The 115,343-nt window shown below is 59.9% G+C and carries 92 protein-coding genes and 2 pseudogenes (2 of these 94 cut by a window edge); 56 read left to right on the top strand and 38 right to left on the bottom strand.

Going from position 1 to position 115,343, the window contains the following annotated elements:
- The 3 genes from gluQRS to Thiowin_RS08110 all read left to right on the top strand — a co-directional run.
- Window positions 1-714 carry the 3' portion of a tRNA glutamyl-Q(34) synthetase GluQRS gene (gene gluQRS / locus Thiowin_RS08120; protein WP_328987241.1) on the top strand. 264 nt of this gene lie to the left of the window's left edge, so 714 of the gene's 978 nt are visible here — the last part of the coding sequence; its start codon lies off the left edge, out of view; the stop codon is at window positions 712-714.
- 66 nt (window positions 715-780) lie between these two features.
- Window positions 781-3,228: a phosphoketolase family protein gene (locus Thiowin_RS08115; protein ID WP_328987240.1), complete on the top strand. Its 2,448-nt coding sequence runs from the start codon at window positions 781-783 to the stop codon at window positions 3,226-3,228.
- Window positions 3,229-3,282: 54 nt separating this feature from the next.
- On the top strand, window positions 3,283-5,778 hold the full coding sequence (locus tag Thiowin_RS08110; protein ID WP_328987239.1) for a glycogen/starch/alpha-glucan phosphorylase: 2,496 nt from the start codon (window positions 3,283-3,285) through the stop codon (window positions 5,776-5,778).
- 178 nt (window positions 5,779-5,956) lie between these two features.
- On the opposite strand, the gene Thiowin_RS08105 is transcribed toward Thiowin_RS08110, so the two are convergent.
- The 3 genes from Thiowin_RS08105 to Thiowin_RS08095 form a co-directional block, all read right to left on the bottom strand.
- Window positions 5,957-7,138 (bottom strand): DUF5610 domain-containing protein, encoded by a 1,182-nt coding sequence (locus tag Thiowin_RS08105; RefSeq protein ID WP_328987238.1) that lies wholly within the window; start codon window positions 7,136-7,138, stop codon window positions 5,957-5,959.
- Window positions 7,139-7,357: 219 nt separating this feature from the next.
- The gene (locus Thiowin_RS08100; RefSeq protein ID WP_328987236.1) at window positions 7,358-7,951 is read right to left on the bottom strand and encodes a hypothetical protein; all 594 of its coding nucleotides are present in this window, start codon (window positions 7,949-7,951) and stop codon (window positions 7,358-7,360) included.
- 93 nt (window positions 7,952-8,044) lie between these two features.
- Complete coding sequence (locus tag Thiowin_RS08095; protein WP_328987234.1) at window positions 8,045-8,965, bottom strand: hypothetical protein; 921 nt, start codon at window positions 8,963-8,965, stop codon at window positions 8,045-8,047.
- Between the two features lie 367 nt (window positions 8,966-9,332).
- Between Thiowin_RS08095 and guaB the strand changes: the two genes are divergently transcribed.
- Genes guaB through tadA form a run of 3 tightly spaced genes read left to right on the top strand, consistent with a single transcriptional unit; the run spans window position 9,333 to window position 12,876 of the window.
- Complete coding sequence (gene guaB, locus Thiowin_RS08090) at window positions 9,333-10,799, top strand: IMP dehydrogenase (protein WP_328987233.1); 1,467 nt, start codon at window positions 9,333-9,335, stop codon at window positions 10,797-10,799.
- A gap of 2 nt (window positions 10,800-10,801) precedes the next feature.
- Window positions 10,802-12,391: a glutamine-hydrolyzing GMP synthase gene (gene guaA, locus Thiowin_RS08085; protein WP_328987232.1), complete on the top strand. Its 1,590-nt coding sequence runs from the start codon at window positions 10,802-10,804 to the stop codon at window positions 12,389-12,391.
- Window positions 12,382-12,876 carry a tRNA adenosine(34) deaminase TadA gene (gene tadA, locus Thiowin_RS08080; protein ID WP_328987231.1) on the top strand — a complete coding sequence of 165 codons (495 nt, stop codon included), beginning with the start codon at window positions 12,382-12,384 and terminating at the stop codon, window positions 12,874-12,876. The genes guaA and tadA overlap by 10 nt, the downstream gene beginning before the upstream one ends.
- A 57-nt stretch (window positions 12,877-12,933) precedes the next feature.
- Here the strand turns inward: tadA and Thiowin_RS08075 are convergent, their stop codons facing one another.
- Both Thiowin_RS08075 and Thiowin_RS08070 read right to left on the bottom strand, forming a co-directional pair.
- Window positions 12,934-13,587 (bottom strand): hypothetical protein, encoded by a 654-nt coding sequence (locus Thiowin_RS08075; protein ID WP_328987230.1) that lies wholly within the window; start codon window positions 13,585-13,587, stop codon window positions 12,934-12,936.
- Between the two features lie 259 nt (window positions 13,588-13,846).
- Complete coding sequence (locus tag Thiowin_RS08070) at window positions 13,847-15,634, bottom strand: SLC13 family permease (RefSeq protein WP_328987229.1); 1,788 nt, start codon at window positions 15,632-15,634, stop codon at window positions 13,847-13,849.
- Between the two features lie 132 nt (window positions 15,635-15,766).
- Between Thiowin_RS08070 and pbpC the strand changes: the two genes are divergently transcribed.
- Together pbpC and ssb are read left to right on the top strand one after the other, a co-directional pair.
- Complete coding sequence (gene pbpC, locus Thiowin_RS08065) at window positions 15,767-17,848, top strand: penicillin-binding protein 1C (protein ID WP_328987228.1); 2,082 nt, start codon at window positions 15,767-15,769, stop codon at window positions 17,846-17,848.
- 158 nt (window positions 17,849-18,006) lie between these two features.
- A complete protein-coding gene (gene ssb, locus Thiowin_RS08060) occupies window positions 18,007-18,576 on the top strand; it encodes a single-stranded DNA-binding protein (protein WP_328987227.1) in 570 nt (189 codons plus the stop codon).
- A gap of 186 nt (window positions 18,577-18,762) precedes the next feature.
- Here the strand turns inward: ssb and Thiowin_RS08055 are convergent, their stop codons facing one another.
- A complete protein-coding gene (locus tag Thiowin_RS08055) occupies window positions 18,763-19,251 on the bottom strand; it encodes a YbjN domain-containing protein (protein WP_328987226.1) in 489 nt (162 codons plus the stop codon).
- A 609-nt stretch (window positions 19,252-19,860) separates the two neighbouring features.
- Here Thiowin_RS08055 and Thiowin_RS08050 point away from each other — a divergent pair.
- Together Thiowin_RS08050 and Thiowin_RS25560 are read left to right on the top strand one after the other, a co-directional pair.
- Entirely contained in the window at window positions 19,861-20,679 is an 819-nt protein-coding gene (locus Thiowin_RS08050) for a hypothetical protein (RefSeq protein WP_328987225.1), read from the top strand.
- 215 nt (window positions 20,680-20,894) lie between these two features.
- Window positions 20,895-21,845: pseudogene (locus tag Thiowin_RS25560) on the top strand (IS1595 family transposase).
- Window positions 21,846-21,896: 51 nt separating this feature from the next.
- On the opposite strand, the gene gltS reads toward Thiowin_RS25560, so the two are convergent.
- Window positions 21,897-23,159: a sodium/glutamate symporter gene (gltS, locus tag Thiowin_RS08040; RefSeq protein ID WP_328987224.1), complete on the bottom strand. Its 1,263-nt coding sequence runs from the start codon at window positions 23,157-23,159 to the stop codon at window positions 21,897-21,899.
- Window positions 23,160-23,237: 78 nt separating this feature from the next.
- Complete coding sequence (locus Thiowin_RS08035; RefSeq protein WP_328987223.1) at window positions 23,238-23,792, bottom strand: hypothetical protein; 555 nt, start codon at window positions 23,790-23,792, stop codon at window positions 23,238-23,240.
- A 453-nt stretch (window positions 23,793-24,245) separates the two neighbouring features.
- Here Thiowin_RS08035 and Thiowin_RS08030 point away from each other — a divergent pair, with 453 nt between their 5' ends.
- The 3 genes from Thiowin_RS08030 (at window position 24,246) to Thiowin_RS08020 (ending at window position 26,047) form a co-directional block, all read left to right on the top strand.
- Window positions 24,246-24,842, top strand: coding sequence for a DUF3611 family protein (locus Thiowin_RS08030; protein WP_328987222.1), 597 nt, complete (start codon window positions 24,246-24,248; stop codon window positions 24,840-24,842).
- 552 nt (window positions 24,843-25,394) lie between these two features.
- Window positions 25,395-25,673, top strand: a complete 279-nt coding sequence (locus Thiowin_RS08025) for an efflux RND transporter permease subunit (RefSeq protein WP_328987221.1) — start codon at window positions 25,395-25,397, stop codon at window positions 25,671-25,673.
- Window positions 25,670-26,047 carry a hypothetical protein gene (locus tag Thiowin_RS08020; RefSeq protein ID WP_328987220.1) on the top strand — a complete coding sequence of 126 codons (378 nt, stop codon included), beginning with the start codon at window positions 25,670-25,672 and terminating at the stop codon, window positions 26,045-26,047. Before Thiowin_RS08025 ends, Thiowin_RS08020 begins: the two co-directional genes overlap by 4 nt.
- Before the next feature lie 127 nt (window positions 26,048-26,174).
- Here Thiowin_RS08020 and Thiowin_RS08015 read toward each other — a convergent pair whose 3' ends face one another.
- Window positions 26,175-26,669: a DUF1269 domain-containing protein gene (locus tag Thiowin_RS08015; RefSeq protein ID WP_328987219.1), complete on the bottom strand. Its 495-nt coding sequence runs from the start codon at window positions 26,667-26,669 to the stop codon at window positions 26,175-26,177.
- A gap of 173 nt (window positions 26,670-26,842) precedes the next feature.
- On the opposite strand from Thiowin_RS08015, the gene Thiowin_RS08010 reads away from it, so the two are divergent.
- Window positions 26,843-27,562: an LOG family protein gene (locus Thiowin_RS08010; RefSeq protein WP_328987218.1), complete on the top strand. Its 720-nt coding sequence runs from the start codon at window positions 26,843-26,845 to the stop codon at window positions 27,560-27,562.
- 243 nt (window positions 27,563-27,805) lie between these two features.
- Here Thiowin_RS08010 and Thiowin_RS08005 read toward each other — a convergent pair whose 3' ends face one another.
- The 3 genes from Thiowin_RS08005 to Thiowin_RS07995 all read right to left on the bottom strand — a co-directional run bounded on the left by Thiowin_RS08005 (window position 27,806) and on the right by Thiowin_RS07995 (window position 31,621).
- Window positions 27,806-29,971, bottom strand: a complete 2,166-nt coding sequence (locus Thiowin_RS08005) for an amylo-alpha-1,6-glucosidase (protein ID WP_328987217.1) — start codon at window positions 29,969-29,971, stop codon at window positions 27,806-27,808.
- Between the two features lie 21 nt (window positions 29,972-29,992).
- Window positions 29,993-31,201 (bottom strand): glycosyltransferase family 4 protein, encoded by a 1,209-nt coding sequence (locus Thiowin_RS08000; protein ID WP_328987216.1) that lies wholly within the window; start codon window positions 31,199-31,201, stop codon window positions 29,993-29,995.
- Window positions 31,202-31,507: 306 nt separating this feature from the next.
- Entirely contained in the window at window positions 31,508-31,621 is a 114-nt protein-coding gene (locus Thiowin_RS07995; protein WP_408034179.1) for an AAA family ATPase, read from the bottom strand.
- A 558-nt stretch (window positions 31,622-32,179) separates the two neighbouring features.
- Here Thiowin_RS07995 and uvrB point away from each other — a divergent pair.
- Window positions 32,180-34,198 (top strand): excinuclease ABC subunit UvrB, encoded by a 2,019-nt coding sequence (gene uvrB / locus Thiowin_RS07990; protein ID WP_328987215.1) that lies wholly within the window; start codon window positions 32,180-32,182, stop codon window positions 34,196-34,198.
- Here uvrB and Thiowin_RS07985 read toward each other — a convergent pair.
- Both Thiowin_RS07985 and Thiowin_RS07980 read right to left on the bottom strand, forming a co-directional pair.
- The gene (locus Thiowin_RS07985) at window positions 34,170-35,447 is read right to left on the bottom strand and encodes a L,D-transpeptidase (RefSeq protein WP_328987213.1); all 1,278 of its coding nucleotides are present in this window, start codon (window positions 35,445-35,447) and stop codon (window positions 34,170-34,172) included. The genes uvrB and Thiowin_RS07985 overlap by 29 nt on opposite strands.
- 212 nt (window positions 35,448-35,659) lie before the next feature.
- Window positions 35,660-35,848: a hypothetical protein gene (locus Thiowin_RS07980; RefSeq protein ID WP_328987212.1), complete on the bottom strand. Its 189-nt coding sequence runs from the start codon at window positions 35,846-35,848 to the stop codon at window positions 35,660-35,662.
- Window positions 35,849-36,339: 491 nt separating this feature from the next.
- On the opposite strand from Thiowin_RS07980, the gene Thiowin_RS07975 reads away from it, so the two are divergent.
- The gene (locus tag Thiowin_RS07975; protein WP_328987211.1) at window positions 36,340-37,800 is read left to right on the top strand and encodes a Do family serine endopeptidase; all 1,461 of its coding nucleotides are present in this window, start codon (window positions 36,340-36,342) and stop codon (window positions 37,798-37,800) included.
- A gap of 53 nt (window positions 37,801-37,853) precedes the next feature.
- Window positions 37,854-39,011 (top strand): glycosyltransferase, encoded by a 1,158-nt coding sequence (locus Thiowin_RS07970; protein WP_328987210.1) that lies wholly within the window; start codon window positions 37,854-37,856, stop codon window positions 39,009-39,011.
- Here Thiowin_RS07970 and Thiowin_RS07965 read toward each other — a convergent pair.
- Window positions 38,990-39,412 (bottom strand): FxsA family protein, encoded by a 423-nt coding sequence (locus tag Thiowin_RS07965; protein ID WP_328987209.1) that lies wholly within the window; start codon window positions 39,410-39,412, stop codon window positions 38,990-38,992. The genes Thiowin_RS07970 and Thiowin_RS07965 overlap by 22 nt on opposite strands.
- A 270-nt stretch (window positions 39,413-39,682) precedes the next feature.
- Between Thiowin_RS07965 and cutA the strand changes: the two genes are divergently transcribed.
- From cutA to purD, 12 genes are all read left to right on the top strand, one after another.
- Window positions 39,683-40,009 carry a divalent-cation tolerance protein CutA gene (gene cutA, locus Thiowin_RS07960; protein WP_328987208.1) on the top strand — a complete coding sequence of 109 codons (327 nt, stop codon included), beginning with the start codon at window positions 39,683-39,685 and terminating at the stop codon, window positions 40,007-40,009.
- Window positions 39,991-42,417, top strand: a complete 2,427-nt coding sequence (gene dsbD / locus Thiowin_RS07955) for a protein-disulfide reductase DsbD (protein ID WP_328987207.1) — start codon at window positions 39,991-39,993, stop codon at window positions 42,415-42,417. The genes cutA and dsbD overlap by 19 nt, the downstream gene beginning before the upstream one ends.
- A 25-nt stretch (window positions 42,418-42,442) precedes the next feature.
- The gene (locus Thiowin_RS07950; RefSeq protein WP_328987206.1) at window positions 42,443-43,069 is read left to right on the top strand and encodes a TlpA family protein disulfide reductase; all 627 of its coding nucleotides are present in this window, start codon (window positions 42,443-42,445) and stop codon (window positions 43,067-43,069) included.
- Between the two features lie 214 nt (window positions 43,070-43,283).
- On the top strand, window positions 43,284-43,751 hold the full coding sequence (gene aroQ, locus Thiowin_RS07945; protein ID WP_328987205.1) for a type II 3-dehydroquinate dehydratase: 468 nt from the start codon (window positions 43,284-43,286) through the stop codon (window positions 43,749-43,751).
- 129 nt (window positions 43,752-43,880) lie between these two features.
- A complete protein-coding gene (accB, locus tag Thiowin_RS07940; protein ID WP_328987204.1) occupies window positions 43,881-44,333 on the top strand; it encodes an acetyl-CoA carboxylase biotin carboxyl carrier protein in 453 nt (150 codons plus the stop codon).
- The gene (gene accC, locus Thiowin_RS07935) at window positions 44,330-45,670 is read left to right on the top strand and encodes an acetyl-CoA carboxylase biotin carboxylase subunit (RefSeq protein ID WP_328987203.1); all 1,341 of its coding nucleotides are present in this window, start codon (window positions 44,330-44,332) and stop codon (window positions 45,668-45,670) included. The genes accB and accC overlap by 4 nt, the downstream gene beginning before the upstream one ends.
- A 24-nt stretch (window positions 45,671-45,694) precedes the next feature.
- The gene (prmA, locus tag Thiowin_RS07930; protein WP_328987202.1) at window positions 45,695-46,633 is read left to right on the top strand and encodes a 50S ribosomal protein L11 methyltransferase; all 939 of its coding nucleotides are present in this window, start codon (window positions 45,695-45,697) and stop codon (window positions 46,631-46,633) included.
- Between the two features lie 43 nt (window positions 46,634-46,676).
- Complete coding sequence (dusB, locus tag Thiowin_RS07925) at window positions 46,677-47,711, top strand: tRNA dihydrouridine synthase DusB (RefSeq protein ID WP_328987201.1); 1,035 nt, start codon at window positions 46,677-46,679, stop codon at window positions 47,709-47,711.
- The gene (locus tag Thiowin_RS07920; protein ID WP_328987200.1) at window positions 47,708-48,046 is read left to right on the top strand and encodes a helix-turn-helix domain-containing protein; all 339 of its coding nucleotides are present in this window, start codon (window positions 47,708-47,710) and stop codon (window positions 48,044-48,046) included. Before dusB ends, Thiowin_RS07920 begins: the two co-directional genes overlap by 4 nt.
- 137 nt (window positions 48,047-48,183) lie before the next feature.
- A complete protein-coding gene (purH, locus tag Thiowin_RS07915; protein WP_328987199.1) occupies window positions 48,184-49,818 on the top strand; it encodes a bifunctional phosphoribosylaminoimidazolecarboxamide formyltransferase/IMP cyclohydrolase in 1,635 nt (544 codons plus the stop codon).
- A 90-nt stretch (window positions 49,819-49,908) separates the two neighbouring features.
- The gene (gene lpxA / locus Thiowin_RS07910) at window positions 49,909-50,712 is read left to right on the top strand and encodes an acyl-ACP--UDP-N-acetylglucosamine O-acyltransferase (protein ID WP_328987198.1); all 804 of its coding nucleotides are present in this window, start codon (window positions 49,909-49,911) and stop codon (window positions 50,710-50,712) included.
- Between the two features lie 118 nt (window positions 50,713-50,830).
- The gene (gene purD, locus Thiowin_RS07905; RefSeq protein ID WP_328987197.1) at window positions 50,831-52,117 is read left to right on the top strand and encodes a phosphoribosylamine--glycine ligase; all 1,287 of its coding nucleotides are present in this window, start codon (window positions 50,831-50,833) and stop codon (window positions 52,115-52,117) included.
- A 51-nt stretch (window positions 52,118-52,168) separates the two neighbouring features.
- On the opposite strand, the gene Thiowin_RS07900 is transcribed toward purD, so the two are convergent.
- The gene (locus Thiowin_RS07900) at window positions 52,169-52,732 is read right to left on the bottom strand and encodes an FHA domain-containing protein (protein ID WP_328987196.1); all 564 of its coding nucleotides are present in this window, start codon (window positions 52,730-52,732) and stop codon (window positions 52,169-52,171) included.
- Window positions 52,733-52,968: 236 nt separating this feature from the next.
- Here Thiowin_RS07900 and Thiowin_RS07895 point away from each other — a divergent pair, with 236 nt between their 5' ends.
- Together Thiowin_RS07895 and Thiowin_RS07890 are read left to right on the top strand one after the other, a co-directional pair.
- Window positions 52,969-54,063, top strand: coding sequence for an EAL domain-containing protein (locus tag Thiowin_RS07895; RefSeq protein WP_328987195.1), 1,095 nt, complete (start codon window positions 52,969-52,971; stop codon window positions 54,061-54,063).
- An 87-nt stretch (window positions 54,064-54,150) separates the two neighbouring features.
- Window positions 54,151-57,711, top strand: coding sequence for an SUMF1/EgtB/PvdO family nonheme iron enzyme (locus Thiowin_RS07890; protein ID WP_328987194.1), 3,561 nt, complete (start codon window positions 54,151-54,153; stop codon window positions 57,709-57,711).
- A 62-nt stretch (window positions 57,712-57,773) separates the two neighbouring features.
- Here the strand turns inward: Thiowin_RS07890 and Thiowin_RS07885 are convergent, their stop codons facing one another.
- Window positions 57,774-58,865: a tetratricopeptide repeat protein gene (locus tag Thiowin_RS07885; protein ID WP_328987193.1), complete on the bottom strand. Its 1,092-nt coding sequence runs from the start codon at window positions 58,863-58,865 to the stop codon at window positions 57,774-57,776.
- Between Thiowin_RS07885 and Thiowin_RS25235 the strand changes: the two are divergent.
- A pseudogene (locus Thiowin_RS25235) lies at window positions 58,794-59,456 on the top strand (alpha/beta fold hydrolase); the annotation flags it as partial. The gene Thiowin_RS07885 and the pseudogene Thiowin_RS25235 sit on opposite strands and share 72 nt — an antisense overlap.
- A 358-nt stretch (window positions 59,457-59,814) precedes the next feature.
- On the opposite strand, the gene Thiowin_RS07875 reads toward Thiowin_RS25235, so the two are convergent.
- The 3 genes from Thiowin_RS07875 to Thiowin_RS07865 all read right to left on the bottom strand — a co-directional run bounded on the left by Thiowin_RS07875 (window position 59,815) and on the right by Thiowin_RS07865 (window position 62,415).
- Complete coding sequence (locus tag Thiowin_RS07875) at window positions 59,815-60,495, bottom strand: ISAs1 family transposase (protein ID WP_328983484.1); 681 nt, start codon at window positions 60,493-60,495, stop codon at window positions 59,815-59,817.
- A gap of 20 nt (window positions 60,496-60,515) precedes the next feature.
- Window positions 60,516-61,595, bottom strand: a complete 1,080-nt coding sequence (locus Thiowin_RS07870; RefSeq protein WP_328987191.1) for a Druantia anti-phage system protein DruA — start codon at window positions 61,593-61,595, stop codon at window positions 60,516-60,518.
- Window positions 61,596-61,932: 337 nt separating this feature from the next.
- Entirely contained in the window at window positions 61,933-62,415 is a 483-nt protein-coding gene (locus Thiowin_RS07865) for a hypothetical protein (protein ID WP_328987190.1), read from the bottom strand.
- Window positions 62,416-62,698: 283 nt separating this feature from the next.
- Between Thiowin_RS07865 and Thiowin_RS07860 the strand changes: the two genes are divergently transcribed.
- From Thiowin_RS07860 to Thiowin_RS07840, 5 genes are all read left to right on the top strand, one after another.
- Window positions 62,699-63,712 carry an autotransporter outer membrane beta-barrel domain-containing protein gene (locus tag Thiowin_RS07860; protein WP_328987189.1) on the top strand — a complete coding sequence of 338 codons (1,014 nt, stop codon included), beginning with the start codon at window positions 62,699-62,701 and terminating at the stop codon, window positions 63,710-63,712.
- Between the two features lie 896 nt (window positions 63,713-64,608).
- Window positions 64,609-66,255, top strand: a complete 1,647-nt coding sequence (locus Thiowin_RS07855; RefSeq protein ID WP_328987188.1) for an autotransporter outer membrane beta-barrel domain-containing protein — start codon at window positions 64,609-64,611, stop codon at window positions 66,253-66,255.
- Between the two features lie 157 nt (window positions 66,256-66,412).
- Window positions 66,413-69,010: an ATP-dependent chaperone ClpB gene (gene clpB, locus Thiowin_RS07850; RefSeq protein ID WP_328987187.1), complete on the top strand. Its 2,598-nt coding sequence runs from the start codon at window positions 66,413-66,415 to the stop codon at window positions 69,008-69,010.
- Between the two features lie 181 nt (window positions 69,011-69,191).
- Complete coding sequence (locus Thiowin_RS07845) at window positions 69,192-71,096, top strand: hypothetical protein (RefSeq protein ID WP_328987186.1); 1,905 nt, start codon at window positions 69,192-69,194, stop codon at window positions 71,094-71,096.
- Window positions 71,097-71,373: 277 nt separating this feature from the next.
- Window positions 71,374-72,615 carry an HD-GYP domain-containing protein gene (locus Thiowin_RS07840; protein WP_328987185.1) on the top strand — a complete coding sequence of 414 codons (1,242 nt, stop codon included), beginning with the start codon at window positions 71,374-71,376 and terminating at the stop codon, window positions 72,613-72,615.
- Window positions 72,616-72,669: 54 nt separating this feature from the next.
- On the opposite strand, the gene Thiowin_RS07835 is transcribed toward Thiowin_RS07840, so the two are convergent.
- On the bottom strand, window positions 72,670-73,308 hold the full coding sequence (locus Thiowin_RS07835) for a PilZ domain-containing protein (protein WP_328987184.1): 639 nt from the start codon (window positions 73,306-73,308) through the stop codon (window positions 72,670-72,672).
- 256 nt (window positions 73,309-73,564) lie between these two features.
- Here Thiowin_RS07835 and Thiowin_RS07830 point away from each other — a divergent pair, with 256 nt between their 5' ends.
- The 3 genes from Thiowin_RS07830 (at window position 73,565) to Thiowin_RS07820 (ending at window position 76,442) form a co-directional block, all read left to right on the top strand.
- On the top strand, window positions 73,565-75,052 hold the full coding sequence (locus tag Thiowin_RS07830) for a DUF3375 domain-containing protein (protein ID WP_328987183.1): 1,488 nt from the start codon (window positions 73,565-73,567) through the stop codon (window positions 75,050-75,052).
- A gap of 185 nt (window positions 75,053-75,237) precedes the next feature.
- Window positions 75,238-75,429 (top strand): hypothetical protein, encoded by a 192-nt coding sequence (locus Thiowin_RS07825; RefSeq protein WP_328987182.1) that lies wholly within the window; start codon window positions 75,238-75,240, stop codon window positions 75,427-75,429.
- Between the two features lie 662 nt (window positions 75,430-76,091).
- Window positions 76,092-76,442 carry a hypothetical protein gene (locus Thiowin_RS07820; protein ID WP_328987181.1) on the top strand — a complete coding sequence of 117 codons (351 nt, stop codon included), beginning with the start codon at window positions 76,092-76,094 and terminating at the stop codon, window positions 76,440-76,442.
- A gap of 595 nt (window positions 76,443-77,037) precedes the next feature.
- Here Thiowin_RS07820 and Thiowin_RS07815 read toward each other — a convergent pair.
- Window positions 77,038-77,178 (bottom strand): hypothetical protein, encoded by a 141-nt coding sequence (locus Thiowin_RS07815; RefSeq protein ID WP_328988205.1) that lies wholly within the window; start codon window positions 77,176-77,178, stop codon window positions 77,038-77,040.
- Window positions 77,179-77,283: 105 nt separating this feature from the next.
- On the opposite strand from Thiowin_RS07815, the gene Thiowin_RS07810 reads away from it, so the two are divergent.
- From Thiowin_RS07810 to Thiowin_RS07775, 8 genes are all read left to right on the top strand, one after another.
- A complete protein-coding gene (locus tag Thiowin_RS07810) occupies window positions 77,284-77,937 on the top strand; it encodes an SEC-C metal-binding domain-containing protein (RefSeq protein WP_328988031.1) in 654 nt (217 codons plus the stop codon).
- Window positions 77,938-78,166: 229 nt separating this feature from the next.
- Window positions 78,167-78,793 carry a DUF3540 domain-containing protein gene (locus tag Thiowin_RS07805; protein WP_328987180.1) on the top strand — a complete coding sequence of 209 codons (627 nt, stop codon included), beginning with the start codon at window positions 78,167-78,169 and terminating at the stop codon, window positions 78,791-78,793.
- 52 nt (window positions 78,794-78,845) lie between these two features.
- Window positions 78,846-79,250 carry a DUF4150 domain-containing protein gene (locus tag Thiowin_RS07800; protein ID WP_328987179.1) on the top strand — a complete coding sequence of 135 codons (405 nt, stop codon included), beginning with the start codon at window positions 78,846-78,848 and terminating at the stop codon, window positions 79,248-79,250.
- Window positions 79,251-79,334: 84 nt separating this feature from the next.
- Window positions 79,335-81,695 (top strand): type VI secretion system Vgr family protein, encoded by a 2,361-nt coding sequence (locus Thiowin_RS07795; protein ID WP_328987178.1) that lies wholly within the window; start codon window positions 79,335-79,337, stop codon window positions 81,693-81,695.
- A gap of 1 nt (window position 81,696) precedes the next feature.
- Window positions 81,697-85,404, top strand: a complete 3,708-nt coding sequence (locus Thiowin_RS07790) for a DUF2169 family type VI secretion system accessory protein (RefSeq protein WP_328987177.1) — start codon at window positions 81,697-81,699, stop codon at window positions 85,402-85,404.
- On the top strand, window positions 85,401-86,477 hold the full coding sequence (locus tag Thiowin_RS07785) for a pentapeptide repeat-containing protein (protein WP_328987176.1): 1,077 nt from the start codon (window positions 85,401-85,403) through the stop codon (window positions 86,475-86,477). Before Thiowin_RS07790 ends, Thiowin_RS07785 begins: the two co-directional genes overlap by 4 nt.
- Window positions 86,478-86,506: 29 nt before the next feature.
- Window positions 86,507-87,196, top strand: a complete 690-nt coding sequence (locus tag Thiowin_RS07780) for a DUF3540 domain-containing protein (RefSeq protein ID WP_328987175.1) — start codon at window positions 86,507-86,509, stop codon at window positions 87,194-87,196.
- 48 nt (window positions 87,197-87,244) lie between these two features.
- Window positions 87,245-87,646 (top strand): DUF4150 domain-containing protein, encoded by a 402-nt coding sequence (locus Thiowin_RS07775; RefSeq protein ID WP_328987174.1) that lies wholly within the window; start codon window positions 87,245-87,247, stop codon window positions 87,644-87,646.
- Here the strand turns inward: Thiowin_RS07775 and Thiowin_RS07770 are convergent.
- From Thiowin_RS07770 to Thiowin_RS07705, 14 genes are all read right to left on the bottom strand, one after another.
- On the bottom strand, window positions 87,624-91,196 hold the full coding sequence (locus tag Thiowin_RS07770) for a type VI secretion protein IcmF/TssM N-terminal domain-containing protein (protein WP_328987173.1): 3,573 nt from the start codon (window positions 91,194-91,196) through the stop codon (window positions 87,624-87,626). The genes Thiowin_RS07775 and Thiowin_RS07770 overlap by 23 nt on opposite strands.
- 45 nt (window positions 91,197-91,241) lie before the next feature.
- Window positions 91,242-91,976, bottom strand: a complete 735-nt coding sequence (locus tag Thiowin_RS07765; RefSeq protein WP_328987172.1) for a DotU family type IV/VI secretion system protein — start codon at window positions 91,974-91,976, stop codon at window positions 91,242-91,244.
- Between the two features lie 5 nt (window positions 91,977-91,981).
- A complete protein-coding gene (gene tssK / locus Thiowin_RS07760; RefSeq protein WP_328987171.1) occupies window positions 91,982-93,379 on the bottom strand; it encodes a type VI secretion system baseplate subunit TssK in 1,398 nt (465 codons plus the stop codon).
- Window positions 93,379-94,047 (bottom strand): type VI secretion system lipoprotein TssJ, encoded by a 669-nt coding sequence (gene tssJ / locus Thiowin_RS07755; RefSeq protein WP_328987170.1) that lies wholly within the window; start codon window positions 94,045-94,047, stop codon window positions 93,379-93,381. Before tssJ ends, tssK begins: the two co-directional genes overlap by 1 nt.
- A 72-nt stretch (window positions 94,048-94,119) precedes the next feature.
- Window positions 94,120-94,896 carry a hypothetical protein gene (locus Thiowin_RS07750; RefSeq protein WP_328987169.1) on the bottom strand — a complete coding sequence of 259 codons (777 nt, stop codon included), beginning with the start codon at window positions 94,894-94,896 and terminating at the stop codon, window positions 94,120-94,122.
- A gap of 17 nt (window positions 94,897-94,913) precedes the next feature.
- Window positions 94,914-97,517 carry a type VI secretion system ATPase TssH gene (gene tssH, locus Thiowin_RS07745; RefSeq protein WP_328987168.1) on the bottom strand — a complete coding sequence of 868 codons (2,604 nt, stop codon included), beginning with the start codon at window positions 97,515-97,517 and terminating at the stop codon, window positions 94,914-94,916.
- Between the two features lie 59 nt (window positions 97,518-97,576).
- Window positions 97,577-98,629 (bottom strand): type VI secretion system baseplate subunit TssG, encoded by a 1,053-nt coding sequence (gene tssG / locus Thiowin_RS07740; RefSeq protein WP_328987167.1) that lies wholly within the window; start codon window positions 98,627-98,629, stop codon window positions 97,577-97,579.
- A 98-nt stretch (window positions 98,630-98,727) separates the two neighbouring features.
- On the bottom strand, window positions 98,728-100,392 hold the full coding sequence (tssF, locus tag Thiowin_RS07735; protein ID WP_408034207.1) for a type VI secretion system baseplate subunit TssF: 1,665 nt from the start codon (window positions 100,390-100,392) through the stop codon (window positions 98,728-98,730).
- Window positions 100,393-100,464: 72 nt separating this feature from the next.
- The gene (gene tssE / locus Thiowin_RS07730) at window positions 100,465-100,845 is read right to left on the bottom strand and encodes a type VI secretion system baseplate subunit TssE (RefSeq protein WP_408034206.1); all 381 of its coding nucleotides are present in this window, start codon (window positions 100,843-100,845) and stop codon (window positions 100,465-100,467) included.
- A 192-nt stretch (window positions 100,846-101,037) separates the two neighbouring features.
- Complete coding sequence (locus Thiowin_RS07725; RefSeq protein WP_328987165.1) at window positions 101,038-101,520, bottom strand: Hcp family type VI secretion system effector; 483 nt, start codon at window positions 101,518-101,520, stop codon at window positions 101,038-101,040.
- Window positions 101,521-101,741: 221 nt separating this feature from the next.
- Window positions 101,742-103,226, bottom strand: coding sequence for a type VI secretion system contractile sheath large subunit (tssC, locus tag Thiowin_RS07720; protein ID WP_328987163.1), 1,485 nt, complete (start codon window positions 103,224-103,226; stop codon window positions 101,742-101,744).
- A gap of 108 nt (window positions 103,227-103,334) precedes the next feature.
- Window positions 103,335-103,820 carry a type VI secretion system contractile sheath small subunit gene (tssB, locus tag Thiowin_RS07715; RefSeq protein ID WP_328987162.1) on the bottom strand — a complete coding sequence of 162 codons (486 nt, stop codon included), beginning with the start codon at window positions 103,818-103,820 and terminating at the stop codon, window positions 103,335-103,337.
- Between the two features lie 63 nt (window positions 103,821-103,883).
- Window positions 103,884-105,479 carry a type VI secretion system protein TssA gene (tssA, locus tag Thiowin_RS07710; RefSeq protein WP_328987160.1) on the bottom strand — a complete coding sequence of 532 codons (1,596 nt, stop codon included), beginning with the start codon at window positions 105,477-105,479 and terminating at the stop codon, window positions 103,884-103,886.
- A gap of 319 nt (window positions 105,480-105,798) precedes the next feature.
- Window positions 105,799-106,077: a hypothetical protein gene (locus Thiowin_RS07705; RefSeq protein WP_328987159.1), complete on the bottom strand. Its 279-nt coding sequence runs from the start codon at window positions 106,075-106,077 to the stop codon at window positions 105,799-105,801.
- 658 nt (window positions 106,078-106,735) lie between these two features.
- Here Thiowin_RS07705 and Thiowin_RS07700 point away from each other — a divergent pair.
- From Thiowin_RS07700 to dusA, 3 genes are all read left to right on the top strand, one after another.
- Window positions 106,736-107,425, top strand: coding sequence for a protein-L-isoaspartate(D-aspartate) O-methyltransferase (locus tag Thiowin_RS07700; protein ID WP_328987158.1), 690 nt, complete (start codon window positions 106,736-106,738; stop codon window positions 107,423-107,425).
- A 320-nt stretch (window positions 107,426-107,745) separates the two neighbouring features.
- The gene (locus Thiowin_RS07695) at window positions 107,746-108,441 is read left to right on the top strand and encodes an outer membrane protein (protein ID WP_328987157.1); all 696 of its coding nucleotides are present in this window, start codon (window positions 107,746-107,748) and stop codon (window positions 108,439-108,441) included.
- A gap of 330 nt (window positions 108,442-108,771) precedes the next feature.
- Window positions 108,772-109,743 carry a tRNA dihydrouridine(20/20a) synthase DusA gene (gene dusA / locus Thiowin_RS07690; RefSeq protein WP_408034205.1) on the top strand — a complete coding sequence of 324 codons (972 nt, stop codon included), beginning with the start codon at window positions 108,772-108,774 and terminating at the stop codon, window positions 109,741-109,743.
- A gap of 176 nt (window positions 109,744-109,919) precedes the next feature.
- Here dusA and Thiowin_RS07685 read toward each other — a convergent pair whose 3' ends face one another.
- On the bottom strand, window positions 109,920-110,099 hold the full coding sequence (locus Thiowin_RS07685; RefSeq protein WP_328987155.1) for a hypothetical protein: 180 nt from the start codon (window positions 110,097-110,099) through the stop codon (window positions 109,920-109,922).
- A gap of 69 nt (window positions 110,100-110,168) precedes the next feature.
- On the opposite strand from Thiowin_RS07685, the gene Thiowin_RS25230 reads away from it, so the two are divergent.
- Entirely contained in the window at window positions 110,169-110,696 is a 528-nt protein-coding gene (locus Thiowin_RS25230; RefSeq protein ID WP_408034178.1) for a TVP38/TMEM64 family protein, read from the top strand.
- A gap of 159 nt (window positions 110,697-110,855) precedes the next feature.
- Here Thiowin_RS25230 and Thiowin_RS07675 read toward each other — a convergent pair whose 3' ends face one another.
- Window positions 110,856-111,044, bottom strand: a complete 189-nt coding sequence (locus Thiowin_RS07675; RefSeq protein WP_328987154.1) for a hypothetical protein — start codon at window positions 111,042-111,044, stop codon at window positions 110,856-110,858.
- 366 nt (window positions 111,045-111,410) lie between these two features.
- Between Thiowin_RS07675 and Thiowin_RS07670 the strand changes: the two genes are divergently transcribed.
- The 4 genes from Thiowin_RS07670 to Thiowin_RS07655 form a co-directional block, all read left to right on the top strand.
- Window positions 111,411-111,704 (top strand): putative quinol monooxygenase, encoded by a 294-nt coding sequence (locus Thiowin_RS07670; RefSeq protein ID WP_328987153.1) that lies wholly within the window; start codon window positions 111,411-111,413, stop codon window positions 111,702-111,704.
- 124 nt (window positions 111,705-111,828) lie between these two features.
- Window positions 111,829-113,040 carry an iron-containing alcohol dehydrogenase gene (locus Thiowin_RS07665; RefSeq protein WP_328987152.1) on the top strand — a complete coding sequence of 404 codons (1,212 nt, stop codon included), beginning with the start codon at window positions 111,829-111,831 and terminating at the stop codon, window positions 113,038-113,040.
- A 125-nt stretch (window positions 113,041-113,165) separates the two neighbouring features.
- A complete protein-coding gene (locus Thiowin_RS07660) occupies window positions 113,166-114,302 on the top strand; it encodes an FIST signal transduction protein (protein ID WP_328987151.1) in 1,137 nt (378 codons plus the stop codon).
- Window positions 114,299-115,343 carry the beginning of an ATP-binding protein gene (locus Thiowin_RS07655; protein WP_328987150.1) on the top strand. The gene runs 1,481 nt beyond the window's last position, so only the first 1,045 of its 2,526 coding nucleotides appear in the window; the start codon lies at window positions 114,299-114,301; its stop codon lies off the right edge, out of view. Before Thiowin_RS07660 ends, Thiowin_RS07655 begins: the two co-directional genes overlap by 4 nt.

Raw genomic sequence — 115,343 nt, 5'->3', positions numbered from 1 at the left:
TGGGACGGGGCGATAGTCTATCAGCGCCAGCGGCTGAGTCTTTACCAGGACGCCCTGGCGGATCTCAGGCGTCGCGGCCGTGCCTACCCCTGCGGCTGTTCGCGCAAGGAAATAGCCGCCAACGCTCGATCAGGGCCAGAGGGGCCAGTCTATCCCGGCACCTGTCGCACGGGGCCTCCACCCGGTCGTGGGGCGCGCACTCTGCGAATCCGCGCACCTGCTGGCGAGATTGCAATTGAGGATCGTATCCAGGGTCGGGTCGCCCTCGACGTGCATGCCGAATTGGGCGATTTCGTCATCCATCGCGCGGACGGCATTCCCGCCTATCAACTCGCGGTGGTAGTGGATGACGCCGCCCAAGGCATCACCCAGATTGTGCGCGGGGCCGATCTGTTGCTGTCCTCCCTGCGCCAGCGCATCCTGCGGCAAGCGCTCAACCTCCCCTGCCCCAGCCTGGCCCACCTGCCAATCGTGCTTGACAGCCAAGGGCGCAAGCTGTCGAAATCCGACTCGGCCCGACCGCTGGATGCCAGTGATCCGCTACCGAGTCTTGGTCGCGCCTGGGGCTTTCTCGGTCAAATGCCCTTGCCCCGCGAACTCGACCGGCTTGAGGATTTCTGGTCTTTCGCCATCGCGCATTGGTCGCCCGCGCGGATACCCACAGGGTCGGCAGGCTTCACCGTTTTTTCATCAAGAGGGCGTACCCTGGCCTGAATCACCTGGATTCATTGTCCACGGCGGCACGGCCAGGCGTTTGCTTACCACCTCAAGGAGACTCTCATGACGGCATCCCCACAGCTCACCAGTGACCGCCTCGCGCCAGCACCAGACCTCAAGGCCACCGGCACGCCGCCTGACAGCGAACAGCTCAAAGCCATGGACGCCTACTGGCGCGCCTGCTGCTATCTAGCCGCCGGCATGATCTACCTGCGCGACAATCCGCTGCTGCGCCAGCCACTCAGTCTCGATCACATCAAGCAGCGACTGCTCGGCCACTGGGGGGCCAGCCCGGGCTTGGCTTTTGTGTATGTCCACCTTAATCGCATTATCAAGGCACACCAGCAGTCGGCCATTTTCCTCGCCGGCCCCGGTCATGGTGCGCCGGGGGTGCTGGCACCTGTGTATTTGGAAGGTACCTATTCGGAAATCTATCCCAACAAAAGCGAGGACGCCGAGGGACTCAAAGCCTTCTTCAAGCAATTCTCCTTTCCCGGCGGTATTGGCTCACACTGCACGCCCGAGACCCCTGGGTCCATTCACGAGGGCGGCGAGTTGGGCTACTCCATCTCCCACGCCTTCGGCGCGGCCTTCGACAACCCCGATCTGCTGGTCACCGTGGTGGTCGGCGATGGCGAGGCCGAGACCGGCCCGCTGGCCACCTCCTGGCACTCGAGCAAGTTCCTCAATCCCATCCGCGATGGCGCCGTGCTGCCGGTGCTGCACTTAAACGGCTACAAAATCAATAATCCGACGCTGCTCTCGCGCATCCCGCACGAGGAACTCGAAAGCCTGATACGCGGCTATGGCTGGGAGCCGCATTTTGTCGAAGGCGATGATCCCATGGCCATGCACCAGGCCATGGCGGCGACGCTTGATGAATGCCACGCCAAGATTCGCTCCATCCAGAACCAAGCGCGTGACGGCGCCCCCCTTTCCACCTCAGGGGCCAATCAGGCCAAGCGCGCCATCTGGCCGATGATCGTGCTGCGCTCGCCCAAGGGTTGGACTGGACCAAAGGAGGTCGATGGGCACAAAGTCGAGGGTTTCTGGCGCGCCCATCAGGTGCCGCTCGCTGGCGTGCGCGAAAATCCCGAGCATCTCGCCCAGCTTGAGGCCTGGTTGCGCGGCTACAAGCCCGAGGAACTGTTCGATGGCAACGGCCGGCTGATCCCTGAACTCAAGGCGCTAGCCCCCAGCGGCACCTTGCGCATGAGCGCCAATCCGCACGCCAATGGCGGCCTGCTGCGCCGCGGTCTGCGCATGCCGGATTTCAACAACTATGCCCTGGATGTGCCCAAGCCAGGGGTACAGCGCGCCGGCAACACCTATCCGCTCGGAGTCTTCCTGCGCGACATCATGGCCGAGAACATGACCAATTTCCGCGTCTTCGGCCCGGATGAGAACAGTTCCAACAAACTGCAAGCCATCTATGAGGTCAGCAAGAAACTCTGGCTGGAGGACTATCTGCCCGAGGACGAAGACGGCGGCGAACTGTCATCTGATGGCCGGGTGATGGAAATGCTCTCCGAGCACACGCTGGAAGGCTGGCTGGAGGGCTATTTGCTGACCGGCCGCCATGGCTTCTTCTCGACCTACGAGGCCTTTGTGCATGTGATTGACTCCATGTTCAATCAGCACGCAAAGTGGCTTTCGATCACCCAGGACATTCCCTGGCGCGCGCCCATTTCCTCGCTCAATTTGCTGATCACCTCCACCGTGTGGCGTCAGGATCACAATGGCTTCACCCATCAGGATCCGGGCTTTCTCGATGTAGTTGTCAACAAGGATCCGGATGTGATTCGCATCTATCTGCCCCCGGATGTCAACACCCTGCTGTCCACCGCCAACCATTGTCTGAAAAGCCGCGACTATGTGAATGTGATTGTCGCCGACAAGCAGGTGCACTTGCAGTTTCTCGACATGGACGCCGCCGTGCGCCACTGCACTAAGGGCGTTGGGATTTGGGACTGGGCCAGCAATGACGAGGGCGAGGAACCGGATCTGGTGATGGTTGGCTGCGGCGATATTCCCACCAAGGAGGCACTGGCCGCCACCGCGCTGCTGCGCGAGCACTTCCCGGAACTCAAAATCCGCTTCATTAATGTGGTCGACCTGCTGCGGCTGCTGCCGGAGCGCGAGCATCCGCATGGCTTGTCGGATCGCGATTTCGATGGCCTTTTCACCAAGGATCGCCATGTGATTTTCAACTTCCACGGCTATCCCTGGCTGATCCATCGCCTGACCTACGCGCGCACCAATCATCATAATTTTCATGTGCGCGGCTATAAGGAGAAGGGCAACATCAACACACCGATGGAGCTGGCCATCAATAACGAGATCGACCGCTTCACCCTGGCTATTGACGCCATCAACCGGCTGCCAGAATTGCAGGTGAAGGGCGCCCATGTCCGCGAGCGGCTGCGCGACCAACAAATTGAATGCCGCAATCATGCCTACAAATTCGGCATCGATCCGCCCGAGATCGACAACTGGACTTGGCCCTTCTGAGCAGACACAGCTTTTCCACAGCACCCCTGCATTCATCACACAGGTTGACACTTCATGAGCCTTACAACAGCCGCCCGGTCTGCCACCGAGCCCCATGAGCCAATCCGCACCGGACTGTCGAAAGACACTCTTGTGCAGGCCTTCGGCGACAATCTGTTTTATGTGCAGGGGCGCTTCCGCGAGGTCGCCAGCCCCTATGATCTATTCATGGCCGCCGCATTCACGGTTCGTGATCGAATGCTGGAGTTATGGATTAAATCAGCCCGCACCTACAAGGAGAAAAACTCGCGCACCGTGGCATATCTGTCCGCCGAGTTCCTGATCGGCCCCCAACTCGGGCTCAACATGGTCAAGCTCGGCATCACCGAGGCCGCACGCGAGGCCGGCAAGGAACTGGATCTGGATCTCGAGGCCATTCTCGAGACCGAGGAGGAACCCGGCCTGGGTAATGGCGGCCTGGGACGGCTGGCGGCTTGTTACATGGACTCCCTGGCCACCTTGCAGATTCCGGCCATTGGTTACGGCATCCGCTATGAATTTGGGATTTTTGATCAGCAAATCATCGACGGTTGGCAGGTCGAAAAAGGCGACACCTGGCTGCGCAATGGCAACCCATGGGAAATTCACCGTCCCAAGATTTGTTTCCCGGTTGGCTTCGGTGGCCATACAGAGCAACATACGGACCCCGCGGGCATTACCCACACCCGCTGGATTCCGGAGCTGGTGGTCAATGGCGTCGCCTATGACACCCCTATTCCCGGCTATGGGGTGAACAACGTCAATTTGTTGCGACTGTGGAAATCCGAGGCACCCGAGTCCTTTGACTTTCAGGCTTTCAACACTGGCAATTACTACGGCGCCGTGCACGCCAAGATCGAGGCTGAGACCATCTCCAAGGTGCTCTACCCCAACGATGATCCGGAAGTCGGCAAGGAACTGCGCCTGAAGCAGCAGTTCTTTTTTGTCTCCTGCTCCCTGCGCGACATGATTCGCCTGGAACTGAGCAACACAGGGACGCTAGAGCATTTCCACAAGAAATTCGCCATCCAGCTCAACGACACCCATCCGTCGCTGGCAGTGGCCGAGTTGATGCGCCTGCTGGTCGACGAGCATCTGATGAACTGGGAACAGGCGTGGGACATCACCCGGCACGCCTGCCATTTCACTAACCACACCCTGCTGCCGGAGGCGCTGGAAACCTGGCCCATTGAGCTGTTCGGACGCCTCCTGCCGCGTCATTTGGAGATTATCTACCAGATCAATCAGCTATTTCTCGATGAAGTGCGGGTTAAGTTCTTCGAGGACGATGACAGGGTCCGGCGGCTGTCGCTCATCGACGAGAACAATGGCCGACGGGTCCGCATGGCCCATCTGGCCGCCGTCGGCAGTTGCGCCATCAATGGCGTAGCCGAACTGCACAGCGAGTTGCTGAAAAGCACCGTGATGCGAGATTTCCATGACATGTACCCGGATCGATTCCACAATGTCACCAATGGCGTGACACCCCGGCGCTTCATGGTGCTCTGCAATCCCCGCTTGGCTCGCTTAATCACCAAGGTCTGCGGCGACAACCGCTGGATTCGCGATCTCGAATGCCTGAGCGCACTCGAACCCCATGCCGATGACAGTGCCCTGCATGAACGTTGGCGAGCCGTGAAAACCGCCGCCAAAACGGATTTATCCAACTGGCTTGGGCAGGAAACCGGCATCGCGCCAGACCCCAGCAGCTTGTTCGACATCCAGGCCAAGCGCATTCATGAGTACAAGCGCCAACATCTGAACCTGCTGCACGTTCTGGCACTCTATGAACAAATCAAGAACCAGGGTACGGATGGCATCGTACCCCGAACATTCATCTTTGGCGGCAAGGCGGCACCTGGCTACACCATGGCCAAGCTCATCATCAAGCTGATCAATGCCGTGGGTGAGGTGATCAACCATGACCCGGCGGTGAATGGCACCCTGAGAGTCATCTTCATGCCGGACTTCAACGTCAAACGCGGTCAGCGCCTCTATCCGGCGGCGGATCTCTCCGAACAGATATCCTTGGCGGGCAAGGAGGCATCCGGTACCGGCAACATGAAGTTTTCCATGAACGGCGCCCTAACCATCGGCACGCTGGATGGCGCCAATGTCGAAATCCGCGAGGAAGTAGGAGCGGAGAATTTCTTTTTGTTTGGCATGACAGCGGCTGAAGTCCAGCGGCGCCAAGCCGAGGGTTATGACCCTTATCAGATTTACAGCACGAACGCGCAGGTAAAGTCCCTGCTTGATCTCATCGCCTCGGGCCTGTTCTCCCATGGCGATGCTGGGCTCTTTCAGCCACTGGTTGAGAACCTGATGTATCAGGATCCCTTCATGGTGCTAGCGGATTTCCACGACTATGTCGAATGCCAGCGGAAAGTGGCCGATGCCTATGGCGATCCGCGCCATTGGACACGCATGTCGATCTTGAACGTGGCGCGCATCGGTAAGTTTTCCTCTGATCGTGCGATTCAGGAATATGCCGAGCGAATTTGGCAGGTGGAGCCAGAACCGGTTAGCTTATAGTGGCGAATCAATTCGCCGACCTTTTTGATCGGGGCGAATCAATTCGCCAACCTTTTTGATCGGGGCGAATCAATTCGCCAACCTTTTTGATCGGGGCGAATCAATTCGCCAACCTTTTTGATCGGGGCGAATCAATTCGCCCCTAGGACTAGAGCACCGGCTAGGGCGCCGCCGACTCCTAATTGCTGACCGGTTGTTCGGTCTGAGACTGGCTGACGTTGCTCAGCAAGTCATTGAGATTAGCCTGCATACGCTCGCGACTCTCGGGTGGCGCCTCGCGCATGCGGCTGTCCTGCTCGACCAGTCCGCGCATGATGCCCGCACCAACTTCGCGTGGATTCTCGAGGAAATCCAGCATCGACTCATTGAAACTCTCGCGCATCTCGTTCATCAACTGCCCAAGACGCATTCCGGGTCGCTGCTCCTCGGCCGGCGTGTCGATCTGCTGGGTCTGACGATAGGCCTGGGCTGCGGTGTATTGCCGCGACTGGCTCATGTTGATTTCAAAGGAGGCGATCTGGGAACCGTCGAAGCTTAGGCCGCCGGCCTGATCGAAGGCTTTTTGCACGTCGCCGCCAAAAAAGTCATCGGCCATCTGGCCAACGTCCCGCACGAAGTCGCTCAGAGCGGTTCTTTCCTCCTCGCTCAGACTGCCGCCTTCAAAGCTGAAGGAATAGCCGACCGATTCACTGCGACTCATTGAGTATGCCGCGGCGCTGTTGCCATTGCTGTCGGCATAGGCAGAGGCGCCAGACGAGAACTCGCTGCTTTGGTCAAATTTTAGCGTGATTTCATCGCCGTCCTGCGTCCGTACTTGCATCTCGAAGGACGACGCGCCAGAGAAGCGCTCAGCCATTGAGAGTGCTGCACTGCCACTGCCATTCACCTCAAGTTGCTCGCGGCGACGGCTGGGGTCGAGTTCGGCCAAAGCCTCGCGCGTGAGCTTCGCGGTTTCGTCCACATCCTCGGCAATCTTGCCTTGCAGCAGGTTCATGCCCTCCAGCATATCCCGCGCCTCGGCCATACCCCGCTCCATGCCGCTTAGGGCGCTGTCAAAAAGCGATTGGACTTCCTTGTCGCCGCGGCCTTGAGCGCGCGCGTTCTCGAGCCCACGGCCAACAAAGGAGCCGATACGCTCAGCAATGGCTGCGGGCGAGAAATCAGCCGGGTCACGCTTTTCAAGGTCGGCGACATCGACGCCCGGAATCCGCTCGACCAAGCGGGTCATCAGACTGTCCTGAAGCTTGGCCATGGCCGCTCCGGCCGCGCCGCCAGATTGTGCACGATAGGCCTCATCGCGCCTCTGAGCGCCTTCAACGTTAGAATCCTGCGCGCGACCGGGATTGACCTGGCCTTGCATCAGGGGGTTCATAAAGCTGGCGGAAGGATTGAAGGAAATCACTGTCGACTCCACGGCTGTGCGCCGGTCATGACAAGATTTTGGCCGGGAGCAGCATATCCCGACCGGGAACTCGTTACATAAAGCAGATAACGACCATCACCAAGTCGGCTTGAGAAAAATATTTTGCAAGATTGTCGGCTTTTTGCCGATTCATGCGCAGTGGCTCGAGGCAGCGATTCAGTCGCTCTTTTTACGTCGGGTCAAAGCGCCTTTGCTGGTGGATGATTCTAACACCGGCAGCACATCACGCGTCTCGGCCAGCATCAGCCCAGGTTCGGATTCTTCCAGCCGCGCCCGCAGACGCCGCTCCTGACGCACCCGCACTCCATAACCAAGTGCCGCGCCGCCAGCAGTCGCCACGGTGAGGAGCCCCACCGTCATGAACTGGGCCACCATCATGGCGACACCAACCCCGGCCATGCCACCCACCGCAAGTCCCGTGCGCAACTTGATGCCGGCGTTGCCCTTCATTTTTGTCTGTTTAGCGGTCATCTTGGAACGCTGGCGCTCGGCCTCAAGGCGGATTTTCTCGCGCTCACGCGCATGGCGCTGCTGAGCGCGCGACAGTGCCTTGTCACTAACATGGCCGGCGATTGACTCAAACCACAGGGTCACCAGCACGCCAGAGCTGGAGCCCAACGCCACGAACAGCGGCCAAGTCATGGCAATATCGGTTTGCAGCGCCGTATAGGTCACCAGGACGGTCACGGCCTGAAGCACCAAGGTACCAATCAAGAACCGAAACAAACTACCCAGACGATGGCCAAACATTGCAGACTCCGTATTGATAGACCTTGGAAGGAGAAGGCGATTGAAGAATCCAAAATCCAAGCAGCGAGGCTAAGCGCGGCGAGAGGCTATGCATCAGCCTCCGTGCTTGGATTTCGCACCTATTGTTGCTTGGCCCGTGGCAGACTCAAGCAAGTACAGCCACTGCTCATCGCCGTGATTTCCCGACGAATGGCCCAAGCGAGCGAGGCGCTGACGCAGTTCTACCAAAGCGGCATCCGCTTCTGCCGCAGCCTCCGAGACTCTGCGATCATAGGCATCAACCACGGGATAAAGATACTCCGGCCCCATGTTGCTCAAGTCCGTCAGCAGCACATCGCTATCCTGCGCTGGCACCAGATCAAAGACGGTCCGCGAGATCAAAAAGGGGCCCGGCGCGGACCTTAACCGATCCGCCAGCGCAAGATGCTGGCGTTGAGCAAGCCAGGCGGCCAGTGCCTCGCGCGCCGCATCAGCCAATTCGGGCGCGCTGCGTTCGGTGAGGGGCAGGGACTCGAGCCCGGCATATACAGGGATCAGGAACTCATGCCGCGTGGATGACTCGCCATGGCTAGAGACCTCGCCGGTACTGATGACACCCGTGCTGATGACATAAGTATCGATCAGCCGCAGAAGCTCTAGCTCAGTGTGGCCCCATGGCCGCGTTTGCTGACTGCCCTGCCCGTCGCCGACTCCATAAAGCACATAGGTATGGACAGCACCCGGGCGATATTCACTCCCCATCCTGAGACGCTCAGCCGCTGATAGTGGCGGAAAAATAGCCAGAGTATCGCCGCGCTCGCCATGAGGCCAGAAGCTGTCGCGCCCCCAACCCCCAGACTGCTGAACAGATGCGTGCTGGCCAGACTCCTGCTGATCAGTCCCCCGCGGATCTGGCACCACGACCTCAGCAGCGCCGTTCCCCACGGAGGTATCCGTCGGCTCAGGCGATTTTGGCACATGTCCGCACGCGGACAGCAGCAGCGAGAGACCGATCAGCATCAGACAGAGGTGCATCAAGTCACCCCAAGACGGCGCCCAACAAGCGCGTTTTGACGGCAATACGCGCGGGAACAGAGCACCTTGGAAACATGACCAACGACTGTACATGATTGACTGGTATCCTCTCCTGACGCTCATCGTGCGGCACCGCCCCGGAGAATAAAACAGCTGTTTTACGGTCGCGAGGAATGGGTGAGGCGGACCCTGATGCGCTGCCACAAAAAAATCCTGGCAGGCGATGCGCCAAGGCGCCTTCCTGCTTCGGGCGCTGCCGCTTCACTCGGCTAGGATACCTTTTTTTCTTGCAACGGGAGTTTACCCCTCGGCGGTGAATTCCTATCATGCTTCTTTCTTGCCAATTTCCGACCCGGAGTCCGAATTCATGCGTCTGATCGAAGAGGCCCTGACCTTCGATGATGTCCTGCTGGTACCCGCCCATTCGGACGTTGTCCCCAGCGAAGTCGATCCCAGCACTCATCTCACGCGCGAGATCGCGCTGAAAATCCCGCTGCTCTCCGCCGCGATGGACACTGTCACCGAGGGACGCCTTGCCATCGCCATGGCACTTGAGGGTGGCATCGGCATTGTACACAAAAACATGAGCATTGAGCGCCAGGCGCGCGAAGTACTCGGTGTCAAGAAGTACGAAAGCGGCATTATCCGCGACCCCATCACGGTACCGCCCGACACCAGCGTGGGCGAGGTGTTGCAGATTACCCGGGCGCACAATATCAGCGGCGTGCCAGTGACCGAGGGCGGCAAGCTAGTCGGCATCGTCACGGGCCGCGACCTGCGCTTCGAGAACCGCATGAGCGCCCCGGTCTCGGCCATCATGACCGGGCGTGATCGTCTTATTACAGTGCTTGAAGGAGCACCACGCGATGAAGTCCTGAGCTTGCTGCATAAGCATCGCATCGAAAAAGTGCTGGTGGTCAACGAGGCTTTTGAGTTGCGCGGGCTGATCACCGTCAAGGATATCCAGAAAGCCAAGGATTTCCCCAAGGCCTCGCGCGATCAGCAAGAACGACTGCGCGTGGGTGCCGCCGTCGGCGTCGGCAAGGGCACCGAGGAGCGCGTCACCGCGCTAGTCGAGGCCGGCGTGGATGTGCTGGTGGTGGATACCGCCCATGGGCATTCCCAGGGCGTCCTCGATCGCGTAGCCTGGGTCAAGGATCATTTTCCCGATGTACAGGTGATCGGCGGCAATATCGCCACCGCCGATGCCGCGCTGGCACTGGCCAAGGCTGGCGCGGACGCGGTCAAGGTCGGCATCGGCCCGGGCTCCATCTGCACGACTCGTATCGTGGCTGGCGTCGGGGTTCCGCAGATCACCGCCGTTAGCAATGTCACCCAGGCGCTCGCGGGGACCGACATCATGGTCATTGCCGATGGTGGCTTGCGCTACTCCGGCGATGTTGCCAAGGTCATTGCCGCCGGCGCCCATTGCGTGATGATCGGCAGCCTGTTTGCCGGCACGGATGAAGCCCCAGGCGAGGTCGAGATCTACCAGGGCCGTTCCTACAAGTCCTATCGCGGCATGGGCTCGCTCGGCGCCATGGCGGGCAAGCAGGGGTCGAGTGATCGCTATTTCCAGGAAAATACCGAAAAAGAAAAACTCGTTCCCGAGGGCATTGAGGGCCGCGTGCCCTACAAAGGCAGCCTGATCAACGTGGTCGGGCAGTTAATCGGCGGCCTGGCCTCGAGCATGGGCTACACCGGGTGCCGCACCATTGAGGAAATGCGCACAAAACCCCATTTCGTGCGCGTCAGCGCCGCGGGAATGCGCGAATCCCATGTCCATGACGTGCAAATCACCAAAGAAGCGCCCAACTATCGGATCGACAACTGAGCATGGCCACCAGCACCCCGCAACCCATCCATGCAGATCGTGTTCTGATCCTCGACTTTGGCTCCCAATACAGCCAGCTGATCGCCCGCCGGGTGCGCGAGGCAGGCGTTTACTGCGAGCTGCACCCTTACGACATCAACACCAATGCACTGCGCGATTTTGCCCCGCGCGGAATCATTCTGTCAGGCGGTCCGGAATCCGTGCATCAAGGCGAGGCACCACGGGCCGATCCACTGGTCTTCGACCTTGGCGTTCCGGTGCTCGGGATCTGCTATGGCATGCAGACCATGGCGGCCCAGCTGGGCGGACAGGTCACAGCCGCCGAGCGGCGCGAATACGGCTACGCGCAAGTGCGCGCGCGCGGCCATTCACGCCTGCTACGCGCCATTGAAGATCACGACTCCGCCGACGGCTTCGCGCTCCTGGATGTCTGGATGAGCCATGCTGATCGGGTCGAACGCCTGCCACATGGCTTTCAGACCATCGCCGAGACCGACAACGCCCCCTTTGCCGGCATTGCCGACGAGGCGCGCGGATTCTATGGCCTGCAGTTCCATCCCGAGGTCACCCACACCCGCCAAGGGCAACGCATCCTCGCGCGCTTTTTGCACGACATCTGCGGCTGCGGCAATCGCTGGACCCCGGCCAATATCGCCGAGGTAATGACCGCGCGCATCCGCGCACAAGTCGGCCATGAGCATGTCCTGCTTGGCCTCTCCGGTGGCGTGGATTCCGCCGTGGTCGCCGCCCTGCTGCATCAAGCCATTGGCGAGCAACTGATTTGCGTTTTTGTCGACAATGGTCTGCTGCGTGCCGGCGAGGCCGACCAGGTCATGGCCACCTTCGCGCGTCACATGGGTGTGCGTGTGATCCGCGTCGATGCCGAAGATCGCTTTTTGGAACGCTTGGCTGGCATCAGCGACCCCGAACAGAAACGTAAAATGATCGGCAACACCTTTATCGAGGTCTTCGAGCAGCAAGCCGAACGCCTGCCTGATGTCCGCTGGTTGGCGCAGGGCACCATCTATCCAGATGTGATTGAATCCGCGGGTACCCGCACCGGCAAGGCAAAGGTGATCAAATCCCACCACAATGTTGGCGGCCTGCCCGAACGCATGCAGCTCAAACTTCTCGAGCCGCTGCGGGAATTGTTCAAGGATGAGGTGCGCAAGCTCGGCCTGGAGCTTGGCCTGCCGGCGGACATGGTCTATCGCCACCCCTTCCCCGGCCCTGGCCTTGGCGTGCGCATCCTGGGCGAAGTCCTAAAAGAGCATGCCGATCAGCTGCGCCTGGCGGATGCCATCTTCATCGAAGAGTTGCGCCGTGCCGGGCTCTACGACCGGGTCTCCCAAGCCTTCGCGGTCTTTCTGCCCGTGCGCTCGGTGGGCGTTGTCGGAGACAACCGCCACTATGCGCATGTGATCGCGCTGCGCGCGGTTGAAACCAGCGATTTCATGACCGCCCGCTGGGCCGAGCTGCCCTATGAGCTCCTCGCCCATGTCAGCCACCGCATCGTCAATGAGGTCGCGGGTATCTCCAGGGTCGTCTATGACGTCACAGGCAAACCCCCCGGCACCATTGAATGGGAGTAGCCCAAGGGCCGGCGGATGACGAGCACTGGATGCGCCACGCCTTGGCCTTGGCCAAGCGTGCGGCGGAAGAAGGTGAGGTGCCGGTTGGCGCGGTGCTGGTACTGGATAACACCCTGGTCGGCGAGGGCTGGAATCAGCCTGTGGCAAGGCATGACCCAAGCGCCCATGCTGAAATATTAGCCCTGCGTGCGGCGGGAACCAGGCTTGGCAATTACCGTCTGCCAGGCTCCAGGCTCTACGTCACGCTCGAGCCCTGCGTCATGTGCGCTGGTGCCATCATTCATGCCCGCGTGGAGCGCGTGATTTTCGGCGCCCCGGATCCCAAAGCTGGCGCCTGCGGAAGCGTGTTTGACCTACTCCCCGCCGATGAGCGTTTCAACCATGCAACCCAATGTCGCGGTCCTGTTCTTGCCCACCCTTGCGGCGAACTACTGCGAGATTTTTTTAGGAACAAGCGCACGAGAAAGGCACGCTCGAGGGATTGACCAGAGAAATAACCGCGCCGCGCGAGCAGTCGCGACGCAGTTATTTGGGCTGATCAGCTAGCCCCGGCTGGCCACGCGCTTAGCGGAAATAGCGCCGCGCATTGACGTTCTGAAAAACAGGGTGCCGACAAAACCGGCAACAGCGACCCAGACGGTCATCATGAAGGGCTTGGTTTGCGCATCGGCCACGCCGAAGGTCTCGCCCAGTTTGATTAGTGCCGGATTGTTTTCGGGAACAGCAATCAAGAACGCACAGAAAACCAGGAAGGCCGCGAAGAATACCATTTTGATATCCATCTGAATGGCGGCCAGCAAGGTAGCAAAGGCAATCAGATACACGAGCAAGATAGTGTACTGCTGGTCGTTCATCAACTCACGGATACCTTGCGTGTTTAGCAGGTATACCAAACCAATCAGGGCACCCCAGTGAATACCCTGACGGATCAGGTACCAAAGACGTGAATTGTTATTCAGATACGCCTGACCCCACCCGGAACCGAGCGAGTAAAGCGCAATGACGGGAATAAAGAATTCCCAGTACTGGAAGGCCTCGGAGAAGCCTCCCCTGGTGAGGCTGTAGAGCAGGACAACGGCACCGAAGAGAACCAGTAACGGAGTCATGCCGAGCAGCATGGAGTTACCGCCCTTGGACTTGCCGGACGAAGATCCGGTGGATGCCTCTGAGGCGACAGTGCTTGGCGACTGGGACATGGAATTTCCTCCCATGATGAGATCGATGGTAAGTAGATCGATGCCTGAGCGGCGGATCGATCAAGCGACGGACTTGGAGCGCAGTGGCTCACCCCCCTAATATTAACCTTTTGCAATTTGGGTGTTAAGAAAAAAACTGACCTGGCGCAGGTGAAATGCGGAAATAATCCAAACCAGTGGTCAGACAACCCAAACAGCCGCCAACAGTAGCATCGCCTACAATAACACATTATGTTTCTAAATACCAACGGATTACCACTTAAAACGGCCAGATCAAGGGAACCAGAAGCACTGTCACGGCACCGACTAGCACAGTAAGGGGCGTTCCGATACGCACAAAGTCCGCGAACCTATAACCACCGACACTAAAAACCATTAAATTGGTCTGATATCCGATGGGCGTGGCGAAACTGGCCGAGGCCGCGATCATCACCACCACCATGAAGGCCATCGGATTCACACCCATTTGCGCCGCCGTGTCCAAAGCGATTGGAAAAGCCAGCACCGCGGCGACGTTGTTGGTGGCCAGCGCGGTCAGCAGGGCGGTGGCCGTGAAGACCAGTGCCAGAGACAACCAGGGACTTCCCTGCGCCAGCCCAATCAAAGAGCTCGCCAACAGCGCCGCCGCGCCGGTTTTCTCGAGCGCAGCTGCGATGCCAAAGGATGTCGCAATCACCGCCAGCACCTGTCGATCGGGCGCGCGACGCGCCACCCGGCCCTGAGTACATCGGCTGATAATCATGGCCCCAGCCGCCAGGAGTGCCGCCTCAAGCATGGTCAGCCAGCCCGAGCCGGCCGCGACCACCATGGCAACCACAATCGCAATCGCCAGAGGAGCGCGCTCGTGGCTCAGCGGGTGCTCATCACCAAGTTGACTGACAACCAGAAAATCCCGCGCATCGCGCTGTTGCAAGACGAACTCCGGACGCGATTCCAGCAGCAAGGTATCGCCAGGCAGCAGGGCAATATCACCAATCTTGCCGTGCACCCGCTCTCCATTGCGCGACAGGGCGATAATCACGGCGTTGTAGCGAGCGCGAAAGCGTCCCGCGCGCACTGTCAGGCCTATCAGCGGGCATTTATTGGACAACACCACCTCGACAAAACAGCGATCGCGACGCAGACCCTCGAGCTTGAACACCTGATCGGTCGCCGGGACCAGCCCGCGGATGCGTTGCAGATCCATGACTGAGTCAATCACGCCAGCGAAGACCAGCCGATCATTCGCCTGCAACGACTCTTGGGACGACACCGCCGGAATGATGCTGCCCTGGCGGTCAATCTCCACCAAAAACAGCCCGGGCAGCTGACGCAACCCAGCCTGCTCGATACTTTTTCCGGCAAGCGCGCTGTTGGGCTCAACCAGCATCTCGACCGTATAGCGACGGACATCCTCAAAAGCAGCCGCCGCCGATGCCCGCGTTGGCAGCAGCCAACGCCCGGCCAACAGGATAAAGAGCACCACAGTCACCACCACCGGCAGCCCGATCCAGGCCAATTCGAAGAGGCCCAAACCTGCTTGCCCCGTGCGTTCCATATAAAGCCCATTGACCACCAGATTGGTACTGGTCCCAATGAGAGTGCAGGCACCCCCGGCAATACTGGCATAACTCAAGGGAATCAGAAGTTTGGACAACCGCAGCCGGTTGCGCTTGGCCCAGTCAATCAGTGCGGGGATAAAAATGGCCACCACCGGGGTGTTATTCAGGAAAGCGCTCAAGGCCGCCACCGGCAGCATCAGCCGCCATTGCGCGCTGATTTCCCCGCGCGGGCGCCCCAGCAGCGACTGGCTGATCCAACCAACGGCACCGGTTTCAGTCAGCCCAGTCACCACCACATAGAGCACCGCCACCGTCAGCATGGCGGGATTGGAGAAACCCGCCAGGGCTTCCGTGGGCGTCAGAATGCCCGTCACCAACAGCAGGGTCAGCACGCCAGAGGTGACAATGTCTGGCGCGATGCGCGTTCGCGCAAGCAGCATGAAACAGACCAGAACCAACCCCAGCGTAAAGATTCCCTGCCAACCGAGCGCGAGGACGTCGGCCATGTTACCTGCCTATAATGTAATGATGGAAAGCCGGTGGTGACTACGCAGAGATTGTGCACCTTTCATTAAGGTCGCGCCAAGACGGCTTGTAACCCTTTGAAAAGCAAACTTAACCCCCGTTCTCATGCAAGCATGAAGGCGCGCGCTACCCTGCGTTTCGCACTAACCGCAGGCCTCGCGATCACCCTCGGTGTCCTGGCCGCGCTCAGCATCGCCAGCCGCCTGCAGCCCCCGCCCGAACTCAGCACACCCGTCTCCCGGCTCATTCTCGCGCGCGACGGTCAACTCCTGCGCGCGGCCCCAGTCGCCGATGGGCGCTGGCGCCTGCCACTTCAACTCAGTGATCTCGACCCCCTGCTGATCGACCTGCTCTTGACATGGGAAGACCGCCGTTTCTTCGCCCACCATGGCGTCGACTGGGCAGCCATGGCGCGTGCCCTGACGCAGATGCTCACCGAGGGACGCATCGTCTCGGGCGGCTCCACGCTCAGCATGCAACTGGTGCGTTTGCTCGAGGGCGCCGAAACCCGGTCCCCAAGCGGCAAATGGCGTCAGATCCTCGGCGCACTCGCGCTCGAGCGCCGAGCGAGCAAAGGCGCGATTCTGCAGGCTTACCTGCAGCATGCTGGCTACGGCGGCAATCTCGAGGGGGTGCGTTCCGCCAGTCTGGCGTATTTCGGCAAAGAACCGCGACGCCTCGGCACCGCCGAGGCCGCCCTGCTGGTGGCCCTGCCGCAATCCCCGGAGCGACGCCGACCTGATCGCTTCCCCCAGGCCGCCAGGCAGGCGCGCAACCGAGTCCTGGCGCGCGCCGCGGCACAGGGAATCATCAGCGGCGAAATCGCCGAGCAAGCCATGGCGGCACCTGTCCCGCGTCTGCGCCGTCAACTCCCGCGGTTGGCGGCACACCGCGCCGAGCATTGGATGCAACGCCTGCCCGAGGCCCCGGTGCTGCGACTAACCCTGTCCGCGCCATTGCAACAAGCGCTCGAAACCCTTGCCCAAGAGCACGCCGCAACGCTCGGCCCGCGCGTCTCCCTGGCCATGCTGGCAGTGGATCACCACAGCGGAGAGGTGTTGGCATCGGTCGGCTCAGCCGCCTACACCGATGTCTCGCGCGAGGGCTTCATCGACATGACCGAGGCCGTGCGTTCCCCCGGCTCAACGCTAAAACCACTGATTTATGGTCTTGGGTTCGAGCTTGGCATCGCCCACCCCGAGAGCCTGATCGACGACCGCCCAACAGGGTTCGACCAATATGCGCCAGCCAATTTCGACGGCGACTTTGCTGGAACCCTAACAGTGCGCGAGGCCTTGCAGCGCTCGCTCAACGTCCCCGCCGTCACCATGCTCAAGCAGGTCGGTCCCACGCGACTGCTTGCGCGACTCAGACGCGCGGGCGCCATCGCTCAACTCCCGGGAAATCGCCCCGCTGGACTCGCCATCGCGCTCGGCGGCGTCGGCCTGCGCCTGCGCGATCTGGTCGCCCTCTACGCCGCCATTGCCCGCGGCGGCCAACCCGTGGCGCTGCGCGAATTACTCACCCCATTGCCCCATCCGCCGAAAGCACCCAAGGCAGCGCAAGCCTCCGTCCTGGATCCGCGAGCAAGCTGGTATCTGACTTCAATCCTCTCCGGCGCCAACGACTTAAACAGAGGCGCGAATAGCCTCGCGATCAAGACCGGAACATCCTTCGGCTATCGCGATGCCTGGGCCATCGGCTTTGACGGACGCCATGTGATTGGCGTCTGGGCCGGCCGACCCGACGGCGTCCCGGTCGCCAACCTGACGGGCGCGACTGCCGCCGTCCCCGTCCTGATCGATGCCTTTGCCCGCTTGGGAGCGCCCGCGCCCTTCCCTGCCGCGCCCGAGGGAGTGCTGCAACTCAGCAGCACCCAGCTCCCCCCTCCCCTGCGGCACATCGACCAGCGTGACAAGAGCGAGTCCGCAGCCTCTCGAGTACAGATTGCCTACCCACCGAATGGCGCCCGCATCGACCTGACATCCAGCGCCGTGCCGCACTCCATGCAAAGGCTCGTCCTGAAAGCCCGCGGCGGCCAAGCGCCCTTTCGCTGGATCATCAATGGCCAACCCATCACGCATGACGCCTTCACCCGCTCCAGCCGCTGGCAACCTGACGGCCGCGGATTTACCCGGATACTGCTGATCGACGCCACTGGCAGCAAAGCCACCGCTCAGGTTTTCGTTGAATGACGGCCAAAATTCCCGAGACTCCCTGATTCCTGTCGATCAGTCATCCGGCCCGTAACCCCAAGAGCGCGGCCGGGCGCGAAACCAAGGACCACTGGACAATCAGGCGACCCTTTGGGCAAGATGAGAGCAGGTCAACCCAACGGAGATAAAAAAAGAAAATGGCTTCCCGCGGCGTCAACAAAGTGATCATTGTCGGCAATCTTGGCAACGACCCCGATACACGCTACATGCCCAGCGGCGACCCTGTTACCAACTTCTCAGTGGCGACCAGCGAGGTCTGGAACGACAAAAACACCGGCGAGCGGCAGGAGCGGACCGAGTGGCACCGGGTTGCGATCTTTGGCCGCACCGCGGAGGTCGCCAAACAATACCTGCGCAAGGGATCGAAGGTGTATATCGAGGGGAAACTCCGCACCCGCAAATGGCAAGGCCAGGATGGCCAGGACCGCTACACAACAGAGATCATCGTCGACATGAGCGGCAGCATGCAAATGCTTGACAGCCGCGCCGGCGGCGGTGCTGCCGAAGGGGATTCCGGCAGTGGCTGGCAAAGCGGAAGCGCAACCGGCGCACCAGCAGCCCAATCGCATGCGGAGGCGACCAACTCATACCCCAGCCAACCACCACCCCCTCACCAGCCGAGCCAACCCCAACAGGCCCCTAGCCAGAGTAACACCCCCCCGCCGGGCGATTTTGACCAACCCTTTGATGATGACATCCCGTTTTAAGCTAATCTCCGTCAGCGAGATACCAGCATCCAATGCGGGATGCACCCCATGTGGAGGCGAATGGATTCGCCGACACGCGATTGGCACAACGAACCAGCCTTTCACAAAGGTCGCCCACAGTCGCCGCCGAATGACGTTCATGCCCCAAGAACATCGGCCCCTGAACAGGCAGCCTCGCCAGATGACTTAATCGAGCGAATTTTCTTCGATGTACTCTCTGAAGTTTTTCATCGCAACCGCCCACCAGTCGACGGTATCTTCAAAATTCTCCGCGGTGACACCGTAGGTAATATTCACCGTGAATGCCAACCTGGGATCGCCCTCATCATCCATGGATGCCTTGCCGTAGCGCTGTTCCTGATTCCATTCGTTAATCTTCTCCAGTGACAGATTCGCACCGGACCAACCGGTTGAAAACTGAATATCCTTGCAATCCGCCCCCTCAGTACAGCCGTAAAAAAAGATGCCATACTTAACGCCATCAATACGGCCGCGAATCATGGGGTCACCAAGATCATCCTTTTCCAAAACGGCGTGCCCAAAACCTTGCGCGATTTTTAATATCGCCTCCAGTTGATTGGCATCAATGATGTCATCCGCATAAGTTGGACTCACAAAAAAAGCAACCGACAGCAGCAATGTTTGCGTGGCACGTCGAAAGACATGATTCCTCATAAGACACCCTCTAATTCCTACTAACAGTTCGCAAATTGTCAGCAGCTAAGCCTTACATCGCACAACCGCTTATGTCAAGCGCGACATCCCAACAGTGACTGGCGTCGCTGCTGTCTCAGTGCCACGGTCTGGAAGTTTGCCCCCGCGATCATTGGATCGACTGGGAACGGCGGCGATGCGGATGTCTCGGCATGGCCATAACCTGCCGAGCGATTTACACGTATCAAAGAATTGCATAGAATCGACTGGATACACGCGTGGGCCTGGCTGCCCAGCATACATCTTGCAACCCTTCAACCCACGGGCGAGCGCGGGCCTGATATATTTGATCACCTGATGATTGAAACATTGCAAGCTGGCAGCCACCCCCTGGTTGGCGAATGGCAATAAAGCCAGGCGGTCTTTTTCCCAATCACTCAAGGCATTCAGCGCTGCACGCAACCGCGAAACCGCGTTCAATCCCCTGACTGAATCGGTTACCCCATTATGTCAAGCCCATTGCGCCGCTCCTACTTGCAACTGCTTGCCCCTAACGGTGTGCCAATTCCGCTGGGCATGCAAGCGTTCATGTTAGGGATCGGGCTCGTCCTGAAAACGCGCGATGCTTTGATGTTGGCCATCATCTTGGTGGCACTCACCAGCCTAGTCGCGGCATTGGTGTCGTTTCGACGCGCGCAAAGGTTGCGCGATATCCTGCCCTCACGCATCGGTGCCGCCAAACAAGGCTATACACAACTGGAAGGCCAGGCGAGGCCACTGCCTGAGTCTCCACAGCTCTATACAAGTCGCTCCCAGACCCCCTGCGTCTGGTATCGCTACAAGATTAGATGCGGCAAACAGACCCTCGAATATACTGAGAGCGAGACGCCCTTTGTTCTCGATGATGGCACCGGACAGTGCATCATCGATCCGAGCGATGCGGATGTTCGCACGACGCACAAGGAATCCTGGCACATCGACGGTCGCTATTTCACCGAGTGGACGATCCTTGTAGGCGATCAACTGGATGCGCTAGGCGAATTCCGCACCTTTGGTGGTCCTGCCACGACGGCCGACATTCATGATGCGGTTTCGCGGATTTTGGCCGACTGGAAGCATGACATGCCGAACGTGCTGCGCCATTTTGATCGCGACGGCGATGGCCAACTCAACGAGCAGGAATGGACGCGGGTGCGCGAGGCCGCCGAGCGCAAGGCGAGAAAACAGCTGGATGCGTTGACCGACCAACCCGCGGTCAATCGTCTGATCAAACCGCGGGATGGTCGACCCTTTCTGATCAGCAATCAGTCGCGACAAGCCCTTGTCCGTGTGTATTGGTTCTGGGGGGCTGTCCAACTCTGCATTCTTATTGCCGCAATCGTCGGGCTCTTCGAATCGGGATGGCTGTTCGAGTGGGAAGAACGCATTCGACCTTACTTGGCGGAATGAGGTCGACCTCGGGACAATCGTGGCTGTCACATTGACCCGCGGACGCTCTTGGATACGCATGCCCGCGACCTAATGTCACCGAACACACCTAAAACCCTTAATGCAAGCCGCAAGGAACAATGATTAGTGAGCTTTCTCTGCTAAGCCAGTTTCCCGACGCCATCCTGAAGAAAAGCGCACACTGAGTTACCTCCTTCCATTTCAGGACCAAGCGCATGCCGATGAATCGCGTTCAATTCCAACCCGGGCTGTCACTGCCGAGCTTTCTCGCGCAATACGGCACCGAAGCGCAGTGCCAGCGTGCCTGGAGCAGGCGCTCTGGCCCGAGGGATTTCAGTGCCCTGAGCGCGGCCATGCCCATGCCTATATTCTCCGAGGCGGCAACCACAAACTCTTTCAATGCCAGGCCTGTCGCAAGCAGACCTCGCTGATCGCCGGCACCCTGTTTCACAGCACCCATCTGGCGCTGACGGTTTGGTTTCTGGCGATCTATTTGATCAGCCAGGCCAAGACCGGACTGTCCTCCTTGGCCCTGAAGCGCCAACTCGGTGTCAGTTATCGTGCGCCTGGCTGATCCAGCACAAGCTCATGCACGCACGGAGCGAACGTGACAGCGCCTATTCCCTAGCCGGGGATGTTCAAATCGATGATGTCTACCTGGGCGGAGAGTTGACCGGCGGCAAGGCCGGACGCGGCTCGGAGAACAAGGTGCCGTTTGTCGCGGCAGTATCGCTGACGCCAGAGGGGCATCCGCGGTTCGCGAAAATGACCCCGGTGCGCGGATTAACTCGCAAGGCCATTGCCGACTGGGCGGTGAGCAATCTGAGCCCTGGCTGTCTGGTCACCTCCGATGGGCTGGCGTGCTTTAACGGCGTCACCGATGCCGGCTGTCTGCACCATGCCATCGTGGTTGGCGGTCTCAAGCCCAAGGACCTTCCGGAGTTCAATTGGATCAATACCATCTGGGCAATCTCAAGACCAGCTTTGGTGGGGCCTATCATGCCTTTGATTTCAGCAAATACGCCAGCCGTTACTTGGCCACCTTCGCTTACCGGTTTAATCGCCGGTTCCATCTCGATACCATTCACAACCGCTTGCTCGTCGCAGCGGCCACAATCGGAGCACGATCTGAGCTGTGGCTTCGGGGTGCTGAGGAAGCTCACTAATCAGGATACGCTTTGACTCCTTGAACCAGCAGCGCATGCTCGACAGATCGATCAGGCAAAGGTCTGCAGGAAGAACGGAATAATCAGCGCGTTGGCAAGATCAATAAAAAAGGCGGATACCAGCGGCACGATGATGAAGGCGCGGTGAGAGGCCCCATAACGCTGGGTCACCGTGGCCATGTTAGCCATTGCTGTCGGTGTCGAGCCCAGGGTGACGCCGCCAAAGCCAGCGGCCACCACGGCGGCGTCGTAGTTGCGCCCGAGCAGGGGGAAGAGCACCAGGATGGTCACCATCACGGCCAGCGTGAACTGCGCGGCCAGGATAGTGAAAATGGGCGCTGCTAGATCGATCAGCGTCCACAGCTGCATGCTCATTAGCGACATGGCCAGAAAGGTGCCGAGCGCAACGTCGGCGATCAGCGCGATCGCCGGGGTGCGCGTCGGCCACCCGATGCCGAGTGCGCGATACAGCCGCGCCGGCACCAGATTGGTCAGCAGGATGCCGGCGAACAGGCAGGTCACGAACAGCGGCAGCTTGAGCCCGAGTTCGCCGATGATGCCATTTAGTACATAGCCGAGAATAATGGCGACATGGATGGCCAGCACGGCGGCGAGGAAGTCCATGTGTGTGATGCCAGCGGCCCGTTGGTGCTCGGAAAGACCGATTTCCTGGATGTCGTCGCGACTGTCTTTGTGGACGTTCTCGCCCGCCTCTGCCGGGGACGGTGTGAGACCATGGCGCATGATCAGAAAGCGCGCGATCGGACCGCCCATCAGACTCGCTAGGATCAGGCCAAAGGTGGCGCTGGCGATGCCAATCTCCATGGCATTGACGATGCCCTGTTGTTCGGCGATGGTCGGCGCCCACGCAATGGTGGTGCCATGACCGCCAATCAATGACACAGTGCCGCCCACCACCCCGACCGCTGCCGGTAGGTCGAACAGCCCCGCGACAGCGATGCCGGTCAGGTTTTGCGCGAACATAAAGCCAAGGGTGATCAGCAGCAGGATCACGAAGGGCCGGCCGCCAGCGAGCAGATCGGCTGCCCGTGCATTAATGCCAATGGTGGTGAAGAAGTAGACCAGCAGCACATCGCGAGCACGCAGCTCGAGTTCCACGACTAGGCCGAAGATCAGGTAAAACAAGGTGAAGAGCACGGAGAACAGGAGACCGCCGGTCACGGGGTCCGGGATGCTCAGATCCTGAAACAGGCGCACGCGGCTGTTGATGCGCTTGCCGACGAAGAGCACCAAAATGCCAATGGTGACCGCGAGGAAAGAATCGATTCGCAGCAGCCCCTCTTGCATTTCCATGTTTCACGTCTCGCGAAGCTGTTCGGCAACTTGTCTTTCCCGGCCAGTCTTTCCCGGCCAGTTATTTTTGGCCAGTTTTTACCAATATGTCTTCAGCAAGTAGATCCAGAGAGCGATCAAGCCGAAGGAGACGAGGAGTTGTGGCCACATCACCTTCAAGAACCCCTGCTCCTTGATCAAGCGTTGCTTTTTGACGTAGGCCTCGTGCTGGTCCCGTTGGAGATCCAGGAGCCACTTGTCGCCGGCGACGGCAATGTCCTCGCCCTCGACATGCAAGAACACGGTTGCCTTGGATGTGGCGACCCAGAAGATGAGGTAGAGCAGTCCTCCGAATAAGGGGAAGAGAAAAATCACGATCAAGAACAGCCACCAGGCGAAGGGACGGCGTCCGGTCAGGGATGCGGTGGTCTCCGTGGTGGTCACGGGCTCCCAACCATTGGCGACAAGCTCCGCGACGCGCTGACTTAAGTTCGATTTCATGCTGATGTCTCCCGGATTGGCGTGGGTATGAAGCAGTTCGGTGTATTGAATAGCCGCTTCAGGTGATTTCCAAAAAAAGACCGGTTCGCTGGTCGGGTCGAATGAATTTGCCCCGTGATTCTTTCGGCGCACCCAAGCGGGATGCTGATCCAAGATAGCCTTAACTGGTTCCACCATCAGGCTGAAGCGGGCAGGATCAATGATTTCGATCCCCCTCGCAAGTACCCCAGGGCAGCCATCCCAAGTCGACTCGCTACAGCCCCTGTAGCACGAGTAGAGAAGCCTTTGGCGTCAACTCATTCAAGTTACATTCGTATAATAGTGTTCTAAAATAACAAATTCTCGACCATCATTGAGGTTTTGAATGCATAAAAGGCAATTTAAATAAACAAGGAGTGACCTTTCATTCTTGCTGCCGCCTGCCCAGGTCGCGCCAAGGCGCCTGTCCATGCCCTGATTTCGCGCACAGTCAAAAGCTCTTGCTGCTCAGAAATCGTGCGGGAAAAGCTCAGTCCGGCGGTTCAGGCCGACTATGGCGATGGGCTTCTCGCTGATACCATGCCGGTGTCCCTAGCCCTCCTGTCATCCATCATTGGAGAGTCGCCCATGGCTGTCGCACCCTGGCCTCCGAAGAACCCCGCGCAACTCGGCGCGACCTTTAAAAAAATCGGCTGGATCGGTTTTATCACCCAGTTGGTTTTGCTCGCTATCCCGCTGATGCTCGCACTCTACATGGTTCTCGGGTTCTCGCCCGAGTCCCCTGCTCGCAAGGGCATCGATCTCAGCAACTATCTGTCCTATGGCAGCCTGATCGTCACCATTTTCACCGCGGTTTGGTTCTTCCGCTACCCACGGTTTGGCCGGCGCATTGCCGTTTCGGATCCTGCTCTAAGTGGTGGTGGGGTACTCAAGACCATCTGGATAGGCGTCTGGGCGAGTGCTATTGGTATCGTCTTTTCCATGCTGTTGCTGTTCGGGTCGGCTGGGCGCATGCTTTTCGTCATGCTCGCCAATCCGCAGACGGGTCTTAACATCTCCCCGCAAATCGGCACCAATCCCGGTCAGTTCATATCCGCGCTGGATGGCATTAGTCTGATCTCTTTGTTGATCCTGCTGACCGCCGAACTGGTGGTGCTCGGGCTGTCAATGTGGCTGCTCTACCGCACGGCTACGCCACAGACGAAATCGGCCACACAGCTGTAAGAGACAGAGGCGTGACATCACGGGCGTTCGCACCGCGTTAGCGGCCGATGGTGTCCCAGTGACCGCGCGTCCGTTGGTTCCCTTTGCCGCGCGGTCGGCATTGTTCTTCGCCTTCTGGCTCTTGCTATTGGAGCCAGATGCCTTGTCCCTCGCGGCAATGGGGGCTGATTGGGCTATCGTCTTGGCCGCTGCGTCAGCCGCCGCACTACTCAGTCTGAGGCTGCTCCCACCCGGACCTGGCGCTGTGCGACCCTGACCGCTACTCAAGTATGCCAGGCAGTTCATGACGCAATCCTTTGTTGCGGGGTCGTGTTGCCCGTCGCGCGCTTGATCCTCGTTCAGCGCCGCAATCCGGGCTCATCTCGCAATTCTCCTGACAGTGCTGCTTGGCCTGGTTCGCATCCTGCGTGGACCGGGCGGGTGGTTGGCGAGGTGGCGATCAGCGGCGCTGCCGAAGGCATGATCATCCCGGCGGCGGCGCTCATTCGGGCAGATGGGCAGCCCGCGGTCTGGGTGGTGGCTGTTGGGCGCGGCGACTAACGGTACCGCGCAATGAAGCCTTTGAACCTTTCCGAGTGGGCAATCAACCACCGATCGGTGGTGGTCTACCTGATGATTGTTGCCGTGGTGGCCGGCATCGGCGCTTTTCTCAAGCTCGGGCGCGCGGAGGGACCGGCCTTCACCATCCGCACCATGGTGGTGGCCGGCGTCTGGCCGGGCGCGACCCTTGAGGACACCCTCGATCAGGTCACCGAGCGCCACGAACGCACCCTGCAAGAAGCGCCCCATATGGAGACGTTGCGCAGCTTCACGCGCGCGGGGAGCATTTGACCCTGCCGGAGAACGCCTCCATCCACGCCACCGAGGCGGCGGTGGAACAGCTCAATGCCCTACTCGCCGAAGACCCTGACCTGGCGCACTGGAGCACCTATGTCGGCCAGGGCGCGATTCGCTTCTACCTGCCGCTTAACGTGCAGCTCCCCAATCCGTTCTACGCGCAGGCCGTGCTGGTGGCCAAGGTGCTTGGGCTGATTCCCGTCGCGCCGACGGTCTTTTGGGGACCCATGGCCTTCGCCATCATGTGCGGGCTCTCGATGGCGTCACTTCTCACGCTCATCGTGATTCCAACGCTCTACGTCACCTGGGAGTCGGTGATGGGCCATGATTTGTGCAAGGGATCTATCCAGTCCGCCGCTGGGGGCTGAGTGGATTGAACTCTTTGGGCAATCGTATCGCTGCCACCATCGTGGAGGTTGGCCATCTCTACCTCGGGCTCCTTGTCGCCGAGGCCTATTCATTGGCAAAGCCGATGCAAATTAGGGCCAATCCGCGCTAATCGGTGCTTTCAATGACCTTACGTAGTTCCGCCTCTTCATCCTTGGTGAGTGAGGTGCGCAGCACCTTGCCTTTACCCTGGAATGCCTGCAAGCCGTCCAGCAACTGGTCAGTGGAAGCCTTGCGCACGAGCACAAAAATCGCCGCGCAGCCGGGCTGAAAATGCGCGGCTAGATCCTTCATAAATTGATCATCGACGCCAATATCCGACAACTTGCCAGACAAGGCACCCGCCCCCGCCCCCACCGCGGCGCCAAGCAATGGATTTAAGAACAGCATGCCAATGAGCATGCCCCAGAATCCCCCGCCCACCGCGCCCATGGCGGTCAAACTCACCGCCTGGTGCAGTTTTACCTTGCCACGGTCATCCTTGGTGACAACCACCACATCCTCCATCTCGATGAGATATTCCTTTTGCATTTTCGCCAATGTCGCCCGCATTTCAAAGGCTGGCGCCGAGTCTTCAAAAGAGATTACGATCAGATCACTCATGTGTGTTTCCTCTCGCTCAACAATCTACACTTAAGTCAGTTCGCCCAATTCCCTGAATCATCGGCTTTCGCGCGCTCAGGGCATCCGAGTTAACAAACCAAACGAAATGATGATCACCTAATCATGCGCCCTTTCCTACCCGTCCGCGACCTCAGGTATCTTGACATCGCATCATGAAACCAGCCAATCAGTCCACCCGCGTGCCCGCCCCCTGCGCCGAGCGCGAACTCCTGCGTGGCGCGGATGATCTACTCGCCGATTTTGACCGCGCGGTCACCGTTTTTGATGAATTCGTGCATGGTTACCGCGCCCTGTTCGACCTGGGCCAGACCGTCACGGTCTTTGGCTCCGCGCGCTTTCCCGAATCACACCGCTTTTACCAACTCGCGCGCGAGGTCGGCGCCGCCCTCGCGCGGGCCGGCTTCACTGTCATGACCGGTGGTGGCCCCGGCGTGATGGAAGCAGCCAATCGCGGCGCCCGGGAGGCTGGGGGTTTAAGCATCGGCTGCAATATCTCACTGCCGCACGAACAGACCCCCAATCCCTACATCGACCGTCTGCTCACCTTCGATTATTTTTTTGTGCGCAAAGTCATGCTCATGAAGTATTCATGTGGATTTATCTTCATGCCCGGTGGCTTCGGCACCATGGACGAGGTCTTTGAGACGCTCACCTTGATGCAGACTGGCAAGATCCACCACTTTCCTTGTGTTGCCATCGGCACCGACTATTGGACGCCCTTGCGTGAATTCATTCTTGGAGCCATGCAGCGCGAGGGCACGGTGCGCGCGGAAGAATTCGATGTGATGCTGGTCGACTCGGTGGACAGTGCCATTTCGCACATCCAGCAGGCCATCGCCCCTGGCACGGACTCAGGCGCGCACCAGACCTGAACATCAGATGCGCTCAGATGCTGAAGACACCAGGAAGGCATCAGAGGCACCAAAGACGACAATGGCGCCTTTAGCGGACCAGCAGCACATCAACGATCAGCGGCACACTATCATAGCCCGAGCAGTCCGGACCACCCTCGCAAGAGGCAGCCTGGACCCGGGTTTGCTGATAAGACGACTGATAAAAAATGAATTTACTCACCTTTCAGCGCGCGCCTGTCTCGGTAGCTCGCGCTGATAAGATCATAGCAGCACAGATAACGACAGACTCGAACGCTCGCCACGCTCGACATTCACCGCCACATCGCGTCCGTAGCGGCGTAGTACCAAATTCAGTTGCTCCTTTCCGTAAACCAGCCCATCAATACGCAGCCAGTCGATGTAATCCGGCAGCCGCGGGTGGCGCAGGCGAATGTGGGGCGCCGCGGGCTCGAAGCTCAGGCCCAGCAGCGACTCCAGCAGCATGAACACCGCCCCGGCGGCCCAGGCCTGGGGCGCGCAGGCAACCGGGTACAGGGTCGGCGCCTGCCCGGGCAGCCGCTCGAAGCCGCAAAAGAGCTCCGGCAGCCGGTGCAGGTCGAAGAAAATCGCCGCGTTGAAAAGGCCGGTGAAGAGCGTCAGCGCCTCGTCCATGAAGCCATAGCGCGCCAAGCCGGCGGCGGCGATGGCGGTATCGTGCGGCCACACCGAGCCGTTGTGGTAGGACATGGGGTTGTAGCGCACCTCACCCGCGAACAGCGTGCGCGCGCCCCAGCCGTTGAAGCTTTGCGGGCTGACCAGACCGCGCGCCACCGCCGCCGCGCGCTCCGGCCGAACCGCCCCGCAGTAGAGCAGATGCGCCGGATTGGTGGTACGGACCTCGCAGCGGCAGCCGTGACCGTCGAGCGCCAGCGCATAGCCGCCGAGGGTGTCGCTCCAGAAGGCATCCTCGATGCGCGCGCGCAGTTGCCGCGCCTTTTCCCGCCAATGCTGCTGGCGTTCGGCGGGCAGCTCCAGGGCCGCGGCCAGCTCGGCGGCAAGCGCGAAGGCCTCGCTGGCATAGCCCTGCACCTCGCACAGGGCGATGGGCGGCTCGGCATCGCCGCCGTCGGCATGGAACACCGAGTCGTTGGAATCCTTCCAGCCCTGTTGCACCAAACCGCTATCGCCGTGGCGTGCATAGGTGAGAAAGCCGCGCTCATCCGCCGCCGTCTCCATCCAACCGAGCGCGCGCTCGATGGCGAGCCAGAGCGTGCGGATGAAGTCCAGGTCAGACGTGCGCCGGTAGTAGCGCCCGGCCAGTATCACGAACAGCGGGGTGGCGTCGACGGTGCCGTAGTAGCGGTCGAAGGGCACCTCGCCGAGCGCGGCCATCTCGCCCTGGCGCATCTCGTGCAGGATTTTGCCGGGCTCGGCCTCGCGGCTTAAGTCGGTATGATCGGCCTGGGTGGCGGCGAGAAAGCGCAGCACGCCGCGCGCCAGGTCGGGCTGCAGCCATAGGGTTTGCAGCGCGGTGATCAGCCCGTCGCGCCCGAAGGGGGTCGAGAACCAGGGCACGCCGGCGTAGGGGTAAGGCCCATGCTCGGTGGCGGTGACCAACATCTGCAGGTCCGCCAGCGAGCGGTTGATCCAATCGTTGAATTGCTCGTTGTCGCTGAAGATACCGGCACGCGCTTCCTGACTTGCGGCCAGCTTGCGGTCGATGGCGCGCACGGCAGCGGCGTGGCTGGGGGTACGGAAACCGGCCTGCGCATTGGCTCCGGAAATGCGCGCCTCGAGCCGCCGGGTCTCGCCGGGGGGGAGATCGAGCAGAAAGACAGCCTGCTGAGCGTCGAGCGTGAGCGGTTTGATGTCGAACTCGACCCGGGTGCGCCGGGTCGCGCCGTCGAGCCCGGTGTAACCCAGCACCATGGCTTGGGTTTCGCACACTGGCGCCAGCCGCTCGCCGCGCTGCTTGCGGCGCTCGCCGCGAACCTCGAACAGATCGCGGAAATCCGCACCGAAGCGATACTCAAGGCGCAGCTGCAGCGGCGCCCGCGCGTAGTTGGTGACCTTAAGCTCTTCGGTGAGCGCACAGGCCTCGGCGGCCAGTTCGCGGCGCAAATGCAGACTGCCCCGCGCCAGCCACAGACGATCATCGCGCCACAGGTCGGGCGCGGTCTGATCCACCACCAGGCGGCTGTTGTCCAGGCGCACGGTGGAATTGAGCAACAGGGGCTCGGCGCCGGCCACCAGCAATTGCCATTCCGACAGATGGCGGGTGCCGAGATAGTAAAAGCCTTGCTCGCCGAGGCCCACCCGGCCAATCTCCCCGTGGCGGCTGAAGACGGCGAAGCCGTCGTCGGACTTGAGCACCCGAGTGCGGTCGTCCGCGCGCGAGGAGGTGGCCGGGATGTACCAACGATGGTCGATTTCGATCGCGTCACGCATGGCAGTACCCCAACTCAGGCATCAGTCGGCCAGATCGGGCCGCTCTTGCTCGAACAAAGGCTGGCGCTCCCCGCGCGCGCCTGCCCCGACAGCGAACCTCGGCAAGCGAATCTCGTGCGAAGCCTGATTTGGAGCCGGGTGCGGAGTCTGGCGGGGAATCGGGCGCGGTGTGTGACGCGGCGCATCGGTGGCCGGCTCGCTCTGGGCCAGCAGCAGGCGGTGGTAGAACTCGACATAGCCCTCGGCCATGCGCTCGGAGGAGAAGCGGCGCTCGAAATAGGCGCGGCAGACGCCACGGTCGACGGCATCGATACGCTCCACGGCCACCACCGCCTGCGTGGGCGAATCCACCACATAGCCGCTGACGCCGTCCTGCATCACCTCTGGCACCGAGCCGAGGCGATAGGCAATCACCGGGGTACCGCAGGCCATGGCCTCGATCATCACCAGGCCGAAGGGTTCGGGCCAGGCGATGGGGAACAAGAGCGCGCGGGCGCCACCAAGGAGTTCGTTCTTGCCGCGCTCGTCGACCTCGCCGACGAACTCGATCAGCGGATGGGACAGATGCGGCTTGATGCGGGCGTCGAAATACTCAAGGTCCACCACATCGACCTTGGCCGCCATCTTGAGCGGCATGCCGGCGGCAAGCGCGATCTGTATCGCCGTCTCCGGCCCCTTCTCCGGCGACATGCGCCCGAGGAAGGCCAGATAATCGCCGCCACGCGGATTGAAATCGTACAGTGCGGCTGGCACACCGTTGTAGACGGTTCCCAGCCAGCGCGGGGCCGAGCCCAGGGGCGCGCGCTGATGATCGGCGATGGAGACCACCGGCATGTCGCGGAACTCATTGAAGACAGGCTTGAGATCAGGCAGATCCAGACGCCCGTGCAAGGTGGTGAGCTGCGGCTCGGGACGCTCGCGCCATAGCGGAAAGTGCATGAAATCCGTATGGAAATGCAGGATATCGAAGTTCCCCGCCTCGCGCGCCACCTGGCCGAGCTGCAACAGATGCCAGGCCATGGGATCGCGACGCTCCTTGGACAAACGCAGCGCCTCTGGGACAATGGCGCGCAGCTCTGCGCTGGTGTCTGAGTCGCCACTGGCGAACAGGGTCACGTCATGGCCCTGACTCACCAAGGCTTCGGTCAGATAATGCACCACGCGCTCGGTGCCGCCATAGGTTCTAGGCGGTACACTCTCATGCAGGGGGGCGATTTGAGCGATTTTCATATCGGGAACCTCCAAATCGATCAGAAACAAGGGACTCCACGCGCACCTCAAATCGCGGGAGCCTAAAAATTATGGCAACGCTGCGCTCACAACATGCGCCGGACGCTGAGCGCCGGCGAGGACGCACAGGCGGCTTGTTCGGCAAATTCCATGCCGGAAGCCAAGGTAGGGATCGGAACCGAGATTTTTCAAGTCCCCAAGTTGAGAAACGGGGACAGCGGGGACATACCACATTTCTTTCTCTTAGCGGTTAGGTCGCGGATAACCCATTGCCGGAACCGCCAGCACTGCTCACTTCGAACCCCATCAGATTGCGGCTATGGTGTCGAGCAACAGCGATTTGCCAAAGCGACGTGGGCGGGAGAGAAAGGAATACTTGCCCTGCGCGATCAGCCTAAGAGCATGGGCGGTCTTGTCCACATAATAATGACCCTCCTCGCGAATCTAACGGAAGGTAGAGATGCAGACGGGGAGTTTCTTAGGCTGCATGGAGCCATCATAGCACTGGAACGAGTCATGATCGGCAAGACGTCGACGCCCATAGACGCGCGATTGCTGCCAGACCGTAGTCAGTTAGCCCCCTCATTTTTGACGAGACAATTCGGGGCGGAGTTAGCATGATCTGCCCCCCCATTGAATGCCGCTCCCCACTGACGCGACGCCCCCTCTGGCATGCTGCAATGCTCTGGCGGATAGCCCGCAAGCTTGGTGGCACCAGCGCCATTGTTCCAACCTGCCGGTCTCAGCAGTTCGGCGGCCTCGGCAGTTCGGCTTGTTTTTATCCTCGCTGCGCTCGATTTTTCGGCTAGCATGCCAGATATGACCAAGCGCGGAAGGTCCTAGCGGTCGTTTTTATCCTCTACCTGCTTTTATCCCTGACTCCCGCTACCCGCTGCATCTGGCTTTGGAGGCTATGCACCGCGCCAAGACTGCCAGCACAAACTGCATCCGTCGAGCCAATTCCTGGCAACCATCAGAATGAGCCAATCCAAACCCTTTCAGCTTGAATGCCCCTTTCAGCCGGCCGGTGATCAGCCCGCTGCCATCCGCGCGCTGACCGAGGGGTTGCGCGACGGCGAGGCCGGTATGACGCTGCTCGGCGTGACCGGCTCGGGCAAGACCTTCAGCATCGCCAATGTGATTGCCGAACTGCAGCGCCCGGCGCTGGTCCTGGCGCCGAACAAGACGCTTGCCGCCCAGCTTTATGGGGAGATGAAGGACTTTTTTCCGCACAACGCGGTGGAGTATTTCGTCTCCTACTATGATTATTACCAGCCGGAAGCCTATGTGCCGGCCACCGATACCTATATCGAAAAGGACGCCTCGATTAACGAGCATATCGAGCAGATGCGCCTGTCGGCCACCAAGGCACTGCTCGAACGCCCGGATGTCATTATTGTCGCCACTGTCTCATCCATCTATGGCCTGGGTGATCCTCAGGCCTATCTAAAAATGGTGCTGCATCTCTCGCGCGGGGATCTGGTCGATCAGCGCGCCATTTTGCGCCAGCTTGCCGCGCTGCAATATCGCCGCAATGAGATTGAACTGGCGCGTGGCAGCTACCGAGTGCGCGGCGACATTATCGATATCTACCCGGCGGAGTCCGAGGACGAGGCGCTGCGGGTGGCGCTGTTCGATGATGAGATTGAAGAATTGTCCCTGTTCGATCCCTTAACCGGCGAGGTGCGGCGCAAGGTGCCGCGCTTCACGGTCTTTCCTAAAACCCACTATGCTACCCCACGCGAGGTGGTACTCAATGCCATTGAGCAGATCAAGGTTGAACTGCGCGAGCGCCTGAACTGGCTGCACGATAACAACAAGCTGATTGAGGCCCAGCGTCTGGAGCAGCGCACTATTCATGATCTGGAAATGATGCAGGAAGTCGGCTACTGCTCCGGTATCGAGAACTACTCGCGCTATCTGTCCGGACGCGGCCCCGGCGAACCGCCGCCGACCCTGTTCGACTACCTGCCGACCAATGCCATGGTGGTGATTGATGAGAGCCATGTCACCGTACCGCAACTCGGCGGCATGTACCGGGGGGATCGCTCGCGCAAGGAGAACCTGGTCGAGTATGGCTTTCGCCTGCCCTCGGCACTGGATAACCGCCCGCTGCGCTTCGAGGAGTTCCAGGCGCGTCAGCCGCAGACTATCTATGTCTCCGCCACCCCGCGCGACTATGAGATCGAGCACTCCGGCGCCGTGATTGAGCAAGTAGTGCGCCCGACCGGCCTGGTGGACCCGGAAGTGGAAGTGCGCCCGGCGCTGAGTCAGGTCGATGATCTGCTCTCGGAGATTCATCTGCGCGTTGCCGCCAACGAACGGGTGCTGGCCACCACACTGACCAAGCGCATGGCGGAGGATCTGACGGATTATCTGTCTGATCATGGGGTGAAGGTGCGCTATCTGCACTCGGATATCGACACCGTCGAGCGGGTGGAGATCATCCGCGATCTGCGCCTGGGCGAGTTCGACGTGCTGGTCGGCATCAACCTGCTGCGCGAGGGGCTAGACATGCCCGAAGTTTCGCTGGTCGCCATTCTGGATGCCGACAAGGAAGGCTTTCTGCGCTCGACTGGCTCGCTAATCCAGACCATCGGACGCGCCGCGCGCAACGTCCAAGGCAAGGCGATTCTCTATGCCGACAAGATCACTCAGTCGATGGCCCGCGCGATCGAGGAAACCGAGCGCCGCCGCGCCAAGCAAATCGCGCACAATGAGGAACAGGGGATCACACCCCAGACCATCCGCAAGGCAGTGGCCGAGATACTCGAGGGCGCTCGCGTTCCTGGAGCGCCCGCACCCGTGCGGCGCGCCAATCGCGATGGCCAGGATGCCACCGCCGAGGAGCATTTAACCCCGGCGCAGCTCAGCAAAAAAATCAAAACCCTGGAAAAACAAATGAATCGCCACGCCCGGGAATTGGAATTCGAGCAGGCGGCTGCGGTCCGCGATCAACTCAAGGCGCTCAAGTCGCGGGTACTGACGGCGGCGTGACTGAGCCTGCTGCCTGTGAGGCAGGGGAACCCTCGGCCCCAGGAGCGCTCTCGTCCGAGCCAGAGGGTGCGACACTCGGGGGTTCTTCATTGGAAGGCTGGGCACTCGAAGTCTGATCACTCGAGGTCTGGGCACTTACTGGCTGGGCACTTGCTGGCTGGACATTCTGGGACTCGCTACCAGAGGGTTGTGCATTGCCGGAGGCCTCTAAGGTTTCTTGAGTCCCTGCAGCGCCTGATGCATCAGATGGCTGATCGCCGGTTGAGCGCGTTGCGCGGCGACCCGTCGTTTCTTCTTCCGAACCACGGCTGCTGGGGCTGCTGGCCGCTTCGGAATCACCACTGCTGGCCGGCGGCGGAAGATCCTCCCCACGCAATGCCGCGATCTCGGCATCAAGCGCGCCGAGCGGATCGCCATCCCGACGCGCCTGCGCCGCGGCACGCGCCGCGCGCGCCTCGCCCTGCTGGGCTTTGACCCGTTCGGCATAATTGCCGTAGCTTGGGCCCTGAGAGCCGATCACTGTTACCCGGGTTCCCGCGTCGACCTGCTTGAAAAGCCGGTCAGCGAGCTGCGACGGCATGCGAATACAACCATGGGACGCCGGACTGCCTGGTCTGGGGATAGGACCGGCGTGCATGCCGATGCCATCATAGGTCATGCGCATGAAATGCGGCATTTTGGCGCCAACAAAGCGCCCGCCAGAGGGGACGGCATCGCTCCCGGCACGCGCATTGCGCTTAACGAGTTTTCCGTTACCGTCATAAATCCGGCCGTAAAGATTGGAGCGTTTGTTCACCACCTTCTCAAGGATCGAGAACTCACCCGTTGGCGTGCGATGACTGGACACGCCAGTGGCCACAGTACTCCAACCCACCAGCTCCTTACCGTCAAAGAAGCGTGCCTGCTGGGTGTCGGTGTCGATCACAATGCGACTCACGCGACGGCCGTCGCCATGCCACTCGAACATCTTGCCCACCGCCGCGGCCTCCTGCGGTTGCGGGATATCGCCGTTGGGTGGCGGCCAGGGCAGCGGCGCGTCCTCTGCCTCGGGGTCGGTGGTGGCAGTGGCTGCGCTCTGTTCCGCGCTCTGCTCAGGCTCGGCATCGGGAGCCTTCTGCTGCGCACGCTCTGGCAGGCTCTGGGTGCAGCCGCTCAGGAGCGCACTGAGCAGACAAAGCCGCAGCACGTCGAGCAGCAGGCTCTTGCGATCGAATCCAATAGATGCGATTGCGGCAGAGCCGATCGCCACAGAGTGCGGCCTCCGAGTGGTCATGGCCGTTAGGTTGTTCATCCGTCAATCACCCCAAACCTGATCGCTGCAAGAGCAGCCAAAAATCAAACACCAGCGGGGCTTCACGTTACCCCGTTCATGCTTGCGAAATCAAAACAAATTTCCGCATCCTTGCGGTCTCCTTTCAGACGCACTCAAGTACTCATCAGAGGCGCTCAAGCATCCGCGACTCAGGGATCCGGGTCGATCTCCTTGAAGGCGTCACGCATCGCCTCGATCAGAAGCCGATTAGCGCGTTGTTCGTCTAGTTCCGGGACTTCCCAAGCCATGATGCGGGAATATTTTTTCACCAAATGGCGCAGGTCGAGCAGGAGTTCATGACGATAGCGCGACATTTCAATCTGTTCCAGCTCGGCCATCGGCGGATCTCCCCATTCATCCCGCGTTCATCCCGCATTCATCCCAAGGCTCAACGCGTGCGACCCCTTGACCACCCGCAGTGGGTCCGGAATAGCCCATACCCGATATGTCGGTGCATTGTGCTGCAAATGACCGCGCTCCGCCATCGCTTTGCCGTCAGTCCAAACAGGTACGGAAGACGTCAAGATGAAAAATCGGTAATGTGCGGGAAAAGCCGCGTTAAGGCGACTACCATGACAATCCTGCCAAAAGCAAACCAATACAAGTGACAATGCAGGCCATGAACACTATGACTCAGATGCGATTCTGCTTAACAACTGGCTTTACAACTGGTCTTACCTCAGGCCTTGCCTCAGGTCTTGGCGCAGCCAGGCCGCGAGCTGTCCGCACCGGCTGCAACTCGAGCCTTGCCAAACATCCACGCCCGTCGAACAAGGCGGTAACACTCGCCAAGGACCACCGTGCCGAACTGACAACAGCGGCTTTCCTGATGCTCGGTCTCCTTGTAATGGCCTTGATCGCCCCCGGCCCGGTGCGCGCGGCAGCGGAGTCGGAAGCAGTGATGCGCACCACCATGCCACCACCGGTCACCATGGCAGCGCCCAGTTTTGCGGACATTGTCGAACAGGTGGTCGATGCAGTGGTGAACATTAGCGTTGAACAATCAGTCCGCGGAGGTCACTCTGGCGCTTCCGGTCTCCCGCCCGTTCTGCCACCCGGACTGCCCGAAGACTCTCCGCTGTCGGAGTTTTTCCGCCGCTTTCATGCCGAGCCCGGCTTCTCCATGCCGCGCGAAGGGGAAGGTTCCGGCTTTATCATCGACCCAGCGGGCTATATCGTCACCAACAATCACGTGGTCGAGGGTGCCGAGCGCATCCGGGTCACTTTGAACAACGCCGATGAATACCAGGCAACCTTGATTGGCCGCGACCCCAAGACCGATCTGGCGCTGATTAAGATCGAGCCACAAACACCTTTGACCGCGGTTCAGCTTGGCAGTGCCGCGGGTGCCCGGGTCGGCGACTGGGTGCTGGCGGTGGGCAATCCCTTCGGGCTTGGTGGCTCGGTCAGCGCCGGGATTATCTCGGCGCGCGGACGCGACATCAACTCCGGCCCCTATGATGATTATCTGCAAATCGACGCGCCTATCAATCGCGGCAATTCGGGCGGGCCATTGTTCGACGCCAGCGGTCGGGTGATTGGGGTCAACACCGCCATTTTCTCCCCGAGCGGCGGCAACATCGGCATTGGCTTCGCCATCCCGGCCGAGACGGTGTCGAGCATCGTCGCGGATTTGCGCACCAAGGGCCATGTGGATCGCGGCTGGCTGGGCGTGCAAATCCAACCTGTCACCGATGAAGTCGCCTCCAGCCTTGGCTTGCCGGACCGCAAGGGTGTGCTGGTGACCGACGTCCTGCCCGAGGGCCCGGCCGCGGCCGCGGGCCTGCGCAACGGGGACGTGATACTGGGCGTATCCGGCCAACCCATGGAAGACTATCGGGATCTCACCCGCCTGATTGCCAGCCTGGAGGCTGGCACGAAGGCGCGGGTTGAACTGATGCGGGGCGGCAAAGACCTGACCCTGCCCGTGACCATTGGTCAGATGCCGGGCGATGGCCAACTCGCGGCCAGCAGCCCGAACAACGGCAGCGACCAGGCACGCCTGGGCGTGTATCTGACGCCAATCACGCCCGAGGGTCGGCGTCAGTACAACTTGCGCGCGGACACCACGGGCGTCCTGGTCGCGGAGGTCGAGCCGAACGGCCCGGCGGCTCGCGCCGGCATTCGCGCCGGCACCGTGATTTCAATGGTTGGGCAGCAACAGGTGAGCACTCCAGAGCAGGTCGTCGGCCTGATTCGCGATGTGGCCGCTCAGGGCCGCCCGTCAGTGTTGCTGCGCGTTGAACAGGACGGCCAGCAGCGCTTTGTACCCGTGCCTTTTCAGGGCTGACCCCTTCAGGGCTGGCCACTTCAAGTCCGACAAGACCGCCTCGGGAGAGACGAATGTCGCCCCACCCCGACTCCATCGCCGTGCTCGCGTCCTTTTCCGGCAACGGCGGGGTGGAGCGCATGCTGATCAACCTGTTGATCGCCTTCGATGCCCGTGGCATAAGGGTTGATCTGCTGCTGCTGCGCGCGAACTCAGCCTATCTGCGGGACCTCCCACCCGGCATTCGCCAGCGTCGGCTCGCCGGGCGCCACAGCCAGCTTGCCATCCCGGCCCTCGCGCTTTATCTGCGGCGGGCACGCCCCGCCGCCCTGCTGGTGGCCAAGGACAGGGCCGGGCGCAGCGCGGTCATGGCGCGCGCCCTGGCCGGGGTCGACACCGCCATCCTGCTGCGCCTGGGGACCCACCTGTCGACCGCCATGGCCGCTCGCTCGGCCGCGGAGCGCTGGTTGCGCTATGGGCTCATCCGCTGGCTCTATCCGCATATCGAGGGCATTGTCGCGGTATCCGCGGGCGTTGCCGAGGATGTGAGAACCCTTGCCCGCCTGCCCGCCGAGCGCATCCATGTAGTGCGCAACCCGGTGATCACGCCCGCGCTTGCCGAGCGCGCGCAAGCGCCCTGCCCTCACCCCTGGCTGCGGCACGCGGAGCGCGAACCGGCGCAAACGCCCGTGATCCCAGTCATCCTGGGTATCGGTCGCCTGCAGCGGCAGAAGGACTTCCCGACCCTGATCCGCGCCTTTGCCCAGCTCAGACAACAGCGTCCGTGCCGGCTGATCATTCTGGGAGAAGGAGCCAAACGCCCGGAACTGGAAGGATTGATTGCCGAACTTGGCCTGAGCGAGTCGGTCGATCTTCCGGGGTTTCTCGCCAATCCCTACCCCTTTATCGCGCGCGCCAACCTGCTTGCGCTCTCCTCTGCCTGGGAGGGATCACCCAATGCGCTGACCGAGGCCCTGGCTTTGGGCACCCCAGCGGTTGCCACCGACTGCCCGAGCGGACCAGCCGAGATCCTGCGGCAGGGTCGCTTTGGCCCCTTGGTGCCAGTCGGCGATGCCCACGCACTGGCACAGGCCATGGCCGCGACCCTGGATGCGCCCCTGCCCGCCGAGACCCTGCGCGCGGCAGTCAGCGACTATCAGGCGGACATCAGCGCCGGCCGTTATCTGGAGCTCATTCAGAGGATACGAGGTCAGTCATCCTCGCGCCGATAATCCACCTCGATGTAGTCCTGCCGGGAGCTGTGCACACTCACATCGCCGGCAGCTGGCGTCACCGCGATATAACGGCGGATTAACCAGTGACGCAGGGGCGGCACCAACAGCAGAAAACCCACGGCATCGGTCACAAAGCCCGGCAGCAAGAGCGAAAACCCGCACAGCAGCAAAATGGCGCCATCAAGCACCTCGAACGCCGGCATCACGCCCTGGTCAAGCATGGTCCGCACCCGCATCAGCACCGACAGCCCTTGCTCACGCACCAGGTAGCCACCCAGCGCCGCGGTAAAGATCGACAACAAAATGGTTGGCAGCGCCCCGATGATGGACCCCACCTTGAGCAAAAAATACAGCTCGATCAGGGGCGTGCCGACGAATAACAAAAAAAACCAAAGCACAATGGAGCTCACAAAGCAGTGGATGAATGAATGATCGCCACCATCACCGAAACCGGCGCCAAGCCGGCATCGGACCAACATCAAGACAAAATCGCGGCGGCAACGCTTGATCCGCGACCATAGACCGCGGAGCCGACTAGCGCAATCCCCCAACCCGGAAAGCTTGGCTCGCCTTCACAACTGCCTTAAGCCGGCGCGCGCGCACCGCTATGGTCTAGAATGCTCGGCCAATTGTCCCGACTCAACCAGCCGCCACAGGGATTCTCGCCAATGTCATCGCCACCCTGCATCGCCTACTGCACCTGTCCCGACGCTGCATGCGCCGAGCGCATCGCCACGCTGCTAGTCAAAGAAGGTCTGGCCGCCTGCGTCTCCCTGCTGCCGGGCGCAACCTCCTTTTACCTCTGGGAAGGGGATCTGTGCCAGGATGCCGAGACCCTGCTGATGATCAAGACAACGCAGGCACGTTTGCACGCACTTGAGGCGCGTATCTTGACCGAACATCCTTACGAGGTGCCTGAGTTTATTGTCGTGCCTGTTATCGCGGGATCGGATCACTATCTGGAATGGATTGACACATGCACCAAAAGCACGTGATGCCCAACCAAAAAGCACACCACAACCAAGCCCCACGCCCTGGGCGATCCTCATCCGCGTCTGGCTGGCTTGGCCTCTGGATGCTGGTCGCGGGGCTGGTAACGAGTCTGAGTGGACCGGCATGGGCGGATTTCCTGCCAGTTCAGCAGGCCTTTCAACCCGCGGCCGAAGCTCTTGGCCCCGACGAAATAGCCGTGCGCTGGCGGATTGCCCCCGGCTATTACCTGTACCAGGGCAAGCTCCGCTTCCGCAGCGAGACACCCGGGGTGAGTTTGGGCCAGCCGCGGCTTCCGTCGGGCGAAATCCGGCAGGATCAGTTCTTCGGCGAGGTCGAGATTTATCGAAATCAGATAGAGATACGAATTCCGCTTGAGCGCGCCGACAGCGCTGCTGGGCGCCTAACACTGCTCGCGCGCTTTCAAGGCTGCGCCGATGCCGGCTTCTGCTATCCGCCCGAGGAAGTCGCGCTCGAGCTTGACCTGCCTGCCCTTGATTCAGCCGCCCAGCAGGCGCCCAATCCGGCAACCAGCCCTGCCTCTGACTCGAGGCCCGCCTCCAACCCGCTCAATGCGCTCGTTACCAGTGCTCGTCGCGGCTTCGCTGGTGAGCACGACATTCTCCCAGCCGAGGAAGCCTTTGTTTTTTCAGCCGACATCAAGTCACCCAACCGGCTGGAACTGCGCTGGATGATCGCGCCCGAGACCTTTTTATATCGTGACAAGATCACGCTGGAACTCACCCCAGAGAGCGCCGAGGCCGCGGGCGTGCGACTTGGCGAACTCGCTTTGCCCGAGGCTGAGATCAAGGCCAACACCGTGCGCCCGGACGGCAGCATCGGCGATGTCGCCATCTACCAGGGCCTTCTGAGCGCCGAGCTACCGCTGCTGCGCACTCGCGGCGAGGCGAGCGACATTCGCTTGACCGCCAGCTTCCAGGGCTGCGCCGAACGCGGCATCTGTTATCCGCCGGTGACCAAGACCATCACCCTGGCCTTGCCGCCGACCACCGAGCTGGCTGATTCGCAAGCTGTGGCGGATGCGCGAACTCTGGCCAGCGCACAACCCCCCACAGCCACCGCGCCCCAGGCGGAGATAGCGCGTGTCTCCGAGCAGGACCAGATTGCCGCGCGGCTGGCAAAAACCGGCATCTTCGGTGCCCTGGCACTCTTCTTCGGTCTCGGGCTATTGCTGGCCTTGACCCCATGCGTCTTCCCGATGATTCCCATTCTCTCGGGCATCATTGCCGGTCAGGGCAAGGGCATCACCACCCGCCAGGCCTTCATGCTGTCGCTGGCCTATGTGCTGGCCATGGCGCTCACCTACGCCATCGTCGGCCTGATTGCCGGGCTCTTTGGCGCCAACCTGCAGGCCGCATTCCAGACTCCCTGGGTGCTGACGCTCTTCGCCGGCATTTTCGTCGCCCTAGCGTTGTCGATGTTCGGCTTCTACGAGCTGCAACTGCCCAGCAGCCTGCAAACCCGGCTGACGGAACTGAGCAACAAGCAACAGGGTGGCACCCTGATCGGCGCGGCCATCATGGGTGTTCTCTCGGCTTTGATTGTTGGCCCCTGTGTCGCCCCACCGCTGATGGGCGCGCTCATTTTTATCGGCAAGACCGGTGATGCGGTGCTCGGCTTTTTTGCCCTGTTTGGACTTGGGCTCGGCATGGGCGCGCCTCTGCTACTCATTGGCACCTCTGCCGGCAAGCTACTGCCGCGCGCCGGTGGCTGGATGGATGCAGTCAAGGCCGTGTTCGGCGTGCTGCTGCTGGCCGTGGCGATCATGTTGCTCGAGCGCATCCTACCGGCGGCCATGGCAATGGCGCTCTGGGGGCTGCTGCTGATTGCCTCGGCGGTGTATCTGGGCGCGCTCGAGCCCCTGCCCGTGCAGGCCAGTGGCTGGCGCAATCTATGGAAAGGCCTGGGTATCAGCCTGCTGATCTATGGCGCCCTGATGCTGGTCGGCACCGCCGCCGGCGGGCGCGATACGCTGCAACCCCTGCGCGGGCTGATGCCGGTCGGTGGCGCGCAAAGCAGCGCCCAGGCCGAGTTCAAACGCATCAAGACGGTCGCCGATCTGGAGCGTGAACTGGCCGCCGCCGCGGCCAAGGGCCAACCCCTGATGCTCGACTTCTATGCCGACTGGTGTGTATCCTGCAAGGAGATGGAGCGTTATACCTTCCCCGAGCCCGAGGTTCAGGCCGCCATGGCGGGTTTTGTTCTGCTGCAGGCCGATGTGACCGCCAACGATGCCGAGGACAGAGCCCTGATGCAGGAGCGCTTCGGCATACCCGGCCCGCCGGCGATACTGTTTTTCGACTCCTCCGGCAGCGAGTTGCGCGGTTTCCGCCTCGTTGGCTTCGTGCCGTCGGAAGAATTTGCCGCCCATTTGCGCGCACTTAAACCATGACCCTAGGGTCCATCACGGTGATCCCATGAGTGTGATAAAAGTCCTGTTCGTCACCCTGCTGGCTGGCACACTGAGCATCAGCGTTGCCCTCTTTGGTCAGCGCTGGATGGACGACCATCCGAATTTCGCCCTGATGTCCGGAACAGAACGGCAGCGGGCGATGGTCCTCCCGGACCTGCGCCTGACGGACATTCATGGCAATGAGATCGGCAGCCACAACTGGGCTGGCAAGGTGCTGATCATGCACTTCTGGGCGAGTTGGTGTGCCCCCTGCCTGTCCCAGATCGGCTCGCTTGAGCGCCTGCAGGTCGCCCACGACACCAGCGTGCTGCAGGTGGCGAGTATCGCCATCGACACACCCAAGGACATCAGCACCTTCCTTGCCAGCCGCCCGCTCAATTACCAGATACTCTTTGGTGGCTTGCCTGAGATCGAACTGGCGGCACGTTTTGGCAACCGGACCCGGTCCCTGCCCTTTACCCTAATGTTCGATCGCACTGGCCGCGCCGTTTTCAGCCAGGCTGGCCTCATTGACGAGGACAGACTCAAGCTGGAGGTTGAAGCGCTGCTGCCGCCCCTCTTGCCTGAAGGCAGCAGCACTGGAGGCGTCCGGGCCAATCAGAAGATCGCCGATACGCGGCGATTTTTGTAAATCGGCGCACTTTGCTTTAACCTTGCCGGTATTGACCTGGACGGGCTTCTTTTCCGCCTGTTATCGGCCAATGTCCGCCATTTTGGGCAACTGGGGTCGAAGTTCGCCACCCTGATTACAAGTGTGATTAACAAGCCAAGCCCGCAACCGCGTTCAACCCAGTTCGATCAACCCCAAGGTCCGGATTCCCCGGCAAAACGAGCATGCGCAGCCTATGTCGGCCATTCTCTGCCTCAACGGTCCCAACCTGAACCTGCTCGGCCAGCGCGAGCCGGGGATCTATGGTCAGATCACCCTGGCGCGGATTGAGCAGCGCCTGCGCGCGGCGGCCGAACCAATGGGCTTGGACTTAATCTTCGCGCAGAGCAATGCCGAACATGTGCTGATCGACCAGATACATCGAGCACCGACTGACGGGGTGGTGTTCATGATTTTCAATCCGGCTGCCTTCACCCATAGCAGCATCGCGTTGCGTGATGCCATTCTTGCCGTCAATCTGCCCTTCATTGAGGTGCATTTGTCAAACGTTCACGCACGTGAGCCGTTCCGGGCACAGTCTTATTTTTCTGACATTGCCATGGGCGTGATCAGCGGGCTGGGCGCCGACGGCTATGAACTGGCGTTCATCGCCGCTCAAAACTACCTGAGATCCACCAACACTATGAATTCCGGCGGCGTCTAGCGGTTGCCTACCCAGTCAAGCCGGTCATCATGGATAATCACAACAAGCTCGGGCAGCGGATGCGATTGGCACCAAATCGCCAGCCCGGCCAGCCCTTCTGAATTAGCCCCATCGAGAGATCCAAGCCGCATGGACATCCGTAAGGTCAAAAAACTAATCGAGTTACTCGAAGAGTCGAACGTCGCCGAGATCGAGATTCACGAGGGCGAGGAATCGGTTCGCATCAACCGTTATGGCAGCGCTCCGCCGAACGTACTCATGCCGGCCAGCATGCCGTCCGCTCCAGCAGCACCTGGTCTGGGGGGGGGCGCCACCCTGGAGTCACCCGCCGTCAGTGAACCCGAGGATGGCACCCTGGTGCGTTCGCCCATGGTTGGCACCTTCTACCGCTCACCCTCACCAGGCACCAAGCCCTTTGTCGAGGACGGCTCCGAGGTTAAGCTTGGCGATACTCTGTGTATCATCGAGGCGATGAAGATCCTCAACCAGATCGAGGCGGACGTCGCCGGTCGCGTCAAGCGCATCCTGGTCGAAAACGGCCAGCCCGTGGAATACAACCAGCCGCTTTTTGTCATCGCATGATCGAGAAGGTCCTTATCGCCAACCGCGGTGAAATCGCGCTGCGTATTCAGCGCGCCTGCCGCGAGCTTGGCATTAAAACCGTGGCGGTGCATTCCGATGCCGACCGCGATCTCAAACACGTCCTGCTCGCCGATGAATCGGTCTGCATCGGCCCGGCGCCCTCGCGCGACAGCTACCTCCACATTCCGTCGATTATCAGCGCCGCCGAGGTGACCGATACAGTCGCCATTCATCCCGGCTATGGCTTTCTATCCGAGAACGCTGACTTTGCCGAACGCGTCGAGCGCAGCGGTTTTGTCTTTATTGGCCCCAAACCCGACACCATTCGTTTGATGGGCGATAAGGTCTCGGCGATTCGTGCGATGCAAGCAGCCGGGGTTCCCTGCGTACCCGGGTCCGACGGCCCGCTGAGCGAGGATCCCAACCGACTGCTGGAACTGGCGCGCGACATCGGCTACCCGGTTATCATCAAGGCCGCCGGCGGCGGCGGTGGACGCGGCATGCGCGTGGTGCATTCGGATGCCGCCCTGCTCAATGCCGTCTCCCTGACCAAGGCCGAGGCCGGCGCGGCTTTTGGCAACGACGTGGTTTATATGGAGAAGTACCTGGAAAATCCGCGCCACGTCGAGTTCCAGGTGCTGGCCGACAACCACGGCCATGCCATCCATTTGGGCGAACGCGACTGCTCAATGCAGCGCCGCCACCAGAAGGTGGTCGAAGAAGCCCCGGCACCGGGCATCACCGCCGAGCAGCGCCAGCGCATTGGCGAACGTTGCGCCGAGGCATGTGTTCGCATTGGCTATCGCGGTCTAGGCACCTTCGAGTTCTTGTACCAAGACGGCGAGTTCTATTTCATCGAGATGAACACCCGGGTGCAGGTCGAACACCCGGTCACCGAGATGGTCACCGGCATCGATATTGTGAAAGCGCAAATTCTGGTCGCCTCCGGCGAGCCTTTGCAATTTCAACAAAGCGATATCGAAATGCGCGGCCATGCCATTGAGTGCCGCATCAATGCCGAGCACCCGGAGACCTTCATGCCAAGCCCCGGGCGCATCGAGGACTTTCACGCCCCCGGTGGGCCAGGCATTCGCATGGATACCCACATCTACTCGGGCTACGTGGTGCCACCCTACTATGATTCCATGATCGGCAAACTGGTCGCCCATGGCGAGAATCGCGACTGTGCCATCGCGCGCATGAACAACGCCCTGCGCGAGACAGTCATCGAAGGTATACAGACCAACATCCCGCTGCATCGCCAGATCATGAAAGACGCCGCCTTCCAGGCAGGCGGCGCCAATATTCATTATCTGGAGAAAAAGCTCGGGCTGTAACGCTAATCGCCATCACGACTCGTCATGGCCTGGCTGCAACTGGCATTGATCGGCGCGCGCGAACAGGTGCCGCTGATTGAAGCCGCACTAGAGAGCGCCGGCGCCCTGGCCATCACCCTGGATGACCCGGAAGACCCGGGGCAAACAACACCATCGACCAATCTGGAGTTGCTCGAGCCCGCGCCTGGCGCCACCCCGCTGTGGGCGCTGGTGCGGATCACCGCGCTGTTCGAGGATGCGCCAGCCGCGCGTCTGCGAGCCGAGCAAACCGCCGACCAACTGCACGCCGCCCTGGCTGCGCCTCCCAGACTCGAGCCGCTCGCCGATCAGGTCTGGGAACGCGCCTGGCTCGCCCATTGGCAGCCACGACGCTTTGGCCGGCGACTTTGGGTTTGTCCCCATGGCCAAGCCCCGAGCGAACCCGAATGCCCTTCCGATCACGCTCTTGAGCAGGTGATCGTGGCGCTGGATCCGGGTCTCGCCTTCGGCACCGGCTCGCATCCCACCACCGCACTCTGCCTCGAATGGCTTGACAGCATCGACCTTGTTGGCAAGACGTTGCTCGACTACGGCTGCGGCTCCGGTATCCTAGCCATTGCCGCGCTCAAGCTCGGTGCCGCACGCGCCATCGCCATCGACCATGACCCGCAGGCACTGACTGCGACCACCGCCAATGCCGCGGCAAACGGCGTCGCCGCGCGACTCAGCTGCCTAGCACCTGATGCGCTCCCGCTTTTCAGCGCGGATGTGCTGATCGCCAACATTCTCGCCGGCGTTCTGGTCGAACTCGCTCCCATACTGACCCGCCTTTGCGCCACCAATGCACAGATCGCGCTTTCGGGTATCCTCGAGCCCCAAGTTCCGAGCGTCGCCGCCGCCTATGGTGGGCGCGTCGCCTTGCATGCGCCGGCCATTCGTGACCAATGGGCGCTGATCAGCGGTGATTGCATCCAGATACGCTAGCTCAGAAAAGCACGCCAAGAGATCATCATCTCCAAGGGACAGTATGCTGGAATCCACCGTATCGGCAAACACCGGCAACCGAGCAGCATCGCCATTACGGATTGGCTCTCTGGAACTCCCCTCGCGCGTGCTGCTTGCCCCCATGGCGGGCATCACCGACCGACCCTTCCGCCGTCTGTGTCGGGACTTCGGTGCCGGGCTTGCATTCTCGGAAATGCTCAGTGCCAACCCCGAACTGCGCCACACCCGCACCAGCGCGGAGCGACTGGATCATCGGGGAGAACCACGCCCATTCGCGGTGCAGATTGCCGGCGCCGATCCCGCGGCCATGGCGGATTTCGCGCGCTATGCCGTCGATCAGGGCGCGGACCTGATCGACATCAACCTGGGCTGCCCTGCAAAAACTGTCTGTCGTCAGGCGGCCGGCTCGGCACTGTTGCGCGACGAGCCACTGGTCGCGCGCATTCTCACCCAGGTTGTCCGCGCGGTCAGGGTTCCGGTCAGTGTCAAGACGCGAACCGGCTGGTCACCCCAAGAGCGTAATCTTGCAAGGATTGCACGCATCGCCGAAGACTCGGGAATCCTCATGTTAAGCGTGCATGGTCGCACCCGGAAATGTGACTTTCGTGGCCAGGCGGAACATTCAAGCCTGGCGGGCCTACGCGAACACACAAGCATGGTGCTCGTCGCCAATGGCGATATTGATACCCCAGAGAGCGCACATGCCGTGCTTGAACAGACGGGGGCAGATGCTGTTATGATTGGCCGCGCTGCCCTGGGGAATCCATGGATTTTCGATCGCATCAGGCGGTTTCTGACCTCCGGCGAACGGGTCGAGCCTCCCGGCCTGGACCAGATTCGGGATGTTCTGCTTTCCCACCTTGAGGCACTGCATGCGTTTTATGGCATGGGACGCGGTCCTCGCGTCGCCCGCAAGCACATCGTCTGGTACTGCCAGAACCTGCCCCGCTTTGCAGAGGTCCGCAAGGCCCTCCTGACAGCAACATCGGCAGCGGGGCAGCGCCACTTGCTCCAAAGCTACTTGACCAATCTGGTGACAGGGGAGATTGACGCATGAGGATCAACACGGCATCGATGACCGAGCCAGATGCCTGCCAGGATCAGCCCTGTCGTTCCATGAACCCGTCGGGGCCGGACAACGGCCCACCCTTGCACGACTGCGTGCGCACAGCCTTGCAATTTTATCTCGCGCGCATGGGCGATCATCAAATCGATAACCTGTATCGGTTCGTTCTCGACGAGGTCGAACGGCCGCTGCTCGAGACAGTCCTGCATCATGCCAGCGGCAATCAGACGCTTGCCGCGCGAATGCTTGGTGTCAGCCGGGGGACGCTGCGTAAGAAAATCTCTCAGTTTGGACTTTTGTCGGCCAACGATCCGAGGAACCCCTAGCATTTGACCCCTAGGGCACATAGATAGAACAAGAACCTAAGGAAACCTGATCGGCAGCGCTAGAATCCAGAGCGTCTCACCAGTGTGTTCTGGCAGCCATCTATCATCAACTTAACCACTGCCATTGAAATCCACCCATGCAAGCTGTTCGACGTGCCCTCATCAGTGTCTCCGACAAAACCGGCCTCCCCGATCTGGCCTCCGCGCTGGCCCGCCATCAGGTCGAGATCCTATCGACTGGCGGCACAGCCGCACTGCTGCGCGAACAGGGTCTCAGTGTCACCGAGGTAGCCGACCACACCGGGTTTCCGGAGATGATGAATGGCAGGGTCAAAACGCTCCATCCTATAATCCATGGCGGCATTCTTGGACGCCGTGGCCAGGATGAGGCTGTAATGAAGCAGCATGGCATCGCGCCGATCGACCTGGTGGTGGTCAACCTCTACCCGTTCGATCAACAAACCGCCGATCCCAAGTGCTCGTTAGCCGATGCCATCGAGCAGATCGACATCGGCGGTCCCACACTGGTGCGCGCCGCGGCCAAAAATCATGCCGCGGTCGCGGTGCTGGTCGAGCCCAAGGACTACGCGCCTTTGATTGCCGAGCTTGACGCGCATCAGGGCTGCATCGGCGAACAGCTGCGATTCGACCTCGCGGTGCGCGCCTTCGAGCACACCGCCCGCTATGATGCGGCCATCGCCAATGAGCTTGGGCGTCGCCTTGAGCGTGGCACGGTATCAGACCCAGAAGTCACCGCGGACGCCACCTCGAATGAGAGCACGCCAACCAAACCAAACCCCGCTGACGCCAGCTTTCCGCGCACCCTGACCTGGCAGCTTCGTCGCCAGCAGAGCTTGCGCTATGGCGAGAACCCCCACCAACAGGGGGCTTTCTATGTCGAGCCCAATACGCCGGATGGCAGCATAGCCAGCGCCAGTCAGCACCAAGGCAAGGAGCTGTCGTATAACAACATCGCTGATACCGACGCCGCGCTCGAATGCGTCAAGCAATTTACCGATGCGCCCACCTGCGTGATTGTCAAGCACGCCAATCCTTGCGGCGTGGCCGAAGGACGCAGCCTGCTCGAAGCCTATGAGCGCGCCTTTAGCACCGATCCGGAATCCGCCTTTGGCGGCATCATCGCCTTTAACCGGGAATTGGACGCGACCACAGTCAGCGCCGTGGTCGAGCGTCAGTTCGTCGAGGTGATGATCGCTCCCAGGATCAGCCATGAGGCACTGGAAGCCGCCAAGGCCAAAAAGAACCTGCGTCTGCTCAGCTGCGGCGACTGGTCAGTCGCCGGCGGTGTCAACACGCTCGACTTCAAACGCGTGACCGGCGGACTACTGATTCAAAGCGCTGATCGACTCATCGCGGCCGAACTGCGCCAGGTCAGCGCCCGCTCCCCGAGTCAGGCGGAAATGGCGGATTTGCTGTTCTCTTGGCGAGTGGCGAAGTTTGTCAAATCCAACGCCATCGTTTACGCGCGCGAACGCATGACCATCGGCGTCGGTGCCGGCCAAATGAGTCGGGTCAATTCAGCGCGCATCGCGGCCATCAAGGCGGATCAAGCGGGGCTTGCCGTCAAGGGTGCCGTCATGGCATCGGACGCCTTCTTTCCCTTCCGCGACGGGCTCGATCAGGCGGCGGAGGTTGGCATCACGGCGGTGATCCAACCGGGCGGCTCGGTGCGTGATCAGGAGGTCATCGCCGCCGCCGACGAGCATGGCATCGCAATGATTTTTACCGGCACCCGGCATTTTCGCCATTGATGGCGCGCCGGCCGCTAAACCACCCCAGTCGCGACTGAGGTTCCATCTTTCCCTGCCTATCTCCAGCTTGCCTCAAAGCCTTCGTCCGCCATGCGCATTCACCCCACCGCCATTGTCGCGCCCGACGCGGACCTGCATCCCAGCGTCACCATTGGCCCTTTCTGCATCATTGAAGCAGGCGTCAGGCTCGGCGAGGGGTGCGTGCTCGACAGCCATGTCCGCATCGAGGGCGGTACCCAAATCGGCCCCGGTAATCGCATCTGTCATGGCGCCACCCTAGGCACGGAGCCGCAGGATCTCGGCTTCCGCCCGGAGCATTCAAAACCGCTGGTCATAGGCGCGAATAATCACTTCAAGGAAGGCGTCAATATTAGCCGCGGTGTCAAAACCGACGCTGGTACCCGTATTGGCGACCACAATTACCTGATGGCCTTCTCGCACATCGGGCATGACTGCCAGGTGGGCAGCCATAACATTTTTGCCAATACCGCGACCCTGGGCGGCCATGTCACCCTAGGCAATCATATTTTTCTCGCCGGGCACGTGGCGGTGCATCAGTTCTGTCGCATTGGCGATCTGTGCATGATTGGCGGCGTGACCGGCGTGGCCCAAGACATTCCACCCTTCGCGCTGGCCAATGGGCAGCGCGCGCGCATTCTTGGGCTGAATACCGTCGGCCTGCGCCGCGCCGGTTTCGACCCTGGGGCGCGCAGTCGTATCAAGGCGGTCTATCGGCTGCTGTTCCGCTCCGGACTGCGCTTGAGTGCCGCCATGGAACAGGCCGCGGCCGACTTTCCAGGCCCGGAAACCGAGCGTATCCTGGTTTTTATTCGCGCTGGCGACTCAGGGCGCGGCATCGCCGCCTTCGGCCGCGAGCACGGCAAGCTGGGATGATGACCCAAGAAGGTCCATCGCTGCTAAACAACAGACTTAAGAACACCAGAGACTCTCGGGACTTCACGGACTGATCGGCTCAGTTGTAAACTCACCTTTGGCCAATTTCCACCAAACCATGAATCTGCTCATCATCGGCGGCGGCGGGCGCGAACATGCCCTCGCCTGGAAAGTCCGGCAATCGCCCCTAGCCGATCAGGTCTGGGTCGCGCCCGGCAATGGCGGCACGGCATGCGAGCCCGGTATCGAGAATGTCGACATCGACGCCAACAACATCGAACGCCTGGTTGCATTCGCGCGCGACAACGCGGTTGAACTCACCATCGTCGGCCCAGAAGCACCCCTGGTCGCCGGCCTGGTCGATGCCTTCACGGCGGCGGGACTGCGATGTTTCGGCCCCTCGGCAGCGGCTGCGCGACTGGAAGGGTCAAAGCAGTTCGCCAAGGACTTTCTTGCTAGCCATGGTATCCCGACAGCGGACTACCTGAGCTTTAGCGATCAGGCCGAGGCGCTGGCTTACCTGGATACGCGCGCCCCTTTCGCCAAGCCCGTGGTGATCAAGGCTGATGGTCTCGCCGCCGGCAAAGGGGTGGTGATTGCCGAGAGTCTGGACAGTGCGCGCGCGGCCGTGCAGGCCATGCTCAGCGGTGGTCAGTTCGGCGCGGCCGGTCAACGGGTAGTGATCGAAGACTTTCTCACCGGCGAGGAAGCGAGCTTTATTGCACTGGTCGATGGTGAAACCATTGTGCCATTGGCCAGCTCGCAGGATCATAAGGCGCGCGACGAGGGCGACCAAGGCCCCAATACTGGCGGCATGGGTGCCTATTCCCCCGCCCCAGTGGTCAAGCCCGATCTGCACGAACGCATCATGACCGAGGTAATGCGCCCGACGGTGCGCGGGCTCGCGGCCGAGAGCTTGCCATACCGGGGTTTTTTATATGCCGGACTGATGATCGGCGAGGATGGGCTGCCACGCGTCCTGGAGTTCAACTGCCGCCTCGGTGACCCCGAGGCCCAACCGCTACTGATGCGTCTGCGAAGCGACTTGGTGCCCCTGTGTCTGGACGCCTGCGACGGGCGCCTGCGCGATGGCCCGCTGGCCTGGGATCCACGCGTTGCCCTTGGCGTTGTCATGGCGGCGGCTGGTTACCCAGAGAATCCTCGTACAGGTGATGAAATTCTTGGACTGAAGGACGGGGATCAGTCCGACTGCAAGGTCTTTCACGCCGGAACCCGAATTGAAAACGGCAAGACCCTGACCAGCGGCGGGCGCGTTCTCTGCGTGACCGCACTGGGAAGCGATGTCGCGAGCGCGCAAAGGACTGCCTATCAAGGTGTCGGGCGGCTTTCGTTTGAAGGCGGGTTCTACCGGCGCGATATCGGCCACCGCGCGCTTGAGCGATAAAGCGGACTCACGATACGCAGCAACACCATGCAGACATGGCATCAAACAAGCTCAGTCCCCCACCAGGCGCAGATAGAGCGATCTTGGCTCCAGAAAACTGAACTCATAGCGCCCGAAGGCCAGCAGCCAGCCGTCATGAAGCTCCCTGAACTGCTCGCCCAGCGGCTCGCCATTGAGCCGGGTGCCGTTCTTGGAGCCACAGTCCCGGACATAATATCCCTGCTCGCGAATTTCGATCAGCGCGTGTTTTTTTGAAATCGCGAGATCTGGAATGACCAGATCGTTCCCGCTGATGCGCCCAATGGCAAAGATGTTCTGGACGCGAACGGCGTCTGGTGCCTTGACCAGAGGATAGACGGCATGCTTGAGCGCATCCGATAAGGATTCCTCGCCGGACGGCAGGCTCAGCTGAAACGCCAGGGTGGCATTCGGATCGGCAGACGCCTTTCCCCGATGCCCCTCCACCAAGCCGGGCCGCACCGACGAGCCCGCCAGCACCGGACGTTTGACAAAACGGCTAAAATCCGTGATCTCGCAAGACTTTGCAAAACGCACCAAGGACGCCAGATTGACACGACCAGAGGGTGTCAGCAGAGCTTCAATGACTCCAGCCAAAACGCATCTCCCGTGAGAAAAATCATCGGCAATGACAGAATAACGGTGTTATGGGCGCAGCGCCGTGACCGACCGCAGTCACAGGCACCCTTACGCCAACCCTCCCTTTTGTTGAGGTTCGGCGCTTGCCTCGGAGCGGTCAATCAGTTGAAGATACCACCATCAGACGGGTTAAGCTCTGGTTGGCTTTCGCGCCAGGCAGAAAACCGCTCAACTCAGGTTTAACAGGTCAACCTATGTCCAGAAGTAGCTGGTATCTTGAGGGCTATGTCGGTGCATCCAAGCGTCTGAGACGCGTGCATCTGTATCAGTTTCCCTACCAAGTTGGACGCCATCAGGAGTGCGAGCTGACACTCGACAGCACTGAGGTCTCCCGCCGCCACGCAGAACTCGACATGGTCGATGGGCAACTGGTGCTGCGCGACCTCGGTTCAACCAATGGCTCCTTCATTAACCACCAGCGTATCGACAAAGAACAGGCGCTGTTCGCGGGTGATGTGGTGCACTTCGCCGATCAGGAATATCGCCTGATCGAGCAGCAGCCTGATGACGAACACCTGTTCGACCGCACCAATGTCCGCGTTGGCTCGCTGCCAGAGAATCTGCCGCGTGGCGCGCGCGAATTCCAAATGCTGCTGCTCAAGGGATCGGTGAGCGCGGCCTTTCAGCCCATTGTCGACATGGATGGCAAGACTTTCGCGCACGAGATGCTGGGACGCGGCGCCATGGAAGACCTCCCAAACGCACCCTGGCCGCTGTTTCAGCTTGCCGAGAGCCTGGAAATGGAGGTTCACCTAAGCGAGCTTTTCCGTCAGAAAGGCCTGGAGATCGCCTACAACCTGCACCCGCATGGGCGCTATTTTTTCAATATTCACCCGCGCGAACTCAACGACCCGGAACGCCTGCTGCGCTGCGTAGAGCGTATTCGCACCAATTTCCCCCAGCTGCAACTTGTCTTTGAGATGCACGAGGCGGCAGTCACCAACCCAGCACTGATCCGCCGCATTCGCGATGATCTCCAGGCAATGAAGGTCGGCCTTGCCTACGATGACTTCGGCGCTGGCCAGGCACGGCTGCTCGAATTGACCGAAGTCCCTCCCGACTTTGTCAAGTTCGACATCGCCTTGGTGCGCGACATCGACAGCGCACCCGAGGCCAAGCGGCAAATGCTGGAGATGTTCCAGACTTTCCTGGTCGACATGGGCATCGCCACTCTTGCCGAGGGCGTGGAAACAGCCGCGGAATTCCACGTACTGCGTGACCTGGGTGTGCAGTATTATCAAGGCTATTACTTTGGCAAGCCCAGCCCGCACATCAGTATCGATACATAATCCGCGCGATCTCCGTGAGTTAGCGCTCACCGCTTGCTTCTCGGCCTCTCCTCCTGACGACCCCCAGCTCAAGCAACCGGATGGCTGATGGAGATTCCGGGCTATACCATCCTGCGCGAGCTTGGCCGCGGTGGCATGGCCATCGTTTACCTCGCGCGCCAAGATCGGCTCGGGCGCCAGGTAGCGCTCAAGGTCATGGAGCCAGTGCCAGGCGCCGGCGATGACTTTAGCGCGCGTTTTATCAAGGAAGGGCGTATCATCGCCCACCTTCAGCATCCGCGGATCGTCACCATCTACGATCTCGACAGCGTCGGCGATCTGCACTATTTCTCGATGGAGTTTCTGCCCAATGGCACCCTGGCGGACAAGATCAATGCCGGGCTGTCGCAAGCAGCCGCCATCGACATCCTTCGTCGCGTTGCTCAGGCCTTGTCGATTGCTCACGATAACGGCGTTATCCATCGCGACATCAAACCGCAAAATATTCTGTTCCGCGCCGACGGCACACCGGTTTTAACCGACTTCGGCATCGCCCGCGCCGCCAGCACCGGCGTCGATGCCACCGCCCTGACCAACGTCGGCATGATCGTCGGCAGCCCGCGCTACATGAGCCCCGAGCAGAGCATGAGCCGGCCCATCGACGCCCGCTCCGATCTCTACAGCCTGGGCTGCGTGTTCTACGAGATGCTGACCCGCGAGCAGCCCTACCAGGCTGGCGATGTCATCAGTCTCGCCATGCTGCATTGCTCGGCGCCGCTGCCGGAGTTGCCGCTCGGTCTGGCGCGCTTTCAGCCGATCATCGACCGTCTGCTGGCCAAGGCGCCAGAGGAACGCTTCGGCAGCACCCAGGCTTTGTTGCAAGCGCTGGAACAACTCGAACAGGGCATTGACCTCACCCAAGCGCGAGAGGATGAGGATGCGACAGCGCTCGCCACCCAGGTCCTGCAACGCGCACCGACGCCAACGCCTGACGCGACCCAGACCGGGTCAACCCCTCTCCCCCGACCATCGCCACCCGAGCCTGACACCACATCGGGCACGACAAAACGCCCACGCCTGGGCATCATTGTCATACCCTTGGTTCTGCTCGCCTTGGCCGCGGCTGTCTATTTTGGCCTGACGGCCAGAGACAGCTCCGATCCCTTGCACAAAATCACGCGCGAACTGCCACCGCCGGCAGCGGATCGCTCCCCAACCATCGAACGCTACGAACACCTCGCGCTTGAACATTTGCGCGCTGGTGAATTCGACCGCAGCAAGGAACTCATTGAACTCGCACTGGCCTCGCAGCCCGAGGATCCCCGACTCGATGCCATCGAAAGGCTCATCGAGGATCACCGCGCCGCCGGTGAGTCGCTTGAACAGGCACGCAGGCTGCTGGAACAAAACAAAACCGCCGACAGCCTGTCCGCCATCGAGCAGGGGCTAACGCGCGTGCCCGAGCAAAGCGCGCTCCTGGCCTTGCGCGCCGAGGTCCTGGAGGCGCGGCGGCAGGCCAGGCAAGCCACGGCCAAGGCGCGACACCAGGAGGCCCGCGAGGCGCTCGAGGCCGGACAGGCCGCCGAGGCGCTGCGGCTAGTGCGTGAAGGCCTGGATGCCGTGGCCGATGATCCTGAACTCAAAACACTCCAGACCAAAATCCAGGCCACGCTGGAAACTGATCGCAATGTGCGAGAAATTCTCAGCAGCGCCACCGACCTGATCGCCGAGGGCCTGTTACAAGACAGCCTGGCCCTGATCGACAAAGGCCTTGAGCTGGGCCCCAAGGATCAAGCACTCACCGACCTGCGCGCCACCGTGGAGCGGCAAATTCAGCGCCAGCAAGAACGCCAGGCGGACAAGCTACGACAGCAGGCGGAAGACGAACTGCGACAAGGCGCCCTGGAACAAGCACTCGCCACTATCGAGCGCGCGCTCATCCTGCAACCGGAAGAGGCATCCATCAAGAACACGCGGGCAAGCATCCTGGACGTTCAGGAACGCAGGCAGATCCAAGACCTGCTGAACCGAGCCAATCAGGCTCTGGAAGCTGGAAAAACCCAAGATGCGCAAAGACTGGTGGATTCCGTCTTGGACATGCGCCCGGATGACGAAGCAGGCATCGGGCTGCGCGATCGCATTCAAACACGCATCAGGGAAAACGATCTGATCAAGCAAACCGAGACCGACGTTCAAGCCTTGCGCAAGCAAGGGCGGCGCGACGCGGCTCTCGCGCGGGTCGATGCAGTGCTTGAAAAGCTTCCAGACAATCCAACACTTCTGACGGCGCGACAAGGACTCAAGGACGAACAAGACAGGATCAACCGAGCAGCCGCGCGGGCGCTGAAGGCCCAGGCTGAAGAACGCCTTGCCGCCGGTGACATCCAGCAAGCTCAGGTCTTGATCGAACGGGGCCGCCAGCTCGACGCCAATAATGCAGAACTCATCGAACTCACCGAGCGCATCACCTCACGACAAGCCGCGGCGAAAAAACAACAGCAAGCCATCACCGAATGCCTGCGCCTGAATCCGACTCGGGCCAACCCAGCGGTCAAACTGAACGCCATGACAGCCACCTTTGACTGTCTGCTGAGTATTCCCAAAATTGCTGAAGAGCCAACCCAATTAAACCAGCCACTTGGACAAGTACGCGCCGATCTGGACGCCTGGATGGCAGAGCAACCGTCTGCCGAACTGGCGATGAAGGCTTTCAATCTTCTAGAGCGGCTTGACTCCGTGTACACCAATGATCCCAATCTGCGCCAACTGCGCTCCCGTCTGGCCGCCCGGGCGGGTCTGCTGCCAGAGATGGTGGACATCGACGGCGGCTGTTTTTTGATCGGCTCACCGGAAACAGAGACCCCAAGAGAAGCCGACGAAACCCAAGGTGAAGTCTGCGTGGATGACTTTTCACTGGCCAAGGCAGAAACCCGCCAGCGCGATTTTGCCCGCTTTGTTGAAGCGACCGATTACCAGAGCGACGCCGAACGCGGTCTTGGTGGCGCCGATGGCTGCCTGTCCTTGGACCGACAGGCTGATGATGGTCAGTCCTGGGGCTATCACCCATGGGCCAACTGGCGTAGCCCCAACAAATACCAAAAAGCCGAGCCAGAGCATCCGGTCAGTTGCGTCAGCGCCAATGATGCCAGCGCCTATCTCAGATGGCTATCGGACATGACCGCTGTGTCCTATCGGCTGCCGACCGAAGCGGAATGGGAGTATGCCGCACGCGCGGCAACACAGACGCCAACCTTTTGGGGAACAACAGACGCGACGAGTTGCAAGCATGCCAACGTCGCGGATAGCGGGCATGCCTGGACCAACAGCTTTGAATGCGATGATGGCCACGAGTGGGTCGCGCCAGTGGAGACTTTCGCGCCCAATCCCTGGGGGCTCCACGACATGCTCGGCAATCTATCGGAATGGACCTGCTCGGAATACCGCGACCTTTATGACGGCACTCAGGCACAGTGCGCGCCTACCGACAGCCGTGCGCCGCTGGTTCTGCGCGGCGGCGGCTGGAACGCAAGCCCCATCAACCTGCGTTCCGCCTACCGTAACCGCAACTACCCGGAGTCACGCTTCAGCTTCGTCGGATTTCGAATCGCGCGCGACGGAAAAACCTCCGCCAATGACGCCCCCACACCCGCAATTGCCACCGCCGATTGATCGCATATCAACTCGCAAAGGCACTCTAGTGGGCTGTTTTATCATCCAGCCAGCAAGGACGCCTAAGGCACCATCGCCAGCCGTGATTGATTCTCCGCCAATGCGTTCGAACGCTGCCGCAGGGTCAGTTCAAGCTTGCCCACCAGGGCTGCCTTGCCGCCAGATCCATCCGCCGTCTGGTTTGCAGCCGCGGGGGCGGCTTGCTTGACTTGCTCAATGGCATGCAACTGCCTTCGTACTTGCTCCTGCTCACTCGCCGCCTCGCGCTGCAGGCTGGTTGCAACGGACTCCAGCCTGCGGCGATCAAGCGGCTGCAAACCCGCGGCCGCGACCTGTGCTGGCGTTGACTGTGGTGGGACAGATGTCTTGGCAGCCGTTTGGACCCTTGCCGCGGCCGACCCACTCGCGCTACCGGCAGCTTGGGCGCGCGCAAGCTGCGCGCGCAAGGAGGACGCCACCTGATTGCGCAGGGCAATCTCGCGCTGAAAAGCCGCCTGCTTCGCCTTGAGTTCGGACTCAAAAATCAAGCGGTCCTCGGTCACACCGGTGGCACGCCGATACCAATCCAGAGCCGCCGCCTGATCCCTGGGCACACCCAGCCCGCGTTCATAGAGCGAGCCGAGATTGGTCTGCGCCGGCCGATGGCCGCTCGTCGCCGCCTGTCGGTACCAATGCGCGGCTTGCGCATAATCCGGCGCGGATAGCCCCAAGCCCTTCTCGTGGATTTCCCCGACATAAGTCTGGGCCACGGCATCACCAGCCCGCGCCTTGGGCAGCAGACTTTGCAGCGCGGTGCCATAATCGGAGCGATCAAACAACACAAACTCGCCCCCTCGAATACCGCAATCGGACTGAGTGGTCTTGACCCGTCGCCGGGGTGCCAAATAGGTCATGCGACTGCCAAGCTGGCGAACCTGCCCCGGCAACAGACAATCCACCAGCACCAAATCGTCGATTTTTGCAAAAGAATTCGCGCCCGCGGACGCGAGCGCGGCATCCTGATTGGGCGTGGACTGACAACCAAACAGCCAGAGCGCAACTGCCGCGGCCGTAGCACACTTCTTACCTGACAGAATCTTGTCATGCATCGGATTCAGCTCCAATCGAACGCCCGTCAGCAGGCTGGTAAACACCGACACCAAGCTCGCAAGCATGGGCATTTCAGTATAGGCCAGACTGCATCGAAGCGCACAACACAATACCTGCGAGCAGCGCACCAAAGCGCGCGCCGACACCACACATTTGCATCCCGCGCATCCCTCCTTGCCGCCTTGCTGGCAGCCCTCCTGACAGGATGCACAGGCAGCTTTGAAAAGAGCGATATCCTGGCCAACCATCGAGATCTCACAGCCGGCGCCATCATTGCCAAGGGCTACCAGCTCAGAACCTATCGTCATGGCCAGGCGACCCCCGGCCAGTCGCTCCATGTTTACCTGGAGGGCGACGGACGCCCCTGGCTCAGCAGAACCCGCATCAGTCCAGACCCAAGCCCCAAGCGCCAGTTGGCGCTGGAGCTCATGGCGCTCGATCCCCTGCCCAGCCTCTACCTGGGTCGTCCGTGCTACTTTGGCCAAGCCCAGGCCCCCGGCTGCTCCCCGCACCTTTGGACCTTCGCGCGCTATTCAGAAACCGTCGTCGCCACCATGGCCGCGGCCCTGCGCCAAATCATGACCGAGGAGCACATTGAGCAACTCACCCTGATCGGCTACAGCGGTGGCGGCGTCATTGCCTGGCTCCTCGCCGAGCGTCTGCCAGAGGTTACTCGCCTCATCACCATCGCCGCCAACCTCAATGTTGAGGCATGGACGCGACACCATGGTTACAGCCCACTCACAGATTCGCTAGACCCTTCCACACGAGCCCCCCTGAGGGCGACGGTCGCGCATTGGCACCTCATAGGCACAAAAGACACTCAGGTTCCCGCCTATCTGTCCGACAACCAAATCGGCCCCGAACTCCAAAACGCGCGCATTTCGCGCCTCAACATCGATCACAACTGCTGTTGGACTAACCGCTGGCCTGACATTTTGCAGTGCATTCAACGCGCCCCATCGCAGCAGCGAATGGCTACAAGGCACCCATCCGATGCACGGCAAATCCGTTCTAACCAACAGGCGCGACACGGGCAGCGCGGGGCATTGAGTTTGCCGTCATGCCCAGATAATCGAAGACACGGCGGACTTTGCGCGCGAGCTTCTCGATGGTGGCTGCCACGGAATCCTTGGATTTCGTTTTGATCAGACCGGCGGCAAACCGGCGCAGTCGGGTGATGTTTTCTGGTCCATGGCCGGTGCGGATGGTGCAGCGATCCTCATCCCAGTTCCAGTCGAGGATCCAGTGATGGGCTTCAATGCCCCAATGCCCACGGTTGAAGGCGAGCAGGCGCTTAGGGCTTGCACTCTCAGGGGTATGATCCGTGACGCCGAAGACTGTCTCGACGGAGGTCTTGTCGGTTTTTTTCTCAGTGGTGGTGCGCTCAATGGCGAAGACCTGCCCGACATGGGGGAAATCGAGATAGTTGTTCAGCGCCGTGGAGGTCCAAATCGCGCGGCTTTCGATACGCCCATGCGCAAGGTCCGATGACTCGCGAAAATCCGGCTCGCCCCGCGCCTGGAAAAGCAGGCGGATGTCGGCAACCAGCGTGGGCTGATTCTCTTTGGCGATAAAGACGTAATGCGCGCCCCGTTCGATGAGATACTCAGCGAGCGAGCGCTGGGTGAGCAGGGCGTCGGCGGTGAGGGTCTTGTCAGTGAGGTCGAGGGAGTCGAGCACCGGGATGGCCATCCCGATCTCGTTGGTTTGCTTCAGTTCATCACTGCCATTGACAGGCAAAGCACCGACTTTTTTTGGGTGTGACAGACCTTGGAGTCATGTCCAACGACACCGAGGATGTGGGTCTGGCGTCCCTCGGCGTCGATGGCATTGCACATCGTCTTGCCATCAATGGCCAGGCCCTCGTCCTCGGCGCCCATCTGCGCATTCCAGCCCTGCAGCGCCCCATCAAGGGCGTCGGGATCGACCCGGGTGAGGACATCGCGGATGCGCGTGCGGCTGGGCACCTCATAGCGACCGTTGCGATAACGGCAACCAAAGCGCGCCCGGGCCGCCTGGCTGGGATCCTTCGCCCAAGCGGCGATGGCCTTATAACCACGCGCCCCGCACAGCACCGCCGCGGCGGAGATCGCAAGAACCACCGGCAAGGGATGACGCCGGCCTTGGCCGCGACGCGGATCAGGGACATCGGCAAAGAACGCAGGAAGCGAACGCATCTGTTGTGCGGAGATCATGAGTTTTGGGGCTCCATAGCGATACTGGGAATCGAGTCTTGGGTCGGACAAGCGTGCTTGGACCTGCCCGATCAAGGGGCGGACAAACACCCGCTTGGCGCCATCGGGCTGCTGGCTGTAGCCGGCGCGCGTGCGTCGGTACCCGCGCGTCTGCCCGACCTCCAGCCAGTTGGCCGCGCGATAGCAGGTGCCGGTAAAGCGGCGCGGATCGACGAAGGTCTCCAGCAACCACAGCGGATAACCGAAGCGGGTCTGCCAATCAGTGCTGACCTGGCGCTCGCACAGCGACAGCACCTTGGAGGCGAGATTGGGCACATGCCACTGGGGCAGAATGAGAAAGCGGGCGTTGTTGGCGATCAGATGCAGGCGGTCGAACTGGTAGCGGCGATCCCAGCCGATCCACTGATCGCGAGCCGCGCACTTCCAGGCCGCGGCGCTCAGCACCAGCAACGCCAACCACTGATCCCGCCAGATGGCGACATACCAGAGGGTGTGACCGATTTTTGCCGCCGCGCCCAGGTAGTGATACGCCTCGAGCAATGCTTTGAAGCGCGCCTCTTCATCTGGGGCGACCGCACGCAGGGTGATGTCGTGCAAGTTCAGGGGGCTGCCTCGTCAATCAACATAGGCAGGCAGTTTGAACGAGTCGGACGGAAATGTCCAGAATCGAGGGTAAATACTTCTACGGCTTGTCAATTAGGGCTAGCACGGTTTCGCCCTGCCATCCGATGCAGATTGACTCCACACGAAAAACGCATAAACTAATCTATTGTATGATTTTGATCTGATTGATCATTAGAATCACATGGGTTTTCATGATGCGAAGAGCATCCTGATTTCTTGCCGATTCAAAAACACAGAACGACATGAAAAAAGACTTGTTTTGATTGGAATATTCGGGCCAACTCGGTTTCATATTTCTGGATTGCCAGCACTAGGCGCATAAAACCGAATACCCAAATCCACACCCCAACAAATACACACGGTCGAGGGCTATCTTAGTGAAAAAATCAACAGGAATCATCATACCAGGCATTCTGGGAATTGGACTTGGGTGCGTCGGCATAAACGTGCATTCTGAAACAACAGACATACCCAATCTGCCCGACACAAACACACCAACAAGGCCAACCGAGAGCCCCATCACGGCGACAGCGACAACCGAGAGCCCCAGCACGGCGACAGCGATAACCGAGAGTCCCAGCACGCCGACAGCGACAACCGAGATTCCCAGCACGCCGACAGCGACAACCGAGATTCCCAGCACGCCGACAGCGACAACCGAGATTCCCAGCACGCCGACAGCACCAACCGAGAGCCCCAGCACGGCGACAGCGATAACCGAGAGTCCTAGCACGCCGACAGCGATAACCGAATACCCTGAAAGACCGGCAGCGCCAACCGAGAACCCTGCCACTCCAACACCCTCTCCGAAGCCCGGGCCATCGCCTGCGTCAGCGTTCGAGCAAACCAGCATATCGACTAGTAACACTAACTCGGTGGGCCTGTCGCGAGCAGTTCTCAGGGCTTGCGCTGGCGGCGCCAATTCCGGGACAGCGTTTCAGAATGATTGCGACACCCTTGTAGGCGGTTCCGTCACGGACCCAACTGGCGCGGCAGGCGGCGTTGCCGCACTGACAGCAGACCAAGTCATCGCGCAAAACAGCGCGGCCGCTCAACAGATTCAGAGTGCGACAGGCATGGTGGCATCCCGCATGATGCGGCTGCGCCTCGCCTCGCACACCGACACAAGCGCCCTTGACCCATCACTAGTCGCGGGACTTCTTTACGGACAAACAGGAGGTGCCGCGAGCGCCGACGCTCTGAATGGCAAAACTGGCGGTTTCATCACTGCCGAGTATGTCAATGGCTCTCAAGATCTGGACAGCTACACTTACGGCTACGACATGCATGGGTGGACGCTGACCGCTGGAGGAGACTACCGTTTTGGCGACAATTTCATCGCTGGTGCCATGATCAATTACCTTCAGAGCACCACCGACTATGACCGAAGCAAAGGCGACATGACCATGGACGGTTGGGGGCTTGGGGTTTACGGAACCTATTATCTCGACAATGGCCTTTTCTTTGAGGGGACCGCTGGCTACAACTGGAATGACTTCGATTTGAGTCGCCGCATCAGCTACAGCATCAATAATCCAGGCAGCATCACCAACGTCAATCAAACAGCAAAGTCAAATCCAGAAGGAAAAGTGTTCTATGCCACACTTGGAACTGGCTACACCATCAACCGGCAATCCTTTACCTTCACCCCGCAGTTTAGTCTTGACTACAGCCACAATCGTATCGGCTCCTACCGCGAACAGATGTCAAATCCCAATGCCGCTGGTGGCTCCTGGGCACTGGCCTATGATTCACAATCTTTCACCTCTCTAACATCCAGGCTTGGCTTGATGGCGGCCAAGGCTATCAGCACAGGATCTGGCGTTTTTGTCCCGCAACTCAGCATTCACTGGGTTCATGAATTTGAAAACAATCAGGAAGGCATTGGGGCACGCTTCATCAACGATCTGAGTGCGACGCCGGTGACGATCTGGACCACCAAGCCCGATCACAATTACTTTGATCTCGGCGTCGGTATTTCCGGGCAGTTTGCCAACGGCCGATCCGCCTTCATCAGTTACAACACCATTCTTGGATACGATGACGTGAGTCAATACGCCATCAGCGCCGGGGTACGCATGGAGTTTTAGCCTCAGGGGCCGTGAGTCGACAGCGACGCGCGGCCCCTTTTCGCCTATACAGCGCATTGAATCGGGCAAATCTAGCCACTAGCTGATTTCATTGCGCGTAACCATCGGCTTAACAAACCTATTGACTTAATGTCGCCCCGCTCGACCAGAATAATACCGCAGCGTGCGGCCTTTTCTTGCCTAAGTCAATGTAAATTTAAACTTTTTCCCTATCCACTATTAGAAGCTCAAAAATCCTCCCCGAGGTCTCGGGATGCCGACTCACTACAGTGAGGTGTACCGCATCTGCATGGCGACCTTGAATGAATCCCGCAAAATCCGCCGAGAAGCACCCGCCAACCTGTCCACCGATCGATCCCCTCGATCCCAAGTACCGCCCTCCCCTTTTACGTCACGCCCAAGCCACTGACTGGTTTGGCGATCAGACAATTCTTCAAGCCCCAACTGTACCGAGCACACTCTGACTGCCGCTTCCAAAAAAAATACACACACAAAAAGAACCTATGGTATGCTCACCGCAGATGTTGCAGTTTCGTTACAGAAACAGAATATCTAACACACTTTGAGTAAAAAAGAGGCGGTATTTATGAAGTCACATTATTTTCGGCGCGCAGCTTTCAGGCCGCTTGCCAGCGCCTGCCTTGGCACGCTTCTCTGCGGTCTACCGCTGGCTTCCCAGGCTCAGCCTACTTTCCAGCTAACACCAACCAGTCTGACTTGGGGAACTCCGACGGGGCCAATTAATTCGTCTTATCCAATTGGCGGTATCGGCACCAATGTTATGACTAGACAGCTCCCAAACGAGAGCCCCTACATAGGCACACTTAATCTCTCGCAGGATGTGGGGGGGGCTCTAATCCCCCCCCGACACCCCTGTCGCGATTGGAGGCTTTGTCATGCAGGGCGCTCTCGGTGATGATGTAACCGGCATACCCATCGTATTCCAGGTTGATCTAACAAGACCAACCGTTAGCACGGAAAACTTTGTTGTCAATATTACGAGAGAATTCCCGAGTGGTGGTAGTTCTATCGCCTATTTCGGCGAGGAAGGGCAAGAGCTTTTTGTCGTCTATGTTGACGGGCAAGCCTATCGTGCCGAGTGGCTTGGCATCTCCCCGGACAATGGGCAGACTTTCAGTTCAGCGTCTACTTCCAACGCGCCAACTCTGAGCGAAGACTTCTGGGTCGTCTTCCGTCTCATCACCGGCGAGGTCAATCAAAACATCAGCAATCTGGCCGCGACTCCCAGCACCGCAGCCGTCGCCGCGGTCATCCAAACCGCCTGTCCCGACAGCAATGCCGACCAACCCGGCAACCAGTTCACCAGCGACTGCAACACCCTGGTGGGCGGGGCGCTTGCGCCCGCCGGGTCTGAGTTAAACAATCAGGCCAAGGCGGCGCTGGAATCCATTACCCCTGAGCAATTCTCAACGCCGTTGTTGTTGGCCCGCGTCAATATGGGCACGCAACTCAACAATGTTACCTCCCGACTCTCCGCCCTGCGCGGCGGCTCTAGCGGCATGGCACTGCAGGGACTGCCCACGGGTGTCAACCTGGGCAATGACGCCTTTGGCAACGCGCTCGCCAGTCTCGCGTCAGGGCTCGCTCAGGCCTCGGGCGGCGCCGCGAGCGCGGATGCGAGTTCGGGCAATCTCCTCACCCTTGGCGATGGTCGCCTTGGGGTGTTTCTCAACGGCAGCCTCTCTAACGGCGACAAGGATCAAACAGCCAACGAGGATGGATACGACTTCGACGGCTGGGGTCTGAGCGCCGGCGTTGATTATCGCTTCACTGACAGTGCCATTCTCGGTCTCGCGCTTGGCTATAACAAAGGCAGCGCCAACATCGACAATCACGGCGGACAGGTCGACTCTCACGGCTATAGCATCAGTCTCTACGGCACCTATTACCCCGATGAACACTTTTACACCGATGCCGTCCTCACCTACGGGCGCAGCCGCTATGACCACTCGCGCAATATCGGCTACACCATCGGCACGGTGAATGTCAGTCAAGTGGCATCGGCGGATTACGACAGCAATGAGTGGTCCGCGACACTGAATGCTGGTTACAATATTCCCTTCGGCGCCTGGACTGTGACGCCGGTTGCGCAACTGCAATATCTGACCACCGATGTCGACGGCTATACCGAGCAAATGTCGGCCCCTAGTGCCCCTGGCGGTGGTTGGGCCACGCGGATTGGCTCGACCAATCAGGAATCCATGACCTCCACGCTTGGCTTTAACGTCTCGCATGCCATCAGCACGGGCATCGGCGTCATTCTGCCCCAACTTCATCTCGACTGGGTGCACGAGTACAAAGACGATGCTGTCAACATCAACGGATCCTTTGCCGCAACACCCAATTCCGGCGTGTTCGACCTGGCTGCTGATGATCCAGACTCCGACTACTTCAACGCACGTCTGAGCGTCGCCGCTCAGCTGGCTAAAGGCAACTCGCTGTTTCTCTATTACAACAAGGTCGCCGGCTACAAAAACCTGGATTTAGATACCTTTGGTGCTGGTGTGCGCATGGCGTTCTAGGTCAGCCGTCCGGGCGATCTCCTTACACTAAGGTCAAGGTCGCCCGAGACACTCGGGTAACCAAGCTTGTCTGCGATTCTCGGCATCCCTTCTGCTTGAAGAATCCATCCATCCGCCCTAATTCCGGAATAACCCTAAGTGTTACCGGAGAACCCCGATGCGAATGGATAAGCTGACCAGCAAGTTCCAGATGGCGCTGGCCGACGCGCAGAGTCTTGCCGTCGGCCGCGACCATCAGTTTATTGAACCCATCCACTTGATGATCGCCCTGCTCGACCAGGATGGTGGCAGCGTGCGGCATCTGCTCGCCCAGGCGGATGTGAATGTCAACCGCCTGCGCTCGGGCCTGGGCGAGGCACTGGAGCGTTTGCCCCAGGTCTCGGGCGCTGGCGGGGATGTGAGCATCTCCAACGGCCTCGGCCGGATGCTCAACATCACCGACAAACTCGCCCAAGCACGCAATGATCAGTACATCAGCTCCGAGCTGTTCGTGCTCGCCGCGCTTGAAGACAAAGGCGAGCTTGGCAACGCCCTGCGCGAGGCTGGGGCCACTAAAAGTGCCATCGAGCGCGCCATCGACAACATGCGCGGCGGGCAGAAGGTGGAGGATCCCAACGCCGAGGAGCAGCGCCAGGCGCTGGAGAAATACAGCATTGATCTGACCGAGCGCGCCGAGCAGGGCAAGCTGGATCCCGTCATCGGGCGAGATGACGAAATCCGCCGCACCATTCAAGTGCTCGCGCGGCGCACCAAGAACAACCCGGTGCTGATCGGCGAGCCAGGCGTAGGCAAGACCGCCATTGTCGAGGGCCTCGCCCAGCGCATCGTCAATGGCGAGGTGCCCGAGGGCCTGAAAACCAAGCGATTGCTGTCGCTCGACATGGCCGCCCTCATCGCCGGGGCAAAGTTTCGCGGTGAGTTCGAGGAACGCCTGAAAGCCGTGCTTAATGATGTCGCGCGCCAGGAAGGCAACATCATCCTGTTCATCGACGAGCTGCACACCATGGTTGGCGCCGGCAAGGCCGAGGGCGCCATGGACGCTGGCAATATGCTCAAGCCCGCGCTGGCGCGTGGTGAGCTGCACTGCATCGGCGCGACCACTCTGGATGAATACCGTAAATATGTCGAAAAGGACGCCGCGCTTGAGCGTCGCTTTCAAAAAGTGCTGGTGCAAGAGCCAAGCGTGGAGGACACCATCGCCATCCTGCGTGGACTGAAAGAACGCTACGAGGTGCATCACGCGGTGGAGATCACCGACCCGGCCATCATCGCCGCCGCCATGCTCTCCCACCGCTACATCACCGATCGGCAACTGCCGGACAAGGCGATTGACCTGATCGACGAAGCCGCCTCGCAGATCCGCATGGAGATCGACTCCATGCCGGAGGAAATGGACAAACTCGACCGGCGGCTGATTCAGCTCAAGATCGAGCGCGAGGCACTCAAAAAAGAATCCGACGAGGCTTCGAAAAAGCGCTTGGATCACTTACAGGAGGAAATCAGTCGTCTGGGGCGCGAGTTCTCGGATTTGAACGACATCTGGCAGTCCGAGAAGGCTGCCGTGCAGGGCACCGCGCACATCAAAGAAGAACTCGACCGCGCCCGGGTTGAGCTGGAAACCGCCCGCCGCGCCGGCGATCTGACCCGCATGTCGGAGCTGCAGTACGGCCGTATCCCGGAGCTGGAAAAGCGCCTGGCCAGCGCCTCCGATGGCGATCAGAGCGGTAACCAACTGCTGCGCAACAAGGTCACCGACGAGGAAATCGCCGAGATCGTGTCCAAATGGACTAACATCCCAGTGTCCAAAATGCTTGAGGGCGAGCGCGACAAGCTACTGCGCATGGAAGAAGCCCTGGCCCAGCGGGTGGTCGGCCAGCAGGAGGCGGTTAGCGCTGTTTCCGATGCCATCCGCCGCTCGCGTGCCGGGCTGTCCGACCCCAACCGGCCGATTGGATCTTTCCTGTTTCTTGGCCCCACGGGGGTGGGCAAGACGGAACTCTGCAAGGCGCTCGCGCAATTCCTGTTCGACACCGAAGAGTCCCTGGTGCGCATTGATATGTCCGAGTTCATGGAGAAGCACTCGGTGGCGCGCCTGATCGGCGCCCCGCCCGGCTATGTCGGCTATGAGGAAGGCGGCTATCTGACCGAGGCGGTGCGCCGGCGGCCCTACAGCCTGATTCTGCTCGATGAAATCGAAAAAGCTCACCCGGACGTCTTCAATGTGCTCTTGCAGGTACTCGACGACGGCCGCCTGACCGACGGCCAAGGCCGCACGGTGGATTTTCGCAATGCAGCCATTGTGATGACATCCAATCTGGGTTCGGACATCATCCAGCAGAAAGCCGGCGAGGCCAACTATGGCGAAATGAAAGACGCGGTGATGGAGATTCTGCGCCACGCATTCCGGCCTGAGTTCATTAACCGACTCGATGAAATCGTGGTCTTTCATCCGCTCGGACAAGAGCAGATCCGCGCCATTGCCCGCATCCAGCTTGAGTATTTGCGCGCGCGCCTGGCCAGCCGCGACCTCGGCATGCAAATCAGCGACGCCGCGCTTGATCATCTCGGTGAAGCTGGCTTCGACCCCGTCTATGGCGCCCGGCCGCTCAAGCGCGCCATTCGCGCCCAAGTCGAGAACCCGCTGGCCCAGCAAATTCTTGCCGGTCAGTTCAAACCTGGCGATCTGATCGACATCCATCTCAAAGAGGGGCAGCTTGGTTTTGATTCGGTCGTCGAAGGGGAGCTAGTAGACTAAACTTGGTGGACGGCGAGAACGCAGCCAAGGAGACAGTGGCCCGAGCGCGCTGCTCCCTTGGCGGCTTTTCGTTTTGGACTCAGATCGCATCCGACCCTACCGGCCCCTCTCGTCACCGGCCAATTGGGTCGGCCTCAATCAGCGCCACCCAATCCTCAACCTCAATTCGCAAAAAATGACCTTGTTTAGCGACACTTTCCTCGGACGTATCAGCTTTGTCTATCTCACGCTCACGCTCATGGGCCCAGCACTGGCGCAGGTCCGCCCGCCGGCCAAGGATGTAACGGGAACTCCCGATACAATGCCCGGGGCCACATTGGTCATGGCCAGCGAGCAGGAGACCCTGGATAGCCATGATACAAACAGTGCCGGTGAAATCGGCTCCAACCCACTCAACGACTTGGTTCGCATCTTTGCAGGGCTGGAAGTTGCCAAAACATCTCCCCACGCCGACCTGATGAACTCCGTCGCCTGGGCAGACTATCACCAGCGTATTCAACAAACCTGGCAGCGCTATAAGGCACAGCAGCATGATAGAGTCGAAGCCTTTCGTGACCAATGGTTGCCAGCTGAGGTCCACCAGGGTCGCGATTTGCTCTATCCCTTTGCCGGAGCCGATTTCCTTTACGCCGATCTCTTCTTTCCGCAAGCCACCAACACCTTTATGTTCGGCCTTGAACCCCTCGGGGACATCCCGGGGCGCGAGCGCCTGAACAGCGCTTATTACAACGGCGTGATTCGCTCCACCGAGGATCTCTTGCGGCTGACCTTTTTTCGCACCAAGGCCATGCGCGAGGACTTCCAGCACAATGGCACAGTCCCGCTCCTCGGTTATTTCATCGTCCACCGAGGGCATGTCATTCAAGACATCACTTATCTGCGCCTCGATGAAGCCGGCATTCCGCACCAAGCGCGGTTGAACGACGCCAGCGGAGCGCGCATCACCTTTCAAGACGGACGCAACGGACGCATGCGCTCCATCTGGTACTGGCGTGGAGATCTCAGCAACCAAGGCTTGGCCAGCGCCCCCGGACTTGCGGCCTATATCGCGGGATTGCCGCCATCAAACCTGTACATGAAAGCAGCCAGCTATCTCTGTCATCATCAGGGTTTTGAAGATGCCTGCACACTGTTCCGTGATCGCGCGGAGCTCAGCCTGCAAGAAGACTCGGGCATGCCGCTGCGTTTCTTCCCCGAGGAGGACTGGAATCAGACTTTCTTTGGCCAATATCGCGACCCAATCTCCATCTTCACCGACCGCCTTTACCGCCAGCAGGGTGCCTTAAAACAGGCATTCGCAACCTCTGATAGCGTCCACTATCTGCCTTTCCCGCTAGGCTACCATGCCTCGGCCCACGCCGATAACTTGATGCTGGCAATGCGCAAGCAATCAACACAGCAGCTAGTCCCAGGCCTGTCGCCGGAACTGCCACCTAACCCCACCCCCGCGGATCAACCCAATGCACCCATGGTTACCGCCCAAACGGACGCATCCGATAAAACGCCCACGACACCAGCATCGCGGTCAATGATCGCGGCAGTGACTTCAGAGCCCGCCACGCCCACGCCGCTCACTTACCCGGCTAACACATTATGGACCCGAGACTCCTCCGCACAAGCGAACTCCGAGAGCACCTTGGATGCAGCGCTCTCCAACTCCGAGCCCCTATCGCCACCCGCCAGTCTTCAACAACAACTCGATGCCGCCGGCCTAGTCTATAAGATCAACGACAGCGGCACCCTCTGGTTGATTTATTCCGTCGACAACAGCCGTACCCAGCTGACCTTTATTGCTCCGGAAACAAAAAATATCAACGGACAGGAGACACACGAGATCTGGTCCGTGGGTTTTTTATCTGAAGACGACACCCTCTCTGTCGACGCCACCACACAACTTCTCAAAGACAACGCCGCCACTGATGCGGGCGCGTGGGAACTTGGGCGCTTTCTTGGCAAAGCCGCTGGCATCTTCCGAACCAGAATCCCTGCCAGCGCGAATTGGCAGACGCTCTCAAAGGCCGTGGAAACTGTGGCGACCACGGCTGATCAACAAGAACGCGCGCTGATGGGTGCCGACGAACTCTAGCCTTGAGCGGAACCAAACAATGTTTTTCAAGCCATCGTTCCAAGGCCTCGCCCATCGGATCCGTCGGTTTGCTTGAGAGCAGGCAGCCCTTAACAATGGCGAAAACGACATTATCTCGCCTCAATTGTACACGAATAATGCATTAAGAGGAAACTATCGTGAATTTTTGTTATATTGCTTCCAGATGACGGGATACGAACCTTGCTTCGCCAAGTCCACAGATCCCGCATCAAAGGGACAGTTCTCCGACTGCCGCACCAGCACAGACCGTCGGCTCATGCTAAAGAAAATTCATATTGATCAACTCACAACCGGCATGTTTCTCCAGGAACTCTGCGGTTCCTGGATGGAGCACCCCTTTTGGCGATCAAGCTTTTTGCTGACGAACGAAAAAGACGTTCAGAGCTTGCGCGACAGTAGTATTCGGGAGGTCTGGATCGATACCAGCAAAGGCATTGATGTCCCGGATGGCGTGGCAGCCGTCAACGAATCCGAAAACAAAGCCAGGGTAGAGCAGAGTATTCGGCAGGCCGCATTCAGCTCCGGCGATCAAGAAAAAACGCCGATCAGCGAGGAATTGAGCCGGGCCGTGAAAATCTGCGCGCGAGCAAAGGAGGCTGTCACCGCTATGTTTTCCGACGCACGTATGGGCAAGGCCGTGGATTCCGCTCATGCACGCGTGCTGGTCGAGGAGATCTCTGAATCAGTCAACCGCAACAGCGCGGCATTACTGAGTCTGGCGCGCCTTAAAACCGCGGACGATTACACCTACATGCACTCGGTCGCAGTGTGCGCGCTTATGATGGCGCTTGGACGACAATTAAATTTGAACGAAAACCAAGTCCATCAGGCCGGCATGGCTGGCTTGCTGCACGATCTCGGCAAAGCCAAGATGCCACTGGAGGTTCTCAACAAACCGGGCAAACTGACCGACGCAGAATTCGCCATCATGAAGAGCCACCCGGTTGAAGGCCATCGCATGCTGCTGAAAGCGGCCGAATCAATCGGCGCGGTCACGCTCGATGTCTGCCTCCACCACCACGAGAAGATTGATGGCTCCGGCTACCCGCACAAGCTGACCGACAAGAAGATTAGCCTGTTTGCGAAAATGGGCGCTGTCTGCGATGTCTATGATGCCATCACCTCCAACCGGCCCTACAAAAGTGGCTGGGATCCGGCCGAGTCCATTCGCAAGATGGCAGAGTGGGCGGATGGGCATTTTGATCCGCGCGTGTTCCAAGCCTTTGTCAAAAGCCTCGGGATTTATCCTGTCGGCTCTCTGGTGCGGCTCGCCTCCGGAAAACTGGGCGTAGTCATGGAGCAGTCGCGGACATCCCTGCTCAAACCCAAGGTCAAGCTGTTCTATTCGACCAAATCCCGCGCCCGCATCGCCCCAAAAATCATCGATCTGTCCTTAGCGCATTGTAACGACAGCATCCAAGCCCGAGAGAACCCCGAAGAGTGGGACTTCCCTGATCTGATCGAACTCTGGTCTGGCATGTCCACGCCTTTCGGCTAAAAGGGCAAAAAACACCAGAGTAAGCAGATGTCACACCTCTGCTCCTTTCTTGGCTTACCAAATCGCCTTGATGTCATCCATCAGCTGATCAATCACCAACTGTTGATCCTGATCCAAATGTTCAAACATCACGCCACATTTTGGGCTTTTTTCTTTCGTCAAGCTCTTGATCTTGCACCGAACTGTCTGACAACCAGCGGTTGCGGTTGAGATATCGAGCAGAATCTCCTGTTCAACCTCCACCCCAAGCTCGGCGGCTTCTCCACCCTTGCTAAAGGCAATTCGGCAACCACCGGCGGAAAGATCCGTGATGACCACATCACGTCTTTGATCATTGCAGGTCATACCTGCATTCAAAAAACACGGGACCCGCTCATGCACACGAAGCTTAACTGATTTAACATCGTCAGGCCATTTCACGAAGACCACCGATGGGTTCTCCAGGGTGCCTAAGATTGGAGACTTGAACCCATAAACATTGCCTTCAACCGCGAACCTCATGATCACATCGGGCCAGTTGTCGCGGATATCCCTAAATGTTTCACTTGGCGCCACCCGCACCATGATCACCTCGCCATCGCTAACGCCAACGATTCGACCCATCACACGCTCAGAGTCGTTTGAGATCTGAATCGTCGAGCGAATGCCACAGGACACGGATAATTCCTGAGGGCTCTTTTGAGTGTCAGACACGCTTTCAAGCCTTGCGCGAGAACTTCTCCGATCCCCATCCGTCATGTCAACACCTACTATCATTTTTTCATTTTCCAGTCATCATAGCAGGGATTGTGCGTTGTGTTGAACCGCTCGGGACAGACTCCGATTCGTCCGCGCCTAATGTTCGATTATCGTCGTTTACATCCAGACTGCGCCTACTCCCAGGCCGCGGCTGGCCCGCCAATCGTTTGCATGACAAATCGCAATCACTAACACAGAAGGTCAGTTCCCTGTGCTCGACTATCCCAGCCTTGAAATCCTGCGCCAGCATCATCCCGCTTGGCGGCTGTTACGCGCGGATCATGCACCGCTGATCGCTAGTTTTTTGTATCTTGTGTTCGTGCAGCCGAATCAGCGCATCATCGTTCAGGCCGAGTTGGTCGAGGCACTGGAGGATCATCTGTTCGCGCTGCGCCAGCAGCAGGAGTCACCCGTCTTTCCCAAGCCTGCACTGGATTATTTGAATGAATGGGCGGCGCCGGAGAAAGGCTGGTTACGCAAGTTTTACCGTCAGGGCACGGACGAGCCTTATTTCGACCTGACCCCAGCGACCGAAAAGGCCATTGCCTGGCTGGGCAGTCTGAGTGAGCGTCATTTCATAGGCACTGAATCGCGCCTGCTGACACTCTTTGAGCTGCTGCGGCAAATGACCGAGGGCAGTGAGACCGACCCGGACGCGCGCACGGCCGAACTGAAACGCAAGCGAGATGCCATCGACGCCGAGATGGCACGGATTCGAGATGGCGATATTCCGCTGCTTGATGACACTGCGCTCAAGGATCGTTTTCTGCAATTCATGGCGCTGGCGCGTGAACTCTTGGGCGATTTTCGCCAAGTCGAGCACAATTTCCGCCAACTCGACCGCCGGGTGCGCGAGCGCATCACCCTCTGGGACGGTGCCAAGGGCGAACTGCTAACCGAGATCATGGGTCAACGCGATTCCATTACCGACTCCGACCAAGGGCGCAATTTTCGCGCCTTCTGGGATTTCCTGATGTCCAGCCGGCGCCAGCAGGAGCTGACCGAGCAGCTCGAGCATGTGCTGGCGCTGGCACCCGTCGCCGAACTCGATCCCGACCCACGCACCCGCCGCATCCACTACGACTGGCTGGATGCCGGCGAACACACGCAGCGCACAGTTGCCGACCTAAGCCGTCAACTCAGGCGCTTTCTCGATGATCAGGCCTGGCTCGAGAACCGCCGTATCATGGACATTCTGCGCGGTATCGAGAGCAAAGCCCTGGCCCTGCGCGATGCGCCACCCGGCGGCACCCTCATGACCATCGACGACACCGCCGCGAGCATTGAGCTGCCTCTAGAACGCCCGCTGCACCAGCCCAAGGCAAAGATCCCCATCACCGCTTTGATCCAAAACGCGAAAGAACCCGAAATCGACGCCTCCGCGCTCTACTCCCAAGTGGTGGTCGACCGCTCACGCCTGGCGCGTCAGATTCGCCAGGCCCTGCAACGACGGGATCAAATCAGCCTGCGCGAGTTGACCGAGCACTGGCCCCTGACTCAAGGACTGGCCGAACTGCTCACCTACCTGCAACTGGCCGAGGACAGCTTCGATTCAGCCGTGCACGAGAACAAGACAGACGAGCTATGTTGGACAACCACCAGGCCAGACGGTACGCGACTGACCCGCCAGGCGAAGCTACCACAGGTGGTTTTTCTGCGCTCGGCACCATCGCAGCGCAAAAGAGCGACAACATCCTGAAACCCAGCATCCGCATCAATCAGGCAGGGGTCAAAAACTCGCAACCATCTCCTAACACTTGGTTTTTCCCGTCAGTCCTTTAAAGCAAGCATCCAGCGGACTGCGCACAAGGTCTGCATCTGCGGGTTCCTCACCCATCAAATGAACGACCGCGATGGTTGGTGTTAGCTAAACATGAGACACTGGTGGCCCTGACACATAAGACGGTGCCCGAACCACAAACCATTCTTCGGGCCTGGATGCCGCTCAAGGAAGTGGTCGGCGTTAGTCACCTCGTTTCACTACGAGGGAGACTAGATGAGCACCAGGCCGAGCAGGCTAGGCGCCAAGCCAAGGAAGAGCGCCGGGCGCGGGAACTCTCCGAGCAGCGCGCCTAACACTACCTCGCCTTGCTGAAGCAAGCGGGCATCGAGCCTTTAAAGGCCGCCGGCGCTCCTTAGGACCCTTGCACCCGCGGATCCAGCGTGCGTGTGGCCGGCGGCGTGCGTGGCCGCAATGGTGCGCTGTTTCCGGGCGTGTGACCCATGGTCTCGAAACGGGCCAGGCGCCGGCCCTGGGCTTTGAGCAGATTGACCGGGCTGGTCTCTTAGGCCTTGCCACCGGGATGCATCACATGATGGGTCGCGCTGCCGAGGGAGCGGCCCTGGGGCCAGATCATCAACCTCGATCATCAGCGGTGAGTGTATGCCGATGATCGGGTGCAGGCAGGCTGGGGCTGCCAAGCGAATTAAAGAACTACAGGGACCAGCTATAATATCATTCCGAGGAATTGACTTTACCGAATGATCGCTTAAGGACAACCGTGTAACGTTTATGGCGCAGGGTGCCATTAAAAACGTGGTCTGTCCTTGAGCTCCCCCCACAACTTTTCCTTTTAAATAAAACTAATGACGAGCCGGGCATTGCTGAGGCCTTGCTTGATCAGGATCTCCTCGCCAAGCAATTGATGATGCGTGAGATTTCGTGGGGATACCTCAGGGTCTGTCCCGATTTTCAGTCAGATTTTCAACTCTATTTCAAAATTCAAAGAGGAAATTAAATGCAAACAATTGAAGCGTTATTCACAAAACTAGGTGAAGACGCAGAGTTAAGCCAAAGATGCAACGAGCTTGTTGAACAAAAAGACAAAGCTTCTTTACTGGCTCTTTTAAAAGACAATGGTGTCACAGTGGAAGACATAATAGCCGCCCATGAAAAAGTAAAACAGATGGCTGACAATGGTGAACTAAGTGATGAGGCGCTTGAACAGGTGGCAGGAGGAGGGATATTTGACCCATCATTTCCACTATTTCTCATAGATTTAGCTTCTCAATCTATGCAAGGGATTCTGGATGTAACCACTGAACTAGGCTCTAAAAGTGTAAGCGAACTGTCGAAGAGGTTGAGTTAGCGAGGATACAAATAATGTTATAAAGCAAACCCAGGTCAGACCACAAAATTAAAGGAAATCAAAGTAAATCAAAGGAAAAAATTAAAGAGGCCTGGTTCCTGAGGTAAATTAAAGGAGTCTGGTTCGTATTAATTCTGAGGATTTGAGTTAACCTAATTAATGCCTAACACGGTGCTCCAGCCGAAGCCGGTTTCGCTCTAGCTCAAACGGCACAGCTGAGCATGGCGTTAGACGGACAAAGAATTAGCATCGCTTTTCGTTGTTGCCATACGCGGGGGGTATCAACCATCTCCGTAATCCTCAGTCGGCCTGGTTCGCTTACTTCGAGCGCTGGAACGAGGACGATGTGATGAACAATCTAGCCCATTCCCCAGTCAGGTGGATCCCAAAATCCAACTAGGAATACTCCATAAGAATGATGACTTCTCCAGAAAACCATTCATTGATCCTGAACCTCTCGGACAGCACCTGCACCATTGACGGTCAGGGACATTTGATCGAGGTGCGCGTCTGCCCAAACCCAGTGTGCCGGTGCCAGGAAATCCGCGTTTCGCTTTCGCCACAGACGCCAGACAAGGCTTGCGCGACGGATCAATCAGCGCTGGATGGCCAAGAGATTCAATTCACCCTCGACCTCGCGCGCCGCTGCCTTGACACCCGTGGCTTGTCCAAGGCCAGCCGAGCAGGACAGGTCGGGGCCATCTTTGCCGACGCATTGAGTGAGGACCAGTGGCAAGAATTGGAAGCCGATCTACATGCGCGTAAGCGGAAAATAACGGATGAAACACCGAATGAGAAGATCCAGGCCGAATTCCCAGCGGACGAGATCGAGCAACGATCCATGATGGTGGGCTTTTTGAAGATTCTGCCCTATGGGGAGATCAAACAGCTGAAAATTGACGACCGGCTTTTCTATCTCAGCGATCATTACTGCGTCAAAGCCGATTGCTCTTGCACCGATGCCTTGGTGGATTGCATGGAAATTATCGGCACGCGGGATACAGAGGACTCCATTATCAACGGCCCAGCCGTCTTTCTGGACTATCGCAAGAAAACCGCGCGCATTGAAAACGCCGCCGACGCTGACCAGCACCTGTTGGACGAAATCATCGCGGCACTCAAAGCCAAGAGTTTCACGAACTTTTTCAGCGCGCGCCATGCACGACTCAAAGCACTCTATCGCGATTATCTGCGGCGCAATTTCTCTCGCACCGGCCGCAATGATGCGCACCAGTCGGTAGGACGCAACGATCCATGCCCCTGCGGGAGCGGCAAGAAGTACAAGAAATGTTGCCTCGATAAACCGGCCGCATCCGAGCGATCCGCGCTGCGCTCCAACCAAAACCCCAATGCACAACAAAGATCTGAGAATTCGCCTGCCGAACTGCGCCGGCTCGACCCGGCCAGGCGCGGGCTGCTCGGGCATAGCCTGTGGCAAGGTGTCTGCGTGACCCGACAGCCGACTGGGGCAAGGGTTGGTAGAGCTTCCAGATAGAGCCGATTGATGCCTTTCGATGTCCAAACCCATGTGCTGATCCAACAACTCAGCTATAGTTGGGCATATCTCAATCCCTGGCCCGGGATGAGCGACAGGCAGCGCGCCGCCTCGTCAGTCGGACGGCGACCTGAGCGTGGATCACCCACTTGGACTCAGCCAGGGTCATTAAAGGACTTCTCTGCGCGAGCTGTAATCTTGCTAGCCGTTATCCAAGTCGGAGTGATCGATGTCACCCAATCCATCGCGCCCGGGCCTGCTGGGTCTGGTCCTGCATCAAGCCGAGGTTCGGCGTTGCCTGGATGACGCCTGGGACCTGCGTCTCGACGAGCGCATCCTGACTGCCCGCCAGGCAGCGTCCTGCCTGTTGCGCCCCGAGGTTGGCGACCTGGTGCTGCTCAGCGTCGCCGAGTCCGGTGATCACTACATTTTGGCGGTGCTGGAGCGAGCCGCCAGCGAGGAAGTCGCGCATTTCAATCTGCCCCAGGATAGCGTGCTCCACAGCTCCGGCCGGCTGACCCTGGCCCCTGAGCAAGAGTTGCTGTGCGTCACGACACGGATCGGCCTCCAGGCCGCTGGGGCCGACGCCAACATCGGCCTGGTTGAATTGACCACGCGCGCTTTGCGCACCCAGGCCGAACGCATCGTCACCCTGGCGCGCCAGATGGATGCCACCATCGGCGAACTGGTGCAACGCCTAACCCGATCCCAACGCTTTGTTCACCAAGACGAGGAGTGTCAATGCGCCAACCTGCGCCTGCTGGTGGAGAAGACCGCCGTGCTGCAAAGCCGGGAAACCTTCATCCAGGCCCAGGAGCAAGTCAAGGTGGATGGAGAGACCGTGCAATTGGGCTAAGTCCCAAGCGCAACCACGATAACCAAGGGAGCGACCTCCAGGAGTCATCGCCATGTTCGCGCTATCCATGGGTTCCGGCATGGACCTCGGCTTTCCCGACGTGTGCCTGACCCCGACCCCGCTAGGACCACTCCCCATTCCTTATCCGGACATCGCTTTTTCCGCGGCCTCCGCGCCGGCGGCCTACAACGTGCTGACCAGCTGCACACCCAGTCTCAACCAGCTGTCCATGGGACTGGTCAGCGTGGGTGATCAACCCGGCGTCATGCTGGGGCTGGTCTCGCACATCGAGGCCGGACAGACCGACTACGAGCTGGGCAGCCTCACCATTTTCGCCGACGGCACCCCCATGCAGCGTCTAACCTCCATCACTGGCCAGAACGCCATGGGCATGCTGCCAAACGCCCCAGGTGTCTGCATCGTGCCCAGCCAGATCACTGTCCTGAACCTTGGGTAGCGCGCTCGGGATCCTGGCGCTTGGATCCCACCCAGACCACCCAGGCATTCGCACCTACAATCCAAAGATCCTCCGGAGACCAGCATGCCGCGGCTTTCTGAATACGCTTTCCATTTCCAGAGTCAGGCAGTTGCTCAAGACACCTTCACGGTGGTCAGCTTCCAGGGCGAGGAAGGGCTGTCCGAACTCTACCGCTTCGAGGTGCTCTTGGTCTCGGAGCAGGCCGACCTGAACCTGGAGGCCATTCTGCAAGCCCCGGCCACCTTGACCATCAAGGGAAACACAGGCAATGGCGACAAGGGCGACCTGCCCTTTCACGGCATTTTGGCATCCTTTGAGCAATTGCATCAGGCCGACTCCTGGGTGTTTTACCGTGCCGTGCTCAGACCCAAGCTTTGGTGGCTAACCCTGACGCACCACAATCAGGTGTTCCTGGACCAAAAGATCGATGACTTTCTGGGTGATGTGCTCCAGGACGGCGGACTCTCGCCCGGGCTGGATTTTGATTTCCAACTCAAGGGCTCCTATCCGAGCTGGGATTATCTCTGTCAATACAACGAGTCACATTTCGCCTTCGTCTCGCGTTGGATGGAACGCGATGGCCTCTATTATTGGTTCGAGCAAAGCGACCAGGGCGAGAAGATGATCGCCTCGGATACCCTGATCGCCCACGGCCCCCTGCCTGGGCACGACAGCTTCCTGTACGGACCGCCCACCGGACTGGACGCGCCCCTGGCCGACCAGGTCATCAAGACCTTCACGCTCAAACGCTCACCCATGCCGCGCAACTTGCTGCTCAAGGACTACAACTACGAGAAGCCGAGCCTGGATTTGACCAGCCGAGCCCAGGTCGCGAACAAGGGCCGGGGAGAAATCTACATTTACGGCGAGCACTTTCTGGATATCGCCGAGGGCAATCGGCTCGCACAGGTGCGCGCGGAGGAATTCAAGTGCCGCGAGCAACTCTTTCAGGGGTTGTCCACGGTCCCGGCTCTGCGCCCTGGCTATGTCTTCACTCTCGAGCGTCACTATCGCACGGATTTCAATCAGCGTTATCTGACCATTGGCGTGCGCCACGAGGGCAGCCAGGAGAGCTACCTGCTCTCGGGTCTAGGGATTTCCGGCCTGGCGGAGACGGACAATCTCTTCTACCGCAATCACTTCGAGTGCATCCCAGCATCGGTGCAGTTCCGCCCGCGGCGCGTCACCGAACGGGCGCGCATCCATGGCAACATCTCGGCCAAGATCGACGCCAGTGGCTCGGGCAAGTACGCCGAACTCGACCAGCAGGGGCGCTACAAGGTCAAACTTCCCTATGATCTGTCCGGGCGCGGCGATGGCAAGGCCTCCGCCTACATCCGCATGATGCAACCCTACGCCGGGCAGGACATGGGCATGCATGCCCCGCTGCATAAGGGCACCGAGGTATTGCTCGCCTTCCTTGAGGGCGACCCCGACCGGCCCGTGATCGCCGGCGCCATTCCCAATCCCGAAACCGCGAGCCCGGTCACCAGTGCCAACCAGACCATGGTTCGGCTGAAATCCGGCGGCGGCAATGTGATTCACATGGAGGACGAGGAAGGCAGCCAGCGCATCCTGATGCACTCGCCCACGGCCGGCTCCTTCATTCGCGTCGGCTACAAGAACGACCCGGACGATCCGCCAGATAATTCAGAAGACCCAGAAGACCCGGAAGAGCCAGTAGAGCCAGAGGAGCCGGAAGAAGAGAACAACAAGAAGGAGGTCGATGATCCCCAGGGCGACTGCATGCACGACAACACCCAGGGCATCAAGATCAAATCCGAGAAAACCCTCACCTTCGAGTCTGGCGACTCCTGCACCATTGTTCATGGGGATGAATTCACCCGCATAAACGGTGACGAGCGATACATTATCGACGGCTCCACCGAGGAAATGGTGGGTGGATTTGACACCACCATGGTTGGCGGCAATGTGTTCGAGGGGATCGCGGGGGCCAAGGAGGATGTGACACTTGGCTTTGTTGTCGGTCTATCCCTGGCCGGTGCCTTCGAGCTGGAATCCATCGTCAAGGGCGAATGTGGTCTCGGCTGGAAATGGACCTTCCATGAGATGAAGGAAAAATTCCACATTGAAGAGGACAAGGTCGGCGCGCTGAAAAATGAACTACAGGGGGAGATCAGCGCCCTGATTGGTGATCACAACAAACTTGTGGCCAACATGACAATGTTGTGCGTCTCCACGGAACAACTGGCGGCCGAGGTCTCGACTCTCGCGGTCAATTCCGAGGCACTGTGCGCCGCGGTGAACGAGATCAACGGCGATAAGAATGAGGTCGCAGGCTCCATCCTCGAGGCCGTCGGTGAATCAACAAGCGCCATCGGCAGTCGCACCTCCGTCCTTGGTGAAGCCATCCAGATAGCCGGCGACAAGACTCAGATTCTTGGGATCGAAGAGAAGATCTGAGATGAAAATTTTCAAGGAACGGCGGCACGCGCTGTTTAATCGCCCCATCCAAATCGCGGGGGTGGATTATCTTTCCATCGGCTTGATGCTCTACTTCGACTTGACGGCGCCCGAGGATCTCCACAACGAGCAAGATCTGTGGAAAGACTTGGTCGCCTTGATGGGCGCCGATTTAGTGCTGGACCAGGGTTGGCCTAAACCCCACGGGGAGATCCTTCTCGCGGGCGCGGCGGTGGCTCCCGGCGGCCATCCCACACCCGCCACCCAGGTACGGCTGCGCTGCGGCCCGATCGACAAGACCCTGCGCGTCTTTGGCGACAGATTCTGGCTGACGGCCGCGCTTGGCCGACACCGGATGACGGAGCCAAACCCCTTCACACGCATGCCCATCGACTGGAAGCACGCCTTTGGCGGTCCGGACTTCGCCGACAATCCACTCGGCAAGGGCGTCGCGGCCAACAAACCGTCCGATGATGGCACGCCCATCGCTCTGCCCAATGTCGAAGGGGAACCCTTGGTCGCCACGCCGGATGATCGGCCCAGGCCGGCCTCCTTTGGCTCAGTCGACATGATGTGGCCGGCACGCGCGAAGAAACACGGCACCTACGACGACGCCTGGCTGCAACAGCGCTGGCCGGCCTTCCCCGATGACATGAATTATGCCTTCTTCTGCATGGCTCCCGAGGACCAGCAGCTTCCTGGTCATTTCGACGGCCGGGAGGTCATCGAGATCGAGGGCATGCACAAGGAAAGGCCCGTGATCCGGTCGCGTCTTCCCCATCGCCGCGTCCGCGCCTTTGTGACCCGTCGCGACATCGCACACCCCAAGGACCTAAGCAAGGCGGTCTTTGAAGAGGTTGGGCTGAAACCCGAGACGCTGTGGCTGTTCCCTGACATTCTGCGCGGCGTGATCCTTTGGCGCGGCCTCACACGCGCAAGCGATGATCAATACTCGGACCTTGCCCGGCTCCTGGTCAAGGACGAGGACAGCGCCACCGAGCCCACACCGGTGACGGCTTACCGGGACGAGCAACTGCGAAAAGCCGATCTCGGCGTTCCTTTCGACCCCAACTTGCAGACGCTGTACGCCGACAAAATGGGCGAAGCGGCCAAGAAAACACTGAACCTTCCCAAGAAGATCAAAGCCCAACTGGCGGCACACCAAGGGCAGGTTCCAGTGCCGCGCTACCAGGCGGCGGATCTGGAGCGACTCATGGGCGCGCAGCTGGTCCAGACCCGCGCCGCCATCGAGACCATCGAGGCGACGGCCAAAGACCTGCATGCCCGCTTTGGACACATCGCGCCAATCAACTTTGGCGCCATCGCCAAAGCCCGCGCCCAGGCCGACAAGATGCAGGTCAAGCTCGCCGACCTGGTGGCGCGCGGCAAAGCCATTGAACAGCGCAAGGCCGAGATGCTGGACAAGGCCAAAGGGATCATGAAACGCCCGGAACTCGAGCCACTCCTCGCCAAGGCTGGCATTTCGGACCCAAACACCTTGCTCGCGAGACCCCCCGAGCCACCCTTCCACGCGCGCGCTTTCCCCCTCCTCACCAGCTGGCGGCTGGATCTTCTCCTTGACGCGTCACGGCTGCGCGCGCTGACCGATCTGGGCCTGCGACGCGAGACGATCAAAAACCGCTGGCTAGCATGGAACCCCCAACCACGCCAAGAGCAGAGCCGAGACTGGGGGATCGAACCCAAACCCGGCGCGGAGACCCTAAGCATCCCGGCCGGATTGGTCATGCCGCGTTTCGACGGGGCAAAACTCGTGGGTCTGCTGGTGCGCGACGGCGAGATGACAGACCCTGGCGTCGATGTGTCGATACCCGGCTCGCTGAATACACCGTTGTTTCTGGAAGCCGCCAGCGAACAAGGAGTTCTTGTTCTGGTCGCCGACGAATTGTCCGCCGCTTACGCCGAACAGGAAGCTGGGGATTTCGCGCATGTCACGGTGTGCCGCACACCCGCCGGTCCCTTGGCCAAAGCGGCCAAGGAGGCCTTGCAGGCCGGCGCTCTGGCTGTGGTCGTGCTCCCGGAAGCTGGCGCCTGGGCTGGCAAGGAGCCCCAATTCTTGGCGACTTTTCGCGGATGCCGTTTCGCGCGCCTGCCCGATGTCAGGGACGTCTTTTCCGCGCACATCAAAGGGCTGGATCTGCGCCAAGCGATTGTTGAGCAGCTCCCTCCCGAGGGGGCGGGCAAGCACGCGCTGATTTTCGACAGCCCGGGACAAAAACCGCGCGAAAACGCGAAAAAACTCACCGACATTCTCTCCGCGGTGTCCATGGCGGCCTTGATCAAGGATGGTGTGAATCAAGGCATCGCCGCCAAACGGGCCAGCATGGACGAACGCATTGCCCCCTTCATGAAACAAGCCGAGGAGGCCAAGGCCCGCATGGCCGCCGCCGGCTTCACAGGTGCCGCCCCCGACGCAAAGGGGCCGCGCCCCATGACGGAAGAGTTGAATGAACGCGCGGATCAGGTCAAGGCCGTTCGCGATAAGATGAAGGCCAAGGGCGCTCTCCCTCCCGACAAGGAAGCCGAGTTCGACAAGGCCATCGCCCGCATGCGCGACCTGGGACCCCAACTCGATGCGCAAAAGTCGCAGGGCATGGCCCAGCTCAAGGCGTTCCAACCTCCAGCTGAAGCCAAGGCCGCTTTTGCCAAGGCAGGAATCGACCCGGCCAAGCTCCGGCCGCAAGCACCGGCATTCGTGATCGGCGCGGCCAAGGGGCAAGGCGACGTGCGCGGCGCCACCATCCAGGGCGAGGACTTTTCCGGCATGGACCTCGCGGGCATTGATCTCTCGAACGCGCGCGTCAGCCACTGCCTGTTCAAGGGAACCAATCTCTCTGGCGCCCGCTTTGATCGGACCATGGTGCAGCAATGTGATTTCACCGGTGCTGATTTATCCAAGAGCGAACTATTAAGTCCTGTGTTCAAGACCTGCGTTCTCGATCACGCTGTCTTGACCGAAGCACGGGGCAACATGCCTGTGATCCAAGACTCCAGCCTCAAGCAGGCCGATTTCTCGCATACCGATTTCTCCCAACTGGTGGTGCAGAAATCCGTCCTGGATGGCCTCATCCTGACAGACGCTCGGGTGTTGTTAAGCATTTTCGCCGAAGGTCAGGCAGAAGGACTCAAGGCCGATGGGGCTCGGTTCGAGAAAACCGTGTTCAAAAAACTGAGCCTGGACAAGGCCTCCTTTCTCGGCCTGACCACGGATGCCTTGCTGTTGCACGGCTGCACGGGAGCGCAGGTCAGTTTCGCTGGCTCCGAGCTATTTAAGTTCCGCATCTCCCATGACTCGGCCTTTCCTGGGCTGGTGTTGCGCGGCGTGACCTGGAAACATGGCTACTGTCGCACCTCGAACCTGGCCGGAGCGGATTTTCAGGGCGCCAACCTGGAACGCACCATTTTTGAGAGCTGCGATCTCAGCTCCGCCAATCTCGCCAAGGCGCGGCTGTTCCGCTGCCGCTTCCCCAAGTCCAACCTGGAGGGCGCGACCCTGCGCCATGCCAACCTGATGCTGTCATCCCTGCGCCAAACGCGCCTGGTTAAAACCGATCTGCGCGACGCCAACTGCTACGCGGTGGACTTCTTCAAGGCCGTGTTTGGCGAGACGCGCATGCAGGGCGCCAATCTGAAACGCAGCTTCATCGCCGGTCGCGAGGACGTCATGCGCCGCGAGGGCATGATCGCATGAGTGATACACCCATTCGGCTGTCGCGAGAGGAGGTTCTCGCCGCGCTCGCGGCCAACCGCACTATCGAGAACGCCGATCTCTCCGGGCTTGATCTCTCGGAGATGAAGCTGCACCTCGGGCGCTTCCACGGTTGTAACCTCGACCGGACCAACTTCTCCGCCCTGACGCTGGAAAAAATCGGCTTTCGCGATTGCAGCTTTCGCGCGGCGCGCTTCGAGGGCTGCGCCTTCACCGACCTGCTGCTGCGGCGCATGGACTTCTCCGGCGCCTCCTTCACCGGCTCGCGCTTTCTGCGCTGCCATCTATCAGGCTCCAACTTCTCCGCCGCTCGCTTCGACGGCGCGACCATCCACTGGTCGTTTCTGGACAAAACCAGCCTCGCCGGAGCCCGCTTCACCGGCGCGAGCTTTTTCAAAAGCGTGCTCCTGGATGCCGACTGCGGCGAGGCGGATTTTTCCAACGCGCATCTCGAGCGTGTCACCTTTCGCAAAGCCAAAATGGACGGCTGCAAGCTGCGCGGCGCGGGCTTCGATCACGTCAACCTCTCGGCCGCCCAACTCGCCGGGCATGATTTCTCGGGTCAGACGCTGCGCTCGGTCAATTTCTCCGGGGCCAATTTGGCCGGCTGCAACTTCGCCGCCGCCGATGTCTCCACCTGTGTGTTTCAAGGCGCCATCCTGACCGGCGCCCGGCTCGAGCACATCATTGCGCGACAATGCATGTTCGCCGGGGCCAAGCTGGACACCGTGCAAGCCAGCCAGGGCGACTTCGGCATGGCCTTTTTTGGCGAGGCGGACCTCGCGCGCGGGGATTTCCGTCAGGCCAAGTTGCGCGGCGCACGTTTTCTCAAAGCCAAAATCCGTGACGCCCTTTTTTTGGACAGCGATTGTTACAACTGCGACTTCAGCCATGCCGACCTGTCCGGGTCGGACTTCAGCCAGGCAAATCTTTTTCTTGCCTGCACCCATGGGATCATCGACGAGAAAACGCGCTTCGATGGCGCGAATCTGCTGCATTTGCGTGGCCCCGATCCGGACATGGCCGAGGCGGAGCGCTTTCAGCCACCCCAATAGCCCCAATCCAGCAGCCAAGGATCAAAATCATGCATTCAGCGACAACAACAGCCCAGGACAGGGCATCGGGCGCCCCAGACAAGGCCGGCGCGGACATGCGCATGGTCCGCTGCCGCCTGCTCGCCGCCGGCGAGGATTTGGCGGTGGCTGACACGCCGCTCGGCATCCTGTCCTGCCGCCCCGCCGCCAGTTGCCTGCTGCGCCCCGAGCCCGGCGACTGGGCCCTGGTGGCGCTCCCCGAGGGCTCCAAGGCCGACGCCTGGGTGCTCGCGGTGCTGGAGCGTGGCGACAGCGATGCTCCCGCCATGCTCGATCTGCCCTCCGGCGCCCATCTCCAAGCGCCACATGGCGCGCTGAGCCTGGAGGCCAGCCAAGGCATCAGCCTGGCCACGCCGGCGGAGTTCTCCGCCTCGGCGGTGCGCATGTCCTTCGCGGCGGACAAGGTCTCCTGGCTGGCACGCAGCTTCTCCTTTCTCGGGCAGGCGCTGGAGTTCGTCACCCGCCGTTTCACCGAGACCGCCGAGGAACGCGACACCCAGGCCAAGACCTGGACCCAGCGCCTGGGCGACTCCTTCCGCCACGTGGAAGAACTCGACGAGACCCAGGCGGGCATGGTGCGCACCCTGGCGCGCGACACCGCCCTGCTGCACGGGCGCGTGACCTATATTCAGGCCGAGGAGTTCGTGAAGGCCGATGGCCAGGAAGTGCATCTGGGCTGAGCAAGATCGGGTCGCGCGGGGATAGACAACCGAGGAGCAAAGACAACAATGTTTCAATTGAACATGGGCTGCGGCATGGATCTGGGTTTTCCCGACGTCTGTCTGACGCCGGTGGTGGTCCCCGTGCCCATTCCGTATCCCGACATGGCGTTTTCCGTCACCTCGGCGCCCGCCGCCTACAACGTGCTGATTGATTGCATGCCGGCACTCAATCAGCTCTCGGAGGGGCTGGTCAGCGTCGGCGACGAGCCTGGTGTGTTGCTCGGGGTCGTCTCCCACATGGAATCAGGCGAGGCGGAATATCTGCTCGGCTGCTTTACCATCTTCGTCGATGGCCCGCCGGCGCAGCGCTTGACGTCGGTCACGGGTCAGAACGCGATGGGCCTGCTGCCCAACGCGCCCGGCATCTGCCTGGTGCCCAGCCAGTTCACGGTGCTGACCCTCGGCTGACAGCCCCGCCGCCATCCCCGTCGGTCGCGCCACTGGTAGCACCACTGGTAGCACCACTGGTAGCACCACTGGCGGCAGGAGCAATGGACGCACCGCTCGAGATATTCCCCGGTTTGAATTCAGAACCACACAGGGCCGCCGTCGCCGGAATGCTGAGCGTCGGGTAGCGCACCACCTGCATGATGGGCCCGGCGTTGTTGATCGCGTAGTTGACCTGGATGTCGGTGACATTCAAGCCTTGCAGAATGCTCTGTTGCGCGGGGAACTGCTCGGGTGTGAAACGGACATTGCCATCCTTGAATTCACGCAGGAAGCGCAGAAAACCCTCGGATCCATCCCAAGTATGCACCAGGGTGGTCTCCGGGAAATAAATTGTCAGGGAAACATCACCGCAATCCTGCGGCCCCCAGGAAAAGCTCAGGAAATTGGGGAAATTGAAATTATCCAGCACCTGGGTCTTACCACCGCAATTTAACAGCAGTCGGGTCTGGAATGGCTCGGATTTCGCGTCCCGATTGACGTTTGTGGGCAGAGTATTGATGGTGACCTGGTAGGACGAGCGCGGTTGTTCACGCCGCACCTGCCCCTGACCGAGAAAGGCCAGGAATTCATCCGTCAAGGGAAATTTCACTCCCTGCCAGACGTCCGCCTGCCAGCCCGCGCTGGTTTGGGTCAGGAAGGGCTTGGCCGGTCCGCTGGTAAAGGCCTTGACCGCGCCTGACTGGCCGAACAGAGACTCCCACAGCTGGTAATCGGGCAAGCCGGCAACCTCGCCCACCACCTGAACGCTCCACAGTTGGTTCAGGGCGCAGGCGGCGTCGCCGGTGATCTGGTAGACCAAAAAGTACAGCGGCCCCTCAAGGAGTTCGGAAAAAACCCGTTCGTCTTGGTTATTGGTAATGATCTGTTGAATGATTTGATTCGCCGTCGCCGCGGCGGCCTCGGGAGGCGAAGTGTTCTTGCCATCGGGCAGGGCGCCAAAATTCGCCGATGCCAAGCGGAAGGCCGCGTCCAAGGAGTTGGTCGCCGGCAGTATTTGCGAGAGTTCATCGAGGTAGCTCCCTAGCTCCTTGGCCGTGGCGGCCGTATCGAAGCTGCCGGGCAGGCGCGAACCGACCTTGGCCGCGGTTCCGCTGATGAGCTCCCCGAGGTTAGCGCCCTTTTGCTGGCCCTGGTACGCCACCACCGCCTCATTGAAGCTGGCCAGTTGCGTCAACACTGGCAAGGCCACGCCACTGCCCTCGATGGCCTTGAGTTCCTGGCGCATGCGATCCATCAGACGAAAGTAGGGATTATTCAGCGTCGGCATGGATGCGGCGGCATTGAGCCAATCACGCTGCGTCAGCAACAAAGCAAAACCACCCGAGAAGTCACGCGCGAAATTGCTCCAGGCCGCCGCATACTCGGCGGCATACCAACGCCAAAAGGCATCAATGCGCGTCCGCAGGCCCTCGTCCACCGGAACGACCCGCTTGAGTTGCCCGAGAAACTGTTCAATGCGCGCCTTGCCCTTGGCGGTATAGGCGGCCAGCACCCGAATGCTTGGATCGGGTTCGCCCAAACCCTGCCAGAAGCGATCCAGGGTGACATCGTCAAGTGCCATTCTGGACTGGACCCAACCGACCAACCAACGCAGATCCGGGGCCTCGGTGTTGATCAGGCGCGCGGCCAAGACCTTCATCTCCGCCTCTTCGCCCTCGAGAATGGTCTGATTGGTCTCCCAGCGCACATAGGAGCGATACATATCGGGGAACAAACCCACCACGAAGGATAGACGCCCACCAAAGGCGGCAGCAAGCACTTCCACCGGGTCGCTCGCCTGTTCACTGCTCGCTTTCCGCCGACTTCCGCGCTCCTGAATGACCTGCACGCGCCAGATCAGATACTCTATATAAGGCGCCAGGGATTCGCGCTTCTGCCCGATCTCGTAGCTCCAGAAGCGTTCCGCCATGACCTTGTCGGTAGGGGCCAGGACATACTCGCGGAAGGATTCGACATAGCGCTCTTTCAACTCGGCAATGGCCAGGTCGCCCTGCGGAAACAGAAACTTCGGCCAGGCGCCTGCATCCAGTACGCGTTCGGAAGTCAGAATGTCGCTGCGCAGCGTGGCGAGATTGGCCAGGTCGGTACTCAGATCGGTCCCAAGATTCTTCTGCATGGTGACTGTCTTGAGCAGGGGATTCAGTGCATCCCGGACATGCAGATAGGACAGGGTGGCAATACCGCCAGCGCCCAGCACGAATAGCCCCCAGGTGGCCATCGCCAGGCCCATGGTGGTGGTGCGCCAGCGTCGATACTCGCGCAACCGTCGAAAGGCGCGCCGATCACGCGGTAGCAGGGTTGCAAACAAATCGCGCAGGAACAACCCCAGTTTGGTATCACCTAGTCGCCAGGAAGCATCATCGATACTCTTGGGTCCAGCAAGCACCAGGGAGCGTATCGACCCGCTTTGGCAGGCACTCGAAAGGAAAAGCCCGCGCAGAAAGGGCGTTTCCAGGTAGGGCGTCTCATGAAAGGCCGCGGTGACGAAGGTCTTGAGCCGGGACGCCAGGCGCTGTAGTTCATCCGGCAGCAAGGCGGCTGGCACGCTCTCCAGTCGTCCGTCGCTTGCCCCCCTGAGCCGCATCTCTTTCAGGCGCTCGACAATGCCCTCGACCGCCGTCATGGCGAAGTGCTCTGGACTTTCCCGCGGCGATGGGTTCAGAACGCCCAGGGGTTGGTTCAGACGCTCCGGCGGCAACACCTCGCCCAGCCCGACCAAACCGAGGATGAGATCGGCCTTGGTCACCAGCAGATAGACCGGAAAGCGGGTGCCCAGGACACGCATGAGCTGATCGGTGCGCCGCCTGATCGCACGGCCGTAGTCGGCTAGTGCGTCCTGGTCGTTGGCCAGCAGCTTGTCCGCCGGCAGGGCGACGATCAGACCATTAAGGGGCTCCTTGCGCCGATACTTGGCCAGCAGCGTCAAGAAGCCTTCCCACTCCAAGCGGTCTTCCTCGTCGCTGGAGACGACGTAACGCCCGGCGGTGTCGATCACCACCGAATTCTCAAAAAACCACCAATCGCAATTGCGCGTCCCGCCGATGCCTTTGGCGGGACCGGCATCGGTCAGTATGGTCGGCAAACCAGTGCCAGCGATGGCGCTGCTCTTGCCCGAGCCGCTCTCGCCCAGGATCATGAACCAGGGCAGGCTGTAAAGTGGGTTGCCACGCTTGCGCAATTGGGGCGAGGCGCGCAAGGTCGCGACCGCCGCGGTCCAGCGCTCCTGGAGTTGAAGAAAGCGCTGCCGTTCCTTGGCCGGCAGGGCATCGATCACCGCTTTGTCTTGATCCACCACCCGCTTGACGAAGGCTTTCTCGCGCCGGCGGAAGAGATAGCGCCGCAAGAACAGGACCAGCGTCATGAGTGCGAGCGTGATGGCCATGGCGACCAGCGCGCTCCATTCCGGCCAACCCTCGTGACGCGCCAGCAGCAGAGTGCCGAAGCCGATGGCGGCGATCACCACCAGCGCCAGCAGCACCTTTGCAATCGCGATAATCAGTTTGGCCATGCCTGCCTTCCCGGAAGTCGCAAAAGAGGAAACACGAACATGCGCTTATGAAAGCGCGCCAACAAAGAGGGTCATATTGGCGAACAGCCCCGCGTAGAGCAGCACCCCAGCCACAGCAGTGAGCAAGAAAAACAAAAAGACCGCGCGCGCGTTGAACCAGCCACCAGGTTTGCGAACATGGCCCGAGGCCTGCTGAAGCTCGGGGAACAGAATATCAGGCGCCTCGCCTTCTGGCTTGCCGAGCCGAAAGAGCAGCTCGCGCACATGGGCGCGAATCACCGATTGGTCGTCACCACGAAAATAACGTCCCTTGAACCCGAGTGCCAGACAGGTCAGATACAGCTCAAGCGTGTCCCGGAGCGCCGGATTCTCGCCCTCGCTGGCGGCGGCGAGGATCTGGGGATCGCGCGTATCGACCAGTTCATCGAGACCATCGAATTCCTGGCCGGGCAGGCGCGCGCGCAACTCGGTGAGGCGCTGGTAGAACTCGTCACCGGCGTTGGTGGTGTTGAAATGCACCTGCTGCAGGGTTTGACGCAACCATTGCCCCCGGCCCGACCAGGACGACGCCAGCAACACCTCGTCGATGAAGGCGCAGGCAGCAAACAGAGCGTCCTGGATGTCGCTCGGATCCCGCTGGCGGGCGGCATCAAGCGCCTGACGCAAGAGTGTCTCGACATCCTCGCGCAACCCATCATGGGGGGTGGCGGCAAGTTCCGGATCTTTCGCCACCACCGCGGCCAAGGCCAGAGCGGGCATGAAGTCGTCGGTCAGAGACACACCTGTTACCTCGACAAAATCGCCAGTTGGGCGTCAAGATCAGCCGGGGCATCCGACCAATGCAGCGCCAGGGTATTGGATTTGATGACCTCCTCCCATTGGGTGTCATCCAGGGTCAGTTGGAAATAGCAGGTACCGCCCCGCCGCGGAAGACCCGCTGGAGGCCCATCGGAGGGGATGAGCGCTATCCCGGGCAAGGCCCTCACCAGCAGCGAACTCATGGTCGTGCCAGGTGCGACCTTCAACGACTGAAAGACCTGCTGGCGCAGCACCTCGGGCGTGACCGCGTCGGAATGCAGCACCAACCAGAATCCACCATAATCCGCCGGAGTCCCGGCCGCGAGTTCCGCCGGCAACCTGAGGGTCCAATAAGATTCCGCGAAGATAAAGCGCAGCACATAACGCGGCGCGGCGGTGATATTCTCGAGCAGGGAAACAATGACCGCATGCACACTGGCGAAGCAATGCCCGATGTCCTCATGGGCATAGGATGGAATCACACGTTTATCCTGCCAATGGCTGCCAGTGGCATCCGTGTCCACCGAGAACACCGACAGCTCGGCCGCCAATTCCCGCAGCAGCCCGAAGGCCTCCCAGGGCGACTGACAGGGGGATTCAAGCATTTGCTCCAGACGCGCGGCATTGCGCGACAAGGAGCGCAAGGCCATCAACAGCAGCGTGAAGTCAGCGGAAATGAACTCCCGGCTGGAGAGATTCTTGTACCCCTCCAGCTGCGCCGATTTCCCTAGGATGCGATCAAGCAGATCACGTACCAGGGCACCGAGCACGCTCGACACCGACAGGCACAAACAGGGGGGAACATAACCGCTGTCGAGCTTGATGTCGCCATCCTCCTGGACCAAGCGCGCCACTGGCATGAGTTCCAGGTTACCGGCATGCTCGAGTTCGTGCTCGAACACAAAATTCAATACATAGGAGAGAGAGCGCACCTGCGCGGGCGGCCCATCCCCATAGAGGTCCGCCACATCCTCGGGCTCCACTGGGGCGGCAAGCCGGGTTGGCGCATTGGCCATCTCAGTGATGCTCGGAGCCAGGGTCAGGTTGGGCTCACCCGCGCTCGGGCAACGAAGGCCGAGATAGACCAGGCAGGACCCTTCCGCTGGAACCGTTTCTGGCGCGATGATACGGGGCGCGCAGACCGCGTTGCCCGGGCAGCTGAGAAGCACGGCCGAGTTGGGCAGCAACAGGCTGGTCTCAAGCAGATCAAGCCGACGCGCCGCAAGGGCCGAGGGATCCAGGCCGCCAGCCGCCAGCCCCCAGAAATAGGGTCTTAGCCGCGCAAGCAGTGGCACCAGCATCTCCGGGAGCTGCTGATTTAACAATTGGAAATGCTGGGGCTGTAGAAACAACCCCTGATGCCAGTAAATTGGCCCACGCAACATTAGTCGAGCCCCAGGTTTTGGATGGAATCCGGACCAAGCATCACCGTCAGTGTCAGGGTTCCGGGGTTATAGACATGTCGCATCGACCAAAGGTGTTTGCGCCTGCGGGTCACGGGAAAATCCGCCTGCACGGTCGCGGCCCCGGGCTGAAGCTGTTGGAAACCGGCCACCAATCCGACGTGGCTCGCACCCTCGGCGCGATCGAACACTTGGGTGGTCTTTTGCCCTGGGGTGATGAACAGCCGATCGGTTTTTACCGCGGTGGGATCGAAACGCTCGCATTGCAGCAGCTTGACCAGTCCGCCGATATTGCCGCTCAATTCCTGAAAAGCCGTCGGCGCGGACAACTGATAAATGCACAGCAAGGTGGTATGCGAAAAGCCGGAATAAGGATTCAGGTTCTTATCGGCGGTGATGTCGAGCGTGAGCCCCTTGGGGTGATAGGTCCATTTGATCTGATCCGGTGATTTGGCATCTTGCGGCACCTCCCAGGGCTTTTTCTGCGGCGGCTTGCTCGCGCAGGACGAAAGACCACCAAGGAGCAAGCTCGCCAGGGCTATCACCAGTAATGGAAACCCTTTGCTGACCCCCTTGAAGGTTGCACTGCCATAAGCCGCCCGAGCTGCGCAAGAACGAATGACCGAAGAAAGGCATTGCCCGGTTTTCATAAACTCTCTTGCCTTTAAACAACAGCGGTAGTATTAATAATCATAAACAACAGGCGTGGAAGGTGGCATCGATCACACCAGCGTCACGGAGAAAACCTCCGCCGCGTCATCCTCTGGAAAGGCGCCAAAGATGAGGTTGTCCGGCGTTTCGGTGACACGCACGAAAAGAGACTCCGCCGGAGAAATGGCATTTTTCGCCCCCCAGGTCAGATATTCTCTGTCCTGCATTTGGATGCGCATATCCCGCACCGGATATTTCAAGGTCGAGCGATTGGGAACACTGCCAGCCAAGCCAACGCCCTGGGCATCGGGCCGGGCGTCCTTTCCGCCTTGACACCCCAGGATGGCGCCCTGCCATGGATCGCGCGCGGGCCCTACCTCGAACCAAAGCCCGAGACCCGGCATCGGGTGGACAGCCAGCCGGTAATCCGCCACGGGCGAAGCCGCCTTGGCATTGGCGCGCACCGCCGCCTTGGCGCCGAGACCACTTTGTACGCACTCGGCCGAGCGCAGCGGCGTCGGCAAGCTGAGCGGATCGACCTTGGCGGCGGAGGGCGAGAGCAGAATGGGAAAATCCGGCCCATGCGCCACTTGCGCGGCGAGCGCAAGCAAGGCCAAGCCTTTGCGGGTCACCGGGTCATCAAAGCGCGTGGCGGCGCCCGCGATGATCCAGAGCGCGCAATCTGCCCTAGTTAGATCGGGGATGGCCCCCGCCCAGGCAAACTGAGCCAAATCGTCTTCCCACACATGTCCCTGGGCGTCCAGGCCATAACGGCGTAACTCATCGGCCAGCAGCCGGCCCAGATCCTCATTGTTTTCCAGCAGGCTCAACCAGACACGCTTTTTCATGGTGATCTCCTAGCTGTTCACGCAAAGGTGGTGATAAATCCGCCATCCCCGCCCACATCGAGCGACACCGATGATGGCGGAGAACTGCCGGTCATTTGCGCAAGTACCGCCTGGGATAATTGCGGCATGATGGTACCGGCGATGACATATTCGATATTTCTTGCCCCGGTTTCCACTTCGGTACAGCGACTGGCTATCTGCTCGATCACCTGCTCCGAATACGACAGTACCATCTTGGTATTGCAGGCCAAATGGGATGCAAGCACATCAAGCTTGAGCCTAGTCACACGCTTGATGGCATCATTGGAGAGCGCACGATAGGGAATAATGGTCATTCGGGCCAGGAGCGCGGGCTTGAAGTGCTCAGACAGAATGGGCCTGATGGTATTCATCAGGGTCTCCTGATCGAATTCCGTTCCATCCTTGGTCATCTCCTGAATGACATCGGCGGCGAGATTCGAGGTCAAGATAATAATGGTATTGCGGAAGCTGATATTCTTGCCTTCCCCATCGGTCAGCATGCCTTTGTCGAACACCTGGTAAAACAAGTTCAGCACATCAAGGTGCGCCTTTTCCGCCTCATCAAGTAGCACGACAGAATAAGGCCGTTGCCGGATGGCCTCGGTCAGCATGCCGCCCTCGCCATAGCCGACATATCCGGGCGGTGAGCCGATCAGGCGCGATACCGTGTGTTTTTCCTGAAATTCGCTCATGTTTATGGTGACAGCGTTTTTTTCGTCACCAAACAACAAATCCGCCAGCGCCAGTCCGGTTTCCGTCTTGCCCACGCCGGACGGACCCGCCAACAGAAAAACCCCCTGGGGTTGATCAAGCGAGCGCAGTCCAGCGCGCGAGGCCTTGATCGCGGCGGTAATCAGATCGACGGCGACATCCTGCCCTTTAATACGCTCACGCAGTCGCTCGCCGAGCGTGGCCACCAAGGCCGCTTGTTGCCGAGCCATCTTGCCAACGGGAATCCCTGTCCAGTCACTGACGACACGCGCGACCATGTCGGGCGTGACCTCGGTTTCGATCAGCCCCTCTCCGCTGCGCGCCGCCAGTAATCCGGCTTTCGCTTGCTCGAAGGTCTCGCGCAAGCTCGCCAAGTCCGAAGAGTCGGCATCGGAGGCGGTCTCCGTTGTCGCCGACTCGCTAGCCGCGTTCAGCGCGTCACGCGCGGCAATCAGCACCTTGGCCGCGTCCAACTCCTTGTGCCAGGCGGTTCTCAGGCGATCAGCTTGTTCGCCAGCTTCGGCGATCCGTTGCTCGAGTGCCTCAACCCGACCGGACTCGAGGGTCTCCCCATCGGCGGCGTCACGCACCAGCGCACGGCGTTCTCGGTCCATGGCTTGCATGGACCTTTCCAAATCCTCGAGCGCGGCAGGTTTGGATGACAGGTTGACCTTGACCCGCGCGCAGGCAGTATCGAGGAGATCAATCGCCTTGTCGGGCAGAAAGCGCCCTTGAATGAAACGATCGGCCAACTCGGCGGCGCTGGCCAGGGCGTCGTCGCGGACAATGACCCCATGCGCCTGTTCGTATGACTCGCGCAGACCGCGCAGAATCAAGGTGGCGGTCGTGACATTGGGTTCGTTCAGGCTGACGAGCTGAAAACGGCGCGCCAGCGCGGGATCCTTCTCGAAGTATTTCTTGTACTCGACCCAGGTGGTCGCCGCACAGGTCTTAATCTCGCCGCGCGCCAGCGAGGGCTTGAGTAGATTTGCCGCGTCCGAGCCTCCCGCGGTATTCCCGGCTCCGACCAATGTATGCGCCTCGTCGATGAACAGAATCATCGGCTTCTCGCTCGACTTGACCTCATCAAGAACACCTTTAAGACGACGCTCGAACTCGCCCTTCATTCCTGCGCCGGCTTCCAGCAGTCCCATGTCGAGGGCCAGCAAGCTGACATCCCGCAAGGCATCAGGCACATCGCCCTGCAGGATGCGCAAGGCCAGCCCTTCGATCACCGCTGTCTTGCCAACACCTGGCTCACCGACCAGGATGGGATTGTTCTTGCGCCGCCGACCGAGAATATCCACAATCTGGCGGATTTCCTGGTCGCGACCAAAAACCGCGTCGATCTTGCCTTGTCGTGCCTTGGCCGTGAAATCCTCGCAAAATTTCGCGATGAAACTCTCGCCGCCAGTCGCGGCGGCTGGCGCGCCAGCCGCATGCCCGCCGGCATCCCCATCGCTTTCTTTCGAGGACTTGGACCAAGTCCAGAACTCCTGCTGCAGGCTGTCACGATTGATCGCCTGGAGCAGATCGACATAGCCGCCCTGCGCATAGACAGCCGGTTTGCGCAGAAACGCAAGCAAAACGGCGCCGGAGCGAATCCGCGGCACACCCAGATCGACCGAAGCAACCAGCCAGGCTGACTCCAGCAACTCTCCCAGAAAAGGAGAGAACACCGGGCGCGACGCATTGCCCGCGCGAAAGTCCTCCAGGCAGGTATTCAAGGCCGCCTGAAGTCGTCCGGCATCGACACCAAAGCGCGCGAGCGCGACTGGCAGATCCGTGTCGGGCGCCTGCAAGCAGGCAAGAAACAGATGCTCGACAGAGACCTCGTAATGGGTTCGATTAACCGCGAGCCCAGCCGCGGTGGTCAGCGCCGAAGTCATGGATAGATTGCACTTGTTCAACAGCGCTTTTAATTCGACGGTCATCATGGCCCGATACCTCAGGAAGAAGAGTAAGACAGGTGCTGGCGGCAATCTTTGTAACAGGCAGCGACGCGAGATCCTGCCGGTGGCGCCATCCAAGTGGCACAACCCAAAGTCGACCAGTCCCCAGCGCCCAGGCATGCTGGTTCCGCTTCATCGGCGGCAAGAATAAATTCCAGATCGAATTCGACCGGTTGCGTACAAAAAAAACAAATCACCGCCAAGAGTTCCTGATAGTCCGAAGTCCCGAAGCGATAGCGGCGAAAAGCGGTGGCACCCATGTCGCCAATGCGAAGTCGGATTTTGCTGTTCACATCAAGCGCCTCGCTTCCGAGATAGCTCGAAGCGCCCAGAAACCCCGTCTCGGTTCCCAGCGCGCAGCGTTGGTCGGTTGGAATCCGCGCCTTGCGCGGCTCGCATTGCACCACCTCGACCGGTACGCCGATGCGATCGGCAAGCAGATGCTCCAGCCCGGCCGCCGAGCGCGGAAACTGGGTCAGCAGCCCGATCGCACGCATTAACGCGCCAGGGTCGCGCAGCGGACGCCCCAGCATTTCCTCATGCCCAAGACCGGCTAGTCGATAAAAGAGTTTGACAATTTCATCGTCGTTTTCGGTACAGACCCGACGCACCAGGTTGTAATGGAGATCGGCCAGACAATACAGCACGAAAAAACCATGATTGACGATATCGAGAAAATCCCGCGCCGCACTTTGGTCTTGCCGCTGCTCGTCAAGCAATTCCTCGGTATAAAAGGTTGGCAGCGGTGAGGAGGGGCCATACAACCCAAGAAAGGTCGCGGTGATCTCAAAACGCCGTTCCACTTCCCTGTCTGTTTTATACTCCTGGTCTGCTTGTTGGGCGCCTTCCTGCTGCGCATCTTTTGGGTCGGGTTTGACAATTTCCCGAATTGCGGTCATATCGGTCGCGGGAAAACCCAGCGACAACTCCGGGCGAACTCGGAGCTGATTGTGCAGAAAACCCACCAGGCCCGGCATCCCCGGTGACCCGTGAGCCTGGCGTAGCACCTTCACCCCTTGCACGAAAGAAAAGGCGCGCGGGTTCTCCAACAGGCGCTCGAGAACCCTGACTTCTTTCCCCTTTTTGGTCGACGCCGTTTTGATTAACGCCGTCTTGGGAGAGGCTTTCTCGGCCGACCCGGGGGGGCTTAGAGTAGCGTTCGATCGCCCAGGCGTGTCGGCCACGTGAAGCGCTCCTTATGAGATGGGTCTTGAAGACTCAAACGCGTGAAGCAATTGAGTGCGGCATAGTTGGCGAAAAAGACATCCAGCACCGAGCCAAACAGGTAGAGATCCCCGCGCCCAACAAAACCCTGTGGGTCGACCTCAACAACAATCTCCTGTCCGCGCAATAAGGCGCCGTGAAAAAATCGATCCGCCGCCTTGAGCTCAACCGATTTAATGGATTCAATGCGTTTGGTATTGGCAAGCACCGCCGCCCGATTGCGGGTTTCTTGAAAAATATAAACCTTAAGCAGCGCTCTTAAATTGTCGGCATTGGCAATGGAATGATAATTGAGGAACAGATGCGACAGCACCCGCCACAACACATCCTTGCCAAGCGGAGGTAAGACTTGCGCGGTTGGTGCCGTGATGTTGGCAAAGTCCGCCAGTACCGGAGAGCTTTCGGTCGGGATCCGAATATCGCCGGCCCGCAGGGTATCAGGGACAGCGCCATTCGTACACAATAAATCAAGCGACAAGGTTTCTGTCGTCGTTTCATTCTTGGCCGTTGGATGCGCCACCGAAATAAAGAGTTCCGCCTTGCCACTCAGCGGGGATTGGCGATGATGCAGCGAATACACTGCCATCGCCTTGGCTTGCGGGTTAAAAAGCGCGAACGGAAGATACTCACGCGGATTCACCGAGCCATGCACAAAACCCATCACCTGATTGATCGTATGAACCTGGTAGCCTCCGGATTGCCCAGAGCTCGGGCGCACTAGATAATCCGCACGGGTATGATCAAGCAGAATCGGATCGGCATCGTGCTGGAAGAGATTCACCGCCGGCGTCACGAAAAGCTTGAAGTGCTCCGCGCGCATGCTGGGCATGTCCGCTGGCAGATCACCGAACTCGAATTCCAGGCTAAAGCTGCCGCCAAAGTCCTGGGTCCGCAGCACATCGAGCCCAGTCACATCAAAAAATAAGAATTTCTCCGGTAGACAAAAAAGCTCCTGCAGGATTCGATAGCCGGGAAAAGAACGTGTAGGATACGGAAAGAGCGCCTGTGATGCGTGAAACCCGACTTGCTTTATTGCACTCGGCGCCAGGGAGAGGCGCAGACCATTGGCCCCGACAAGGGTCAATTTTCGGGTCCGAGTCATAACAACCCAATGGCGCTCCGCCGCGATGTGATACTCACCAGCCAGAAAAAACCGAATTTTCGTGAGATGAAGCTGTTTCAGCTCGGCACCAGGAACAGAGAGATCGATTCGCAGCAGTCCAGTGGTTTTTCCCGTGCTCTTGAACTCTAGGCTACTGATCGAAATCGGCGCAATATCGACATCCTGGCAGGTTGTGAAGGTACAACGCACGCCCTCGGATTCGACCGAGTTGACGGTGATCCCCCGCGGAACCCGAATTAGCTCCCGCAACCCCTGCTTGGGTTTGAATTCAATGAGAGTCGCCGCCGGAAGCGGGCGTAAATAATGTGGGAAAATAAATTCCAGCAACCCATGCAGCAATTCGGGGAAGTTACTATCGAGTTTCTGCTGAATGAGCCCGGACAGAAAGGCGGACCCTTCAAGAATGCGTTCGACATCGGGGTCGGTCGACTGGCCAGCGAGGAGCGGAGCCAACCCCGGATGCAAAGCCGCGAATTCCGTGGCTAACTCGCGCAGATAGGTTAGTTCTTGCTGGTAGTACTTGTCGAGCAAACCCGGCTACTCCATGACTTCAATGCGACCGTCGGAATTCAAAACCGCCTCGAACAGAATCGGACTTTCCCGTCCATCCAAGCGAATGGTGGCCGCTAACTGAAAGGCGACCTCGAATGGACTGTCTGCCTTGATCTCGTGGCGCACCGCGACATTGACGAGTCGAGGTTCATACTTGGCGATGACCTTGCCGATGGCATCCTCTACCTCTGGCCAGGCACCTTCATCGAAAGTACCAAGAACACCAGTAAAATCCGGAATCCCGAAGTCGGGTGCGATAGGTACACTACCTTGCCGGCAGTTCAGTATCTTTGCCAAATGGCTAAGTATCGAGGCAGTGGCGTTTTTTGGATCTGTCGCACCGCGCCAATCTGGTTGATGTTCAATCGCGGAAAGCCGCTCAAGTAGTCGCTTTTCTTGCAGTGTATTATTCCTATTTCAGGCCCACATCAGGAACAAAGCCTTTGGGCGCACCGCACAGCCGTGCGGTACGCCAATCCTAGAGGCACATGAAACACGTCAGGAATGAAGCTCGAATCCAAGCCTCAGCTGATCGCGATCGGATTCATGCCAGGCAGATCAGGACCCCTTCCAGCTATCGGTGTATTCAATATTGCCATCGTTATAGGTCCAGGTAATCTTTGAGTAGGTGAAGGAGATATCCTCCATGTCATGATAGGGCTTGTTATCTGGCAAAAAGGTGACCGGCGTATACTCGCGCATGTTGACGATAATCGCCTCCTCCGCCTTGATTGTGTAGTATTTTTCCTCGGTCCCATCGTCTTTGATGCGATAGAAATCAATGGTGACCGTGCATTGTTCTCCGGTACAACAGGATTTGAACAATTTTGGCGATGACTGATCCTTATGTTTCGTGACCGTGAGCGGCTGATGAATGCGTTGTCCAGTCGGCAGTCCGGTATGGGTATCTTTTGGGATCTCGACTTGGTGGTCGACGGCGTAGATCAGAATTTTATCTTTCTTATCGCCGCTTTGGGTGCAGTCACCCTTGATGTCGCCCTGACTTTTCCCATTGACCGCCATGTATGCTGTTAGTGCCATTTGCGTGCTACCTCATTGAGTTATCGATTCGGATTGCAAACCCAGCGTCCGAGCTAAAAAAAAACTCCTACCAGGATCGCTCCCACAATCCGTTAATGAAGCGCCCTGTTCGTCCTCGCCATCATCAGGTGATTCTCTCGAACCATGATGAACATTGACGCCGCTCTGCCAGAGTATCGCGATGGCTTGCGGCCGGCCGATGCCATGCTTCACAGCAATGGTTATTCTTTATCCAGCTTACCCACCAGAGACAGAGTGAAACTCGCCCCCATGTACTTGAAGTGCGGCCGTGCCTTCAATGACACTGAGTACCAACCGGGGTCGCCCGGAACGTTTTCGACATTGATTGACGCCATGCGTAGCGGCCTTTTGCTGCGCGTCGCCGGATCAGGGTTATCCATTTCCGTGACGTATTGACTGATCCAGGTATTCAATTCTCGCTCAAGATCTTCCCGCTCTTTCCAGGTGCCAATATTCTCGCGTTGTATCACCTTGATATAATGCGCGAGGCGATTCATCACCATCATGTAGGGCATCTGCGTCGAGAGTTTGTAGTTCATCTCCGCCGCCTTGCCCTCCGGCGTGTCGGGGAAGACCTTGGCCTGCTGGGCCGAGTTCGCCGAGAAGAAGGCGGCATTATCCGAGCCCTTACGCATGGTCAGGGCGATGAACCCTTCCTCGGCCAGTTCATACTCGCGGCGCTCCGAGATCAGTACTTGGGTTGGGATTTTTGTCTGCGTCTGGCCCATGGCCTCGAACTGATACAGCGGCAAATCTCCGACTTCACCGCCACCCTGCGGACCGATAATGTTCGCGCACCAACGATACTTGGCAAAGCTGTCGGTTAACCGAGAGGCAAAGGCAAAAGCGGTATTGCCCCAGCAGAAATCCTCATTGTCTTGCGCTTGCTCAAAAAAATTGAAGGATTTGGTCGGCACGGTATTGGGCGAATAGGGCAAGCGCAACAGGAACTTGGGCAGTGTTAGACCAACATAGCGCGCATCCTCGGATTCTCGGAAGGAGCGCCACTTGATGTATTGCGGCATCTCGAAGATGGAATGCAGATCTTTCAGATTGGGTAGTTTTTCCCAAGAGTCGATGCCGAAGAATTCCTTGCCCGCCGCGGCGATGAAAGGCGCGTGAGACATGGCCGACACCGATGAGACGTATTTCAGTAACTCAATATCTTGCGGCCCGGGGCCAAAATCGTAGTTGGCGATCATGCCGCCAATGGGTTGGCCACCAAACTGACCGTATTCCGCGGTGTAGACTTGGCGATAGAGGCCAGATTTGACGATTTCCGGCGCGTCTTCAAAGTCAGCCAGCAAATCTTCCTTTGAGACATTGACGAACTGGAGTTTGATGTTTTGCCGGAAATCGGTCCGATCCACCAGAAATTTCAATGACCGCCAGGCGCTTTCGAGCTTTTGAAATTCTTCTTGGTGAATGATGGCATTGACTTGGGCTGAAAGCTTCTGATCCAGATCGGAAATCATGTCGTCGACCACGGCACCCGAAATCTTGACGCCAGGGCGCTCCGAAACCAGCTCCTTCAGGAAGGCCTGAAGGCCGGCCTTGGTCATATCAAACCCCTCGTCCGTCGGTTTGAGCTTCGAGGCTTCGACGATCTCGTCGAGCAGGCTGGCCGTTTCGGTTTGCTGTTCCGCCGGTGCTGCCTCGGTCGCTTGCGTTTGTTCCTCGGTCATGCTGCGATTACCTGTGCTTTAGATATGAATCGGCAAAATCTGAACAATCAGATGCGCGGATGAAAGATGGGCGGATGGGAATGCAGGAGCGCATGGAATCCGGAGGCATCAGCTCTCGATGCCCAGTTCCTTCATTAAGCGCTCGCGCACGCCCTCATCCTTGACCAACTCCTGGACCTTTTTGCGAAACTCCGGCACATTGGCCAGCGGACCCTTGAGTGCCTTGAGGGCATCGCGCAATTCCATGAGTTTGGCAAGTTCAGGAATTTTGCGCACAATGGCATCGGGCGCGAAGTCACTCATGGACGTAAAGTCAAGCTCGACCGCCATTTGCGCGTCTTCCTCGCCAGAGAGCTTGTTTGGAACATTCAGCTTGAGATTGAGGTTTTGGCCACGGAGAACATCGTCGAAGGTATCCTTGTCAATCGAGACCGGATCACGGTCTTCCAGCATGCGATCATCCGCTTGCTGGGTAAAGTCCCCGAGCACCAGCAGTTTAAGGGGTAACTCGACCTCCTCTTTCGCATCGCCAGTCGCCGGGCGATAGACAATGTTGACGCGTTCTTTTGGGGCCACTGAGCCTTCGGTTGGCATGGGCGGTTTCCTCTTATGCGGATGTTGAAGACCGGCTGGTGTGCCGCGGGCGGCTCGATATTATCACATGGTCAGAACAACAGATGGCTTGAGATAGGCCAGTTTTTCCAGGATGTTTTTTGCCGTGATGGGGTCAGCGTTCTCGCCCCGCCCAACATAGCTGTGGTAACAGCCAATCAGCAATTCCGCGGCAAGCTCCGGGTCCCAATCCGGCAGTTGCCGGGATTCCAGCTCGCGCAGCAACTGCTCGGCCAGAGCAGCGGCTGCGTCGAACCTTTGGATGCGGCACAAGATGGTCATTTGCGCCCGACGAATGCGCAGTCTGGAGGGTCCATCGGCGGCTTCCCGGATGGACTTTGTCAGGCAGTCGAGCGCAGCTGGCGCATTCTCTCCGGCCAGGAGTTGCTCGGCCTCGGCAAGCACGGCCAACACCGAATTTGACGGCTGCCGAGGACCGCCCGCGCCATCGCCCGCTGACTGAATCTCCTCGATCCAGCTTGTGGTCCGGGCATCGGCGAATGCGGTGCCGTCCTCGAACGACAGCTTTTCAAGCCCTGGCAGACGTGCCAGCAACCCGGTCAATTCGCCACGCAGAGCATCGCGCGCGGCCATGAAATCCTGCCCCAGGGCGCCCAGGGCTTGGTCGATGACATACTGGAGATCCAACCAAAAGATCGCGGCAGTAAAGTGCTCCTCGGCCGCCATTGCGGCTTCAAGATGGCGCCCAGCCTTGAGTTGAGCTTCCAACGCGGTCTTAATGGTGCCTTCGGGCGCGGGAAGCAGGGTTTTTCCGCCTTGGTTTGGCGGCAGCTGCTTGATGGCGACCCAGGCCGCGAGACGGTTGGCTTTCCAACTCCAGGGATTGCTAGGCGCGAGGGTTCGACTCAGATGCGCGAAGTCGAGCGCGGCTGAGCGCAGCGCGCTTTGGGCGGCGTCGACTCCCTCCGCGGACAGCTGCCCCGAATCATTTTTGGATGCTGGAGCGACCTTGGTCGAGGACGACGCGGGCGATTGCCCTGTTTCAGCAGGATTCTTATTGGCGACATCCTCGGCTCCGTCGCTCCCATCGCCCTCGGCACCTGCCCGCAACGCGCTGGATTCCGGCGCTGGTGGCGCCTCGACCGGCAGTCGCTCGAGTTGCTCGATCAGTTCGTGCAATGGTGGAAAATCGGGCAGGCAGTCCGCCAGGCGCTGATCAAGCGCGCGCGCCCGCGCGCTGAGATCCTGATGCAGCGCTGGCGGCAAGGGATCGGGACTGGACTGCGTTTTCAGCCAAGTGGTTGTCGCGTCCCGCCACCAGAGCATGGCATTGAGGCGCCCACGGATCCGCTTGAGCGGCGGGAAGCCGTCATCCCAGTAGGTGGTGGTGAAATCCAGCAGAATCCGCAGCGCATCGGCGATTCCCTGGAAACCCTTGACTTGGGCAAGGCCAACGCTGAGATAGGCCGCGACAAGGAGATCTTTGGACTGCGCCGAGAGGATCTTGGTGCCGAGTTGAACAACCCGCGCCCAGTCGACCTGCTCCGCCTGCGAAATGGAGGAGAGCTTTTCAATCTCTGACTTGAGGTCGACATAATCGGCCTCAAGCCGAGCGTCTTGGCCAGCCGGAGAAGCCCCCGGGATGGAAGCGCGACCGAGATCCGAGATGCTCACTGGCATGGTTTCAAGCGGCCCCAGATAGCTTGACTGGCAACATTGCTCTCGGCGCCCTTTCTAAACAGAATGCCAGGCAAAATGCCAGGCAAATTCGGCGTTTGGGCTACATCGGAACCTGTTGCCCGATTCTATCGCCCTCTTGATTGCTGAGTTTAGCACAGGAATTTAGAACCATAACTCTCTTTGGCACAAATTTTTTCACAGAAGTACCAAATTCTTAGTAGGGCATCCTAATAAGTAAGTTTAAGTCAAATTGTCATCTTATCGGCGAAGTCCGCCAGACAGGACAGAGACAAATGGACGATGACGTCGGATGCCTCTGTCAGGGATCAGGCAGGGAACGCACATCTGGCACTCGGCGATAGTGACGAAAATCATCAAGAATTCGCAGCATCTCATCCGCGGCCAGGAAGCCGACATGGCGATAGAAGGTTCGGCCATCGGGACCAATCAGCAAATGTTGTGGAATGATGCGCGTTGCCTCTTCCGTGAGGACATGACCAGGCGCCAGCCCATAAGAACCCGCCCACGTGCGGGCATGATCCACAGTCGCTGGTGTAAAGGGTTCATTGCCAGCCGTGAGCACGGTATAGACAGCCACATCCGAATCCGCGCTCTTTTCAAAGGTGCGAACCTGCGGCGCCTGCGAACGGCTCGCGCTGCACCAGGGCGCGACATAAGTCACCCAAATCCAGTCATACTCACCGACCAAATGACAGACCTCGACCTGGGTTCCAGCGGCACTCGCCCGCCCATTTCCACCTTGATCAGAGGCACAGCCGCCGGCAATGTCCCAGTTCGTATACCATTCACCACTTCCGCCGCCACTATCACACCCGCTCAGACTGACCAAAAGGAGTCCTGCAAGACCCCAAAGGACTGTGCGCACCCAATGCTTTACTGCCGAACATTTCATCTTGTGTCCTCAGCATACCTTTAAGAGAATATTCGCTAAACCAAGGCACCATAGATCCTTTAGATCCTTTGCGGACTGATGGCGCCATCAACAAGGTTTGACGCGAACCGGCATGACTATTCACCATCTCAAGGCGATCTCTGTTAGTCATCGGGAACTGATCCGTGCTTAATGGAGGTCGCTGCCGAATCAATGCGTCACTGATCACCCGCACCAAAGATCGCCACCTGGATAAGGCACCATGGCTCAAACCCAAGCACCTCAATGCGTCCGCGCCCCCTGGCCTTGGCTTCTGGTTTTCATTCTGCTCTGGCACGGGGCGATTCACCCGGAAGAAACTACCATGAATTCAGATCAGATGAAGATGGACGCTGCGCGGCAGCGGCTCGTGGCCGAGGTTGAGCACGAAGTTCTGCACACTCGGGAATACCTCGGCACCGATCAGCTCGATCCAGCGGTAATTAAGGCCCTTGGCAGGGTGCCGCGACACCGGTTTGTTCCCTTTGGCCAATGGTCCCAGGCTTACGACAACCATCCCCTGCCGATTGGTCGTGGCCAGACCATCTCTCAGCCCTATATCGTCGCCATCATGAGTCATCTGTTACAGCTTGCCTCTGGTGAGCGGGTGTTCGAACTGGGCACGGGGTCTGGCTACCAGGCTGCGGTGCTGGGAGCCATGGGTGTGAAAGTTTACAGCATCGAGATCGTTCCCGAACTTGCCAAGCGGGCCGCCGCGACCTTGGCCGATCTAGGTTTTGACCAGGTCAAGGTTCGCGCTGGCGACGGCTATCGGGGTTGGCCGGAAGCCGCTCCTTTCGATGGCATCATCGTCACCGCTGCCGGCCCCGAAGCTCCGCCGGCATTGGTCGAGCAATTGGCTATTGGCGGTCGTCTCGTGATTCCCTTGGGCGGCGAGGACGAGGTGCAATACCTGACGGTGCTAACCAAGCAAGCCGATGGGAGCTTGAACCAGCGCCCCGTGCTGCCGGTGCGCTTCGTGCCAATCACCGGATCCATGGTTCCGGATAGCTGACCTTGGCACCTGTCGGAGAATCCGGCCCAAGCGGGTCCGGTTACCGCATAGTGTGTAATCTTTGGTTGGAAACCACGCTTGGGTATTGGTCTACAGTCCTGCTAAGCTAAATCGGCGCACTAGCTAAGTATCATAATCGCCAGTTCAGAATCATCGCGCGGATGAGGTTGCGCTAACCGAAAAGCCCTTATCCTTCGTATAAGTAAAAAATGCGATTTTTATTGGGTAAGAAATATTTAAAATCAGATGCATAACAGTATATTGCTATTACAAATAGGCTATACGGAGTAGCATCGGTTTTTTTTCATCGGATTCTTTACATGCAAGAAATTAGAAAAGAAAAACGTGACACTTTCGCGGCGATTGTGCTGAGTCTCTTCTTCGGCACCGGACTTTTCAGTGCCACCAAGGGGGTGGCGGCAGAGGGCTGGTACCTTGGCAGCGAATTAATGGTCACTGGGATTGAGTTCAAGCCCAAGGTTCGTTTCGCGAATGGGCGCGCCTCCGAGCACTTCGAGGACGATGCCTGGGGGCGCGGATTCGCGTTCATCGCCGGGCGGCAGTTCAGGCTATTGTCGGAGCTTTCGCTTGGCGCGCAGGCACGCATTGCCTTCAACGATGGAGAGTGGACGAAAGAGACGACAAATACCAGCATCCGCTACCAAGCGCCACGATCTATCGCACTCAGTCTGCTGCCGGAGTACCGCCTGACATCCGCGCTCTCAGCTTTCGGCGAACTGGGGGTGGCGCATGGTCATCTAAACTATCGCAAATCTTCGCGCAAGCCTGACAGCATCACCAATTATGATCATGAAAGCGATACTTGGGGCTATGTGCTCGGCCTTGGTCTGCGATGGAAGCTGAACTCGCAGCTTGACATGCATGCCAGCTATAGATACACAGCATACGAACGGCAGCATTTCACTGGCCGCGTTCTGTCTGGCTTTGGGAGTGAATCCTTCACTGACAGTCCTATTACATCGGATATCGCACTGGGTTTTCGCTGGCTTTGGTAGCCGGCTTGACTATGCGACTGTGGTGGTTTCCTCTACCGTGAAACAGCAGTGTTCAGACTACCATTAATCCTCAAGCATGAAACATGCTAAGCTCCCGAGCACTCCCATTAACGCGTTATCCGACAGACCAGTGGGACGGGCGTGAATGACCAGATTAACCATATTCTGCGTATTTTCTGCAACTTTATCGACATCCCCCTCGGCTTCGATCCCGTCGCGGCCATGGCCGCAGTCATGACTAAGATTGGAACCCCGGACATTCTTGCATCCTCCAATCCAATCAGTGCGCCTGGCCGGGCGGTCGCCCCAGGTCTTTTATCCATCGCCCCGATGCTCGATTGGACTGACCGGCATTTCCGGTTTTTCGCACGTCTCATCAGCCACCACATATGGTTATATTCGGAGATGGTCACCACCGGGGCGCTCATTCATGGCGATAGCGCGCGCTTTCTGCGCTTTGATCCTGCCGAGCATCCGCTTGCTCTGCAACTTGGTGGCTCGGACCCGGCGGAGCTGGCCTGTTGCGCGCGCATGGGCGCGGAATGGGGCTATGATGAAATCAATCTGAATGTCGGCTGTCCGTCTGATCGGGTTCAGAACGGGCGTTTTGGCGCTTGCCTGATGGCGGAACCCGATCTAGTGGCTGAGTGCGTCGCGGCGATGAAAGCGGCGGTCTCGGTACCGGTGTCGGTGAAAACGCGTATTGGGATCGACGAGCGCGACAGCTATGAACAACTTGCCGATTTTGTCGCACGGATTGCAGCCGCTGGCTGCGATCTGCTGATATTGCATGCACGCAAAGCCTGGTTACAGGGTTTGAGCCCGCGCGAAAACCGCGAGGTGCCGCCGCTGCGCTACGATGTGGCAGTGCGGCTAGGAGCGGATTTTCCCGGGCTGCCCTTGGTGCTGAATGGTGGCATCACCACCCTTTCGCAGGCACGACATTGGTGCGAACGGCTCCATGGGGTGATGATCGGGCGCGAGGCATACCAAAATCCCTGGCTGCTGGCGGCGGCGGATTCCGAGTTGTTTGGCGATCATCACCCGGTGCCAAGCCGCCATCAGGTGCTGGAGGGGTATTATCCTTATGTCGAGCGTTGCCTGAGCGAAGGCGTGCCGCTCAATAGCATCAGCCGGCATTTGCTGGGGTTGTTCAATGGCTGCCCAGGGGCACGGCGCTGGCGGCGTTATTTGAGTGAACAGTCGCATCGGCACGGCGCTGGCGTAGAGGTGCTGCGCGCCGCGGCGGTGCTGGTGCCGGTGGATGTTGGCCAGAGCGCCCTCCATGAGAGTCTGTCCTGATATCTTAAAAAAGTTATTATCGCGACGCCCGCATCCCGGCGCTCACCCGCCCCGCGCAAATCCAGCCAGCAGCGCCTGAGCACCCTGACCGTTGACTGGCTACTCAAACTACTGATCGAGCCGGGCTTCTGGAAGCAACTCCCCGGCCATCCCAAAACGCTGATCCGCGACGGTGGTCAGGTCGTAGTCGAGATCTGAGTGATGGACCCGGTGCAGCCGCCACAGCGCCGGCACCGCATGAAGAGCACATGCTGCACCCAGATGGCGAGGTCGAGCACCAGCAGCGCGAGCAGGACCTCGAGCCAGACGGGCCAGGCCAGTGCGTTAGAATAGCCCCCAACCGGCACTGTTGACATACAGCTCTATGCCAAAGCGGCGGCCAGGAATAGCAATCGTAGCAGCACCGTATTCAGCACCACCAAGCGATGTCGCTGCTCCAGCGTTGCAGCCGAGTGAGCATCCGTGAGCGCGAGGCCTGGATCAACGGCACTGGCACCGCCGCGCCGTTGAGCTTCATCGGGCTCTATGCGCTGGCAACGCTGCTGTTCCTGCCCGGCGCGGTCCTGACACTCGCCGGCGGCAAGCTATTCGGCCCACTCTGGGGCACGCTCTACAACCTCCTTGGGGCGACCCTTGGCGCGACCATGGCCTTTCTGATCGCGCGTCATCTCGCGGGCGACTGGGTGCGGACACGCGCCAAGGGCCTGATCGCGCGTCTGATGCAGGGCGTCGAGGCCGAGGGCTGGCGTTTCGTCGCCTTCACCCGACTGGTGCCGCTGTTCCCGTTCAACCTGCTCAACTACGCACTGGCCTGGCCCGTCTGGCTCGAGGCCATGGCGGGCAGCGAGGGGTTGATCCGCAACGGCTTCAGCAATTCCAAATTTGGGTGTTTCATGTGGTATGGAAGCGGCTTCCAGCCGCTTCATGACGCGCTAAGATGGCGCGTCTACTAATAACCGGGCCGACAACCGGACGCTGGAAAACAAAATTTGGAATTGCCGCAGAAAGGCTGCGAGCCTGATGTCGCGCTCGTGGTTTGGTATAAAAGTACCCACGCCAGTCGCTCTCCACAGGCGGGATCCGGGGTTAAAACCCCTGAAATGGATTGAAAATCATGATGTTACTTCGTCATCCGCGTCCCCTGGTCGCGCAGTCGGTTCCGTGTCGTCCTGACTTTTCTGACTTTCGGGGTTTTCCGGGCTCTCTGTCCCGGCTATCTTGCGCTGGCGCTTGGCCTCTTGCTTGGCCTTTTTTGCCAAATCGCGCTGGCGTTTCTCAAACGCATAATTGGGTTTTGCCATCGGCTCGTTTTCTCTTGGAATTGTTGAAAACCTCGATTCTACGCGACTCTTCATCGCAATCGCCGGATGCTTTCACCAAACAGGTAGCATCCAGATAGCATCCGGCTCCCGGTGGCCGAAAAGAGCCCGGTTCCCGAACTCAGCGTTGCCCTGATGCGCTAGCAGAGGTTTCATGCAGAAGCCTTTCTCCGCGCCAGTGTCACAAGAGAAGCAGCCGTTCGATCTGTCAGCCGAACCTTACCACCCTCACAGGGTAACTGACTTTATTATCAAGGTATTAAGGGTCATTGACAGGTGGTGACCAGCCTTTCCATCCTTACATCTCGCTAAAACCAAGGAACATTCAGACCGAAAAGAGGTGATCCCATGCCAACCGCCATTGTCCAGATACAGGTCATTCCCGAGCAGCGCGAGGCCTTTATGGCCGCGACCGAGTTGAATCGGCGCGGCTCGCGCCAAGAGCCTGGAAATCGCCGCTTCGATGTGCTGCAATCGCTCGAAGATCCCAACGCCTTCGTGCTCTATGAGGATTTTGCCACCGAGGCCGATGCCCGCGCGCACAAAGAAACCGCGCATTATCTGCGCTGGCGCGAGACGGTGGAACCGATGATGGCGCATCCACGCCAAGCAAGCCACTACCAGCGCATTGGCGAGGATTAAGCCAATATCCACCTAACACTCGTTCCAGGAACAAGCGGAAGACAGGTCATGGCTTTAGCCGCGATACAGTCATCGCGGCAAAAACCGCTACCACAAGTATGAGCGAGGATTTCTCATGGAGCCCATGATGCCGCCTTTTCGCATTGCCCGCCTACCCAGCATTGAGTTCGGCGCCGGAACGCGCGCGATGTTGCCAGCGCTCGCCCGTCGGTTCGGACAACGAGCGCTGCTGGTCACCGGCGGCGCCTCCCTGCTTGACGGGCCCTTCTGGCCCGAACTCGCGCGGGGCTTCGCCGAGGCTGGGGTGTCGCTCGGCGAATGCCGGATCGCCGGCGAACCCGCGCCCGGCCTGGTCGATGACAGCGTGCGCGCCTGGCGCGACGCCGGCATTGAAGTCGTCATCGCCATCGGCGGTGGCAGCGCACTTGACGCCGGCAAGGCCATCGCCGGGCTGCTGCCCGGTGGCGGCTCGGTGCTGGATTATCTCGAAGGCGTCGGCCCCGAATTGCCTTATCGCGGCCCGGCACTGCCGCTAATCGCTGTGCCGACCACCGCCGGCACCGGCTCGGAGGCGACCAAGAACGCTGTGCTGAGCGTCCAGGGGCCGGATGGCTACAAGAAATCCTTCCGCGATGAGCAACTGGTGGCCGCCGTGGCGGTGGTCGATCCGGATTTTCTCGTCACCTGCCCGCCCGCGGTCATTGCCGGCAATGGCATGGACGCCCTGACCCAACTGCTCGAGGCTTATATCTCGGCGCGCGCCAATCCGCTGTGCGACGCCCTGGCGCTCGACGGACTGCGCCGCGTGCGCGATGGCCTACTGCCCCTGGCACGGGATCCAGGTGACGCGGCAGCGCGTGCCAACATGGCCTATGCCGCGCTGCTCTCGGGCATGGTGCTGGCCCAGACCGGTCTTGGTAGTGTGCATGGCCTGGCCTCGCCCTTGGGCGCTCTGTTCCCGATTCCCCATGGTGTGGTGTGTGGCACCCTGGTCGCCGCCGCCACTCGGGTCAACGTTCAGGCCTTGCGCGAACGCGACCCCGCGCATCCGGCGCTGGCGAAATACGCCCAACTTGGCCGGCTGCTGAGCGCGGTGCATCATGGCCCCGATCATGCCGAGACTCCGGCGGAGGACGATGCAGCGGCCGCCGACACTTTGGTCGCGCTGCTCGAGGACTGGACCGAGCGCCTGGCGCTGCCGCGCTTGGGCGCGCTGGGCGTGACGCGGGCCGATCACGCGCGCATCGTCGCCGGCAGTCGCGGATCGAGCATGAAAACCAACCCCATTGTCCTGAGCGACGCCGAGATCGGCGCCATTCTGGGCGCGCGCCAGTAACAGCGGGTTTCCGCCGGCATTCCCTGTCAGACTAACGCACGCTCGAGTGTCCAACACCGAGTCGGCGCGCTTCCAGGATGCAAACACCATCAACGCCATCAAACAGGATAACGGAGACCGTCGCGATGCTGTCCATTGACCGATCAGGACGTCTTGAGGGACTCGAGCAGGCCCTGCGCGAACAGGCGGCGAAGCCCCAGGTCGCCGGACTGCTGGTGCTGGCCTGCCATGACAATGGTTTCGCCCCGGCAGTGCTCGATCCACTGCTGGGTAGCATCGGCAAACCGCTGTTTGGCGGACTCTTTCCGCAGATCCTCCAGGGCCGCGAGCGCCTGACCCGCGGCTCCATCGTCCTCGGGCTGGCGCGAGCGCCGCGCCTGCGGATCTTGAAGGATCTCAGCGACCCACGGCGCGACTTGGCGCTGGCGCTCGAGGACGCGCTCGATCCCGATGGCCCTGGACGTCCAACCCTCTTTGTCTTCGTCGATGGCTATGCCAAGCGCATCGCCGGGCTGATCGATGCGCTGTTCGAGAACTTCGGGCTGGAGGCCAATTATCTCGGCGGCGGTGCCGGCTCGCTCGCCGCTGGCGCCTCCACGCCTTGCGTCTTTACCCAGAACGGGCTGCTGGCCGATGCCGCCGTGCTGGCGCAACTCGACTGGCCCGCCGGCATTGGCGTGGCGCATGGCTGGACGCCTATCTCGGAGCCCATCAAGGTCACCCGCGCGGAACATAATCGCCTGATCGAACTCAATTACCGTCCGGCGTTCGAGGTCTACCGCGAGGCCATCGCCGAGCATTCGGCACAACCGCTGGATGCCGAGACCTTCTTCAGCGTCGCCACCGCCTACCCCTTCGGCATTCGCAAAATGGGCGGCGAGGTGGTGGTGCGCGACCCGATTTTACTCGGAGAGGATGGCAGCATCCTTTGTGTCGGCGAAATTCCGCAATCGTCCCTGGTGCATATTCTGCACGGCGACACCGACAGCCTGATCGCCGCCGCCGGTCAAGCCCAGTGGCTCTCGGGCGTGGCACTGGCCGCACAGGATCCAAGCAAGGGCGCGCTGCGTATTTTCATCGACTGCATATCCCGGGTGCTCTTTCTCGGCGATGACTTTGACCGCGAACTCGCCGTGGTCGATGACGGCCTGCCGTTAGTCGGCGCGCTGACGCTTGGGGAAATCGCCAACGCGGGCGAGGATTTTCTCGAGTTCTACAACAAGACCTCGGTGGTGGGCCTTTTCGCTAGCGCCGAGGGATGAGCCGCCCGCGCGCGGAGACCGACATGAGCCTGGCGCTCGAAACCGAAGTACTCTTCGAATTGTCGCTGGCCATAGACGCCAGCGGCGAGTTGCAGCCCATGCTGCGGCGCTTTCTCTCCGACCTGCTGCGGCTGCTCAATGGCAGTGGCGGCGCCATCCTGCAATTGCCGTCGCATGCTCCTGACATGACGAGCGGCGAGGAACCGCTGTGTTGTCTACTGCCGCGTTCGCTGCCGCGCAATCCCTGTTACGCCGCCTTCAGCGCCGAATGGCCGATCAAGCGCCTGTACGCCAGCCTGTGCGAACGGACTGACGACCAGGCGTTGCTGCTGCCCCAGGAGAGCTGCCTGATGCATGCCTTCTGCCTACCGGACTTCGGTGTCCTCATCCTGGCCCGTAGCCATGCTGTCGGCGCCCTGTCAGAGGCATTTCAACGCGCCTTCGCGCCCCTGGTGCTCAAGCTCGCGCACGCGGCGCGCGCCTGTCTGTTCGAGACCGAGTTGCGCGCACAAAAACAACGCCTGGAGCTGGCCAGCTACTCCGCCGAGATCGGCGTCTGGGAATGGGACATCGCCCGCGAGCGCTTGCGCTGGGATGACCGCATGCTGGATCTGTTCGGCATCGCGCGCGCGGACTTTCACGAGCGCTTCCAGGACTGGGCCGAGCGCGTGCATCCGGACGACCTGCCGATCGCGCGGCGGCATTTGACCGCCGCCATCGAGCACGATGCCCTGTTCGACATCGAGTTCCGCATTCGCCGCCCGACGGGCGACATCCGCTATCTGCGCGGTCGCGCGGCGGTTTCCCGTACCCCCGATGGTCGCCCCGAACGGATAGTCGGGGTCAATTTCGACATTACCGCGCAAAAGCTCGCCGAGGAGGACATGCGCCTGGCGCGCGATCTCGCCGAGCAAGCCAATCAGGCCAAGAGCCAGTTCATCGCCAACATGAGCCATGAGATTCGCACCCCGATGAACGGCATCATCGGCATGGCCGAGCTGGCGCTGGACACCGAGCTGACCAACACCCAGCGCAACTACA

The sequence above is a fragment of the Thiorhodovibrio winogradskyi genome (genome assembly GCF_036208045.1).
In the GTDB taxonomy this organism is placed as follows: domain Bacteria; phylum Pseudomonadota; class Gammaproteobacteria; order Chromatiales; family Chromatiaceae; genus Thiorhodovibrio; species Thiorhodovibrio winogradskyi.
The sequence above is the reverse complement of the archived record's forward strand: the minus strand, read 5'-3'. Positions and strand labels throughout refer to the sequence as shown.

Coding starts and splice junctions, on each gene's coding strand:
- Thiowin_RS07920 (WP_328987200.1), top strand. CDS start 47,708: ATGAGGATCAACACGGCATCGATGACCGAGCCAGATGCCTGCCAGGAT.
- Thiowin_RS08015 (WP_328987219.1), bottom strand. CDS start 26,669: ATGAGTGATCTGATCGTAATCTCTTTTGAAGACTCGGCGCCAGCCTTT.
- Thiowin_RS08110 (WP_328987239.1), top strand. CDS start 3,283: ATGAGCCTTACAACAGCCGCCCGGTCTGCCACCGAGCCCCATGAGCCA.
- guaA (WP_328987232.1), top strand. CDS start 10,802: ATGGCCACCAGCACCCCGCAACCCATCCATGCAGATCGTGTTCTGATC.
- uvrB (WP_328987215.1), top strand. CDS start 32,180: ATGAGCCAATCCAAACCCTTTCAGCTTGAATGCCCCTTTCAGCCGGCC.
- tadA (WP_328987231.1), top strand. CDS start 12,382: ATGGGAGTAGCCCAAGGGCCGGCGGATGACGAGCACTGGATGCGCCAC.
- Thiowin_RS07795 (WP_328987178.1), top strand. CDS start 79,335: ATGCCGCGGCTTTCTGAATACGCTTTCCATTTCCAGAGTCAGGCAGTT.
- Thiowin_RS07875 (WP_328983484.1), bottom strand. CDS start 60,495: ATGGCCATCCCGGTGCTCGACTCCCTCGACCTCACTGACAAGACCCTC.
- Thiowin_RS08100 (WP_328987236.1), bottom strand. CDS start 7,951: ATGTTTGGCCATCGTCTGGGTAGTTTGTTTCGGTTCTTGATTGGTACC.
- Thiowin_RS07975 (WP_328987211.1), top strand. CDS start 36,340: ATGCTCGGTCTCCTTGTAATGGCCTTGATCGCCCCCGGCCCGGTGCGC.
- tssA (WP_328987160.1), bottom strand. CDS start 105,479: ATGCCAGTGAGCATCTCGGATCTCGGTCGCGCTTCCATCCCGGGGGCT.
- Thiowin_RS08055 (WP_328987226.1), bottom strand. CDS start 19,251: ATGAGGAATCATGTCTTTCGACGTGCCACGCAAACATTGCTGCTGTCG.
- clpB (WP_328987187.1), top strand. CDS start 66,413: ATGCGAATGGATAAGCTGACCAGCAAGTTCCAGATGGCGCTGGCCGAC.
- Thiowin_RS07685 (WP_328987155.1), bottom strand. CDS start 110,099: ATGTCAACAGTGCCGGTTGGGGGCTATTCTAACGCACTGGCCTGGCCC.
- prmA (WP_328987202.1), top strand. CDS start 45,695: ATGGCCTGGCTGCAACTGGCATTGATCGGCGCGCGCGAACAGGTGCCG.
- Thiowin_RS07950 (WP_328987206.1), top strand. CDS start 42,443: ATGAGTGTGATAAAAGTCCTGTTCGTCACCCTGCTGGCTGGCACACTG.
- purH (WP_328987199.1), top strand. CDS start 48,184: ATGCAAGCTGTTCGACGTGCCCTCATCAGTGTCTCCGACAAAACCGGC.
- Thiowin_RS08105 (WP_328987238.1), bottom strand. CDS start 7,138: ATGCAAGGCCAGGTCAATCCCGGTCGCGCGCAGGATTCTAACGTTGAA.
- Thiowin_RS08070 (WP_328987229.1), bottom strand. CDS start 15,634: ATGGCCGACGTCCTCGCGCTCGGTTGGCAGGGAATCTTTACGCTGGGG.
- Thiowin_RS07780 (WP_328987175.1), top strand. CDS start 86,507: ATGCATTCAGCGACAACAACAGCCCAGGACAGGGCATCGGGCGCCCCA.
- Thiowin_RS07895 (WP_328987195.1), top strand. CDS start 52,969: ATGTCCAGAAGTAGCTGGTATCTTGAGGGCTATGTCGGTGCATCCAAG.
- Thiowin_RS08005 (WP_328987217.1), bottom strand. CDS start 29,971: ATGCGTGACGCGATCGAAATCGACCATCGTTGGTACATCCCGGCCACC.
- Thiowin_RS08050 (WP_328987225.1), top strand. CDS start 19,861: ATGTTGGCCATCATCTTGGTGGCACTCACCAGCCTAGTCGCGGCATTG.
- Thiowin_RS07770 (WP_328987173.1), bottom strand. CDS start 91,196: ATGGCCAAACTGATTATCGCGATTGCAAAGGTGCTGCTGGCGCTGGTG.
- Thiowin_RS08010 (WP_328987218.1), top strand. CDS start 26,843: ATGAAACCAGCCAATCAGTCCACCCGCGTGCCCGCCCCCTGCGCCGAG.
- tssJ (WP_328987170.1), bottom strand. CDS start 94,047: ATGAAAACCGGGCAATGCCTTTCTTCGGTCATTCGTTCTTGCGCAGCT.
- guaB (WP_328987233.1), top strand. CDS start 9,333: ATGCGTCTGATCGAAGAGGCCCTGACCTTCGATGATGTCCTGCTGGTA.
- Thiowin_RS08075 (WP_328987230.1), bottom strand. CDS start 13,587: ATGTCCCAGTCGCCAAGCACTGTCGCCTCAGAGGCATCCACCGGATCT.
- aroQ (WP_328987205.1), top strand. CDS start 43,284: ATGTCGGCCATTCTCTGCCTCAACGGTCCCAACCTGAACCTGCTCGGC.
- Thiowin_RS08095 (WP_328987234.1), bottom strand. CDS start 8,965: ATGCACCTCTGTCTGATGCTGATCGGTCTCTCGCTGCTGCTGTCCGCG.
- dusB (WP_328987201.1), top strand. CDS start 46,677: ATGCTGGAATCCACCGTATCGGCAAACACCGGCAACCGAGCAGCATCG.
- Thiowin_RS07700 (WP_328987158.1), top strand. CDS start 106,736: ATGAATTCAGATCAGATGAAGATGGACGCTGCGCGGCAGCGGCTCGTG.
- Thiowin_RS07855 (WP_328987188.1), top strand. CDS start 64,609: ATGCAGGGCGCTCTCGGTGATGATGTAACCGGCATACCCATCGTATTC.
- Thiowin_RS07660 (WP_328987151.1), top strand. CDS start 113,166: ATGCTGTCCATTGACCGATCAGGACGTCTTGAGGGACTCGAGCAGGCC.
- lpxA (WP_328987198.1), top strand. CDS start 49,909: ATGCGCATTCACCCCACCGCCATTGTCGCGCCCGACGCGGACCTGCAT.
- Thiowin_RS07725 (WP_328987165.1), bottom strand. CDS start 101,520: ATGGCACTAACAGCATACATGGCGGTCAATGGGAAAAGTCAGGGCGAC.
- Thiowin_RS07805 (WP_328987180.1), top strand. CDS start 78,167: ATGTCACCCAATCCATCGCGCCCGGGCCTGCTGGGTCTGGTCCTGCAT.
- tssC (WP_328987163.1), bottom strand. CDS start 103,226: ATGACCGAGGAACAAACGCAAGCGACCGAGGCAGCACCGGCGGAACAG.
- ssb (WP_328987227.1), top strand. CDS start 18,007: ATGGCTTCCCGCGGCGTCAACAAAGTGATCATTGTCGGCAATCTTGGC.
- accC (WP_328987203.1), top strand. CDS start 44,330: ATGATCGAGAAGGTCCTTATCGCCAACCGCGGTGAAATCGCGCTGCGT.
- dsbD (WP_328987207.1), top strand. CDS start 39,991: ATGCACCAAAAGCACGTGATGCCCAACCAAAAAGCACACCACAACCAA.
- Thiowin_RS08025 (WP_328987221.1), top strand. CDS start 25,395: ATGAAGCCTTTGAACCTTTCCGAGTGGGCAATCAACCACCGATCGGTG.
- Thiowin_RS08000 (WP_328987216.1), bottom strand. CDS start 31,201: ATGAAAATCGCTCAAATCGCCCCCCTGCATGAGAGTGTACCGCCTAGA.
- Thiowin_RS07670 (WP_328987153.1), top strand. CDS start 111,411: ATGCCAACCGCCATTGTCCAGATACAGGTCATTCCCGAGCAGCGCGAG.
- Thiowin_RS25230 (WP_408034178.1), top strand. CDS start 110,169: ATGTCGCTGCTCCAGCGTTGCAGCCGAGTGAGCATCCGTGAGCGCGAG.
- Thiowin_RS07695 (WP_328987157.1), top strand. CDS start 107,746: ATGCAAGAAATTAGAAAAGAAAAACGTGACACTTTCGCGGCGATTGTG.
- Thiowin_RS07800 (WP_328987179.1), top strand. CDS start 78,846: ATGTTCGCGCTATCCATGGGTTCCGGCATGGACCTCGGCTTTCCCGAC.
- Thiowin_RS07820 (WP_328987181.1), top strand. CDS start 76,092: ATGCAAACAATTGAAGCGTTATTCACAAAACTAGGTGAAGACGCAGAG.
- tssH (WP_328987168.1), bottom strand. CDS start 97,517: ATGACTTCGGCGCTGACCACCGCGGCTGGGCTCGCGGTTAATCGAACC.
- Thiowin_RS08115 (WP_328987240.1), top strand. CDS start 781: ATGACGGCATCCCCACAGCTCACCAGTGACCGCCTCGCGCCAGCACCA.
- Thiowin_RS07970 (WP_328987210.1), top strand. CDS start 37,854: ATGTCGCCCCACCCCGACTCCATCGCCGTGCTCGCGTCCTTTTCCGGC.
- Thiowin_RS07885 (WP_328987193.1), bottom strand. CDS start 58,865: ATGCTTGCGAGCTTGGTGTCGGTGTTTACCAGCCTGCTGACGGGCGTT.
- Thiowin_RS07790 (WP_328987177.1), top strand. CDS start 81,697: ATGAAAATTTTCAAGGAACGGCGGCACGCGCTGTTTAATCGCCCCATC.
- pbpC (WP_328987228.1), top strand. CDS start 15,767: ATGAAGGCGCGCGCTACCCTGCGTTTCGCACTAACCGCAGGCCTCGCG.
- cutA (WP_328987208.1), top strand. CDS start 39,683: ATGTCATCGCCACCCTGCATCGCCTACTGCACCTGTCCCGACGCTGCA.
- accB (WP_328987204.1), top strand. CDS start 43,881: ATGGACATCCGTAAGGTCAAAAAACTAATCGAGTTACTCGAAGAGTCG.
- Thiowin_RS07675 (WP_328987154.1), bottom strand. CDS start 111,044: ATGGCAAAACCCAATTATGCGTTTGAGAAACGCCAGCGCGATTTGGCA.
- Thiowin_RS08030 (WP_328987222.1), top strand. CDS start 24,246: ATGGCTGTCGCACCCTGGCCTCCGAAGAACCCCGCGCAACTCGGCGCG.
- tssK (WP_328987171.1), bottom strand. CDS start 93,379: ATGTTGCGTGGGCCAATTTACTGGCATCAGGGGTTGTTTCTACAGCCC.
- Thiowin_RS07840 (WP_328987185.1), top strand. CDS start 71,374: ATGCTAAAGAAAATTCATATTGATCAACTCACAACCGGCATGTTTCTC.
- Thiowin_RS07890 (WP_328987194.1), top strand. CDS start 54,151: ATGGAGATTCCGGGCTATACCATCCTGCGCGAGCTTGGCCGCGGTGGC.
- Thiowin_RS07750 (WP_328987169.1), bottom strand. CDS start 94,896: ATGAAAAAGCGTGTCTGGTTGAGCCTGCTGGAAAACAATGAGGATCTG.
- dusA (WP_408034205.1), top strand. CDS start 108,772: ATGCTCGATTGGACTGACCGGCATTTCCGGTTTTTCGCACGTCTCATC.
- Thiowin_RS07980 (WP_328987212.1), bottom strand. CDS start 35,848: ATGGCCGAGCTGGAACAGATTGAAATGTCGCGCTATCGTCATGAACTC.
- gltS (WP_328987224.1), bottom strand. CDS start 23,159: ATGGAAATGCAAGAGGGGCTGCTGCGAATCGATTCTTTCCTCGCGGTC.
- Thiowin_RS07810 (WP_328988031.1), top strand. CDS start 77,284: ATGATGGTGGGCTTTTTGAAGATTCTGCCCTATGGGGAGATCAAACAG.
- Thiowin_RS07860 (WP_328987189.1), top strand. CDS start 62,699: ATGGTGGCATCCCGCATGATGCGGCTGCGCCTCGCCTCGCACACCGAC.
- Thiowin_RS07665 (WP_328987152.1), top strand. CDS start 111,829: ATGATGCCGCCTTTTCGCATTGCCCGCCTACCCAGCATTGAGTTCGGC.
- tssB (WP_328987162.1), bottom strand. CDS start 103,820: ATGCCAACCGAAGGCTCAGTGGCCCCAAAAGAACGCGTCAACATTGTC.
- purD (WP_328987197.1), top strand. CDS start 50,831: ATGAATCTGCTCATCATCGGCGGCGGCGGGCGCGAACATGCCCTCGCC.
- Thiowin_RS07785 (WP_328987176.1), top strand. CDS start 85,401: ATGAGTGATACACCCATTCGGCTGTCGCGAGAGGAGGTTCTCGCCGCG.
- Thiowin_RS07775 (WP_328987174.1), top strand. CDS start 87,245: ATGTTTCAATTGAACATGGGCTGCGGCATGGATCTGGGTTTTCCCGAC.